Below are 115,343 nucleotides of genomic sequence, written 5' to 3'. Positions count from 1 at the left end.
ACCACATGATAAAGATACCGGATGCGGCCTCCATCGCCGCAATGCATGTCCTATCCGACCGGCTGTTCCGGCGTGTGGGAGGCTCCACGGGCACAAATTTCTTCGGGACATGCTGGATTGCAGCAAACATGATGAAGGAAGGCAAAAAGGGCTCGCTGGTGTCCTTGATTTGCGATAGCGGCGACCGCTACGCCGCCACTTATTACAATCCCGATTGGCTGGCGAAGAACGAGATCGATATCACGCCATACCGCGACATGTTGGAAACCTTCATCGACCACGGCGAATTCAAGAGGTTCGAGGCAGGCATCATAGGGAGCGCAGCCGCGCTTTGAAGCGCGGCTTTTTTCAGACCCTGCGCCCATCAGTGCCGAAAACGTGGGCATTGGCGAGATCGAAGGACAGCGGAACGGTTTCGCCCATGCGCAACTGCTTCTGCCCTTCCAGCAACACTGTCACCGGCTGCCCATCCGCCGTGTTGGTGTAAAGGACAGTCGATCCACCCAGATGCTCGACAAGCTGAATGTTGCCTTGACCAAGGGTGGCGGATTGCATCTGCGCCTGAATATGCTCCGGGCGAATACCCAATGTCAAAGCCTCGCCATCCTGAGCCTCAAGCGGGCGATCCAAGACGATCTGCTGCCCGGCGATCTCTATGGTGCGGCGCGACGCGTCCGACGTCACCAGTTTTGTCGCCAGAAAATTCATTTTCGGAGAGCCGATAAAACCCGCCACGAACTGGTTGGCTGGATGGTTATAAAGATCCAATGGACGCCCGACCTGCATGATGCGCCCTTCACGCAGGACCACGATCTTGTCGGCCATCGTCATGGCTTCCACCTGATCATGGGTCACATAAATCATGGTGCTGCCAAGGGTCTGGTGAAGCTTGGCGATTTCGACGCGCATCTGCACACGCAATTCCGCATCGAGGTTGGACAGCGGTTCATCGAACAGAAATATCTTGGGTTCGCGAACGATGGCGCGGCCAATGGCGACACGTTGACGCTGACCGCCCGAGAGAGCCTTCGGCTTGCGCTGCAATAAAGGATTGATTTGTAGAATATCCGCTGCTTTTTTGACGCGAACTTCGATCTCTGGCTTTTTATAGCCCGCCGTTTCCAGCCCGAAGGCAAGATTCTTGTAGACGCTCATATGCGGGTATAGCGCATAGGACTGAAACACCATGGCTATACCGCGTTTGGACGCAGCGGTTTCGTTGACCCGCTCTCCATCAATCCGCAGCTCGCCTTCCGATATCTCTTCCAGCCCTGCAATCATCCGCAGAAGTGTCGATTTACCGCAGCCGGATGGGCCGACGAAAACTGTGAACTCACCCGGCTCTATCTGAAGATCGATGCCATGCACGACCGGGAAAGCGCCGAAGCGTTTGACGATTTTTNCAAGAGTAATGCTACTTGCCATATCGTTCCTCCCGGCAAACCTACGGTCGCCAGCTGATGTATTTCGAGTGACCCTTCGTGATCGGCAGGGCAACGTCGGAATTGATGTCGTTCGAGTGATAGATCGCAGCTATGAGTTCCAGCGAGCCGCGCGCGTCCGTTGTCGTAACAGGTGGCTTCTCACCCTTTTCCAACGTGCGATAGAAGGCTTCCATCTGCCCGTTGAAACGGCGGCCAACAGCGGGCATGCCCTCCAATAGCGCCCNGATTTNGGCGCCAATCTCGTCATTGGCTGGAATGATGCGCCAAGGGCCGTCACCCGGCGAATAGGGGGAATGATTACTCTCGAAGGTCACGTTTTCGAAAGCCAGCCGCAAACGGCTGATCTCTTCCTGAGAGCCCAGCGTCGCGGTAAGTGAGACCAACGCACCGTTTTTCATCAACAGGCTGGCAGAGACACAGTCCTCAACCTCGATTGTGTTGACCAGGGTGGCCGTGCGGGCAAACACGCGGTCTATAGGACCCATGAGATATGTGAGCATATCATGCAGGTGTATGGCGTGGGTCATCAAGACACCACCAAGTTCCGTAGCCCAGCGCCCGCGCCATGGATTATCGTAATAGGCAGCGTTTCTCTTCCACAGCGTTTCTGCGGTTCCGACATAGGGTTTTCCGGCGAGACCACTTTCGATGATGCGCCGCACCTGTTGAACGCCATCACCATACCGATACTGGTAAATCGGCATCAACACGCCCTTTGCCATCTGTTCAGCCGCAACGACATCATCCAGCTCGGCCAGCGAACCCGTCAGCGGCTTTTCGCAGACGACATGTTTACCCGCGGCAAGCGCCTGCAGAATAAGCTTTGTGTGGATGGCGGGCGGTGTGCAGATATCGATGATGTCCACGTCAGGCATTGCCATCAATTCGTCCGAGGACTTGATACGACCAGCAACGTTGAATTCATCTGCAACAGCGTTCAGGCGCGCTTCATCAAGATCGCACAGAACAGTCACCTCGTATTTATCCGGATGCATCGCATATCCCTCGGAAATGTGGGATCGGCCAATGCCGCAACCGATGACGCCGACCTTGTATCGCTTAGCCATGGTGGCGACCCTCCGCCATCTGCTGCGCTTTCAAGGCAAGCTCCATGGCGGCAAAGCAGCGCGCCTGCGGCATGGCGGTTTCTGTGCGGTTACGAATATCGGACAGAAGCTGCGGCCCGTAGGGTAGCGCTACATTGGCACAATCAATGTGCTGCACACCGCTTTNATCGATAAGGAACAGGTGATTGCCGCCATCCCGTCCCCCAATGTCGACGTTCTTGCGGATTTCGATTGCACCTTCAGTGCCGGTAATGAAAAGTCGACCATCCCCCCAACTTGGCAGGCCATCCGGCGTAAACCAGTCCACACGGATAAATCCATCCACATCTTTGGTGCAGAGATGAATATCTCCACTATCTTGCAAGCCGGGCCATTGTGGGTTGGCGCGGTTCGAGACCTTTGCGGCGAGAATATCCGCCGTATCGGAGTTGGTGAAAAATAGGAACTGCTCGCATTGGTGGGATGCGATATCAACCAGGATACCGCCATATCGCGCACGGTCGAAAAACCACTCCGGCCGTGTTGACGCTCGCAGGCGGTGCGGGCCGAAGCCTGCCGTAGAAACGACCTTACCGATTGCACCGGCTGCGATAAGCTCGCCAGCCTTGACGGTGGCGCGGTTTTCAAAATGTTCGGAGTAGAGGACGGAAAAAAGCCGACCTGTCTCCACCTGGACTTTCCTCACTTCATTCAACTGGGCGAATGTAACCATACCCGGCTTGTCAGTCATCACATCCTTGCCAGCACGCATGGCCTCAATCGCCAAGGGCGCGCGCTCATCCGGAATGGCGGCGGTTATGATGAGGTCGACAGACGGATCATCCAGCAGCCTGCGTTTGTCATCGACGCGCGGCACACCGGAGAACGCATCAGAGTATTCACTTGCGAGATCATCTTCCACGGCGTGAAAGCCAACAAGCTCGGCCCCTGCATTCAACAGGCAGCTCGTCTGTCCAAAGATGTGATTGTGGTTGATACCGATTGTCGCAAACCGAACGGGTTTCATTGTCCATGCCTTGGTGTTTCAGCGCTTCATGCCTGTGGTGGCGATGCCTTCGATGAGGAGACGCTGGAAGAAAAGGAAAAAGAGAAAAACGGGAACGAGCGAAAGGTTGGACATGGCAAAAAGTGCCGTCCAATCCGAGCTGCCGGTACTGTCCACGAAGGATCGAAGACCGAGCTGCACGGTGTAAGTGTTGATATCGTTGAGGTAGATCAGCGGTCCGAAGAAATCATCCCAGGTCCAGATAAACGAAAATATCGCGGCAGTTGCCAGAACAGGAGATGACAGCGGCAACATGATTTNCCAGTAGATGCGGAAGGGGCTGCACCCGTCCATCAATGCGGCCTCATCCAGTTCACGCGGAATACCCCTGAAGAACTGAACCATAAGGAAGATGAAGAAGGCATCCGTCGCCAGATACTTCGGCACGATCAACGGCAGCGACGTGTTGACCCAGCCCATCTCCAGAAACAGGATATATTGCGGGATCAGCACCACGTGATAGGGCAGCATCAGCGTGCCCAGCATCATTGCAAACCAAAAATTCCGACCGCCAAAACGAAGGCGAGCAAAAGCGAACGCTGCCAGAGAGCAACCGGCTACGTTGCCTATCGTTGCGAGTACCGAGATGAAGAACGAGTTCCAGAAGAACTTGCCGAAGGAAACCTGAAGGCCAGTCCAGCCGCGAATATATCCACCTAGATCGACAGCAGAAGGGATGAGTGAAGATGAACCAAAAAGTTCATCCTGCGGGCGGAAAGACCCGGAAATCATCCACAGGATCGGATACATCATGGCAATGGAGGCGGCGATCAGCACCACGTGCAACAGGGCTGATTTCCAAAGCGGACGGTTAACCCCNTGGCCAGGGCGTAAAGACGAAACGGCATCAGTCATCGTAATGCACCCAATAACGTGCGCTCAAAAACGAAAAGGCGGTAAAGAGCGAAATGATGACAACCAATATCCACGCAAGTGCCGAAGCGTAGCCCATGCGGAAGAAACCAAAGGCTTCCTGATAAAGATACAGCGTGTAAAACAGCGTCGAATTGATAGGCCCGCCGGACCCGTCTGATATGATGAAGGCCGGTGTGAAAGCCTTGAAGGCATCGATTGTCTGAATGACGGCGTTGAAAAATATCACAGGTGTCAACAACGGTAACGTGATGCGGAAGAATTGACGCGCCTTGCCCGCACCATCCATATCTGCGGCCTCATACATATCCTGCGGAATCTGACGAAGACCGGCGAGAAAGATGATCATGGGCGATCCGAACTGCCAGACAGACAGGATAACCAGCGTGTAGATGGAATAGTTGGGGTTTGAAATCCAGCTTGGCCCCTCGTAACCAAACAACTGCCACAGCACCATGTTGACCAGGCCGTCGGACGCGAACAGCTGTCGCCACAAAACTGCGATGGCCACGCTGGAACCAAGCAGGGACGGCAGATAGAACACCGCCCGGTACATGGTCAGCCCTTTGATACCGCGATTGAACGCCATTGCGACCATGAGCGCGAACATCAACTTTAAGGGCACTGACAATATGACATAGGTGAAAGTCACCTGCATGGCTGCAGCGAATTTGGGATCAGCTGTTGCTATGCGAACGTAGTTGGACGCACCAACCCAATCGGGTGATTGCAGCAGATCGTAATTCGTGAAGGAAAGGTACAGGGACGCAAGTGCCGGGCCAAGCGTCAGCCCGAAAAAGCCGATTAGCCAAGGCAGCAGAAAGACATATGCATGGACGTTGCGGTCGAACATCTTGCGCAGTCGGCCTTGCCTTGGGAGAGCCGCGGTGCGGCCCTCCCTATGGNTCATATCGGATTGAAACGTCATGAATGTTTACTTCCGCTTGATGACGGTTTCCGCTTCTTTGACGAGCTTTTCGCCACCCTGTTCCGGCGTGATCTTGCCGAACGCAACCTCTTCCGACGTACGCTTGAGAACGAAAGCAAATTCTCCTGCGCCCGGAGGCGGTGCTGGTGGCAGAGGCCCGACGCCCGGCGTGACTTCGGCGATATATTCGACCATCGCCTTACTGACATCGTTCAGCTTGGGGCTCAACTGATCTCGCATGGACGCAGAGGCTGGCACACCCCGCTCGACCCCCAGAATATCCACGCCCTCTGGCACAGCGACAACGAAGTTGATGAAATCAACCGCCGCTGCGATACCGGCGCTGCCATTCGCCACGCTCATCAGCATCGAAGGCTTTAGATAGTGTCCGGACGGTGTGTCCTTGGATACCTTCGGGTATGATGTAATGGAAAGCTTCGACTTGTTGACGGCCTGGTAACCGACAAACTGGTTGGAGTGCGCAAACGCTGTCGCCGCCTTACCGGTGGTCAACGGGTTGGTTTCGATGCTCAACTGGTCGAGCGCCTGAATATCGGCAGGCACGCAGCCACCGGCTTCACGCATGTCGGCCCACATCGTAAACCACTGCGATGCGTCCTTGGCATCGTAGCCAAGCGCACCGTCTTCACTGAACAGTGATTTTTNGCTTTGTCTCAGCCAGTTTTCAAAGCTCGGCTCGACACCGCTGGCGTCTGCCGTGGCATAATAACCAGGCTTGGGTTTGTTCTTGCCAAACTCGGCAGCACTCTTTGCAAACTCTTCCCATGTCTGTCCAGCGGAAGGGGGCTTGGCGCCTGTCTTTTCCCAACCTGCCGCATCAAAGAAAACAGCGCTTGAGTTCACGCCGAGATTAATGCCGTAAAGCTTGCCGTCCACACGGCCGGAATCGATGTTCGGCACCCCGAAATCTTCGATTTTCAGGCTTTTTCCAAGATATTCATCGAGTGGCGCGAGAGCTCCACGCCGCGCATATTCGAAANTATAGCGGTAATCCATCTGGATGAGGTCAGGCGCGTTACGACCTGCAACCTGCGTTGCAAGGCGCGGCCAATAATCCGACCAACCGGCAAACTCACCGGCTATATCGAGATCTGGCTTGACCTGTTTGAACGCGGCAATCGCCTTGTTCGTACGATCAGCACGTTCTTGCGACCCCNACCACAGCAGGCGAATACGCGCCGCCTGCGCTAAAGCAGATCCCCCGCCCATTGTCGCAAGCGACAATGCAGCGAGACCTGCGGTTAAAACCGCACGTCTTTGAATCATCATGGACATTGGCAACTCCTCCCTAATTGACTGCCAAATTGAATGATGTCGATAAACAGCGCTTGCCGTTTTATAACTATCTGGTTACATGGGAACACTGATCAACACCATTGTCAAGCGGCCAATAAAGATGGACGAAACCAACAAAACAGTTTCTGAGAAAACGGGCGACACAACCGAAAAGAAGACCGCTAAAAAATCGGCTGTCCAGTCTCGCAACCCGGAACGAACTCGAGCCGCCATCCTCGAAGCGGCCCGGCGGGAGGTTGCCGCAAAGGGACTTGCCGGTGCGCGGATCGACGTGGTGGCAAGACGCGCGGGCACCAACAAACGCATGATCTACCACTACTTCGGCGACAAGGACGCGCTCTATCTGGCCGTGTTGGAGGACGCTTATCAACACATTCGCAATGCGGAACACCGGCTTGATCTGGCCCGCAAACCACCCGTCGACAGCTTGCGGGAACTTGCCCTGTTCACCTGGCACTATTACCTCGATCATCCGGAGTTCCTAAGCATTCTAGCAACCGAAAATCTCAATCAAGCCAGATACTTGCGTCAATCCACCACCATTCCGGAAATGCATTCCAATTTTATTTCCGAGTTGAAAGACGTCCTACGACGCGGGGAGGAAAGCGGCGATTTTCGCGCCGGACTGGATCCGGTCGACGTCTACCTGACCATCGCCTCGCTTGGGTTTTTCTATCTGTCCAACCGTTTNACGCTATCCACGATCTTCCAGCGCGATCTAGCGGCACCCGCAGAGCTGGAGCGCTGGGGCCAGCATATCGTCAGTACGGTGATTGCTGCACTGCGGCCATTTTGACCGCCTTTTTAAATTACCCAACAAGAACAATCGTTCTCGTCTTCGCACATGCGGAATATCTCAACCCATGGCGAGTACAGGCAGCCTTTACCACGGATATCCGTGCAAACTCCATCGTAATTTTTTGCATCAAAAACCGCTTGACAAAAACGCCCTCCCCCAACAACAAATAACCAATTGGTTACAAATTTCGAAAGTGAGAGGCTGCGCCTTGACGGGAGTGGGNCGCCTTGGGAGGAAGTTTCATGCAGCGTATCGGCGTCATCATGCACGGCATCACCGGCCGGATGGGATATAATCAGCACCTTGTTCGTTCTGTTCTGGCAATCCGTGATCAGGGCGGCGTCACCCTGAAGAGCGGCGAGAAGGTCATGCTCGACCCCATTCTGGTGGGGCGCAACGGCGACAAGATTGAAGCGATTGCCAAGAAGCACAATGTCGCGCGCTGGACGACCGATATCGATGCGGCCTTGGCAAACCCTGACGACACGCTGTTTTTCGATGCCGGAACAACGCAGATGCGCGGCAGCCTGCTGACGAAGGCCATCCAAGCCGGCAAGAACGTTTATTGCGAGAAGCCGATCTCCGACAATACGGAAGAGGCGATCGCCGTTGCCAAGCTGGCGGAGAGCGCCGGCATCAAACACGGCGTAGTCCAGGATAAGCTCTTTCTGCCCGGCCTCCGCAAGCTGGCCATGCTCCGCGATAGCGGTTTTTTCGGCAAAATCCTGTCTGTGCGGGGCGAGTTCGGCTATTGGGTTTTCGAAGGTGACTGGCAACCGGCGCAGCGTCCGTCATGGAATTACCGCCAGAAAGATGGGGGCGGTATCATTCTCGATATGCTTTGCCATTGGCGTTATGTGCTGGACAACCTGTTTGGCGAAGTAAAAGCCGTCAGTTGCCTTGGCGCGACACACATTCCGCAGCGTTTCGACGAACAGGGCAACGCTTACGTCGCCGATGCCGATGACGCCGCCTATGCCACATTCGAGCTTGAAGGCGGAGTGATCGCGCATATCAATTCGTCCTGGGCGGTGCGCGTTCGCCGGGATGATCTCGTGACGTTTCAGGTAGATGGCACCCATGGATCGGCAGTGGCCGGCCTTACCAAATGCTGGACACAGCATCGCACCAACACACCAAAACCCGTATGGAACCCGGACCAGCCACAGACAATCGATTTCTATAAGACATGGCAGGAAGTGCCTGACAACATCGTCTACGACAACGGTTTCAAGGCGCAATGGGAGATGTTCGTGCGTCATCTGTCCGATAACGAACCCTGGCCTTATGGTCTCATGGAGGGCGTAAAGGGCGTGCAGCTCGCAGAACTCGGCCTTCAATCCTGGAAGGAGCGTCGCTGGCTCGACGTTCCCAAGATTTCTTGAGGGAGGTCGGAATGACCCAACTCAAACTACCCAAAAACGACCGCTCGATAAAGACTTACACCCTCAGCGGCACACCTATTCCGCTCGAACAACGTAGCGCCGCTGATTTCAACCGTATCGCTTACGCTGCAGCCCACGTTGTGGCCGACCCGTTTGCGGATAACGATCCATGGCTGACACCGGCAATCGATTGGGAAGCCACATTGCGCTTTCGCCACCGCCTTTGGGATTTGGGTCTTGGCGTGGCGGAGGCCATGGACACCGCACAACGCGGTATGGGGTTGGGCTGGCCACAAGCGCAGGAACTCATTTCCCGGGCATTAAAAGAAGCAGCGACCCGTAAAGATGCGCTCATAGCCTGCGGCGTCGGCACGGATCACCTTGTCGGCACCGACTATAGCCTCCACCAAATCGTTGAGGCTTATCAAGAACAACTGGACTTTGTCCAAGGTGAAGGCGGGCGCGTTATTCTTATGGCAAGCCGCGCACTTGCTGCCAGTGCGACGTCGCCGGATGATTATCTGGAAACCTATGCCCACGTTCTCTCCAATGCCAAAGATAAGGTCATCATTCACTGGCTCGGCGAAATGTTCGACCCTGCGCTCGAAGGTTACTGGGGTTCGAAAGACCATATGGCAGCCATGGACACCTGCCTGGAAATGCTGGCAGCAAATGCCGACAAGATCGATGGTATCAAGATTTCTCTTCTGTCGAAAGAAAAGGAAATCGAGATGCGTCGCCGCTTGCCAGCAGGCGTGCGCATGTATACGGGCGACGACTTCAACTATGCGGAACTGATCGAGGGTGACGAATCCGGCCATTCAGACGCCCTTCTGGGCATTTTCGATGCCATCGCGCCCGCCGCATCCAAGGCGTTGGCGTGTTTGAAGAATGGAGCCAATGCGGAATTCCACGACGTTCTCGAACCAACCGTTGCTCTGTCTCGCCATATCTTCAAGGCGCCCACCCGTTTCTATAAAACGGGCGTGGTGTTTCTAGCCTATCTCAACGGGCTGCAAGATCATTTCACCATGATCGGCGGACAGGAAAGTACGCGGTCGACGTTGCATTTCGCAGAGCTTTTCCGTCTTGCCGATAAAGCCAACGTGCTGAGTGACACGGATGAGGCGACCCGGCGGATGAAGAGTTTCCTCACCGTCCGGGGTGTTTATTGATATGCCCGATGCACCCTTTTTGAAGGTCAAGGAAATCGCCATCTACGAGCGGCGTCTGACGATGCGTATTAGCTTTCGGTTCGGTGCCGCCACCAAAGGTCTCGGTGTCGCGCAAAATGCTGCGCAGGCAACATTTCAGACGCTTCAATCAGAGGAGAAGACCACATGAGCCTCGAAGGTCTTTCAATCAACTTTGCCACGATCAAACAGGGCGGATCGTTTGCTACGATGGTGGATGCATGCCTTGCGCACGGTATAACCACCATTTCCCCCTGGCGAGATCAGGTGCATGGCATTGGCCTTGCCGAAGCGGTCCGCATCGTTGATCAAANCGGCATTCGTCTCAGCGGCCTCTGCAGAGGTGGCTTTTTCCCGGCAGCGGATGAACAAGGTCGTCGCAATGCCATTGAGGACAACAAGCGTGCGGTAGAGGAAGCTTCCGCCTTGAAAGCTGACTGCCTCGTGCTGGTCGTCGGGGGATTGCCTGCGGGCTCAAGAGACATTCGTGGTGCGCGCCAGATGGTGGAAGATGGCATGGCAGAGCTTCTGCCTTATGCCAAACAGGCCGGAATCCCGCTCGCCATAGAGCCTTTGCATCCGTTTTACGCTGCAGACCGAGCCTGTTTCAACACGTTGAAACAATCGCTTGATCTTTGCGACAAGCTGGGTGCCGGCACGGGCGTCGCTATTGATGTCTACCATGTGTGGTGGGACCCGGAGTTGGAGGAACAAGTGGCACGCGCTGGCCAAAACGGTCAAATCCTTGCGCACCACATCTGCGACTGGCTGGTGCCGACCAAAGACCCGCTCAACGACCGGGGCATGATGGGTGACGGCATCGTTGATCTGAAAGGCTTCCGCCGGATGATCGAAAAGGCCGGGTTTTCTGGCCCGCAGGAAGTGGAAATTTTTTCCTATGACTGGAACGCCCGACCAGTAGATGAAGTGTTGTCTACCGTAGTCGAGAGATACAAGACCGTTTGTTAGAGCGTTTCCATGCCTTTACCTTAATATCTCCGTCATCCCTGGAGATGACGGAGATAAGCCTCTGAGCGTCAACGCTCCTTGCGGACAACGTCAAAACGGGAATACCAAGGGCTTACGATCATGCCTTTGATATCGCTTCGGTAAGCAGCCGTATCAACAACCTCCGAGAATGGCTGGATCGAAAGGACGACGCCGTCCATGTAAGCCTGAATATCCTCATAGGCTTTTGCCTGTTTGGCAGAGTCGCGTTCCACCAAGGCCTGTTCAATCATCGTATTCAGCTTTTCATCGAAAAAGCTCGTGCGCCAACCCTGATAATTGGTAAGCTTGGCCTCATCGGCATTGTTAGGGTTATACGCCATGGCGCGCAGATTGTTGTCCGGGTGTGGCTGCTGACCGCCGCCGCCGCGACCGACGAGAAGTTCGAATTTACGCTCACGCATCGCGCCATAAATCTGATCACCAGAACCGCTGATCAGTTCGGCCTGAATGCCCGCCTGCGCCAATGTATTCTGAATTGCTGTTGCGGCCTTCATGAAAGGGTCTTCGGAAAGTACACGAAGTGTCGCTTTGAAGCCGTTGGGGTAGCCAGCTTCGGCAAGTAATGCTTTTGCTCTCGGCACATCCAGCTTGAAGCCCTCATCCGGCAAAGAACCGAGAACGCCAGAGCTGATAGGGCGCTGGTGGAGCTTGCCGTAGTAAGGCATGACCGCCTTATCCAGACCGTCGTAATCGATGAGATAACGAAGCGCCTCGCGGACTTTCTTGTTGGCAAAGCGTTCGTCTTTCATCGAAACGCCGAGGTAGTAGAACCCCGAACCTGGGGTGGACTCGATGGTAATCTCCTTATCAGCCTCAAGCGACTTCAAATCCGGTGCCTGCAAGGAATAGGCGACATCGATATCGCCTTTTNCAAGCATCAGGCGCTGTGACTGTGATTCAGGAAGGTGGCGCATCAGCACGCGCTTCATGGCAGGCTTTTCACCCCAATAATCGTCATTGCGAGTGAGAATGATGAACTCGTTGGATTTCCACTGCCCCAACTTAAACGGGCCGGACCCTGCGGAATTCAATGTCAGCCACGCGGCCCCGAGATCTCCGTCTTTTTCGTTTTCAAGCGCGGTCTTGCTGTCGATGATGGATCCGGGACCGTTCTGGCCGAGGATCATCAGCAGCAGGTTCGGGTCGTCTGGTTTGGGCAAGTTTATGACGAAGGTATAGTCATCTTCCGCTACAAAAAGCCTGTCTGCTTCCTCGACCTTATAACCTCTGGTCTTGAGGAAGGATGACTGCGCCAGATTGCGTGACAAAACGCGCTTGAGGCTCCAGACAACGTCTTGCGCCGTCACGGGATTTCCAGATGCGAACTTGGCATCCTTGCGAAGATGAAACCGGATGGAATTGCGCTCGTCTGACACTTCCCAGCGCTCGGCTAGGCGCGGCTGAATGCTGCGGTCCTTTTCGGAGAGGATGACAAGCGTGTCATAGACGTTGTTCAAGACCTGCACTGTCTCGCGCCCCGTGATGGCCGCCGGGTCCAGCGTCAGGATGTTGTTCATCGTCGTTGCGACAACAAGTTGGTCTTTCGGTGTATCTGCCATAGCGTCGAGCGGGATAGCGCCGATCAACAAGGCGCCGAGCGCTACTGTCGTGAAAAATTGTCTCATGTTTCCTCCCAAAGAGCCGTTTTTAGCTTACGGCGTTCAATTCTCGATCCACCGCACTCCTCTGCGGCGGACCAGTCAGCAAAGAATGGCACGAACGGGTGCAACCAATGCACGGCCTATTTTNGCGGTTTCCTCGGCATCCAGATGAACGCCATCGACGGGTGACGCTTTCGAAACAGTTCCGGCGTCGAAAAATGCGCAGTCTGCATCTTGCGCCAGCGTCTCATACAGGGGGNCGAGACGCTCTGACTCGGCAATTCTGCGCCCCGCAGCCGGTTTGCCGGAAAGTCCCTCGACACATGGCGGTGGTGCGACTATCAGCAACCGCGGTTGCGCTATCCTTGGTTTGTAGGGAAACATCTCGACAATCTGCGCCAAGCGCCGCATGCCTGATACGGCAGTTTCCGCCTGACCGCCGTGGACCGGTTTGAGATCGTTCGTTCCCAGCATGATGATGACAAGATCAAGCGGCATGTGGCTGGCCAGCGCAACTTCCAGCGCTTTCGCACCGTTGCGGCAGGAAGGGCCGGTGTGGTCGTCGTAACAGGTGGTGCGCCCGCCCAAGCCTTCTGCAATAACCTTGGCTTCACCACCAAGTTCGGCTTCCAGCACGTCCGGCCAGCGATACTGAGGTGGATGGCGCAATCCCGTCGCCGGGTTCGCACCCCATGTCAGACTGTCGCCGAAAGCAAGAATTGTTTTCACCTCAACCTACCTCACCCGGTTGTTTTCGATGAAATCAAAATCGATGTCTTCACCCAACCCGGCGCGATCCGGCACATGCACGAATCCTTCCGCATCCATAGGATCTGAGAGCGTTTTCAGATAATCGAAACCGTCATCATATTCGAGGAATGGATGCAGCAATCCCCGCTCGTACCAGCGGCAGTTTTTNGTGGCTGCAACCACATGCAGATTCATGGCGGTGTTACCGTGCACCTCACACTCCACGCCAAAAGCCTCGGCCAGATGCATGGTCTTCAAAGCAGGTGTAATGCCGCCAACATCGTTGACGCCGGTTCGAAGAATATCGCAGGCGCCGGCTTTCAACCATTCGGCCCGGTGCCAGTGCTTGCCAGCGGCACTTTCAGGTCCGACGATCGGAATATCGAGGTTGTCCGCAAGCCATTTGTAGGATGACATGGACTGTTCATCCATAGGCTCCTCGATCCAGTCGAAATCGAGTTTTTCCAGACCCCGACCCAAGGCCAGCGCGTCCGTGCGGGAATACCAGTGAAAGGCGTCGATCATCAAATGGATATCTGGACCCACCGCTTCTCGAACGGCAGCGCAAGCTTTCAGGTCCATCTTTACATCCGGGGCCCAACTGACAGGTGGCATCCAGGTGTGCAGCTTGATACCTCTATAGCCGCGCTTGACCAATGTTTCAGCAAAACGACCGTAATCATCAGGCGCTGCAAGACCGCCCTCCAACTCATCGCCACACATGATCGAGCCGTAGGCAAGGACCTTATCCCGGTAACCACCGATCAACTTGTATACAGGTTGACCGAGGGAACGCCCGGCCAGATCCCACAACGCGCAGTCTACGACAGCAAGTGTCCGGTCGGTTAATTGCGCCGCAGATCCGCGTTGCCAGTGCGCCAGATCTTGCCACAGACGCTCACGATCCCGATGGTCTTGGCCAATCAGAACTTTCTTGACGAACTTTTCGATAACGTGCGGGCGCACGATTTCCGGTGCCGTAAAGGAATGCCCCTCATCACCGTTTTCCGTGCGGATTGTCAACATAGCCTGCTCAACCTGATGCGCAGGACCGGGATGAGCGTGTCCGGCGCTATCGGAATGCCGACGAGTCGTTGTCCTGAACACCCGTACTTCAACGTCGGTAATAATCATCTATCCTCCCGATACCGCCCGGCGGCCATGACAATCTGCAATTCATCCTATTAGACAGATAATCGAATATTTGTCAAATATGTATGACATGTTGTTTTTCGCTGAACGCCGCTCGCTCTATATCTCGACAATCTCCACTTTCTCATTTTGCATCCTGCGATAATAAGTTACCTAAGACCTACGCCCTTCACGCCTGCAAAAAANCTGAGCCGTCCAATGCCTCCCCAATCAGTAGGATACCTTTACGCGCTTGCAGCTTTCACGATTTTCGCTGCGCAGGATGGCATTTCAAAACATCTTGGCTCTGCCTATCCCCCGGTTTTTGTGGCAATGGTGCGCTACTGGGCCTTCGCCGTTTTCGTCGTGATTCTTGCCTTGAGGGCGAATGGTGGGTTTCGGCAAACGATATCCACGAACCGCTTCTGGCTTCAGGCCAGTCGGGGCGTCATTCTCGCCGTGCAGATCGTACTCTCCATCATCTCTTTCTCGATCGTCGGACTCGCCCATACGCATTCAATACTGGCATCCACGCCGCTGATCGTAGCTGCTCTATCCGTGCCGATTTTGGGGGAAAAAGTTGGGTGGCGGCGTTGGTCGGCGATTCTTGTCGGCTTTCTCGGCGTCCTCGTCATTCTCAAGCCGGATGAGAACGGCTTCGATCCAACGCTGGTCATCACATTTGCCGCTGCGGTTTTGCTCGGCCTTTACGGTGTGCTGACGCGGCTTGCCAGCCGGACCGATACCGCCATCACAAGCTTTTTTNATACCGGCGTCCCTGGCGCTTTTGCCTTGACGCTGGTTGGACCATTTTTCTGGGTCAATATGTCACCCGCCGACTGGGGCTGGATGGTGGCACTGTGCATAACCGGCATGAGCGGCCACTACCTCCTCATCCGCGCCTTTGAACTTGCGGATGCCGCTTCTGTACAGCCATTCTCCTATTACCAGCTGGTGCTGGTCTCCATCATTGGCATCAGCCTGTTCGGAGAGACGTTGAGCATCCACATGGTTGTCGGCGCGGCAATCGTCGTCGCGGCAGGATTGTTCACAATATGGCGAGAACAGATGGTCGCACGTAGAGCACGGCGAGAGCGACTATGAAACGATTTTCTGCGGAGAGGTGGATAGCATCGAAGCCTCGCATCGCAATAACATGCCATAGAGATCGCGCGGCTCATCTGGATCGGCCAGTAAATCCAGCCGCTCGTAAAATCCGGTGGCCGCCAGTTTCGACCTGACATAGCGTAGAGCCGAGAAATCTTCGATGGCAAAACCGACACTGTCGAATAGCGTTATCTGACGATCCGTTTTTCGCCCGTCGGCAAGGCCCGACATCACCTGCCAAAGCTCCGTGACAGGGTGATCCGAAGGCAGTTGCTGTACCTCGCCTTCGATGCGGGTTTGCATCGGATACTCCACGAAAATATCAGATCGCAGCAAAATATCCCTGTGCAATTCGGTTTTGCCAGGGCAATCCCCACCGACAGCATTGATGTGAGTGCCCGGGCCGACCATGTTGTCCGTCAGGATTGTCGCATATTGTTTGTCCGCGGTAACGGTGGTGATGATATCAGCACCCTCCACGGCTTCTTCTGCACTTTNGCAGATCAAAATGGAGAAACCCTGACCTTCCAGATTTCGCTGACATTTCAAACTGGCAGCGGGATCGATATCGTAAAGACGAAGCTGGTCAACTCCCAAAATGGCCTTGAAGGCACGGGCTTGAAACTCGCTCTGCGCTCCGTTGCCGATGATGGCCATGGATTTCGCGTCTGTACGAGCAAGATATTTTGCTGCGACCGCTGACGTTGCCGCTGTCCGCAAGGCGGTCAGGATCGTCATCTCCGACAGCAACATGGGATAGCCGTTTCCAACGTCCGACAGCACGCCGAAAGCGGTTACCGTCTGGCGGCCTTGTCTGGTGTTTTTGGGATGGCCGTTGACGTATTTGAAGCCGTAAAGCTTGCCGTCACTGGTCGGCATCAATTCTATGACACCCTCTTCGGAGTGCGACGCGATACGCGGCGTCTTGTCGAATGTTTCCCATCGCAGAAAATCCTCTTCTATGACGCCTGCCAGTTCTCGCAGGAACGTATCGATTCCCACTTTGAGCACGAGCTTCATCATGTTGTCGACGCTGATGAAAGGAACGATGTTGATATCCGGTATGGTATTCATGGCGGCGTTTCCTCCTACCCTGCTCTCGTCGGACGGTCCATGACGCGCTTGCCCATCAAGCTTGCTGTCAGGTCCACCATCAAACGAGCGGTTCGACCGCGCTCATCGAGAAAGGGATTGAGTTCTACGAGGTCGAGACTGGATACCAGCCCGCTATCGCACAGCATTTCCATGACCAGATGCGCTTCACGAAATGTTGCCCCGCCCGGCACCGTGGTCCCCACAGCAGGCGCGATGGAAGGGTCGAGAAAATCCACATCGAGGCTGACATGCAAAAGACCGTTGGCGGCCACGACACGTTCAAGAAACGCACGCAGGAGAACCGCAACGCCGTGCTCATCGATCATTCGCATGTCATGGATGGTCACACCGGTTTCCTTGAGCGCTGCACTTTCCGCAGGATCGACGCTGCGAATCCCAATCATGCAGATGTTCGCTGGATCGACAGGATTTTTGACCTCCGGGAAATAGCCTTCAAACCCCTTACGACCGCTGTAATAGGCTACGGGTGTACCATGCAGATTGCCGGTGCGCGTCGTTTCAAGCGTATGATAATCGGTATGCGCGTCCAGCCACAACACGAATAATGGCCGGTCGAGCTCTGCTGCACGTCGCGCAACACCGGTCACGCTACCCGCAGAAATGGCGTGGTCGCCCCCTAAAAATATCGGCATCGCATTGTGACTTTCGCGATAGGCGATTTCTGCCAATGCTTCTGTCCAGGCGACCGTCTCGGACAAATGATGAACCGCAGCGTTTGGATGAGCAAAATCACGCAGCGGCGCGGGCGTTATATTGCCCACATCGATAACGGAATGCCCAAGGTCTTCGAGCGATGATTTCAATCCCGCAATACGAAGCGCGCTTGGCCCCATCTCGCAACCCAGCTGCCCGGCACCGATCTGTAGCGGCACCCCGATAAGCCTGCAATCCATAAGCGTCTCCCATCCAATTCACGAGACGAATTGAAACACTGGGATGCGGCAGATTGAACGATAAAGATTGGCAAANTAGAATTATTATCTTACCATTTNGAAAANTAGATTTATCAAANTGGTATATCATGGACAATCTGGATGAGAAGTTGATTACGCTTTNGCGGCATAACGGTCGTCGCAGCATCTCGGATCTCGCACTGGAAACAGCGACGTCCCGAGCCACGGTACGCGCCCGCATCGAACGAATGGAAGCGAGCGGCACGATTATCGGCTACACTGTCATATTGCGAGCCGATGCCGTGGAAGAGGCCGTCCGCGGCATCATGATGATTGAGATCGAAGGCCACGTGACAGACAAGGTCATTCGGACATTGGGTGGATTTCAGGAAATCTCCGAAATCCACTCCACCAATGGTCGATGGGATCTCATCGTTGAACTCAGCGCTTCGACGCTCAGCAATTTTGATTCCGTCCTGCGGCGCATTCGGCTTGTTCCGGGTATCACAGGCAGTGAAACCAGCCTGCTGCTTTCGACATCCCGCTCAACGAAAGCCCGGCTTTAAANGGATCATTAAATCCGCATCCAACCGGTCACGTTTTGCTGCTCACGCGATGCGAAGCCCTTCGCGCCAAACGCCATCAATCAAAGGAGGCAGGCCAGTGGTCGCGCGAACCCTGACGAGATCGGCTCTGCGCCCGACTTCGATACGCCCCCGATCCGAAAGCTTGGCAGCGTCGGCCGGATTTGCCGAAATCAATCGGATCGCATGCGGCAAATCGATGATGCGTCTTTCGGACAAAAGAAAAGCGGCCTGCAACAGACTGAAAGGCACGTAGTCGGATGACAATATGTCTAGCGCACCCTTTTCAATAAGTTCGAGCGCCGAAACATTGCCCGAATGGGAGCCGCCGCGCACCACATTGGGTGCTCCCATCAGCACCTGCAGGCCAGCGTCTCGTGAAAGCTGTGCCGCCGCTACCGTTGTCGGAAACTCTGCAAGCGAAATTCCGAGCTCGATGCCTTCAGCCACATGTTCAGCGGTGGCGTCATCATGTGAGGCGATGGATATGCCGGCTGCGTGACAGCGCTCGGCGATAAGACGCCGGTGTTTTGCTGAGTAGGCATCGGACTGCGCAATGCGTCTTTCACTGAAGGCCGCGAAGTCGGCATCGGACAGCTTTTTCTTCCCCTGATAATAGATGCGGTATGCTTCGAGGCTGACGAACTGCCGCTGGCCGGGAGCGTGGTCCATCAGGGACGCCAGCCTGACGCGATCATTGTTTTTCATTTCATCGAAATGCTCCACCGCGTCGGGCATGGAAACCTCGCAGCGAAGATGGATGAAATGTTCAGCACGCAACCGCTTTGCCGCCGTTGCTGTTGAAATCGTTTGTGCAATGGCGGACATTTCATCTGAACCAAGCTCAGTATCGCCGTCCATTCCGACCCTGATGGCATCGAACACCGTCGTGATGCCAGCGGTTGCGATCTGCCNGTCATGAGCCTGAAGTGCGGCGTGCATGTTCCAATGCACTTTTGGGCGCGGCATGAGATGGGTTTCAAGGTGATCCGTATGCAATTCCACGCAGCCGGGGATCACATAATCGCCTTCCATATCTATTCCCGAAGACGATTGTCCCGGCGCGATACCTGCGATTTTNCCATCGCGAACGAGCAATGTGCCGGTGATTATCTCGTCATGAAGGACGATGGCACAATTGGTGAAGACGAGTTCATTTNGCATGGGAATCATTCGGTTTGCTGCGCCGTCGATAAACGGCTTTGGAGAAAGAAGCGACCGGCTCGAAGATCGGTCTGGACGACCTCAGTCGTAATTTAGGATCAGATGACGATCCTGCGAAGTTGCTGCGAGATGAGGTCCATCAGTGTCACCGTCAAAACGACGATGATGATGATGGCGGATGCCTGCGGATAGTAGAAACCACGGATCGATTCGAAAAGAACCTGGCCGATACCGCCCGCCCCGATCAATCCCAAGACGGTTGCGGAGCGGATGTTGGATTCGAGACGATAGAGCGAAAACGAAATCCATAGTGGTAGAACCTGCGGGATGACACCGAATATGACCTGCTGAATACGCGATGCACCGGTCGTGCGGATTGCCTCGACGGGACGCGGATCAATGGCCTCCACCGCTTCAGAAAACAGCTTGGCCAGAATACCGGTGGTGTGAATGAACAACGCCATGACACCCGCAAATGGACCAAGTCCGACAGCGACGACGAAGAGTACGGCGAAGACGATCTCATGGATCGCGCGGAACATGTCCATGAGGCGCCGAATGGGTTGATTGATCCACCAAGGGGCCATGTTGTGGGCAGACAAAATGCCGAACGGTATCGACAAAAGCACGGCGAGAAAGGTTCCCCATACGGCGATCTGGACCGTGACGACCATCTCTTCCAGGTAATATTGCCAGGTGGTGAAGTCGGGCTTCAGGAAGTCCTTGGCATAGGTTGCCATGTTCCCGCTGTCGGTAAAGAGATAGGTCCATCGGCCCATTTCGGCCGGCCCCCAGCTGATGACCAAAGCTGCCAGGACGACCAGTGTGAGCAAACCATTGCGCAGACTGCCAGGTTGCTTTGCCTGAGCTGAGAGGATCGTTTTGTTTTGGACGGATATTTCGCTCATGTCTTCAACCCGGTGATGGAGAGGGNCGGGTCAGAAAGACCCGCCCTAAAGATTTCAGGACGATCAGGTCTTCGAAGCTGTGGCGAGTTCAGCTTCGAACTTGCTCTTCTTTTCCGTCAAATCCTTGATCTTGGAGGCCTTGGCTTCGGCGGACAAAGATGCGTCAGCCTGCGCCTGCGCAATCGACTTCGACAGTTCCATGACGCGAATCGGCAGAAGCTGCTTGTCGGTCGAGGCCCGGAAAGGGGCCCATTTCAGACCGGCCAAAATCTTCTTTTCTTCGGCGACATTGCCTGTCGACTTGTCCGTACCGTAGGTCAGGAAGAACTCGCGCAGCTTGGTCTTTGCTTCATCCGGGATATCCTTGCGCCAAACGATCGGATCGGAAGGAATCAAAGGCGAACGCCAGACTTCGCGAATATTGGCAAAGGCGTCCGGCTTGTTCTGCTTGATCAACGCCATGTTTTCAGTGTTGTTGGCGGCTGCGTCCAGTTGCTTGTTGGCAACGGCCATGGCGTTGGTTTCATGGTTGGCGTTGGTCACATTCTTGAAGCAGGACTTAGGGTCGATCCCGCGTGCGCCGAACACGAATGTCATCGGCACGAGGTAGCCGGACGTGGAGTTTGGATCGCCAAGACCGAAGTTGATCGACTTGTCGCATTTCAAGACGTCATCGATGGTCTGGATCGGGGAATCCTTTGGTACGATAACAACCGACCAGTAACCCGGTTCACCGCCCATTGGTACGCTTTGGACGAAGACTTCACCATTGGCACGATCAACGGCTTCCATGGCGGACTTGTTGCCGTACCAAGCGATTTGCACCTTGTTGAAGCGCATGCCTTCAATGATACCGGCATAGTCGGATGCAAAAANCGCTTTTACGTCCAGACCGGTTTTCGTCTTCATGTCGGCAAGAAGCGGATCCCAGTTGGTCTTGAGGTTCTGCTGGGATTCGGTGGAAATGATGCCGAAATTGATCGTGGCATCCTGCGCGAAGGCAGCAGAGGTCATTGTAAAGGCGATGGACATCGCCGCCATGCTTTNCAGTATCGCGTTCATAGGAGGTCTCCGATAACAAAGGGAAATCAGGCGGTCGTGAAAACCGGCTGACGGTTGGGCAGTACCGCGGCAGGCACGGGTGCGGATTGCTCCTCCGGGGCGTCCGGCAGGACCAACTCTTCCGATGCCGAGCCGTAAAGCTCGGCCAGAAATGCGTTAGACAGGGATGTCGACGGGCCATCGAACACGACGGCCCCATTGCGCATGGCGATGGTTCGCTTGCAGTAACGACGGGCGTATTCCACCTGGTGCAACGACACCAGAACCGTGATCCGGTCTTGCGTGTTGATATCCGCCAGCACATCCATCACACGGCGCGCGGAAGATGGATCCAGCGCGGAGATCGGCTCGTCGGCAATCAGGATTTCCGCGCCCTGAACCAGCGTGCGGGCAATGGCGGCGCGCTGTTGTTGACCGCCCGAAAGTGTCGATGAGCGCTGCACGGCAACCTGCGGAATGCCAACACGGGCAAGAGCTGCGCGTGCCGCATCTTTTTCCGCCGCGTTGAACAGGCCAAGCGTTCCGCGCCACCGGGGTACGCGACCCAGGAGGCCGATAAGGACATTTGTCAGCACCGAAAGGCGACCGACGAGATTGAACTGCTGGAAAAGAACCGACACTGCGCCACGCTTTACATGGCCAGTCAGACGACCGTCTCTTTGCGATACGGTATCAAGTATTTCCACCCGCCCGTTCCGGCCATCACCGGTTTCGAGACCCGCAATGTGACGGATCAAAGTGCTTTTGCCGGAGCCGGAGGCGCCGATCAACGCAACCATCTCGCCGCGCTCAAGCGTCAGACTGACGCAGTCGAGTGCGCATGTATTCCCGTATTTCTTCGAGAGATTGGACACGGTGATCGCGGTCATTTCTTGCTCCTGATGCCGGTCGGTTCGAAGGACATTGGACGGCTTTCGATGATGGTATGGTGACGGTTGAGTGAAGTTTTTATGTCAGCCACAATAACGGTCCAGAAACTCTTCCGCCGACATGTTGCGAAAGTAGTTTAGTGCTTCGAAAAGCTGATCATGCGGCCAATCCCACCAGGCAAGCCGATCCATCCGCTCTCCGGTAGAAGCAACAAACCGCTCCCGGATCATGCGCGCCGGCACACCGCCGACAATCGTGTATGGCGCAACGTCACGAGAAACGACCGCGCCCGCGCCGATGACCGCTCCATTTCCGATCTGGACGCCCGGAAGTAGCGTGACGCCATGACCAATCCAGACGTCGTTACCGATCACCACCCGTTTNGCTCGCCGCGCAGCAAAGAACTCCGCCTCGTCACTCATGCCTGGCCAGTAGTCGCCTGCACGGTAGGTGAAATGGTGAAGACTGGCCCGATCCATGGGGTGATTGGTGGCATTGATACGCACGCTGGCTGCGATATTCACAAACTTTCCAATCGTGGCACACCAAACCTGCCCGCCCCGTTCGATATAGGAATAGTCGCCCAGTTCCGTTTCCGAGATGCGGCAACCTTCGGCGATTTCCGTGTAACGTCCCAGCACGCAATCCGTGACCTGCGCCGCTGGATCGATCAGTGGGGTAATCGACAGCTTCGTCATGCCGCTGTCTTTCTTGCTGAAAAGTCAGAGATATCCAGCATCCGCGTGGCAACGGCATCGCGAACCGGCAGATCGTGGAAAATGCCGAGGATGGCGATGCCCTTTGCCAACTTCTCCTTCATCATCGCCACGACCACATCGCGATTTNCAGCATCGAGCGAGGCGGTGGGCTCATCAAGCAACAGAATGGGATGATCAGTGATGAAGCCCCGGGCAATGTTGACGCGCTGCTTTTCACCGCCCGAAAATGTGGCGGGCGGCAGACCGAAAAGAGCTTCTGGCAAGTTGAGCCTTGTGAGCAAGGCGGCTGCGCGAACAACGGCATCCTCCCGGCTCGAACCACGCGCTGTCAGAGGTTCTGCGACGATATCCAGTGCAGAAACGCGCGGAACCGCCCTCAAAAACTGGCTGACATAGCCGATGCTGTTATGGCGCAGCTCCAAAATGAGTCTTGCATCGCCACCGCCGAGATCATGCATGGCGCCTGATGCAGTGTCGCGGACCAGTATCTGGCCCTCGTCTATCGCGTAATTGCCATAAACCATGCGCAGGATCGAAGACTTGCCGACGCCTGATGGGCCTCCCAGCACGACGCATTCGCCGCGATGCAGATCGAAGCCGACGTTTCGCACCACCGGCAAGACGATGCCATCGCGCAGATGCATGGTGAAAGACTTCGCCACGTCGCTGGCGGAGAGGACAATTGTTTCGGCAAGCGCCGTAGATGTGTGAAGAAGCGTCATTTCAACTCTCCGGGATCGAAGCGACAAGAAGCTGGGTATAGGCATGCTGCGGATCGTCCAGTACCCGGTCGGTTAGCCCCTGCTCCACGATCCGCCCGCTTTTCATGACGATCATCCGTTGGGATAACAGGCGCGCAACAGCGAGATCATGGGTAACGATGACCACTGACAGACCCATATCGTTGACGAGATTTCGCAACAGGTCGAGCACGCGCGCCTGGACGGAAACATCTAGACCACCAGTAGGTTCGTCCATAAAANTCAAACGCGGATGCGTGACGAGATTGCGGGCGATCTGCAGGCGCTGGCGCATGCCGCCAGAGAACGTCACCGGCTGATCGTCGATGCGATCCATCGCAATCTCGACGCGTGACAACCACTCGCCAGCGGAGCGACGGATATCACCATAATGTCGCTCACCGACCGCCATAAGCCGCTCACCGACATTGGCGCCCGCCGATACCCGCATGCGCAGGCCATCAGCCGGGTTCTGGTGAACAAANCCCCAGTCGGTGCGCATCAGAAACCGACGTTCGGCTTCGGAAAGCTCGGCCAGATCTGGGAACCGGCCATCCCGCATACGATATCTGACGCTACCGCTCGAGCGTTGGAGACGCGCCGATATGCAGTTGAGGAGTGTGGTTTNGCCTGAGCCGGATTCACCGACGATAGCAATGACTTCACCCGGCCAGACGTCGAACGAGACATCCGTGCAGCCAACGAAGTCGCCATAGCGCCGCTCCAGATTTTGAACGGAAAGAATGGGGCCGGTCATTGCTGATCTCCCGTCGCGAGTTGGGGCAAGCCAGGGCCGTGGTGGCCGTCTGCCTGGCGGGTTTCGCAGTGGTCGGTATCGGAGCACACGAACATTCGGCCACCGTGATCATCCGTCACCACTTCATCGAGATAGACGCCTTCGGCGTTGCAAAGTGCACAGGATGAAGTGAACCGCTGGATAGCGAACGGGTGGTCCTCGAAATCAAGGCTGACGACTTCGGTGAAAGGCGGCAGCGCGTAAATGCGCTTCTCACGCCCGGCCCCGAACAGTTGCAGCGCTGGCGAATTGTGCATTTTCGGATTGTCGAACTTAGGGATAGGTGATGGGTCCATGACGTAGCGACCCTCAACCTTCACAGGATACGCGTAGGTCGTGGCGATGTGACCATGCTGGGCAATGTCCTCATACAGCTTGACATGAACAAGTCCGTATTCCTCCAGCCCGTGCATAACGCGGGTTTCAGTCTCACGCGGCTCCAAAAAGCGCAGCGGTTCCGGGATCGGGACCTGATAGACGATTGTCTGACCTGCTCGCAGGGGCGTTTCAGGAATGCGGTGACGTGTCTGGATGACCGTTGCCTCGTTCGTCTTCGTCGTTGTGGCAACGCCTGCTGTCTTGGCGAAAAAGGCGCGGATAGACACGGCATTGGTGGTGTCGTCGGCACCTTGATCTATGACTTTCAACACATCGTCCGGACCGAGGATCGCGGCTGTGACCTGCACACCGCCGGTTCCCCAGCCATATGGCATCGGCATTTCACGCGACGCAAACGGGACCTGATAACCCGGAATGGCAATCGCCTTCAGAATGGCGCGACGGATCATCCGTTTGGTCTGCTCATCGAGATAAGCGAAATTGTAGCTTGGCAAATTCATTCCGCAGCCTCCTTGTTTTGCGAGGCATCTTCTTTTTCACCCCGAAGCATGCGCAACAAACCGAGCTCCGCCTGGAAATCCACGTAATGCGGTAGCTTCAGATGCTCGACAAAGCCGGTTGCTTCTACGTTGTCACAATGGGCAAGGACGAACTCCTCGTCCTGTGCGGGCGCTGTTCGCTGTTCGTCGAACTCATCTGCACGAAGAGCGCGATCGACGAGGCTAACCGCCATTGCTTTTCTCTCGGACTGGCCAAACACGAGGCCGTAGCCACGCGTAAACCGAGGCCCTTCTTCGCCTTGTCCTTTGAACTGGGAAACCATCTGGCATTCCGTCACGCGTATCGAGCCAATCGAGACCGCGAAACCCAGTTCTGGTACATCGACCTCGACCTCCACCATGCCGATGCGGACTTCACCGACGAAGGGATGGGTGCGTCCATAACCGCGCTGGGTGGAGTAAGCGAGAGAAAGCAGGAAACCTTCATCACCCCGCGCAAGCGCCTGCAATCTCAAATCCCGATCAACTGGAAAGGACGTCGGATCACGCGTGAGGTCGGCAGGCTCCTTGTCAGAGGCGACATCCGGCTCGATCAGGCCTTCGTCGTTGAGAATATCGGTCACTCTCGGAAACGATCCTGCAGTATCCAGAAGGCGTCGGGCCGGTTGGGCCACCGGCTCATCACCAGCCATGTCAGGGTCAATCAGTCTGTGGGTATAATCGAAAGTCGGGCCTAGTAGCTGGCCGCCGGGTATGTCCTTGTACGTCGCCGACACGCGCCGCTCGATCTGCATGGTGTCAGTCGCGACAGGCAGCGAATAACCAAAGCGCGGCAATGTCGTACGATATGCGCGCAACAGAAAGATTGCTTCGATGAGATCACCGCGTGACTGGCGAACGCACATTGCCGCCAGTTGCGGATCGTAGAGCGATCCCTCGGCCATGACCCGGTCGACACCGAGCGCCAATTGTTCTGCGATCTGATCAAGCGTCAACGCGGGAACAGCGCGGTCTCCACGCCGACGATCGGCAAGCAGCTTATGCGCTTTGTCGATTGCCGCTTCGCCACCTTTTACAGCCACATACATGGGTCAAACCTCCTTTATACGGGTCGTTCGCGGCAGGGCGATTGCCTCGGCGCCACAGACGAGCACAATGTCGAAACCCAAGGGGTAAAGGGCTGTGTTGACCGCCATCGCGCTTGCAAAACCAGCCGGTAAACCGGCGGGTGCAATGGTACGTGACGTTTCGATACCGGGGCCGGTCAACTCGAGCGATGAACCACCGTCTATTGAGCGTACCGGCAGAATAAGGGTCGCGGAACGATCCGGGTATTCCATGGTGCCGCGGGCAAATATGTCCCAGCTCTCGACATCGGTCGTATCAGAAAGAAGCACGAAGCTAGCTTTTGCTGGCTCCGATAGAACAGGTGCACCGCTGTGAAAGGTAAGCCATGCCGCTGCATCCTGTGTTTCGTCCGGGGCTTCGAACCAGACGGGCGTAGCGTAATCTGCCAGCGTCAGAAGAATTGCCGATGCGGCAGCGCATAGGGGTAAAGGGCCAAGCGCCCGTTCACCGAGCGCGGCAACCGTTCCGGGCATCGACAAGGCGTGCATCACAGCGTGGAAAACATCTTGCGAGGCAAAGACCGGATCGGCAAAGCCGCCATCGAAGGTTACCGTGCTCATCAGTCTTCTCCTCTCGCGACCGTGAAGAAGTCCACTTTCGTCGCTTCCGTTTCTTCAGCCCGGCGAAGTTTTTCGTCTTCCATGAAGGTCAAGGCGGGAAGAACGATGTCAGCGTCGATGCGGGCAATCCAATCAGGCCGTTGCCTTAGGGCGTCCAAATGAGCAACGATGTGCGCCTTGCGCTGATCTCGCCCGAGGATGATCGAATGCCCGACCTCGCCGGTCGCAAGCTTCACGGTTGCGCGGGTGACGCTGGCTTCACCGAGATTAAAGGCGGCGCCGCCACCGCCAACCTTGCCACGAACCATGACGGTGCCGATTTCCGGGCCGCGCACAACAACTGCTGGCGGCATATTCCCACCTAACATGCCATACGTTTGCGAAAGAATATCGGCCGGTGTCCCGGCAAGAATACCCAGCGCCTGCTTTCGATCGAATATTTCCATCATCTTTGCCGCCCACACTCAGAACAATCAAATTTGTCTATTTGTATAGACAACCATTCTTATTCGTTTTATACATCACCAATGATGACGATGGAATGACAACGGGACCAATGACGAAAAATGAATGCGAGTGACGACGGAATATCGCGGTGGCGCAAAGTGGCAGACGGCATTCGCAGCGCAATCGCAGAGGGCAAAATCGGCGATCAATTGCCGCCAGAGACAGAACTTGCCACACAGTTTGGTGTCAACAGGCACACTGTCCGGCGTGCTATCGCAGTGCTCTCTGCCGATGGACTTTTACGGGCGGAGCGCGGGCGTGGCACGTTCGTCAATGCGGCCCAGACACGCGTAGTTTACCCCATTGGAGACAGGCCCAGATTTTCCGAAANCATGATGCGTCAGTCGCTCGCGCCGTCCGGGCGTCTGATCCATGCGGAGATCGTTGCCGCAGATGCCACTCAGGCAAGACTTTTGTCATGCAGTCCCGGCTCACCACTGCACCGCGTCGAGCATCTCGCCGTTGCAAATGGCGCGCCGATGTCCCGGTCAGTTTCTCTGTTTNCCGCTGATCGCTTTCCCGGCATCATCGCCGCCTATGCGGAAACCGGTTCCATCACCAAAGCCCTGAAACTCGAAGGTCTCGCAGATTATCGACGCCAGGAAACACGATTAACGGCAGAACGGGTCTCGTCTCGCGACGTCGAACTGCTCAATTGCATGCCCGATAGCATCGTTCTCGTCAGTCAGGCCATAGACGTTGATATGGAAGGCACGCCAATCCAAAGCATCGTCACGCGATTTCTCGCCGACAGGATGGAACTGGTGTTTGCGAACAATAGTCCGGCGATGTGAAGCTTCAAAAAGCACTCGAACAATGGCAGGTCTTTAACAACGCTGCAATTTGGAAGGGAACTGATCAGTCAATCGCTTGTTAGCGAAAGGAAGGCATTCCTGCCAGCAACACGATTGGAGATCCTGTGTCCGATACAAATCGCCCTACTCCACCCTATTCCAAACAGCAGCAAGAGCCGCCGGGAACGACGGCGCAGATGAACCCTGTTCCAGATCATGGTGAGAGTTCCTATCGCGGAAACGGCAGGTTATCGGGGAAGGTCGCGTTGATTACAGGCGCTGATTCCGGCATCGGAAAAGCTGTGGCCATCGCCTTCGCAAGAGAAGGAGCCGATATTCTCATTTCCTATCTCAACGAAGATGAAGATGCCGAAGATACTGCCAAGTGGGTCAAAGAGGCAGGTCGTAAAGCGATCCTGGTTCCTGGAGATATCAAGTCGGAAGCGCATTGCAGATCGTTGGTAGCGCAGACCGTCGAGAAGCTTGGAGCCATCGACATTTTGGTCAACAATGCCGCCTTTCAGCGAACATATGCGTCGATAGAGGACATTACTGCCGAGGAATGGGACGAGACGTTCCGCACCAACATATACGCGCCATTCTTTTTGTCGAAAGCTGCGGTGCCCCTGATGAAACCCGGCAGTTCAATCATCAACACGACATCCATCCAGTCCCGGCAACCTTCCCAGGCACTGCTCGCCTATGCGTCTACCAAGGGAGCAATCTCCAACTTTACCGCCGGACTTGCAGAGATGGTGGCTGACAAGGGCATCCGCGTCAACGCCGTGGCACCGGGTCCAATCTGGACTCCTCTCATTCCCTCGACAATGCCTGCGGAAAAGACCGCAAAATTCGGCGAAAACACTTTGCTGGCCCGGGCTGGCCAACCAGCGGAATTGGCTGGCGCCTACGTGCTGCTGGCCTCAGACCTCGGAAGCTACATGACCGGAGCGGTTGTTCCGGTTACAGGCGGCGAGATCATGATCTAGCATTGCCTACACATGATAGTCCTCGCAGCGCAGAGACGTAACCATCGAAACGTCTCTGCGAAAAACACGCGCTCAGGCAATCCCGCATAACAGATTTTTNCATTGAAATTGCAGCCTTATTGAGACCACCACGTTAGCTTTGCCCACGTTAATATTAGAGTGATTGTACGGGATTTTNGGATGACACTGGGCGAAAATGGATATGATGCTACCCCATCTTGGGGGCCGCAAATTGTTGGCCCCGGTACGCGTTTTCGTCTCTGGGCACCGAACCAGAACGAAGTGAGGCTGCGGCTCTCGGGCGATTATGCCATGACACGACGTCACGACGGCTGGTTCGAAATCTACATTGATGAACAGCCGTTCGGGTCACCCTACGGATTTGTGTTGGATGACGGCACCGTCGTGTCGGATCCTGCGTCACGCCAGCAGCAGACAGATGTTTTGGGGCTGTCCGTCCTGACCAACCCGAAGGCTTACCGCTGGCAACATCTGCAATGGCAAGGCAGACCTTGGCATGAGACGGTGATCTGCGAGATTCATGTCGGCACCTTCACACCGGAAGGAACGTTCAACGCGGTGGCAGCCAAACTCAGCCATCTCGCTTCAATCGGAGTGACCGCCATCGAGCTGTTGCCGATCGCGCATTTTCCCGGCAACAGGGNATGGGGGTATGATGGCGTGCTGCAATATGCACCACATACTGCTTACGGAACGCCCGACGAACTGAAGGCATTGGTAGACGTTGCACACGGCTTGGGTTTGATGGTCTTTCTCGACGTGGTCTACAACCACTTCGGCCCTGAAGGTAATTTTCTAAGCCAATATGCACCGGCGTTTTTCAGAGACAAGCATAATGACTGGGGGCAGGAAATCGCTTTCGAGCAGCAACCTGTCAGACGCTATTTCATTGATAATGCTTTATATTGGCTTGAAGAATTTCGGTTTGATGGCTTGCGTTTAGATGCCGTCAACGAGGTCAAAGACGATAGCAGTCCACACATTCTCGAAGACATTCCTTCAGCCGTGCGAGGGCGCATAACAGGTCGTAATGTCCATTTGATGATCGAAAATCCGCCTAACGGTACAGACCTTCTGGTGGATGGATTGTTCACAGCAGACTGGAATGACGGCTTTCATCATGTGGTGCACAGGATCGTCACGAATGAGAGCAGCGGTATCTTCGCTAAATTCGCAGATGACGCTTTCGGAAAGCTACGCAAANTCATGTCCGAAGGTTATGTGGATGCTGGGGAGCCGACTGTCAGTAATCACCTGCCTCCAAGCGCCAGTTTGCAACCGACAGCCTTCATCCATTTTCTCCAGAACCATGATCAGGTCGGCAATCGCGCCCTCGGAGATCGGTTACATACAAGTATCGATGAACAGACCCATCTTGCTTTGACCGCGATGCTTCTCCTCTCCCCGCAGGTCCCCCTTCTTTTCATGGGCGAATCTTACCGCGACAACACGCCCTTCCATTTCTTTGCCGACTACACCGATGAGCTGGCGACAATCATCCGCGACAACCGTGCGCCTGAAGCGGAGAATTTCGGCGGTTACCCTGAAGGCTTCTCGGCGACGGACATCCCCGACCCGAATGCAGAAACTACATTTCTCGATTCCAAANTCGACTGGGCTCAATCAGAGACACCAGAAGGGCAGGCATGGTCGAACCAGATTCGACAACTCATCGAAATCCGTCGGGAACGCATCGTCCCACATCTCCTGGACGCTCAAGCGAACAGCGGCAAAGTTCTGGATGCCCCGGAAAGATGCGTTTTCGTAGACTGGAAGCTCGGCGATATCGCCCTGCAACTGCGCCTTAATCTCTCAAAAAAGGAAATTGCCCTGGGGTCTAAGTTGGGCGAACGCATCTGGCCGAACAGCAAAGCTGACACCCACGAGACGTTGCCACCTCTGTCGGTTGCTTTTTACATACAGGAGAGGGCTGATTGACAGGGATTGTCGCAGATTTACGCGATATGACGGCTGGGCAAGTGAGTTGTTGCGCCGCGCGCTTCCAGTGACCCCAAATCATCCTTGTGCAAAAGTTTGGCCAGCCAGTCGACGAAGACACGAACCTTGTTCGTGACGTGCCTCGTTTGTGGGTAGACGATGTAAATGGGCATGGGTTCCCGGTTCCATTCCGGCAGAACAGGCACGAGATTGCCTTTGGCGAAATCATCCCGGATCATGAATGGAACCAGTTGCGCAACACCCATACCCGCCAGCGCCGCATTTTGGTAAGTGCGGCTATCATTGGCCGAAACGATATAACGCGGCGTGATTTCCACCGTGCGCGTTCCGTTGTCGAACGGCATCGTCATGATTTGGCCGGAGGTTGCGTTGAGGTACCCAACACAATAGTGCTCGCCCTCAAGGTCTTCTGGCTGTTGCGGCACACCGAATTTTTCTATGTAGGAAGGCGCGGCGCATGTCACGAACTCAAGCTCGGACACCTTGCGGGCGATGAGTGACTGATCGCGTGGCGTGCCAACACGCACCGCGCAATCGACGTTCTCCGCGATGTAATCCACCAGTCTGTCGCCAACCCCGAGGTCGAGGCGGATGAGTGGATAACGTTCGTAGAAATCGCACAGGTTGGGGATGATGATATGGTCCGCGAACGCTCCCGCCATCTCGACACGTAGTCTGCCAGATGGCTGCGTGTTCGTGTTGGACAGGCTTCCGTCCAGCTCATCGATTTCGGACAATATCTGAATGGCCCGCTCGTAGTACAACGCGCCATCAGTCGTCACCATCACTCGGCGCGTCGTGCGATTAAGCAGCGTAGTGCGCAGATGTGCCTCCAATCCCTGCACCATATTGGTGACAGTGGTCTTTGGAATATTCAGCGCGTTGGCCGCCCGTGTAAAATTTCCGGTCTCCACCACCCGTGCAAAANCACGCATCGCCGCTAGCTGATCCATGGCACATCGCCCTTTCGATCTATTGTCCGCTATTTTGGAATAGTGTTTTCAATTTTGCGGACTTGTACATTTTATCCCGAACAATAATATCTATTTCAGAAATTGCTGCAAGAGGTCACCTTGAGCGGCTTCGAAGGAAACGAAATGAACACGCAGTGGCACACGATCGAAAATGGCGGAACGGATCAACCGCCTCTGTCGGTACGTGTCTACAAGGGTGAAGGTGAGAACCGGACGCCACCGCTCGTGCTTTATCTTCGTGGCGGTTCGTTTCTGGAACAGGGTGGTCAGTGCCCGGAATTGCCGGTCGCGAGGGCACTCGCCGATAAGGGGGCCGTTGTGATCGAGGCTGATTATAGCACGACATCCTGCAACGAGTTTCCGGCAGTCATAGACTGCGCTTTCGAGGCGCTGGATTGCCTAAGCAATAACCGCAAGCTTTATGGCAGCGCAAAATCGCTGGTGTTTGTAGCGGGCGAAGAGGCAGGCGGCAATGTGGCGGCTGGTTTGGCGCTAAAAGCGCGGGATCGGATGCCTGGAAANCTGGCGGGGCAGATTTTGCTCTCACCAATGATCGATCCACTGATGGCGTCCACGTCTTTTCGGGACGCAGACAAGATTGGAATGCGGCAGCGTTGGGCGGAAGGCTGGAGCCACTATCTGGCAAAAGCCTGTGGGTTTGCCCACCCCTATGCCGCACCCTGCCAGTGTACGCGGCTGAACCGTGTAGCACCGGCGCTGATTTTTACGGCCGAGGATGACCCTCTTCGCGACGAGACCGTCAATTATGCCGGTCGTTTGAGCGAAGCAGGGGTACAGGTCCGGCAGCATGTTTTCCCTGTCGGTTCCGGCTGGACAGGGCTTTATCGCGGTGAAGGTGGAAAATGGCTTTCAGCTGTTTGCACCGAGTTTGCGGATTTCGTTCAAGACCTGAAGCATTAGCATTTTTCGACATAACTGATCGGCTCCCTGTGGAGCCAAGGAGATTACCCATGACGCTCAAGAACAAGCGCCGTGCCCTTGCGGGTGCCGGCATAGGCCTTGCCGTGGCCGTTGCAGCGGCGGCATTTTTATTAGACCTTCCCCTGTCGACCGGCGCCGTCGCGGCGTCCGCCCCGGCGGAACCACCTGCCGTTCCCGTCACTGTCGCAGTTGTCGAAAGCCGCGACATCACCCACTGGGAACAGTTCTCCGGTCGTTTGGAAGCCGTCGAGCGGGTCCAGATACGATCACGAGTGGCAGGCCAAATCCAGGCCGTTCACTTCCGTGAAGGCGCGCTGGTAAAGGCTGGCGATGCACTCTTCACGATTGATCCGGCACCCTATCAGGCGACGGTCGCGGGTGCGGAAGCACAGGTCGCCTCCGCCGACGCCAAGGTAAGCCTGGCTAGAACCGAGCTCGAGCGTGGCCGCAGAATGGCCGACAATCGCACCATTTCGCAAAGCGATTTCGACCAGCGCCAAAGTAATGTTGCAGATGCCGAAGCGCAAGCGCGGGCGGCACGCGCAGCACTAACGACCGCCCAACTCGACTTGAGCTATACCGAGCTTCGTGCTCCCGTGTCGGGCCGCGTTGGCAAGCTTGAGATTACCGTCGGCAACCTCGTTGCTGCCGGTTCGACATCTCCAGCACTGACGACACTGGTTTCCGTCGACCCAATCTATGCAAGCTTCAACGCAAGCGAAGAAATGGTGGCGAAGGCTCTGTCGCAGCTCCCAGCATCGGACGGTGCGCTTCAGGCACTGGAGCAAATACCGGTCGAAGTCGGCACGCTGGCCGATGAGGGAACACCGATCAAGGGCACCTTGCATCTCATCGACAATCAGGTCGATAGCGCAAGCGGCACAATCGGGGTCCGCGCTGTATTCGCCAACACGGATGGACATCTGATCCCCGGCCAGTTCGTGCGGGTTCGTTTAGGTGAGCCGAAGTCGGAGAACCGCATCGTTATCACCGACCGGGCCATCGGCACCGATCAGGACAAGAAATTCGTCTTCGTGGTGGATGGTGAGAACAAGGTGAACTACCGGCAGATCAAGCCCGGCCCATCGGCAGATGGCCTGCGCGTCGTTGAAAGCGGTCTTGCGGCCGGAGACAAGATCGTCGTCAACGGTCTTCAGCGCATTCGCCCCGGTGCCATTGTTGCACCGCAGACGGAAGAAAAGGTCGCGGCCTCGCAATAACCTTTCATGGCGGGCCGATTTGAGGCCCGCCAGCATATTCAAAATAGAAAAACGATCCGCCGACAGCCCAATGTCACCGGAGCGGTTTTCTGCATCCAAATTCCACCCGGAGGCGAGAGGGCCTTTGCTATGAACATCTCCAGATTTTTTGTGGACCGGCCGGTTTTTGCTGGCGTGCTATCGGTCCTTATCGTCGTCGCGGGCCTCATCGGCATGCGCGCCTTGCCGATTTCCGAATACCCGGAAGTCGTGCCACCTTCCATCGTCGTGCGCGCCACCTACCCCGGCGCGAACCCCAAGGTCATCGCCGAAACGGTGGCAACGCCGCTGGAAGAACAGATCAACGGCGTTGAAGACATGCTTTATATGTCCAGCCAGGCGACATCCGACGGCGTCATGACGCTGACGGTGACGTTCAAGCTCGGCACAGACCCGGACAAGGCCCAGCAACTGGTGCAGAACCGGGTCTCGCAGGCCGAGCCGCGTTTGCCAGCCGAAGTCAGAAGCCTCGGCGTCTCCACCGTCAAAAGCTCGCCCGACCTGATGATGGTCGTGCATCTGGTCTCGCCNGGCAATCAGTATGACCTGACCTATTTGCGCAACTATGCCGTTCTCAACATCAAGGACCGGCTGGCGCGCATCGAAGGTGTGGGCCAGGTGCAGATCTTCGGCGCGGGCGATTATTCCATGCGCGTCTGGATCGATCCGCAAANGGCTGCCGAACACAATCTGGCTGCCAGCGATATCAGCAATGCCATTCGTGAGCAGAACGTACAGGCCGCAGCAGGCACCATCGGCGCTTCGCCGAGCCTTAACGGCGTCGATCTTCAGCTCAACGTCAACGCCCAAGGCCGCCTTTCCACACCGGAAGAATTCGGCAACATCATCGTGAAAAGCGGTACTAACGGCGAAATCACGCGCTTGCGCGACGTTGCACGCGTCGAACTCGGTGCGGCGGACTATGCGCTGCGGTCGTTGCTGGATGGAAAGTCTGCCGTCGCCATTCCCGTCTTCCAGGCCCCCGGCTCCAACGCAATCACCATCTCCGATCAGGTTTCTGCGACCATGCAAGACTTGCAAAAGGCAATGCCGGATGGCGTGAAATACGAAATCGTCTACGACACGACGCAGTTCGTGCGTGCATCCATCGACAAGGTCATCGATACCTTGCTGGAAGCCATCGCACTCGTCGTCATCGTCGTGATCCTGTTCCTCCAGACATGGCGCGCNTCGATCATCCCGTTGATTGCCGTACCCGTATCCATCATCGGTACATTCGCGGTGATGTATGTCTTCGGTTTTTCGATCAACGCGCTCAGCCTTTTCGGGCTTGTGCTGGCCATCGGTATCGTCGTGGACGATGCCATCGTGGTGGTGGAAAACGTCGAGCGTAACATCGAAAACGGATTGTCTCCGCGTGACGCAACCTACCGCGCCATGAAAGAAGTGTCCGGCCCCATCATTGCTATCGCGCTGGTGCTGGTCGCGGTCTTCGTACCACTTGCCTTCATCTCGGGCCTGTCGGGCCAGTTCTACCGCCAGTTCGCGCTGACGATTGCCATCTCCACGGTGATTTCGGCCATCAACTCGCTGACCCTGTCTCCAGCCTTGGCTGCCTTGCTGCTGAAGGATCACCATGCGCCGAAGGATTGGCTGACGCGTGGAATGGATAAGGTTCTCGGCGGCTTCTTCCGTGGGTTCAACCGAGCCTTCGGGGCAGCCTCGAATGGTTACGGCAAAAGCGTTGGCGGACTGCTGAACCGCAAGAGCATCGTGATGATCGTCTATGTGGTTCTCGCAGGCGCCACCTACGGCATGTTCAATGCCGTACCTGGCGGCTTCGTGCNTGCGCAGGACAAGCAGTACCTCATCGGTTTTGCTCAGCTGCCGGATGCCGCCAGCCTTGATCGTACCGAAGACGTCATCAAGCGCATGAGCGATATCGCCATGCAACAACCGGGCGTCGAGCATGCGATTGCGTTTCCGGGTCTGTCCATCAACGGCTTTACCAACAGTTCCAATGCGGGCGTTGTCTTCGTGGCGCTTAGCCCGTTTGAGGAACGTACTACGCCTGAATTATCGGGCGGTGCCATTGCCATGGCGCTGAACCAGAAATTCGGTGCCGTACAGGATGCCTTCATCGCCATGTTCCCGCCGCCACCGGTCAACGGTCTCGGCACCACGGGCGGCTTCAAGATGCAGATCGAGGACCGTGCGGGCTTCGGCTATCAGGCTCTGGATGATGTTAATAAGGCGTTTCTTGCGAAAGCCTATCAAGCGCCAGAATTGGCAGGCCTGTTCTCCAGCTTCCAGATCAACGTGCCGCAGCTTTACGCAGATCTTGATCGCGCCAAGGCTGAACAGCTCGGCGTGTCCGTCACCGATGTATTCGAGACGTTGCAGATCTATCTCGGCTCGCTCTACGTCAACGACTTCAACGCCTTTGGCCGTACCTACAGTGTGCGGGTGCAGGCGGATGCGAAGTTCCGTGCGCAGGCAGACGATATCGGTCAGTTGAAGGTGCGTTCGTCCAACGGCCAGATGATACCGCTTTCCGCACTCTTGAAGGTAGATGCAACGACGGGCCCTGAACGTACCACGCGCTATAACGGCTTCCTGTCTGCCGATATCAATGGTGGTCCAGCTCCGGGCTTCTCGTCGGGTGAGGCGCAGGCCGCCATCGAACGCATCGCTGCTGAGACTTTGCCATCCGGCATTGCTTACGAGTGGACGGATCTGACCTACCAGCAAATCCTTGCCGGAAGCTCGGGCTTCCTCGTCTTCCCGCTCGCTTTGTTGCTGGTCTATCTGGTGCTGGCTGCGCAGTACGAAAGTCTGACCTTGCCGCTTGCCATCATCATGATCGTACCGATGGGCGTGCTGGCGGCAATGACCGGGGTCTGGTTGACGGGAGGTGACAACAACATCTTCACGCAGATTGGCCTCATCGTCCTTGTGGGCCTCTCGGCAAAGAACGCGATCCTGATCGTGGAGTTCGCCCGGGAACTGGAGTTCGAAGGTAGAACGCCTGTTGCCGCAGCCATCGAGGCAAGCCGTCTTCGTCTGCGGCCGATCCTGATGACATCGCTTGCCTTCATCATGGGTGTGGTGCCGCTGGTCATCTCCACGGGTGCGGGTGCTGAAATGCGCTCGGCCATGGGTGTCGCGGTGTTCTCGGGCATGATCGGCGTCACGATCTTTGGTATCTTCATGACGCCGGTGTTTNACGTGCTGGTACGCAAACTTTCGGGTAATCGACCGCTGATCCAGCACAAGGAAGAGCCCGCGAACACCGACTACAAGATGGATAAGGCTGTCTGACCGACCTGAAATCCGAAGCCAATGAAAAACCGCAGGATCAACAGATTCTGCGGTTTTCCTTTTCCTGAAATATCCGACGGCGGATGCCACGTACCCAGCAACAGCCGTTCAGTGCCATTCTCTGCAGCGGCTAAATCTCGCGAAGAGCAGCAAACAGTGTCTCATTGGTGCAACCGGCTCTGTAGAATACAGCTGGTTTCCCGAGCGGGGCGGCGATCTGAATCTCCGCGCCGCCTGCAAAACTTTCACAAGTCCACACGTGCACCCAGCGCTCACCGTGCGGAAGATAGACGGTGCGGTCTTCCTGCGCGGCTTGCCACACCGGCGCAACAAGCACGTCGGCGCCGTAAAGGAAGCTGTCCTGAATGGTATAGGTCTGGCGGTCATCCTGGTGATGCAGGAAAAGCGGGCGTTGGACGGGCAAACCCCGCTCAACAGCCTCCACTGAAAGAGACTTGAGATAGGGCGCGAGGTGTCTGTAGATCCGCGTCATCCGGGCGAAATGCGACAGCACTTCCGGATCTTGGTCAAGCTGAACATTCTCACGCGGGCGGTTTCCCTCGTGACTGCGCATCACCGGAGTGAACGCCGCCATTTCGGCCCAGCGCATCAAAAGTTCAGGTGTACGAACATTTCCGAACAGGCTGGTGTAACCGCCGATATCCGAGTGATGATAGGCATTGCCGAGAAGGCCTGAGGACAGCGCTCCGCACATCACGGTCACAAGTCCATCGTGACGCGAAAAGTCCACCGACTGGTCCCCGCCCCATAAAAGCGGACAATGTTTCTGAACGCCCGTGAACCCTGCGCGCATGAAGAACAGTGCATCACCAGTCTTGTTGCGCGAAGCAACCGCCTTGGCATTGACTTCAGCCCACAGGGTCGGCCAGGCATTGTGCATCAGCTTGGCATCAACGCCGTTCGACAAATGCACATCGATTGGCAGGTATTCTCCAAAATCAGCCATCCAACCGGAAAGACCATAGTCCAGCATGTTCTTGCCGATGATCTCCTCGGCGAACCATTCCACCGCCGCCTCATTGGTGAAATCAACTACGCCACAATCGAATTCACCGAAATCCACGAGGGCCGTCTTTCCCAATCCATCGGTTGCGAAATAGCCCGCCTTGTCTGCGATCTCGAATAACGGTCCATCAATGCAGAGATAGGGGTTCACGTAGCCTAGAAAGCGAATGCCGCTTTCGCGCAACTCTGCTATCTTGTCTCGCAGCTTGGGATAACGTGTCTCGTTGGCTTGCCAGTCCCAAAACAATCTGGACCCAAAGGATGTTTGCCGCAGGCCGACCCAATCCTCGCACCAGAGAGCAGACACCTCCACGCCGGCTTGGCGCATAATATCGAGGCGGGGGAAGGAATTAGCGCCGTCTTTNAGGCCGATGATGGCGCCGTTGTAAACCCAATCGGGCAGCGGCGGCTGACGCCCGAAGCGCGAGGATAGCGTCTCGACCAGCTCCACAAAGGTCGGCGCGGCAAAGAGCTCGATCCGTTCGGGTATCGCCCACACCTCAATCTCATGAAAGGATTTTTGCCTGAAGTCGAAGACCGAATAAGCTGTCGTATCGACATGTAAAGCGTAAAGCGCCGACGATACATAGGTCGGTTGCGGATAGTTGGTGGTATAGTAATCACCACCAGCTTTGTCTTTAACATTGGCTTTGAACGTCATTTCACTTGTCGGGTCGCGGCCGACACCGGGTTCTGACGTCCACAGCGGGAAACGGCGTCCGCGCATGTCGAAATACGACATCTGCTCGCCGCCGCCCCAGACGTGTTCGTCATCATCGGCTTTGATGCGGACCCAAAGACGGTTGAGCTTGGGATCGGTCGCTTCAAACTTTATAGCGCTCTCAACGAGCGTCAGGATGAGACGAGGCGATTGCCCNGATGCGTCGGAGAGTGAAACTCTGTTGCCGTCAATCTCGGTGTGAGACAATGCGCGGCGTTCGATGACGTAATCTTCGATATCGAAATTGCCACGATACATATCCATGCGCTCTTGGCCATAGCCGACAAAGATTGCTGGCGAGGCGTCGCTGTGATCGAGGATCGTGCGCCCGTTCAGGGACAGCGTGAAGCCGGTCTCGGTCTGTTCGAGTTTCATTTCATTGTCTTTCAAAGTCTTTGATATCGGTTTGTTCGCAGCTCAAACTCACTCATCCCTTGATGCCGCCTGCCGTCAGGCCGGACACGACACGCTCCTGAAAGATGACGATGAGAATGGCGACCGGCACGATACCGACGACCAAGGCTGCGGAAATGACGGGCCAAGGGAAGGCGAATTCGCCCTGGTAAAGCTGAATACCAACGGGCAACGTGCGCAGGGTCGGATTGGAGTTGAAGGACAGCGCCAATAGGAACTCGTCCCAGGCATTGACGAAGGCAAGAATGCCAGCGGTGAAAACGCCGGGCGCGCAGAGCGGCACCACCACCTTGAACAGCGCTCCCATCCGTGTGCAGCCATCGATCATGGCGGCGTTTTCCAGATCGCGCGGAATTCCCTCGAAAAACGAGACGAGCATCAATGTGCAGACCGGCAGGCTCAGCACCGTGTAAGGCAAAACCAAAGCGGTCCAGCTGTTGAGAAGGTTGAGCGCCCGCATGATTTCGAACAGCGGCACCAGCAGCGTGACCAGCGGAAATGTGGAGACGGCGATGATGAGCGACAGGATCAGCCCACGATAGGCAAGATTGAGACGCGCCAGCGCATACGCTGCGAGGACGGAANTAAGCAGCGTCAATGCTGTCGATAAAAGCGCAACCATGAAGCTGTTGAAGAGAAAGATGTGCAGCGGTTGGTCCGAAAACGCCTGCATATAGTTTTGAAACGTTGGTGCATGCGGTATCCAGGTGATCGGCTTTGCCGTCAGCTCCGCCTCGGTTTTCAGCGAGGTGAAAAGTATCCACAGTGCTGGAAACATGCCGTTGATCAAAAGAATACCGGCGGCAATGAAACGCAGCGGTTTACCGGAGAGAAAAGACATGGAGCCGGAGGCTGTTTGGGTGCTCATGTCATTTATTCCTTCGTCCGGATCATGCGCAGATAAACAGCCGTCACGCACATCGACAGCGCGAACATGACAACGGCAAGGGCCGAGCCGTAGCCGAGATCGAGGAATGACACGGTGTTCTGGTGGATATACATGGCGAGTGTCGCGGTAGATGTGCCCGGCCCGCCGCCTGTCATCATATAGGGGATGTCGAAAGTCTGAAGCGCTGTAATGGTGCGGAAAATCAAGGCCACCACGATCGAGGGCTTGAGCAGCGGCAGGGTGATCTCGAAGAACTGTCGCAGACGTCCGGCGCCGTCCACATCCGCAGCTTCGTAAAGCGAGCGTGGAATGGTTTGCAGACCTGCCAGAATGATCAGCGCCATGAAGGACGATGTCTTCCAGATGATGGTCAGGCAAATGGCCGCGAAAGCCCAATTGGGCGAATTGAACCAGATGATGCCTTCAAAGCCGAAGCGGTTGAGGACATCGTTGACGACGCCATATTCGGAATGAAAAANCCAGGCGAAGATCAACCCGGCAAAGGATAATGGCAGCGCCCAGGGGATCAGAAGAGACAAACGAACGGGCCACTGTATGGCAAAGGGAAGGTTCGCCATAAGCGCGAGACCAAGACCGACCAACAGCGCGCCGGGCACGGTGATGAGAGTGATCAGAACGGTGTTCCAGGTCGTTTCCCAAAAANCCGGATCTTCCAGCATCAACTGGTAGTTTTCAAAGCCCACAAATGCAGCTGGCAAACCAGATGTCAACGAAAGGCTGAAAAAGCTCGTATAGATCAGTCGGCACATCGGATAAACGATGATCAACGACAGAAGCAGCGCCGCTGGTGCCAGAAGCAGGACCGCCAGCGAACGGTCGCTAAGGTCAAGCCATCTCGTCCAGCTTGGCGATGGTGCTAGATGCTTGTCATCAGCTTTTAATGGGGTCGTCATTGCCATGGTTTCGTTCCGAGACATTGAAAGGTCTGGCGGCGTTGCAAAGCGTCGCCTCCAGCGGNTCGGACCATTTTGAAAGAATGTCTCTCCTCCCNGGAAGCGAGAAGGAGAGACATGTCGCGTCTTAGCGCAATATGCGCTTCAAACGAGCTTCGATCTGGTCAGCGCCCTGCTCCGGCGTGGAGACGCCTGCCAGAACCGAGTTGACGGTCGTGCGGATGACTTCGCTGACCTCGTTGTAACGCGGGGTGACCGGACGAGGTTTGGCGGTCTCTACGACTTGAAGAGCGTCTGCAAACCATGGTGCGCTTTTGAGGACATCTGCATCTTTGTAGAGCCCGGCATAGGTTGGCAATAGCGAACCATTGATCGCCATGAACTTGGAAACGTCCTGAGAGGAAAGATATTCCACCAGTTTCTTTGCTTCGTCCTGATGCTTCGAATAGGCGGAAACGCCCCATTCCCAGCCACCCAGGCAAGTTGCCTGCTCTCCGCCCGTCACGGCGGGAACGCGCGCAACGCCGACCTTGTCGGCAACGGCGGATTCTTTCCCTTGAGCCTGCGCCCAGGCATAAGACCAGTTAACCGCGAAGATGGCATTGCCGGCCTGAAATTCCTTGCGGGTATCATCCGTGCCGACTTCTGCTATGTTTTTCTTGGAAACACCATCATCAACGAAGCTCTTCCAGAGGCTTAGCGACTTGATTGCAGCATCGCGATCAAAGGTCAGACGACCGTTCTCCGTCAAATTTTTCCCCTGGCTCCAGTAGGGCAGCAGGAAGGTGCAGACAGCGCCTTCGATTGCCTTACCTTGGAAAGACAGTCCCTGGAGATTGGCATTGCCTTCACCTTCGGAAATCTTCTTGGCTGCGGCCTTCAACTCGTCCCAGGTCTTGGGTGGTTGGATGCCATATTTTNCCAGAAGGTCCTTGCGGTAGTAGAGGAACTGCGAGTCCGCGAAGGCTGGCAGTGCTATGATTTTNCCATCTACGGTATTTGCACCGGCATAGGCTGGTAGGTAGCCCGACATGTCCTTACTGGCGAAGTCGCTGGTCCAGCCGGCAGCTGCAAATTGCGCAGGACGAATCACGTCGAGGATCAGCACGTCCAGGGATGTATCCTTCGCAGACATCACCGTATTGAGGTATTGCGCCTGCGCTTCAGATGTATTGCCACCGGTTTCGATCTTGACCTTCACGTCAGGATTGGCAGCTTCGTATTTGTCCAGCATCTGACGCCACACCTGTGGCTGGTGCTGGCTGGAAATGTAAACACTCAGTGTCGTCTCAGCAGCGGCTGGCATGGCGAAGGCCAGCATTGTGCCACAAAACAATGCACCGGTTAATGTCTTCAAAGTCATTATTTCCTCCCGTTTGATGTTTGTGTCGCGCGGTCCAATATCCTCCCCGCATGATATCAAGGCTTAGACTGCGCGTTCTGTCTCTACGTCGAACAGATGGATTTTGCCGGGATCAACGCCGATTTTCAAAGTCTCGCCAGCCTTGATTTGCGTCTCCGGCGGCATGCGCGCCGTTAGAATCTCGTTGCCTATGGCGAAATGAACCAGAGTGTCAGACCCCAAGGGTTCGACAACCTGAACCTTGCAGGTCAGCGATACCTGAGACACATCCGCGCTAAAGTGCTCGGGGCGAATGCCGACAACGAATTCTCTTCCTTCGACAGCACCGGCATGACCGGACGCCTGAAGCGCCGAGATCGGCAGATAATCGCCGTTTGAAAAANCCAGATTGCCGCCAGCGGTCTTGGCTTTNGCAAAATTCATCGCCGGTGAACCGACGAAACCGCCGACGAAAACACTGGCCGGGCGATTATAGACCTCATCCGGCGTGCCTACCTGCTCGATTTCGCCACCCTTCAGGATGACGATGCGATCCGCAAGCGTCATCGCCTCGACCTGATCATGGGTAACATAGATGATCGTTGTGCCAAGAGCCTGATGCAGCTTCTTGATTTCGGTTCGAACTTGCCNACGCAATTTGGCGTCGAGATTGGACAGCGGCTCATCGAACAAAAACACCTGCGGGCGGCGCACGATGGCGCGCCCCATGGCCACGCGCTGGCGCTGGCCACCTGAGAGTTGTCCGGGACGCCGATCCAGCAAATGGGAAATGCCCAGCATGTTGGCGGCGTCATCGACCCGCGCTGCCGCCTCGCCAGCAGCGATACCCCGCACCTTAAGGCTGAAACCCATATTTTCACGAACGGTCTTGTGCGGATAAAGCGCGTAGTCCTGAAAGACCATGGCGATATCACGCTCGCGTGGGNCCAGCCGGTTGACGACGCGATCGCCGATCCTCACCTCACCGCCGGTGATGGTTTCCAGACCGGCCACCATGCGCAACGTGGTGGATTTTCCGCAGCCGGAAGGACCGACGAAAACAACGAACTCCCCGTCGTTGATCTCCAGATCAATTCCCTTGACGATGCGCAATGCGCCGTAACTCTTCTCAAGCTTTGTAAGCTTAACTGATGCCATTCCTAATCACCCACCCTCGGCAACGTTGCTCCGAGGCTCCTCTTGTGAGAAAGCATACGTCATGATTNATGGAAATCAATGGTGTATCAATTTAATTTATTCCGTTTAAATTTGAAATTTATGCTTTGATTTCTCGGCGTAATTTCGGATTTTTTNAAAACACGAAATGAGACAAATTGATTTTGATCATATCGAGCGGCCGTTGAAACCTATCTGAGGCGGTTGACATAGCGGGCGACGCTCGGGTTATACCATGTGTGAGAAACCTCAGCTGTCATGCCTTCATGGGAAGAGCTTATACGTAGGACATGAGGGACCGGCTCACCGCATTTCGGATTGAAGGCTTCCGGTGACCAGTCCGGAACGTGGCCAAGGTCGATATGGTCTTCCGCTTTCGCTATCCATAACCCCAGCCGCGTCCGGTAATAGAGATAGAGCGATTCTGACAAATCCTCGGCTGCGACGTTGTCTATGTAGGAGCCGTCGAGCCATATTTCTTCAATGGCGGCAGTCTTCCCCGCGATCCGCCTCAGCCGACGGATGCGATGCCCTTCACAGGAGGCTCCGAATGATGGCAGTTCTTCTGGCTTGACCTGGCGGCTGACGCTGAGGATTTCCGCTGTTGGGAAGCCCCCACCGGAGATCAGCTCCAGGCGAAACATGGCATAGACGCTTTTGGGATCCGTGACCGCGCGAATATAATTGCCCGACCCCTGAATCCGCTCCAGCAATCCGCGACTGTGAAGCTCGGCAAGGGTCTTTCGCAACGTTCCGACCGCAATCCCAAGGGTATTGGCCATCTCACGCTCCGGTGGAAGCTTCTCTCCGTCTATCAGGCGACCGGCAGTTATATCACGCACAAGCGTCTCTGCGATCTGGAGATACACCGGCAGACTTCCTCTAGAACTCCTCATTCCCAACCCCTCCCGGCCAATGGTAGAAAAAATTGATACATTATTGATTTACTAAATAGCGGATGTTAGTTAAATGAGCAACGTCCTGTGAGGAGGATTTCATGACGATTGTGCCTGTAACGTCTGCTGATCTTGATGCTGCCGAAGTGTCATGGTTCTCAGCGCTCTGCTCCGATGACTACGCCTATATGGGGGTTCCCGATGGTTCGCTGCGTTCGAGTTGGGACCATTGTTCCTCCATCGTCAAGAAAGCCGAAGAGCTTGGCTTTCGCAATGTTCTGTGTCCATCTTCCTATCAAGTCGGGCAGGATACGCTGAGCTTTGTCGCGGGCTGCGCTCCCATTACAGACAAGATCAATATGCTGGCTGCGATCCGCTGTGGCGAGATGCAGCCCATCATGCTGGCCCGCACGGTGGCCACGCTCGACCATATGCTCAAGGGTCGCTTGACGCTGAACGTCATCAGCTCCGATTTTCCCGGCGAAGTCGCCGACAGTGCCTACCGTTACCGCCGCAGCCACGAAGTGGTGGAAATTTTGCGTCAGGCATGGACACGCGAAACAATCGACCACGACGGAGAAATCTATCAGTTCAAGGGCGTCTCGACTGAACCTGCCCGCCCCTACCAGCAAAATGGCGGGCCTCTGCTGTATTTCGGTGGCTATTCTCCAGATGCTTTAGAGCTTTGTGGTGCGCAGTGCGATGTCTATCTCATGTGGCCGGAAACCAGGGAACAGCTTGCCGAGCGCATGCGCGCCGTTCACGCGCGCGCAGAAGCGCACGGTCGAACGCTCGATTATGGTCTGCGCGTTCACATGATCGTTCGCGATACCGAAAAAGAAGCGCAGGAATACGCCGAACATCTCGTTTCCAAACTTGATGATGAGTATGGCCAACTGATCCGCAACCGCGCTCATGACAGCATCTCGCTCGGCGTTGCGCATCAGGCAAAAGCACGTGAACTGGCGGACAAGTTCGGTTATATCGAGCCCAATGTTTGGACAGGGATCGGACGCGCCCGCTCAGGCTGTGGCGCCGCACTCGTCGGATCGACTGATCAGGTCATGAGTGCAATTGAAGACTACAAGAAGATGGGAATTCGTGCCTTTATCTTCTCGGGCTACCCGCATCTGGATGAGGCCGAACATTTCGGTCGCAAGGTCCTGCCGCAGTTGAAGACCTGCTCCCTGCCGCATGTGCACGGGCGTGTGCCTGCCTCAACACCAGCAACACCTCTTGGAAATGGAGACCGTCACTGATGGATCGCATCGAACTCACATCTGACCTTTCGCTGAGCCGTATCGTCTATGGCATGTGGCGGGTAGGCGATGACGCGGACACCTCCGCGGCTCATGTTCAGGCCAAGATCGAGGCATGCCTTGCACAGGGCATCACGACCCTTGACCAGGCCGACATCTACGGTGGCTACACCGCCGAGGCAATACTGGGCGAAGCTTTCAAGGCATCACCCTCGCTGCGCGACAAGGTCGAAATCGTCACGAAATGCGGCATTGTCGCACCGGCAGGTCGCCATTCGTCGGCGCGCGTCAAGCATTACGACACATCGGCAGAGCATATCAATGCCTCCATCGAGGCATCGCTGCGCGACATGGCAACCGACCATATCGACCTATTATTGATCCATCGACCGGACCCAATGATGGACCCGGACGAAACCGGTGCAGCGCTCGATGAGTTGGTAGCATCTGGGAAAGTCCTCAGCGTTGGTGTTTCAAACTTCCGCCCATGGGACTTTTCGCTGTTGCAAACGCACATGGAAAGTGAACTGGTCACCAATCAGATCGAACTCAGCCTTGGCGAAACATCGGCCTTCACCAATGGTGATCTCGCCTATCTTCAGGAACGGAACCTTGCCGTTATGGCCTGGTCACCGCTTGGTGGCGGGTCGTTGATGACGGCGGACGGCGCTCTTGCCGATGCCATGACAAAAATCGCTGCCGCCCAGGGTGTCGATAGCGCTGCAGTCGCCGTCGCATGGCTGCTTCGGCATCCGGCCAAGATTCTCCCTGTCCTTGGAACCAACAACCTTAAGCGCATCGCTGCAATCTCCCAAGCAAGCCAGGTGGTTATGGACAGACAGATGTGGTTTGAGCTCTACACTTTGGCAAAAGGTCATGAGGTGCCCTGATGACATCCAACAACAGCATGCCTTCCCATGATGAACACAGGTTCGTTCCGGACGCTGCAAACGCACGCAGCTTTCGCACTGCCCTCGGAANTTTCCCGACCGGCATCACGGTCGTGACCGCGCAGACGCCGGGCGGGCCAATTGGAATGACGGTCAACAGCTTCTCTTCGGTCTCGCTTGATCCGCCGTTGATCCTGTGGTCCCCGGCCAAAACGTCATCCCGACATGATTTCTTTGCAGGCGCCACCCATTTCGCAATTCACGTCCTCGGCGCCGACCAAGGCGATTTGAGCAGCCGCTTCACCCGTGGCGGGCTTGGTTTCGAGGAGTTTTCCTGGGACGAGAACCCCGAAGGGGTCCCTATCATACCCGGCACACTGAGCCGTTTCGAATGTGAGCGTGCCTCAATCTACGACGGTGGCGATCATTCCATCCTGTTGGGCCGCGTCTTACGAGCAGCCCATCGCGATGGAGAACCTCTGTGCTTTGCACGCGGGGCACTGGGCCGGTTCGCAGTCGCGTCTTGAGACGCGGCGGCAGAACCGAGTCTCTCACGGCTGAAGCGCAGCGATCACGACGAAATAGCTGACCGCTATGAGCAGAAGCAGCGAAATCGATGAAGCAAGAATGACGCGCCCACCGGCACTCGCCACCGTACGAATATCCACCGAAAGCCCCAATCCGGCCATTGCAACGACCGTCAGCCCACTTGAGATCGTCAGCAGTATAGTCACGACATCGGATGGGATGAGACCCAGCGACCGGATGACCACGACAACCATGAAGCCGATGATGAACCAAGGGACGAGATGACCACGGGAAGTGGTTCGCCCCGCACGCCGGGCGGCCCTGCCTTGGAGAATACCCAACGTAAAGATCACCGGTCCGAGCATGAGGACGCGTAGAAGTTTGATGACAGTTCCCGTCTGGACGGCAACCAGACCTGCGGGGGTGGCGGCGGCCAGAACTTGTGGAACGGCGTACACTGTCAGACCGGCAAGCGCACCGTATTGCGCAGCCCCAAGGCCTGCATACACGTAAAGGAGTGGCAGAAGAAGAACAGAGGCGACACCGAGCACTGCCGTGAAGGCGAGCGCGGAGGCAACTTCATCAGAATTGGCTTCAATCACCGGCGCCACCGCGACGATTGCCGAATTACCGCAGATTGAATTTCCGCAGGCAATCAGCATCGCAAGCCGTGGTGACAGGCCGAGCAACCGGGCCACAGCAAAGCTCACATAGATCGAAATGGTGACGATCGCCACGACTGATATGATCAACGTCAGACCTGCGCTCCTAATCGTCGCAAAACTGATCGATGCGCCGAGGAGGACAATGGCGATTTCCAGCAACGTCTTGGAGCTGAAACTGATGCCGGGCCGCCAGGCGTTTCTCTCAGACAATACGGTGCGGGTCATGATGCCGAGGATAATCGCAAAGACCAATGCCTCCAGAAACCCGGCACCGAACAGAGCATGTTGAACACGCGCCAAGAGGTAGGCTGCAACTGCAACAGCAACGCAAACAGCAAGGCCGGGAATAATCTGACGTGTGCGGAAAAANCTCATAATGTGCTGTCTCAAGTGATAATTTGTGACAGTTTTTTCATCTAACTTAATTTACTTCCATCGAATAAAATTCTACGTTTCATTCGGAAAAACAGAACGATTTCCTATGACTTTCGAACAACTCGCAATTTTTGTCGCTGTCGCTGAACGTGAGCACCTGACCAAGGCTGCTGCTGCGATCCATCTGACGCCCTCAGCGGTGAGCGCATCGATCCGCAATCTCGAACAACACTACGGTGTCGAGCTTTTCCACCGGATCGGGCGCCGCATCGAACTTACGCCGACAGGTCGCATTTTTCTGGAAGAGGCGCGTACACTTCTCGCACGGTCACGATCGGTCGAACTCATCCTCAGCGAGCTTGGCGGCATGCAACGGGGTTCGCTCAGCGTTTTCGCCAGCCAGACAATCGCCAGCTACTGGCTGCCACCGCGTCTGATGGAATTTCACAACAACTTTCCCGGTATAGAGTTGACGTTGACAATCGGGAACACACGCACCGTAGCGGATGCGGTTATTAGCGGCGAAGCCGATATAGGCCTTGTCGAAGGTGAGCTTGATGAACCCGCGCTTGCAGCGTCTATCGTCGCGCATGACGAACTGGTCGTCGTCGTCGGCCCCTCCCATCCATGGGCGAGTAAAAAAGCCCTTGCAGCCGACGACATACGAGAAGGACGATGGGTTATGCGCGAAGTGGGCTCCGGCACCCGTTCCGCTTTTGAGGAAGCCCTTGAGGAAATGGGCATAAAAGCCAGCACCCTGCATACGGTGCTGGTCCTGCCATCGAATGAATCAATTCTTTGCGCCCTGCTGGCAGGCAGCGGCGCGACCGCCGTGTCAAGACTTGCCGCCCAGCAATATATCGAAAGCGGCAGGTTATGTGAGGTCAACTTCCCGGCGCCGNTCCGTGAATTCCGTCTTCTCAGACACAAGGAGCGTCATGCCAGCAAGGCCGCCCTGACACTTCTCGACATCTGTCATCAATGACGTGTCAACTCAATGTCTGATACGCATCTCGACACCCAATTCCAAAACGTCACGGAGACTATCTGGCGCCTTATTTCCCGTCAGATGGCAGAAAGGCGGCTGGATTGATCATCACTCTACCGACATGTTGTGCTGCCGCGAAATAAGCGAAGGTCTCAGAGGGTGTCATTGAAAGCGAATGTTTCCTCACCGCCGTTTCGGTCTTGGCCGCCTCTGTCGCAAGCCAACCGTCCCGTTTAATATCCACATCGATATTGAAGATGTCAGGACGAAACACCCCTTTAATCCAACTGCAGAACTGACCGCAAACGACGCGGTTGCGGTGACAACGGCGTGTCGACATCTTGATCACCGCATTGCTGGATGTCGCAGCGGTCGCGCCCAACACTCAAGCTGGAACGAAAACAAATGTATAGAGGCGCAAACGACCTATTCCACGGCTTCGAAGATAAGCGCATCGAGACGCCAGATGTTGATTTNGCTGTCCTGATTGCTGGTACTGGCCCTGTGATCCTGCTGTTGCACGGCTATCCAGAAACTCGCTCGGCGTGGCATAGAATTGCGCCTGCTCTGGCTGATGCATACACCGTGGTCATTCCTGACCTGCCGGGCTATGGCGACAGTCGCGTCACTGGCAATTCGCAAGGCATGGGCTCCAAACGTCGCATGGCGAAAAGCCTGCATGAAATGATGGTGGCAATGGGACATCAGCGATTCACGGTCGTTGGACATGATCGCGGCGGGCGGGTTGCCTATCGGATGGCGCTGGACTTTCCAGAATCCGTCACAGCGCTCGTTTCGGTCACTGTCGTGCCAACGCCGGAAATGTGGGAAGGTGCCAGCAAGGCTTTCGGCATGGGTGCATGGCACTGGTTCATGATGGCCCAACCGGCACCTCTGCCTGAAACGCTTATGGCGGCAGATCCAGGTTTCCTCATCGACCTCACACTTGGCAAGATGGCGGAAANTATTGAACTGATCGATCCTTTGGCGCTGGAAGACTACAGGCGCGCCTTCGACAATCCCGACGTTCGCCACGCCATGTGCCAGGATTATAGAGCTGGTGCCACAGTTGACGAAGCTGACGATCTTGCCGATCGCACTTCTGGCCGGAAANTCCAAATCCCAGTTCTGGTACTTTGGGAAAAAGACCGCCTCTATGGCGGAGGTCGCAAGCCTCTCGACATATGGGCTGACTGGGCAAGCAAGATCGAAGGAAGGGGCATCGGTGGCGGCCACCTGCTACCGGAGACCGCCGCTACTGAAGTGCTCGAAGAACTCTTGCCATTTCTTGACAAGACTGTGAATGCCCCATGAAAANCGGAAACGACTGATTGTGCAAGATTCAAATGACGGTTTACCAAGCCTGCGATGCCGCTGACCTGACAAAAAATGTCATCGACCTGCCTTAAAGGCATGGGAGACATCATCATTGTTCGTTGTCTTCCTTTTCAGTCGGTGGCAATGAAGGCGTATGGCGCTTCAGACACGTCATGTTTGGGAAGGGAATTGGAATGAACGTATTTTTGAGCCGCCGTCAGGCGCTTATCGGCATGGGCGCTCTCGGCAGCGCGGCGGCCTTCGGCCTACCCACCCGTGCCGCAACACGCAATCTCGCAGTCCTTCACCTCGCCAGCCACGCGCCAAGCTTCATCGCTTTCGAGCGCGGCTACTACAAGGACGCCGGACTGGATATCGAGCTGAAATTCTTCGAAGCCGCCCAGCCGATGGCCGTGGCAATTGCTTCCGGTGATGCAGATTTCGGTGTGACTGCGATGAGCGGTGGCCTTATCAGCCTTGCCCAGAAAGATGCCATCAAGGTTATTGGTGGCGCATTGACCGAGGAGAAGGGCGTCACCGGCGCGATCATCCTTGCATCCAACAAGGCCTATGACGCCGGCCTCACGGACCCTTCGAAGCTCTCCGGTAAAAGCTTTGGCATCACAACTGCGGGCTCGTCATTCCACTTCATGGCCCACAAAATTGCAGTCGCAAACAATATCAAGCTGTCGGACATGCAGTTGCGCCCGCTGCAGAAGCTGGGCGCCATTGTCGGCGCATTGACCACAGGTCAGATCGACGCCTGGGCGATTCAGCCGAATGTCGCGAAGAAAATGATTCGCGAAGGCGCTGCCAAACAGATCGGCCTGGTCTCTGATTACGCCCCGGATTACCAGGTCACGACCGCTTTTACCTCGACCAAGAATGCCGCCAGTGAACGCGAGATGACGGCAGCCTTCGTCAAAGCGTATTCGCGCGCGATTGCAGATTACAACGCTGCTTTTGTGGACAATAAGGCTGACGACGCCGAACGTGATGCTCTGGCGAAGATCGTCCACAAATATGTTGAAAGCGACAGCCCTTTCGAAGCGGCCAAGCAGAATCTGGTCGATGGTGCCATGCGCATCAACGCCGATCTCGCACTGTCGCTTGGCAGCTGTGTCGAACAGCTCGACTGGTTCAAGGCCGAAGGCATGGTCAAGGACGCGATTACCCACGAACAGCTGTTCGACACGTCCTACGTCAAGACGATCTGATCAGCCTGCTATTTNCGCGAAGGCCTCACGGCCTCCGCAGGGAGGACCCATGGACCTGAAGCTGAAGAACATCAGCCATTCCTACGGAGCCGTGGAGGTTCTGAAAGACATCTCGCTCGACATACCGCAGGGCCAGATCATCTGTCTGGTCGGGCCGTCCGGTTGCGGCAAATCAACCCTGTTGCGATTCCTCGGTGGTCTAGAACGCCCAAACTCAGGCGAGGTTTTGCAGGTCGGAAATCCTCCGCCGGGCTCCCTCAACCCTCTCACTTATGTCTTCCAGCATTTTGCCCTGCTGCCTTGGCGTACGGTCGAAGGCAACATCCGGCTTGTGCTTGAGGACCATGGTATCAGTCGGCGAGAGATGGAGGAGATCGTCACAGATGTTCTCGACCGAACCCGCCTGTCGGACTTCCGAAAGGCCCTTCCGAAACAGCTTTCGGGTGGCATGCGCCAACGCGTGGCGATCAGCCGGGCCCTGGCGGTCCGTCCCGCTGTCATGCTGATGGACGAGCCGCTTTCGGCACTCGACAGCCAGACACGCGAGCTCTTGATGGATGACCTGATCTCGCTGTGGACACGGCAGCCGTTTACATCCGTCTATGTTACCCACAACCTCAACGAAGCGGTCCGGCTGGGCCACCGTGTCGTCGTGCTTTCCCGCCGCCCCGGCCAGATCAGAGCAATCGTTGATATCGACATCCCTCTATCCGATCGACATCTCGGTGATCCCGTGCTGGAAGAAAAACAGAAACAGCTTTGGGACCTGATGCGCGACGAGGCGATGGCAGCCGACAAGGAGTTGGTCAATGTCTGACGTAACCATGCTTGCCAATACGCCCGAAGCAGGCAGCAGCGACAGGACGGACAGCAAGACTGCGCCGATTCGTCCAGTGGCATTTCGAGGCGGCGGCTTTGCGCCGATCCCGGTGCGCGGCGTGGGCATCGCCGTCTTCATCTTTTTGATCGCGCTTGCCGAAGTCGGCACCCGCAGTGGCTTCATTTCCAACCTGACACTGCCGAGACCCTCTGCAGTGCTCGAAACCTTCGTGCAACTCTGGCAGACCGGTCTTTTGTGGAAACACCTGCTGCTATCGTTGCAGCGGCTGTTCGTCGGCGCAGTCATGGGCATCACGGTTGGCATATCGGTCGGCGTCCTGATCGGCCTGTTCAGCTATGTTCGCGCTGGCTTGGTGCCGGTGGTCGCCGCGGTGTTTCCGATCCCGAAGATCGCGCTGCTACCGCTCTTCGTCATCTGGTTCGGCATAGATGAAATGTCGAAATACGCCTTGATCGCTTTCGGCACTTTCACGCCGACCGTTGTCGCAACCTATGGCGCCGTCGATAATGTCGATCGCACGTTAATCCGCATGGGCCAGAGTTTCGGGCTGAGTTGGTGGTCCATCATTCGCAAGATCGTTCTGCCCGGGGCTTTCCCCGCCATCCTTTCCGGTCTGCGCGTGTCAATCTCGATCGCCATCATTCTTCTTGTCGCCGCGGAAATGCTCGGCGCGCAATATGGTGTCGGTTCCTATATTCTTGAAGCAGGCTCGCTATATGACCTCGAAANGCTTTNCGCTGGCGTCACGATCCTTTCGGTCATGGGCTTGATCGTTAATTTTGCAATCGGACAGGTCGAACAGCGCTTTCTCAGCTGGCGCGGCTGACACCATTACCGTTGACGAGGTGCTGATCCGTGTGCATTCTGCTGGCATATGCGGCACTGACCCTCATATCGCACAATGCACACCGGGCTACAAGTCGATAGAAAGCGCCATACCAATCACCATCGGCCATGAGTTTNCCTGGACGATAGAACGAGTTGGCACCGATGTTCCAGTTAACGCTATCGGAACCCGAGTGACCGCATGGGAGAGGTTTGATGGCAGCCGCCATTCTCGCACTCTGGAATGATTATCCGTCCAAGCTTGCGGAAGAATACGAAGCCTGGCACACATTCGAGCATGTTCCAGAGCGACTGACAGTTCCTGGCATGCGTGCTGCCCGCCGCTACCTGTCTTCAGCCAACAGTGAAACCTACTTTACCCTTNACGAGCTCGAAGACCTCAACGTCATCGAGCACCACGCCTATCTCGACCTCGTTCGCAACCCAACTCCTTGGTCGCTCAAGATGCGTCGGTATTTCTCGAGCGTCCTTCGTATTCCCGGAGTGGTAACGTCAGCAGGCGGAAACGGAATAGGTGGGGCCGCACTCGTACAGGCCTATTCTGTTGGACGCGATGAAGCGCATGCATTGGCATGCGAGTTAGAAATCGTTTTGCAGCAACTCACAGAGAAAGCCCGCATACTTGGGTTCCGATTGGCGCTTGCCGCGCCGAACCAAATATATGATGTTTTTCCTCAAGACGAACCGACCGATCCTGATACGGTCGACATCGTGGTCATTGCGGAGGGGAGTTCCGTAGGGGCACTTGCCACGCTGCAAAATGCGTTGACCCAGAAGATAATGTTGATGCTTCAACCTCGCACCTGTCTTCGCAACGACATTTNCCATATGCTTACCAGCTATCGAGGCGACGAGTTTCCAAACCACCGATCTCAGCTTACCGTAGACGAAGTATCAAATATTTGGGTCGGATAAGAGTTTAGCGTCCCGTCATGGCATGGACGGCAGATTTTATATACGTTCCCCTTGCCAATTTCACCATCATCGGTTCGCGCCCNGATGGCAGCACATGCTCCTCTCCTTGAACGCCGGGCTATGGTTCCAGCTCTTCCGTCTCGCCAAGGCATCTCCTCAATAGCCCCGAGTTTCGTGGACACCCCAGGGTCAAGTTGTCTGCTGTTTTTCGAAGACGACTGGCGACAGCATTCCGTTTCTGACATGCTTGCGGTTGGGGTTGCAGAACATTTCGACGTAGTCGAACACTTCGTGGCGAGCCCCATCGCGGCGTGTACCTAGCTATGACCACTTCCAGCAAGAAACCAAAGGGTCAATAACCCAGTGCAACCCCGTCCTTGCGCGATTCCGATGCGCCTGAAAGCGTTCCGTTCTCCCAGTCGATGCGGATCACCTGTGCGCCACCGATAGGGTCTTCCGTCGGCACGATCTCAAAGCCGCGCGCTTGAAGTTCCGCAATGGTCGAAGCCGGAACCGTTTGCTCCACCTCGATCTTTGGCGCAAGCCCGCTTGCAGGCACGAAACGCGGCAGGTCGATGGCATCCTGCATGTCCATGCCATAATCGAGCACCTTGGACATCAGATGGGCGTGACCCATGGCCTGATAGTAGCCTCCCATCACGCCGAAAGACATTTCGGTACGGCCGTTGCGCGTCACCATGCCCGGGATGATCGTATGCAGCGGACGCTTTTCTGGCGCGATCATATTGAGGTGGCCGCGCCTCAGCGAGAAACTCTGGCCACGGTTGTGCAGCATGACCCCCGATTTCGGCGCGACAATGCCGCTACCGAAACAGTCGAAGATCGAATTGATGAAGCTCACTGAATTGCGCTCTGAATCGATCACGGAGATATAGACAGTATCGCGGTGGCGCGGCAGTTCAAATGGAGGCAAGTCCGCAATCGCCTGCTTAAGATCAATCATGCCGGCAAGCCTGCTGGCGAATTCCTTGGACAGCATTTCCTCGACGGGGACATCGGCCTTGGCAGGGTCCGCCAACCACGCATCGCGTGCCGCATAGGCAAGCCGTGTCGCCTCGGTTTCGATGTGCATGCGATCGGTCGCATCCGGCGCGCCTGCGGCCTCGAAATGCGACAGGATGTTGAGGATCATCAGCGCAATGATGCCTTGCCCATTGGGTGGGCATTCGTGGATTGTGTAATCGCGGAACGTCGTGGTGATGGGCGTCACGTACTCGCCCTCGGCATTGGCGAAGTCCTCAAGCGTATGAAGCCCACCGAGAGAGCGCAGTCGCTCCACCATATCTTCGGCAACCGGCCCGCGATAAAACCCGTCACTGCCTTCGGCAGCGATCCTACGGAAGGTGGCGGCCAATTCCGGCTGACGGTGCATCTCGCCAATGCGCGGCGCGCGGCCCCGTGGCAGGAAAATGCGGGATGCGGCCTCGTCTGCCTCAAGCAGTTTCTCTTCCTTAACCCAGTCGCGATGCACACGCGGCGAAATGGCATATCCGTTTTCGGCAAGAGCAATTGCGGGCGCCAGAACCTCGGAAAAAGGAAGGCGACCATGATCCGCGTGAAGTCGCGTCCAGGCGTCGATGGCTCCGGGAACGGTAACAGAGGAAGGGGATTGACGCGGGACCTCGGTCAGGCCGCGCTCCTCGAACCAGTCCACCGTCAGGGCTGCCGGTGTGCGGCCCGAACCATTATAGGCGATCACGTCGGCTCCGCCCTTCGGTGCATAAAGCGCGAAACAATCGCCGCCAATGCCGGTCGATCCCGGTTCGACGACGCATTGGACAGCGCAGGCCGCAATGGCAGCGTCCATGGCGTTACCACCTGCNTGCAGGATGTTGATTGCCGTCAATGTGGCGGATGGGTGTGATGTCGCGGCCATTGCCGTGGCGGATACGGCGACCGATCGCGTCGGCGTCTCGAAATTGCGCATTGCCTTTTAGTCTCCGTTATATGCAGTCATAGAAAGTGATTCAGCTGCGCACGCGATCAGGCGTCAGCCTTGCCTCGAGCAGCGCGAGCGCCCGCACGATGAGGAAGTTGAGAACGAGGTAGATTGCGCCGGCTGCGATGAACACCTCCATGGCGCGGTAGGTCTGGGCGATCAATTCCTGCGCTATGCCGGTCACCTCGGTCAGCGTAATGATTGAGGCAAGCGAGGTTCCCTTCACCATGAGGATGATCTCATTGCTGTAGGCGGGCAACGCCTGACGCAGGGCCAGCGGCAGGACAACCAGCCGCAACGTCAGCACGCGCGACAGGCCCAGCGAAGAGGCTGCTTCCGACAGCCCGCGCGGCACATTGCGGATCGCACCGCGCAGAATTTCACTGCCATAGGCGGCGGTGTTCAGCGTCAGCGCCAGAATTGCGCACCAATAAGGCTCGCGAAACAATGACCAAAGCCCGAGCATCTGCAGTGTCGGGCGGAATTGGCCGAGCCCGTAATAGATAAGGAATATCTGGACCAGAAGCGGCGTGCCCCGAAAGATCGCGACGAATGTCCTGATGGGCCAGACGATGAAAGGCTTTTGCCCCTGCTGCGCCAGCGCGAGAACAAGCGCAAGGACGAAGCCGAGCAAGACTGAGGAGCCAGCCAGTTCGAGCGTCAGCGGCAGGCCAGCCAGAAGCTTCGGTATGATTTCGAGGAAAAAGCCGGGATCGATCATCAGTGAACAACCCCACGCGAAGCATTGGCTTCAGCCCGCCCGAAGACGATGCCGGTGATGCCAGCGATGGCGAAATAAAGCACGGCGNCGGCGCCATAGAATAAGAAAGGCTCCCGTGCCGAACCCGCCCCGATCTGCGCCTGGCGCATCAGCTCAACAAGGCCAATGACGGAAATAAGAGCCGAGTCCTTCAAGACAAGTTGCCAGACATTGCCAAGACCGGGAATGGCGTGGCGCAGCAATTGTGGCACGATGACGAGGCGGAGCATCTGGATGCGCGTCAGTGCCAACGCTTTGGCCGCGTCGAACTGGCCCTGGTCGACAGCCAGATAAGCGCCCCGGTAGACTTCAGCCTGATAGGCCCCGGAAATGAAGCCAATGGTCACGATCCCGGTGGCGAGGGCTGGCAAGCCTGCAAAACCTTCCGCACCGAACAGACGGAACAATGCCGTCAGCGCGACGCTCCCACCGTAATAGAAGAAGTAGATCGTCAGGAGATCCGGCACGCCGCGAAACACGATCCCGTAGGCGGACGCGATGCCGCGCGGAAGTCGCGCTGCGGAAAGCCGACCGGCTGCCGCCAGCCCACCAAAGACGATCCCGAGCGCAAACCCTGCTACCGAGAGGAGAAGGGTGACGCCGGTGGCTTCGAGCAATGCCGCACCCCAGCCTCCGGGTCCGAAACCGAGCAGAAGAAATTTATCGAACATGAGGTTTCAAGACCTGTCACACGGTCGGCGACGACGGATCGACGCAAAACCGCTTTGTGAAAANTGGGACGGGATCGAATGACCTTCGCCAGTTGATCCCGCCCGGTCTGCGCGTGTTACTTCACCGGCGTGACGTCGGTATGCACCCACTTTTCGGACAAGCGCTTGATCGTGCCGTCAGCAATTGCGGCATCAATGGCTGTGTCGAACATCTCCTTCAACGCTTTGTCTTCCTTGCGCATCCCTGCGCCGCTTCCAAGTCCAAATATGCCGCCGACAAAGCCTGGGCCTGCAACGGTATAGTCGGCAAATTCAGGCTTGGCGAGCGTAGCGGCGAGCACCGTCTGCTGAGAGAAGAGCGCGTCCACGCGGCCAGCGGCCAGATCGAGGTCATGCTGCTCCGTCGTCTTGTACTCGCGGATCTCGACCGTATCGCCGAAATACTTCTTCACGAATTCGAGGTTTGTCGTGCCGGACTGGACGCCGACGACCTTGCCCTTGAGTAGAGGCTTCAACTTCTCGATAGCAGCCTTGGAAACGGCTTCGTCCTCAAGCTTGAACTTCTCATTGGAAATTCCAAGCTTGCCGAGGTCACTTTCCTTTGCGACCGCGAAACCCGAAGGATCGACAGCGTAGGGTTTGCTGAAAGCAATCGTTTCTAGGCGCTTGGGCGTGATGAACATGCTGGCCATGATCACGTCGAACTTTCCAACGGTCAGCGAGGGGATGAGACCGTCCCAGTTTTGCGCGATGATGGTGCACTTGATCTTCATGCGAGCACACAGATCGTTAGCGATTTCGATTTCAAGCCCGTCGAGCTTGCCGTCGGCGGTGGTGAAGTTCCACGGCGCATAGGCACCTTCGGTCGCAATAGTAATGGCTTTTGGCGCATCCGCCGCACTTGCAAGCGGCGCGGATATGATTGTCATGAAGGCAGCCGCAATCGCGGCCATACGACGAGATGTCATGGCTTTTCCCTTGTTGTTGTGCCGCCTGAACGGCTGTTCCCCGTCCTTGCCAGATGTTTCCCCGGCTTCGGACAATTTTCCAGTCGGCGATCAGCGCCGGCTAGGACTTGCGAAATCGGCAAGCAGCGATGCCGTGCAAAGCACGTGTTCCTGCATAACCCTTTCGGCCTCGGCGACATCGCCTGACCTGAAAGCGTCGATGAGGTTCTGATGTTCCTCGCGGGCAGAAAGCGGCTTGTCGACATAATCGAACCAGATGCGCATGTAAGGCTCGATGGCCACGTGAAGCGCCGCGATCTGGCGGATGAGTTTCGGTCGCCCGCTGATCTCGTAGAGAAAAGCGTGAAATTCCTGGTGGCGCAGCACCCAGTCACTGCTGCCGGTCTCGCCAGCGCGTTCCATGCGCAAGAGCAATCTATCCAGTTCTTCGAAGCTCTCCAGCGTCAGACGCGGCATAACGATGCGCACTGCAAGACCCTCAAGGACAGAGCGGATCTCAAACGTCTCGTTGAGCTCATCAAGCGTAAGGCCTGCCACCACGCAGCCGCGATTGGGGCGGAGCGTGACGAGACCATCGGCCGCCAGCCGCCTAAAGGCTTCACGAACCGGCATGCGGCTCATTCCTATTTCCGCAGCGATCTCTTCGGGAATAAGGCGGTCACCCGGCTTATAGCGGCTGAAACGCAGCGCCTGCTGGAGGTACGTATAGGCCTCTTCCTCAGCCGTTGAGGCGACGTGTGCGGTGGATGCATATGAAATCGCCATCGTCGCCCTCTGGATTTTTGTATCCACTTATCCAAACACCGTGTTGGAGGCCCGTCAAGGAGTTTATTGTCGAAAGTTTTAGCTCAGACTTGATGGGGCAATCTACCTCACCATCCAATGCCCCTAAATAGCCATTCATTCTAAACGTGATCACATAANCATCTTTACTTCCTCAAGGACGAATAAGAACCCAATTTTCTCCCATAATTACCAGAGATAAACATAGATTCACATTGACAGAAAATGTGCTCATCCATAACTGTGATCACATTCTTCCGCTTGAGAGGCCTTGACCAGTGCAGAACATTTCCCCCGCCAGATCACTGAACTCTGACTCCATAGTCACTGCCGCGAAGCAGATTCTAGCCGAGGAAACTGCGCTCTTCACGGGCCAGCGACCGCGCAGCCAGGAAATTTTCGACGCGCCATCTTCCGGGTTCTTCAATCAGGTGCCGCAATACTGGATGCGCGACTGGCCAATGCCGTTCCCGGTCGTGATATCCAAAGCCACCGGAAGTGAGGTCTGGGATGTCGACGGAAATCACGCGATCGATTTTNGCCTTGGTGACAGCGGCGCGATGTTCGGGCACGGACCGCAGCCGATCCTGAATGCGCTTGCCGGGGCCAGCACCTTGGGCCTGACGACCATGTTGCCCTCCAAGGATCTCACTGCCGTTGGCCAACTGTTGCGCGCANCATTCGGCATGTCCATGTGGCAGGTGACGGCCACCGCCAGTGACGCCAACCGCTTTGCCTTCCGGGTCGCACGTGCCGTGACGGGGCGTAAAAAGATCCTGGTGTTCGATGGTTGCTACCATGGCGCGGCTGATGAAGCGCTGGTGGACCTTGTGGACGGGCAGACGGTCGCTCGCAACGGCCTGCTTGGCCAAGCGGTAAATCTGGCCGAAACGACGGTGTGTATTCCATTCAATGATGTCCCGGCTCTTGAAGCGGCGTTGAAGGAAGGTGACATCGCTTGCGTCGTGGCGGAGCCAGTCATGACCAATTGCGGCATGATTCTTCCGCTTCCCGGGTTTCATAAGACGCTGCGGGAGCTGACGCGGTCCCACGGCACGCTGCTGCACATCGATGAAACGCATACGATTTCGACCGGATATGGCGGGTACACGAAAGTGCACGGTCTGGAGCCGGATATTTTCGTCGTCGGGAAGCCGGTCGGCGGTGGCATTCCGGTTGCTGTATGGGGCATGACAGACGATGTCGCGAGCGGGTTCGACGCCGTGCGCGCGGCAAATACTGGTACAGGCCACTCTGGCATAGGCACGACGCTTTCGGGCAGCGCTTTGCAGCTTGCCTGCCTGAAGGCCTGCCTCGAAGAGGTGATGACACCCGAGGCGCACAACACAATGAACCGTCTCGCCGATGCTGTCGAGACGGGCTTTTCTGCGGCTATCAAACGCCATGAATTGCCGTGGCATGTTGGCCGCGTTGGCGCACGGCTCGAAATCGTGTTCTCGCCTCATCCACTGCTGAACGCAAGTGAAGCCCACGAGGCGGCCAACCCGACAATCCAGAAGGCATTGCATACGGCATTTCTCAATCTGGGATATCTGGTAACACCATTCCACAATATGGTTCTGGTGGCACCGACCACCAGCGAAGAGAATGTCGCTGGCCTTGTCGCCAGCTTTGAGAAAATTCTAGATCGAATGACGAAGGCTGCATGACATGACCGGAACACGTCCACTCAACGCGGCACCTATCGAGGAAGCCCAGGCGTTTCTTAAGCAACACCCGGACATAAAAGGCTTCGACCTCGTACTGATCGATCCGAACGGGGTAGCGCGCGGCAAGATTATCCGCCGCCATGAACTCTTGCCACTGTTCCGGTCCGGCCGACATCTGCCCGGCTCCATTCTGGGGCTGGATGTGACAGGCGTTGATGTGGATGAGACAGGTTTGACATGGGACGACGGCGATGCCGACAGAATTGCGTGGCCGATAGCCGGATCACTCGTGACATTGCCCTGGACGTCACCCGAACGCGGCGAAGTTCGCGTCATGCTGTATGAACTCGATGGATCAGCCATGAGCGCAGATCCACGGCAGGCTCTGGTACGCCAGATCGAGCGATTTGCGGCAAAAGACTTATTCCCTGTGCTGGCGTTCGAGCTGGAATTCTATCTCCTCAATGCCGAAAACGATGTTCTGGGAAAACCCAAGGCTGCACGCTTGCCTCTTTCAGGACGTGAGTCGAAACAGAGCCATGTCTATAGCGTCGCCGTGCTGGATCAATTCGAGCCGTTTATCGATGCGCTTTACCGCGCCGCTGCCGCCCAAAACCTGCCTGTGGAGACGATCATCTCCGAATATGCTCCCGGCCAATATGAGCTGACACTGCGTCATCAGGCAAACGGGCTGCGCGCGGCAGACGACCTTGTGATGCTGAAGCGTCTCGTTCGAGGTCTCGCGCTCCGGCACGGCATGCGGGCCAATTTCATGGCCAAGCCATTTGCGAAGCACGCTGGCTCTGGCATGCATCTTCATGCCAGTCTTGCGGACCCGTCGGGCCGCAACCTGTTCGCCGATGTGGACAACGATCTTGCGCCCATGCTGCGCCACGCCATTGGCGGCCTGCAGCACACCATGGCGGATTCGATGCTGATATTCGCACCCAATTTGAATTCCTGGCGTCGTTTTTCCCGCAACAGCTATGCCCCAACCTCTCCGACCTGGGGGCGCAACAACCGCAGCGTCGCCCTCAGGGTTCCGGCAGGAAACCAAGCCAACCGCCATCTTGAACATCGCTCACCCGGTGTCGATGCGAACCCCTATCTGGTGGCGGCTACCGTTCTTGCCGGAATATATAAGGGGATCGAAANCAGGATCGAGCCTGACGCAGAATCATCCACCTACAGCGACGATACCAGAACGACCCTGCCATGCGACTGGAGTGCGGCGATTGACAAGGCCGAGGGATCGGATTTTCTAAAGGACGCCCTTGGCGCACGTATGGCCGCAGTTTTCATTGCGCTGAAGCGTGCGGAACTCCGCTTCTTTTCTGCTGAGGTGACGGACGAAGAGTTTGCCTATTACGGCGACGTCATATGACGGCGCACGGGAGCTTTATAAANTCATGCGAGAACTATCGACCCAACAGCAACAGGTGTACCAGGCTCTTCGCGAACAACTGATTTCGGGTCGGTTTTCTCCGGGTACGAGCGTCAGTCTGCGGGGTCTGAGCAAAAGCATGGGCGTCGGCCTGATGCCTGTTCGAGAAGCGATTACTCGCCTCGGTGGCGAGCGCGCCCTGGAAGTGCGCCGCAACGGCCGGGTGTGTATTCCCGAACTGACACACAGACGTTTCGAGGAGCTTATGCAAGCCAGGTTGCAACTGGAGCCTCTCTGCGCGAGCCGGGCGCTGCCCTATGTGACGCTTGAGACCATAAGCGTGATGGAGGCATGTGATTCACGCATGAACCAGAGCTACGGAGCCAAGGATGCAGACACCTACATGCGCGAAAATTATCAGTTTCACTTCGAACTATACCGAGCTGGAGGGTCGGAAGTCCTCGTCGCTCTGCTGGAAAGCATTTGGATGCAGTTTGGTCCGTTCATGCGCAGCGTCTATGAGATGAATGAAACGACAACCATCGTCGATAAGCATCAGATGACACTGGAAGCCATTCGCCGGGGGGATGCCGAAGCGCTGTGCGTGGCAATCAAGGCCGATATTCTCGATGCCATTCACCTATTGAAACAGACGCTTGGAAANGACACCCTGTAGGATCGCTCTCGGCCAGAAGGTCCAATCTTGCCTGAAAGGCAGTTGGCAAACTGATGGCTGGTTCGGCAATAAAAAGCTCAAGCAGTTTCATGAGGCCAAAGGCGATCGTGGCGTTCAGCCATTGACGAAAGTGCTCAACACAGAAGGCGACCTGCCCCCGATACTATTCATTCTACAAGCCACGTAAAACGGCTCGGGGCGGTCATTTACCTCCCCGAGCCGCTTCGCTGTCAGGAGCAAAGGCTCAGTCTGATCCACTCTTCGTTAGTCGTGACATTGAAGCCATTCCGCTCATTGGCGCTGTTGCTCTTTGGCCATGCCACGCACTTGCCTTCGGCAAAGATTGCGCGATAATTTTTGATATGATTATCCGGGTCCTGGGAAGGTTTCACTTTGGACATGGGTGCGACGGGTTGCTATCTGGCGAAACTGGTAGCTGGCCTTTGCGTTTATAGCTGATGACGCTTGATGACGTGGAGAAGGAATGACAAATGCCGAAGATCATCAAAAAGGGGAACTTGCCGACAAANTCATGCGTTACGTGCAGCCTCCCATTTCTCTGGCGGCGGAAATGGGCGAAGACTTGGGATGACGTTAAATACTGTTCGGAGCGTTGCCGCCGCCAAAAAGCCTCGCAACAAAAAGGTTAGTTCCGCTGTTACACTACAACCGGCGGGCCATACATTTGGCTTGATCGGCTTCAACATCAAGGGAAACCGACGTTCCCCGCTGGTGTTGGCTATCGGCGTGACACAGAGCGGGCCATATCCGAGAAAATGTTGCCATTCAAATTGGTCGCAACTGCACAACAGAAACGTCGAATATGATGCCGCTCGACACAGTCGCTAAGAGACTGGCTGTTGAAGACGCAAGGTCAGGTCGGACTGCTCCAGCCTCTGGCCGCTTTCATCGAACAGATGGAAATCTTTTACATCGGCTGCGATTGCCAATGTTTCGCCAATCTGGATGCGCGAGCGGCCGGGAACGCGGAATACGATGACCGAACCGTCTGAAAACGCCCCGTGAACGTAGCTTTCAGCCCCAACCAGTTCCACCGCATCTACCCGCACCTCACCGCGAAATCCGCCTGAGGCAAGGCTTGCGTCGGCAACCGTAATGTCTTCCGGGCGGATACCGAGCGTGCGGACGTTGCCGGGAAGCGATGTGCTATCGACCAGCGACCATCCGGCACCTGCCGACTGTCCGGTAACATGCGGCAGCAGGTTCATGGACGGCGAGCCGATAAAGGTGGCGACGAAGGTTGTTGCAGGGCGTTCATAAAGGTCTATCGGACTGCCGATCTGTTCGATCCGCCCGGCGTTCAGAACCACCAGACGGTCAGCCAAGGTCATGGCCTCCATCTGGTCGTGGGTAACATAGACACTGGTGGTGGCAAGCGCTCGCTGCAGCCGCCGAATTTCGACACGCATCTGCACCCGCAGCTTGGCGTCCAGATTGGACAACGGCTCGTCGAACAGAAACGCAGCGGGCTTGCGGACGATGGCTCGCCCCATCGCTACACGCTGACGCTGACCGCCGGAGAGTTGGCGCGGTTTGCGGTCAAGGAACTGCTCGATCTCCAGCGCCTTGGCAGCTTCCGATATGCGCCGGTCTATCTCGTCTTTGGGAGTGTTGCGGTTTTTCAGGCCATAGGACAGGTTCTGTCGCACGCTCATATGCGGGTAGAGCGCATAATTCTGGAACACCATGGCGATGTCACGGTCGGCGGGTTCGACATCGTTGACGACCCGGTCACCGATGGATATCTCGCCGCCGGAAATGCTCTCAAGCCCGGCAATCATGCGCAGCAGCGTCGATTTTCCGCAGCCCGATGGCCCGACCAGGACAATCAACTCGCCATCGGCTATATCCATCGATACGCCTTTGATGGCCTCGACAGAACCGCCATAAACCTTGCGGACATCCTTCAGGACAATTTTTGCCATTACTTTTCAGTCTCCACCAAGCCTTTGACGAACCAACGCTGCATCAGCACAACAACAATAATGGGGGGNATGACGGCCAGGATCGCGGTAACCATCACATAGTTCCAGGGGGTCGATGCATCGGTGAAATCCACCATGCGTCTCAGACCGATAATGATCGTGTTCATCTTGGCGTCGTTGGTGACGAGAAGCGGCCAGAGATACTGCGTCCAGCCATAGATGAACAAAATCACGAAAAGCGCGGCGATATTGGTCTTCGACAGAGGCAGAAGAATATCGCGCATGAAACGAAACGGCCCTGCATTGTCGATGCGCGCCGCCTCGACCATTTCGCCGGGTATCGTCAGAAAGAATTGCCGAAACAAAAAAGTTGCCGTTGCAGATGCCATCAGCGGCAGGGTCAGCCCGGCATAGGTGTCGATCAGGCCAAGATCAACGATGACCTTGTATGTCGGCAGGATTCGTACCTCCACCGGTAGCATCAGCGTGATGAAGATCATCCAGAAGAAGCCCATGCGGAATGGAAAGCGGAAGAAGACGATGGCGAAGGCCGACAAGAATGAAATGATGATCTTGCCGATGGCGATGGCCAGTGCGACGACGAAGCTGTTGAACAGCAGCCGCTCCAAGCTGACTCCGACGACGCGTTCGACGCCGGTGGACATGGCCTCACCGTAGTTTNCCGCCAGATGCCCGCCCGGCAGCAGCGACATGGGCGGACGGATGATGTCGTTGGAGGTCATAGATGATGCGATGAAGGTGTAATAAATCGGGAAGGCGACAATGATGATGCCGAGGATCAGCATCAGATGTGCGACCAGACTGGCGACAGGACGGTTTTCGATCATGGTCTCACCTCAGCCGTAATGCACGCGCTTTTCCACGAACCGAAACTGGAACGCGGTGAGCGCAATGACGATGATCATCAGAATGACGGATTGCGCCGCCGACGAGCCGAGGTTCAGGTTGACGAAACCGTCATTGTAAACCTTGTAAACCAGTGTTTCCGTTGCCTTGGCAGGCCCGCCTCCGGTGACAGAATGAATGATGCCGAAGGTGTCGAAGAAGGCGTAGACCGTGTTGACGACCAGCAAGAAGAAGGTCGTTGGGGCCAGCAGCGGAAAGACGATCGTCCAGAAACGGCGACTGCCGCGCGCACCATCAATTGACGCTGCCTCGAGCAGCGATTTCGGGATAGCCTGAAGGCCTGCGACGAAAAAGAGGAAATTGTAACTGATCTGCTTCCAGGCGGCAGCGGCCACCACCAGCAGCATGGCCTGGTTTCCATCCAGCAGCGGATCCCAATCGATGCCGTTGCGGCGCAGCAGATAGGCGAATGTGCCCATGGCCGGATTGAACATGAACAGCCAAAGCATACCGGCAACGGCCGGAGCCACGGCATAGGGCATGATCATAAGTGTGCGATAGAAGCCCTTGCCGCGCACCACGCGGTCTACGGCTGTCGCCAGCAGCAGCGCCAGCCCCATAGATACCAGTGCGGTCAACAGACTGAACACCACCGTCACCTGCAAGGCATGCAGATAGTTCGGATCGGACAGCACAGCGGAAAAGTTTGCCATGCCGACGAAATTACTGGAAAGCCCGAACGGGTCCTCGCGCATCGTTGACTGGTACAGAGCCTGACTGGCTGGCCAGAAGAAGAATACCACGGTGAGCACGATCTGCGGGGCGACCAGCAGATACGGCAGGACCTTGTTGGGAAAGATGACGCTTTGCACGGCGATCTCCTGAACGGACGGAAGTTNCCGCCCGCACCTTCACGATGCGGGCGAATGGAGAGCGGGGCGTTTATTTACCGATTGCTTGCTGGATGGCGGCGTTGCCGCGTTCAACCGCCTTGTCGAGTGCAGCCTTAGCATCCTGCTTGCCAGCCAGCATCGACTCGAATTCCTCGTTCATGATGTCGCGAACCTGCGGCAAGTTGACGAGGCGTACGCCTTTGGAATTTTCCGTCGGCGGCTTGCCCATCATCTGAAGCAGCGGCGTTTCACGACCCGGATTCTTGTCATAAAAGCCGGACTTCTTGGTTTCCTCGTAAGCCGCAATCGTTACCGGCATATAGCCTGAGACCTGATGCAGCCGGGCCTGAATATTGGTCTGCGAGAGGAAGTTGAAGAACTCCGCGACGCCCTTGTATTCCGCATCGCTCTTGCCTCCGAATACCCAAAGGCTCGCGCCGCCGGGAATGGTATTTTGCGGACCATGACCTTCGTAATAGGGAAGCTGGCCGATGCCGTAATTCATGCCGGTTTTGACGATGTCGCCAAGCCCGCCCGAGGATTCTGTCAGGATGCCGCATTCACCTGACATGAACAGCTGCTTGGCTTCAGATGTGCGACCGCCGTAACGGAAAACGCCTTCCTTGGCGAGATCGGCGATTGCCTGGAAATGCTCCACAAAAANCGGGGCATTGAATGCCAGCTTGACATCTGTGCCGCCGAGACCGTTCTCATTGCTGCCATAGGACACGTTGTTCCAAGCGGCAAAGTTCTCCGTCTGGATCCATGTCAGCCATGTCGAGGTAAAGCCACATGCCGAGGCACCACTGCTCTTGATCTTGCGAGCGGCTTCAAACACTTCCGGCCATGTCTTTGGCGGATTTGCCGGATCGAGCCCGGCTCTCTGGAACGTGTCCTTGTTGTAGTAGAGGATCGGTGACGACGAGTTGTAGGGGAAGGACAACATCGTGCCATCGGGTTTGGAATAATAGGCGACGATACCAGCCAGATATTTCGACTTGTCGAACTCGTAACCACCGGCCTTCAGTACATCCGCTGCCGGTTTGATGGCACCTTCCGCTCCCATCATGACACCGCTGCCCGCATCAAATACCTGGATGATGGCGGGTGGCTGTTTAGCGCGGAAAGCGGCAATGCCAGCGTTCAATGTTTCAGGATAGGTGCCTTTGAAGACCGGTACGATCTTATAATCTTTCTGACCCTCGTTGAATTCCTTTGCGAGATTATCGACCACCTCGTTGTTGGCGCCAGTCATAGCGTGCCACCACTGAATTTCCGTGGCGGCATAGGCGGTGGATGACATCAGCGCGGCGGCTGCAGTCGCGAAAATGGATGCGTAAAGGCGTTTCATGTGTGTAGCTCCTCCCTGGATATTTCCGGGCTCCTCACCCGGCCTGCTTGGTAAAACGGAATTCTCCTCGATCCCGTCGTGTCGTTTTGTTTNCAAGCCGCAGCCTTGCCGGTCAGTCCAGCGATGCGGCTGAGGTCTTCGATGGCACCCGGCGCTGCGGCAATCACCGGCGCACCCTTGGTCAGCCGCTCCCCTTCGGTCAGGAACGGATGAAACCAGCCGCCTGCCTCGCGGACAAGGCAAAAACCCGCCATGCAATCCCATGCGTGCATGTAAGGCTCGTAGTAGCCAACCAGCCTGCCAGCCGCGACATAGGCCAGCATGAGTGCGCCGGAACCATTGCGGATAAAGTTGCCGCCGGAGGCGAGCAGGTCTTCTACCATGCTGGCAACAAAGGCTGGCGTCACATAATTGTTAGCGCCGATGCCAGTGACCGAATTGCGGATGGTGCGTGTATCATCAAGCGTCAGCACCTTGCCATTCAGCGTCGCGCCCATGCCACGCGCACTGCTGTAAATCTCACTGTGACAAGGCGCGTTGATGACGCCGACCACCGGCTCACCTTCGCTCAGCACTGCGATCGAAACGCACCAGTTGGGCATACCATTGACGAACGGGCTGGTGCCGTCAATAGGATCGACCACCCAGATGAAATCTGAGGTACCGGCGATCAGGCCATATTCCTCACCCAGAAATCCGTCTTCTGGAAACGACCGCGCGACACAGTCGCGGATGAGGTTTTCGACTTCGCGGTCAGCTATCGACACCACGTCCTGCGGATCACGCTTGGTCTCGATCACCAGCGCATCGCGGTTATTGAAATAGTCGAGCGCCACGGCACCGGCTTCCAGCGCGATCTCCTGTGCCAGCTTCAATCGGGCTTCGATATGCTGTTGTGTGGACTGCATGAACTGATCTCTCAAAATAGTGCCTATAGTGAAATGATGGCGATGCCGCGCTCTTTGAAGCCAATAGCGACATTTGTTGATGGGGCAATCGGTCGTTCCACCGAGGGATCGACAACGAACAACGGACCGCCATCCGTCTCGACTTCGTATTCGATATGATCGCCCAGATACGCGGCACTGCTGATGCGACCGCAAAAATCCGCCTTGGTCGATGGAGACAGGGTGACGGAATTCGGTCGTACCGCCAGTTGGCCCGGCCCGACCTTGACACCACGGCTCGGCACGCGATGTACAAGATCCTGTACCTGAATGACGGCCTGATCGCCCTCTATGCCGATAACCGTGCAGGGTACAACATTCGCCTCACCCATGAAGTCTGCGATGAAGGCAGATGCTGGGCTTTCGTAGAGATCGCGTGGCGATCCTTCCTGCGCCACATGGCCATCCTTCATGACGATGATGCGATCGGAGACGGCCAGCGCCTCGTCCTGATCGTGCGTCACATAGACCGCGGTAAACTGCAAACGCTGCTGCAATTCGCGAATTTCGGTGCGCACCNTGCGGCGAAGACGCGTATCGAGATTGGACAGTGGCTCATCCAGCAGCAAGACTTGCGGCTCCAGAACGAGTGCCCGGGCGACAGCGACGCGTTGCTGCTGACCACCGGAAAGTTCGGCCGGAAGCCGCTGGCCCATACCCGCAAGTCCGACCAGTTCGAGTCCGTTTTCTGCCTTCTGCCGGGCTTCCTTGCGGTTGAGGCCGGACGATTCCAGTCCGTAAGCGACATTGTCCAGCGAGCTCATATGCGGAAACAGCGCATAAGACTGGAACACCATAGAGACATCGCGCTCGTTGGCCGGCAGCATGGTCACATCCTTGCCGCCGATCAGAATGCGACCGGAGGTCGGATGTTCAAGACCAGCCAGCATACGCAGCGTCGTGGTCTTGCCGCAGCCGGATGGACCGAGCAACGTCACAAGCGTTCCAGGCTCTATCGTCAACGACAGGTCATGGATGGCTGTGAAGGCACCGAACTGCTTGCGGATATTCTGGAGGACGACCGACCCGGGGGCGTGGTTCATGCGGTTTTCTCCTGAGTGGTGGCTGTAGCCGCGACGCGGTGAATGCGATTTTCTCGGCGCAACCGGCGTTCGCCGACCAGCAGCTGGAACCCGGTAATGACAGTGATCATCACGACGATCAGCATGGATGAATAAGCGATGGCCACGCCGTACTCGCCATTCTCGACCAGTCCGACGATATAGGACGTCGCCATGTTGTATTGCGCGCTGACCAGAAAGATTACTGCGCTGATCGAGGTGATCGCACGCACGAAAGAATAGACCAGTGCGGCTGTAATGGCAGGACGCAGCAATGGCAAANTAACCTTGCGGATGGTGCGGAAACTGTTGGCACGAAGCGTCATCGAGGCTTCGTCCAAGCTCTTGTCGAGCTGACTCATCGCAGCGATGCCCCCGCGCACGCCAACCGGCATATTGCGGAACACGAAGCAGGCGACGAGGATCAGCGCCGTGCCGGTCATTTCCAGAGGCGGCAGGTTGAAGGCCATGATGTAACTGATGCCGATCACTGTGCCGGGAATGGCAAANCTCATCATCAGTGCAAATTCGAACAGCCCTCGCCCGGCGAATTTCTGCCGCACGATGACATAGGCGGTTGCCAGACCGACCGCTGCCGTCAGCGGTGCTGAAATCAGGGCGATTTCCATGGTCGTCCAGAACGAATTCCAGGCGACACCTGTCCAGGCGATCCCACCGTCCCGCAGGCTGAATGAGAAGGCGCGGGCGTAATGGTCCAAGGTCAGCGAGTTATCAAGGCCCCAGGTTTTGACGAAGCCGCCGAAAGCAATCATGCCGTAAACGACGACGGTAAAAATCATCCAAGGAATGACCAGCGCATGGACAAAAATGGAAAGCGACTTCGGCAGCGCGATGTGTGATCCGGAATCACCCTTGCCGGTAACAGTGGCAAAGTTCTTGCCCGCCAGCCAAAAANCGCTGTGCCAGAAACGCCGATAGCGTGAAGCAGAGAAGGATGAGAGCAAGCACGGCAGCGCGTGACGGATCGGTCTGCGAGCCGACAACCGCGAAGAATATTTCCGTAGACAGCACGCCGTGGCTTCCGCCCAACACCAGAGGATTGCCGAAATCCGCCATGCTTTCGATGAAACCGATCAAGAACGCATTGGCCAGACCCGGTTTCATCAGCGGCAGCGAAACACGCCAGAAGGTACGCCAGCGATCCGCGCGTAGGGTCTGGGACGCCTCTTCCATCGAAGGGCTGACGCCTTCGACGACACCGATCAGCACCAAAAACGAGATTGGCGTAAACGACAGCACCTGAGCGATCCAGATACCCGTCAGGCCGTAAAGCCAACGGCTGGGTTCAATGCCGAACAGGTCTGAAAGCCCCGTCGTCACCATTCCCGCGCGACCGAACAGCAAAGTCAGCGCCAGACCAATAACGAAGGGTGGCGTGATGATCGGCAAAACGGTCAGCAACCGCAGACCCTTTTTGAAGGGAAAACGGGTGCGGGTTGCGACGAGTGCAAACGCCAGACCAAGCAGTGTTGAGCCGCTAGCAGTCATGATCGCCAGCCACAGGGTGCGCCACGCCAGTCCGCAGCGGTCTCCGCCGATCACGCAACTCAAGCTCCAGATGGACGGGTCCTGGATATTACGGGCGAAGCCCGACGCGTTGAACGAGCCATCGAAATCCTGAAAGCCGCCGACGAACATGCTGCCGATGGGATAGAAGACGAAGATTGCCACCAGAAAGACCAGCAACGATATGGTGGCGACGACGAACGCGTCGCCCTTCATCACGCCACGTTCCGCAAGCCCGAAGGCAAAAATCAGAACGAAAAGGAAGGCCGAAAGCATAGCGCCTGCGCCCATCGCCGGCTGACCATTGGCAAGCGTGCCGAACAGGTTTTCGGTGAGTGACCAGTTCCAACCGGAAAAACCAATCGCAAGCCCCTGTAGTGCCAGAAAGACCACGCCAACGCCGCCAGCCCAAGCCAATATCGTCCCGCGCAGCATCGAATTGGTGATGAAGCGTGCAGAAACCGCTGCAAGTAGTGCCAGAAGGGCGACCGCCAGCCACAACCGTCCATATGCGAAAATCTGCAAANGACCGGGGCCATCGGCTGCATCATTGAAGAAACCCGAGAGCCAGTTGAACGACAGAAAGCCGCCTTCGATCCGATACCACGGAAAAAGGAGGAAAGCCGCAATGCCAGCAATCAGCGTCAGGTCTAGCCTTCGGTTGCGATTGTCCATGACGGTCGCACGTCCTTCGATGGTCGAGTTAGACGAGGGAGGAAAGCTACGCGGCCATAACAAAGAGAGCCGCGCAGCAATGGTCCGATCTGTTGGATCAGTTGGCCTTTGCGCCGATCTGGGTATCCCAGCGGCCCAACAACTCCTTGCGCTTTTCAGGATCGCCATATGTTTTGAAGTCGTAGTCGATCAACTTGATATCCTCGAACTTCGGTGCCTCCTTGGGGATTTCGGCGCTCTTGTTCGATGGCAGCTGGAAGGACTTGGCGTCCTTCATGTGTGATTGCACATCCGCCTTCAGTGCCCAGTCATACCAGATCTTGGCATTTNCCAGATTGCGAGCACCTTTGACGATCGACATCGAACCGATCTCATAGCCAGTACCCTCGCAAGGCGCGATCGATTTGATCGGGAAGCCTTCGGCTGTCTGCGAGACGGCGTCGTGCATGAAGACGATACCGATTGCGGTTTCACCGCGCGCAGCAGCTTTCACCGGTGCGGAGCCGGACTTTGTGTACTGCGAAATATTGGCATTGAGCTTGCCGAGATATTCGAATGCCTTGTCTTCACCCATGATCTGGACCAGCGACGCCAGCGCCGTATAGGCAGTCCCCGACGAATTCGGATTGGCCATCTGTATCTCGCCCTTGAAGGATGGGTCGAGAAGATCTGCCCAGCACTTGGGTTCCTTGTATCCCTTGGTCTTGAAAATCTCGGTGTTGTAACCCCAGCCAAGCGCACCGGCGTAAACGCCAACAGTTTTGTAGCCTGAGCTTTCCGCCTGCTTCTTCGCCCAATCCTGCAATTGGTCGAGCATCGGTGATTTATATTCCAGCGTAAGGTTTNCAGATGCGGCCTGCAGGTGCGGATCACCTGTGCCAGCCCACCAGACATCAGTCTTAGGGTTGCGGGCCTCGACGCGTATCTTGGCATAGGTCTCGCCAGATGACAGGCGGACCATGTTGACCTTGATCGGGTTTTCTTTTTCGAACATGTCTTTCATCTGCTCACAGATGACCACGTCTGCCGAGCAGATGAGATTGAGATCGCCAGCCGCCATTGCCGTCGATGCACTGAAAGCCAGACCAGCAGCCAAGCCAGCTGCCGCAAAATGCGCTGCGCCCATGATTGTTCCTCCCGTTTCTTGGATGACGCCTCCACGTCATACGCCTTGCAAGCGTGTGCAAAGACTTCACGATGACAGACGTGATGTCAACCGATAATCTGCGATATTGCTTGTTTAGATGGTTATATGACTGTCATCATCCTGTTGCACACAATTGCAAAGATGTGCATGAATACCCCCCNAAAGAGGCCATGATGAGCGACCGCAAGATCTTCGTAAGCGCAAAGGACGTCGCCGATCGGGCCGGAGTTTCGCGGTCTGCCGTTTCGCGCACCTTCACGACTGGCGCCAGCGTTTCCGAAGAGACCCGCCGCAAAGTGATGGAGGCGGCAGATGCACTCGGCTATCATGTCAATCACCTTGCGCGCGGATTGATGCGCAATGAGAGCGGCATCGTTTGCCTGGTCGTCTCAGAACTCGATACCCCTTATCGCGCCGGGTTGATCAAAGCCCTGACCCAGCAATTGCAGGCCAATGCCAAGGTAGCGATGCTGATCAATACCGACCGCTCCGACGAAAGCGTCGAACTGGCGCTGAGGCAAGCGATCCGCTACCGCGCAGATGCCTCGATCATTCTTTCGGGCATGCCAGACAAGTCGATCACGGATCTCTGTCTGCGCAACGGTCAGCGACTTGTGCTGATCAACCGCGACGACGAGCAAGCGGGTCCGTTGCGCATCAATCTCGATGATCGCGAAGCGGCAAGCCGCGCCTTTACCGCTTTTCTGCGCGCTGGTTGCCGGGAGTTTGGCTTTGCCAATTCACAGGCCATGACCCCAAGCCTGATGGCGCGTGAGGAAGGCTTTTTGGCCGCCGGGCAGCGCCACGGACTCACCGTCAGTGTCGAACGGTTCGGCCCGACCTCCTATCAGAGCGGCACCGTTCTTGCGCAACGCTTCATGACCCGCGCCAAACGCCCGGATGCTGTGTTTTGCGCCACCGATCTTCTTGCCTGCGGTTTCATGGACGCCGCTCGTCATCAGTTCAAGCTGGATATCCCATCAGAACTCTGCGTCATCGGTTTTGATGACATAGAGCAGGCATCATGGTCATCTTACGACCTCACGACGTTTGCCCAGCCAGTGCAGGTCATCGCTCGCGAAGCCGTGGCCTGGCTCAGCCAGCCTGGGNAAACGGTGATTAGCGACTTGAGCAAGCTCGTGCCCGAACTCATCTGGCGCGCATCGGTCCGCGGCGGCTAAAATCTGAAAGCGCACAATACAACCAACGCTCAAGCGAGCCGGCCATCTTGCTGGTGCAAATCAACCCGATTACTGCGCATTTCCTGGGGCGATGGCATAGCCACCCAGACGTCCTTTCAGCATTCGAACGATATCGATATCGGTCTTTTTNATCCGCGGCGCCGCGAACCCGAAAGCGACAACATTCGAGTTATCGACTTCGACGTTTGACGAGCAGGAAGAATGCACCTCTGTCACATTCAACTCCGTGAGCAAAAGGTCGATTGTTTCAAGATTGACGCCCGAACCTGGCATGATGGATACTCGCCCGGATGCAATGCCTATAGCGGCCTTCAGGTCAGCAAGACCCTCCACTGCGGAGATGGCGCGCCCGGACGTCAAAACTCTTTCAAACCCGCAGTCGATCGCAAGTTCGATAGCTTCGGCCATATCTGGCACGAGATCAAAGGCGCGATGAAGCGTGCGCGGCATCGTACCACTGACCTCGGACAACGTCATCAAGATATCGCAGTCTAGTCGACCGTCGCTATGATTTGCGCCGAACACCACGCCAGCCAAGCCGCAGGAAGCGGCAAATCGAATATCGTCTTCCATCACCGCCAATTCTTCGGCACTGTAGATGAAATCCCCAACGCGCGGCCGGATCATGGCATAACAGGGCACAACAGACCGCGAGGCTAGGCTCATCAACCCGGCAGACGGAGTAAGCCCACCAACGGTCAGTGCGCTGCAAAGCTCGATCCTGTCAGCCCCCCNTTCGATCGCAGCATAAAGGCCAGCGGCATCATCGACGCAGACTTCCAGCAGGATATCGCCCATAGCTCAACCGCCCTGGCAGATTTGGAGGTTCGTCATCGGATGACGTTGCCATCAACGCCGAAACGGTGGGTCATCTCACCCGTTGGCGAGGCGAAGACCACATCGTCAGGTGCATAGGCATGCTCACCAAACAAACGCACGGTCAGTAGGCCAATCGTGTCGCTTTCGATATAAACGATGGTGTCAGCACCCAGATGCTCGACATGCACAACCTTGCCGGACCATGTGCCACTCTCACGCGACAGCGCCAGATGCTCGGGCCGGATGCCGAGCGTCTTGTAACCGCTTTCCCCCAGTCGCTCAGCATCGATGAAATTCATCTGCGGCGACCCGATGAAACCCGCGACAAACAAATTTGCAGGGCGATTATAAAGCTCCATCGGCGAGCCCACCTGCTCGATGCGACCGGCGTTGAGCACAACGATCTTGTCGGCTAGCGTCATCGCCTCGACTTGGTCGTGGGTCACATAAATCATCGTCGCCTTGAGGCGTCGGTGCAGCCGGGCAATTTCCAGACGCGTCTGCACGCGCAGTGCCGCATCGAGGTTGGATAACGGCTCATCGAAAAGAAACAGCGTGGGTTCGCGCACGATTGCTCGGCCAATAGCAACACGCTGACGCTGACCGCCCGACAGTTCAGCGGGTCGCCTTTGGAGATAGGGTTCGAGTGATAGCAGCGAAGATGCATTGGCAACCCGGGTCTCGATTTCGTCCTTGGGCGTTCCGGCTTGCTTGAGGCCGAGCCCCATATTGTCCTTCACCGTCAGATGCGGATACAGCGCATAGGACTGGAAANCCATCGCAATGCCGCGTTTGGCAGGTGGTACTGCGGAGACTTCGCGGCCATCGATGACGATTTCACCAGAGCTGATATCTTCAAGCCCGGCAATGGTGCGCAACAGCGTCGACTTGCCACAACCCGAAGGGCCTACGAAAATCACGAACTCGCCGTCCTTGACTTCCAGGTCGATGCCTTTCAGCACATCGACGGTGCCAAAGGACTTTGCGACGGATTTGAGTGTCAGATTACCCAAGGGTTTNCTCCAGATTCATAGGTCCACCATGCGGCCGGTTCGCGCGCTTTCATCTGCCGCAAGGCAAATGCGCAGCGATTGTACGGCGTCGGTCATATGTCGGTTGAGATCAATATCCTCACGGATGGCTTTAAGCACATAGGCCTGCTCGCGATCGCACAGTTCCTGATGACCGGGCTCGCCCTCCATTTGGAGAAACTGGTCAGGCTCCATGAACTTGCCATCCGGCCCGGTTGCAGCTTTATGCAGACGGATCGTTGAGGTCTTGGTATGGGTGTCGATGTCATCGGATTTGGCGTTCGGGTCCATGACTATGGATACGCTGCCTTTAGGTGACATCACGTCTTTCACGAAAANCGCCGTTTCCGAAATCATTGGCCCCCAGCCAGCCTCATACCACCCGATGGAATCGTCATCGAAGGTCACCTGAAGGTGGCCGTAATTGTACATGTCAGGTGCAATCTCGTCCGAGAGGCGCAGGCCCATGCCACGAACCGACACCGGTTTGGCATCGGTGATCTGACACATGACATCGACATAATGGACGCCACAATCGACAATCGGCGGCGTCGTCTGCATCAGCGCCTTGTGGGTGTCCCACGTCTTGCCGGAGGATTGTTGATTGAGGTTCATGCGGAATACGTAGGGGCCGCCAAGCTCTCGGGCGAGTGAGATCAATTTCATCCATGAGGGATGGTAACGCAGAATATAGCCGACGACGAGTTTGCGGCCATTCGCACGAGCACAGGCCACAACACGCTCGGCATCGGCAACCGTCGTTGCCAGCGGTTTTTCAACAAACACATGGCAGCCTGCCTCCATGGCTTTGATCGCAAAGGCGGCATGGCTGTCTGGATAGGTGTTGATCGAGCAGAGGTCTGGTTTCAGTTCCGCCAGCGCGTCATCGAAGGACGGCAGGACTTGGTAACCACTAAGTTGCTCAGGTAAAACGGGCTTGGAGCGATTGACGAGTCCGATGATTTCAAATCCCGGATTGGCAGCATAGGACAGCGCGTGGCTCATGCCCATATTGCCGAGACCAGCGACCAGAACCTTGAGGGGTAGTTCGCTCATTTTACCGCTCCTGCCGTGATGCCGCGGATCAACTGCCGCGAAAAGATCGTGTAGAGAACGAGAACAGGGGCAATTGCGAGTGAAAGTGCCGCCAGTACGGCGTTCCAGTTCGTCACGAACTGGCCGATGAAGATTTGCGTGCCGAGCGTGATCGTTTTCGTTGCTTCGCTAGGAGCCAGGATCAACGGAAACCACAGATCGTTCCAGATCGGTATCATCGTAAAGACGGCAACCGTCGCCATGGAAGGGCGGATGAGCGGTAATACCAGTCGGAAGAAAATCTTGTATTCCGATAACCCATCGATACGTCCGGCATTCTTCAGGTCATCGGACACGGTGCGCATAAATTCTGAAAGAATGAAGATCGCAAGCGGCAGGCCTTGCGCGGTATAAACCAGAATAAGAGCGGTGCGCGTGTTGACCAACCCTGTGGCCACCATGCCCTGCAGGATACCAATGGTTCCCAGGCGAATGGGNATCATGATACCCAGCGCCATGTAGAGGCCGAGCCATGTGTTGCCTTTGAACCGGTATTCCGACAAGGCAAATGCCGCCATCGCCCCAAACAAAAGCACCAGCGCAATCGACACAATGGTGACGATGAGCGAGTTTTGCATGTAGTGGACAAAATCACCCTGCCCCAGCACAGTGGTATAACCGACAAGATCGAAGGTCGAAGGCAGCGGCGGCTGCATAGGATTACGAAAAATCGCGTTTCGCGACTTGAACGAATTGATGATCGTCAGCGCCACTGGAAACAGTGCGACCGCCGTATAGGTAAGCAATATGGCATGGGCCGATGCCGTGCGGGCGATGGAGGACCGAGCTTTGGACATATCTGCTTCTCCCTTCAGAACTGATAGCGGCGCATGCGGCGCTGGATTGCGAAGAGATAGAAACTGACTCCAGCAAGGATGATGAGGAACATCACCGTTGCAATGGTCGCGCCCATTGAGCGATCACCCAACTGAAGCTGGAAACCGAAGAAGGTGCGGTAGAGCAATGTCCCCAGAATATCCGTCGATCCATCCGGCCCGGCCAACGCCCCCTGTACCGTGTAGATCAGGTCGAAGGCGTTGAAATTTCCGACAAATGTCAGAATGGAGATAATACCGATGGAGGGTAGGATCAGCGGCAATTTGATCTTCCAGAACTGGCTCCAGCCAGTAATGCCGTCCATTTCGGCTGCCTCGATCACCTCATCCGGAATATTCAGGAGAGCTGCATAGATAAGCATCATGGGAATGCCGACATATTGCCAGACCGAAATCAACGAAACGGCAATCAGCGCCGAACCGGGTCTGCCCAGCCACGGCGCAAACAGTGACTTCAGATAGACGAGGTCAAGCAGCGTTGGCGCAACACCCCAAAGCGGCGACAGAATAAGCTTCCAGATGAAGCCGACGATGACGAAGGAAAGAAGCGTCGGTAAAANGATGGCAGTGCGGTAGAAAGCCGAAAACCGTAATTTCGGCAGCGACAACAAAGCTGCCAGTGCAACGCCGATTGGGTTTTGTACCAGCATGTGAATAACGAAGAAANTCATGTTGTTGAAGAGCGCATTCCAGAAGCCTGCTGACCACCGCTCCTCACCGAACAGGGTTTTGAAATTCTGCAAACCGACGAACACCTTCTGCCCATCGACTTGGTTGAAGAAAGAAAGCCAGAGTGTGCTGCCGAGCGGGATGATCATGACAGCTGTGTAGACCAGAAATGCCGGTAGCATGAACACGAGGATATGCCAGCGAACTGGCCGCCGAATCGGTCTTTGATCGTTTGAAGTCATATCGGCGCTCATGGGACCAGTCCGAATTGTCTTGAAAAAATATGTCTTCTTCGCCGCGCAGGCACATACCCGCGAAACTTATGACTTGGCGATAGAAACGTTAGAAAACGAGCGGCAAGAATGCATGGCGGTTACAAACCGCCATGCACATAANTCCGGCTCAAGTTACTTCGCAGGCTTATACCAGCCGTCGAGACCCTTTTGCAGCTTCTCAGCGGCGACAGCCGGTGTATCCGTACCGTTGATCACGTTGGCCGATTCCACCCATGTCTCGTTTTCGAGGTTGGGCGTACCGCGCGACAGGATCTGATAGGTGGAACGGATAGTCGGCTTGCACTTTTCGCGCCAGGATACGAATTCCTGAGCAACAGGATCAGCCATCTTTACGGCTGTCTTGTTCAGGCTGAAGAAGCCAGGCAGTGCGTTTGCGTAGAGATCGGCAAACTCCGCAGACGAGACCCACTCCAGGAACTTCGCTGCTTCGGCTGGGTGCTTGGACTTGGCATTTACGCCCATGCCGATGTCGGTATGGTCGGAGATATAGCAGGTATCGCCTTCCTTTTCGACCGGTGGCGGGAACGCGCCCATCTTGAACTGTGCCTGCGTGTTGAAGCCGGAAATTTCCCAGGAGCCAGCGGGGTAGATCGCGGCGCGGCCCAGCGTGAACATGTTTNGGCTGTCTGGATAGGTCTGGGCTTCGAAGCCGTCGCCGAGATAATCTTTCCACTTTGCCAGCACTTCATATGGCTTGACCCAGTCGGCATCCGTCAGCTTCTGATCGCCCTTGATCAAAGCGAGACGACCTTCCTCACCCTTCCAGTAATTCGGGCCGATATTCTGGTAGCCCATGGTTGCGGCTTCCCACAAATCCTTGGTACCCATCGCCATCGGAACATAGGTGCCGTCAGCCTTGATCTTGTCGAGAGCGGCGAAGAACTCCGCCTGCGTCTTGGGAACTTCGATCTTCAGCGCGTCGAAAGCGTCCTTGTTGTAGATGAAGCCATGGATAACCGATGCCATCGGCACGCAGAACGTTTGAGCGCCATCATCTGTAGACCAAGCGGTTTTCGCGACATCGGAGAAGTTCTCCATGCCTGCGTTCTTGGTCAGATCGCCAAGATAGCCCTTCTTGAAAAGCTCGAGTGAGGCATCGAACGGACGGCAGGTGATGAGATCGCCAGCGGAGCCGGATTCCAGCTTGGCATTTAGCGCCGCATTGTATTCAGTCGGCGCCATCGGCTGGAAGTCGAGCTTGATACCGGGGTTCTTGGCTTCGAACGCGGGAATAAGCTTGTCTTTCCAGATTGCCAGATCGTCATTACGCCAGCTTTCGATGGTCAGCGTTACGTCTTGTGCAGATGCGAGGCCTGCATAGCTGAACAGGCTTGCGCCCAGCAGCAAGACTTTGGTGATAGTACGGGTCATCAGGTTCTCCCTCTTGGTGTAACGCCACGGCGTTCATCAACTGTGATTTTTNGCCAGTCTTATTCGCTGATCATTTGAAGCGCGCGCCGAACGTTGTGGCCGCTTGTCTCCAGAATGGTTTCAGCCGAATTCTTCGTTTTCGCGCCCGCTGCAAGCAGGATCGCGATCTTCACGGAGCCGGACGCCTTTTCCACCAAACGTCCAGCTTCGTTTATGTCCACACCGGTCACGCCGGATACGATCCGGGCTGCGCGTTCGACGAGTTTCTTGTTGTCGGCCCGCAGATTGACCATGTAGCCATCATGCACGTGGCCGAGACGGATGGCCATCAAAGTCGAAANCATGTTCAGCGCGATCTTTNGCGCAGTTCCAGCCCCCATTCGGGTTGAGCCTGATACGAATTCGGGTGGCGTGCGCAATAGAATGGCAACATCGGCCACATCAAAGATTTTTGCATTTTCGTTGTTGGCGACAGCCACAATCTTGGCACCATTTATACGCGCCGCCTCTACGACAGCTAGAGCATAAGGGGTCGATCCGCTGGCGGTAATGGCAACGACACAGTCGCCAGCACCGATTATCGCCGCGTCGACTTTCGCCTGTTCAACATCGTCTTCAGGTGCACCCGGCATATCAGACAGGTTGCTGGCGCCACCGGCAAAAAGGATCGCAATCTGCTCGCGATCGATACCATAGGTGCCTGGTAGTTCCAGCGCATCGGCCATTGCCATCAGGCCAGAACTTCCCGCACCCGCATAAACAAGCTTACATCCTGCCGCTATCGCATCGGCTGCGAGTGCAGAAGCCGCTGCAATGGCATCATGCGCGGCATTTACGGTCTGCGCAGCTTCTTGCTGGCCCGAACTTAAAAGCGACAGAACGTCCCTCGGCACCATGATGTCGAGGCCCTTCGCCTTTTCGTGCAAACCTTCTGTTCCGCCAGCGCTCATCTCAAAACTCCCTGCGAAAGAATTTAATGCCAAAAAANTACCAATTGTCCAGCATCTTTTAACAATTGATTTATTTCTCAGGTCGAAAAGGGCTAACCTTGGCGTTATGCAACTGATAAATATCAATAAATTAATTTTTATTGAAANTTAATTTTTACGGCTTGGATATTGGTATTTTTTNGGTATCTTCGTTGCAGGAGACAGTTTCATGCAGCGATATCTCGTGGGAATCGACGGTGGCGGCACGAGTTGCCGGGCGGCAGTCGCTGATGCGACCGGCCGAATTCTCGGCCGCGGCAAAAGCGGCGCATCCAACATCATGACTGCGCCAGACACGGCGATACTGAATATGACGGATGCGGCAAGGTCTGCTTTTATCGACGCCGGTCTCGATGCCGACTTGGTGGAGAGTGCTCATGCCTATCTCGGCCTTGCGGGTAATAATGTCGAAANCACCGTCGCCTATGTCCTGCCACGCCTGCCCTTTTATCAATCGGTTATCGAATCTGATGGATTGATTGCGCTACAAGGCGCACTGGGTAATGGTGATGGGGCTGTTGCTATTCTGGGCACAGGCACGATCTATCTCGCACGTACCGGTGCCGACGTTCGTTCGGTGGGTGGCTGGGGCTATCATCTCGGCGATCTGGGAAGCGGTGGCCGGCTGGGNCAGATGGCATTGCAACAGAGCCTGCTCGCTTATGACGGTATCGCTCCTCAATCTGCGATGACCCGTGCCGTTCTCGATGAATTCAGCAATGAACCGCGCAAGATGGTGGCTTTTTCCCAGGCGGCAAAACCAGGGGATTATGGCCGGTATGCACCGCGCGTGTTTGAATTCGCCGCAAANGGGGATGATGCAGCGCAGGCGATCCTTCGTCAGTCTGCGGCATTCATCGATTTGGCGCTCGACCGCGTATCGGAGATAACCGACGGCGGCAGGCTATGCCTGCTCGGAGGCTTGTCCGCTCTCTATGTTCCCTATCTCTCAACTCGCCATCAGGAACGTCTCGTCCCGCCGGTCGAGGACGCGCTATCGGGTGCCATTGCACTGGCCAAAGCGACATTCGCCAATATGATGGACGGTGCCGCATGACGGAGGCGCTTTCGCATTTTCTTTCACCAGACGATCTGCAATCCAGCGGGTCTGGGCCGCTTTACATGAAGCTCCGGCAATCGCTGGAGGATGCGATCCTGTCCGGCAAACTCAGCCATGGACAAGCGCTGCCGCCAGAGCGTGATCTTGCCGAATTTGCCAATGTAAGTCGGGTAACGGTACGCAAGGCGGTCGATGATTTGGTAAAGGACGGCCTTCTGAGCCGCAAACATGGCTCCGGTACCTTTGTCATGAAACCCGTCTCGCGCCTGCAGCAGCCCTTGTCACGGCTGACCTCATTTACCGAGGACATGGCGCGGCGCGGTTATGTCACCCGCTCAGAATGGCTAGGCCGTGGGCTCTTCCATCCGTCATCGGACGAAATGATGATGCTCGGCTTGAAAGTCGACATGATGGTGGCACGGCTGGAGCGCCTGCGCATCGCCAATGAATTGCCGCTTGCCATTGAGCGCGCAAGTCTTGCCTCCGACATCCTGCCGGACCCGAAAGCGGTCGACACCTCCCTTTATGCAGAGTTACACCGCACGGGTTATAAGCCGGTGCGGGCCGTGCAGCGCATTTCTGCCTGCAACGTAACCCGTGAGGACGCAGCCCTGCTGGCCGTTCCGGAGGGGTCTGCGGGTCTTGCCATCGAACGGATATCCTATCTGGATTCCGGTCGCGTGGTGGAGTTGACCCGTTCGCTTTATCGTGGTGATGCCTATGATTTCGTCGCTGAAATGACACTGACGGATGGCTGATATGCCGATTGAACCCAGAAAAGAGAATCCCATGTCAACGCATATGCGTCAGGAAATCAATGAAATCCCCGAAGCAGCCAGCCGTTTGCTGAGCCGCTCTCACGATGCTTTGCAGGCAGCAGGCAAGGCGTTGCGTGAGCGCGACCCAGCCTTTCTGATTACCATCGCGCGCGGCTCTTCCGATCATGCCGCCCATTTCCTGAAATATGCGATTGAGCAGCAGGCTGGCCGCGCCGTGGCTTCCATAGGCCCGTCGCTCGCCTCTATCTATGGCAAGTCGCTGAAACTCGACCAGGCGGCGGCGATCTCAATTTCGCAATCCGGCAAAAGCCCCGACATTGTTGCGCTTGCCCAGGCGGCGGCCTCATCCGGCGCGCTGACGATATCCCTGACCAACACGCAACCATCTCCGTTGTCGGGTGCGTCCGCGCATGCAGTCGATATCAATGCCGGGCCGGAACTTGCGGTCGCGGCCACCAAATCGTTTTTTAACTCCGTACTGGCAGGTCTCGCCATTCTCTCGGAATGGACAGAAGACGAAGAATTGAAACGGTCCATACAGCATCTGCCAAAGAAGTTGGCGCAAGCGGTAGCGCTGGATTGGCACGAACTGGCAGACGAACTGGGCGATGCGGAATCTCTCTTCATGCTGGGAAGAGGCCCCTCACTGGCCATTGCCAGTGAGGCCGCATTAAAATTCAAGGAAACGTCGGAAATGCACGCCGAGGCCTACTCCAGTGCCGAAGTGCTTCACGGGCCGGTCGCTCTTGTGGATCGCCGCTTTCCCATCGTGACCTTTGCCGCTCGTGACGCCGCGCTGGCATCCGTCCTTAGCACCGCAGATGGGCTGGCAAAAAANGGTGCGCTTGCCTTCATTACCGCCGATGGTGCCGCCCATGCGCGCCGCTTGCCGTTCGTAGAAACCGGTCATCCGTTCACGGATTCTCTTGCCCTCATCGTGCCATTCTACGGCTTTGTCGAAGCATGGTCGCGCGCACGTGGCTTCAACCCTGATGCCCCAGCTGCGCTCAAGAAAGTCACGGAGACCCGCTGATTATGATCAGAGCTCTGACGAATGCGCGGATTTTCGACGGTTTTACGTGGCATGATAACAGTGCCCTGCTGATCGACGGTGGTAAGGTTGCGGATATTCTCGCAATGTCAGAGCTCTCACCCGGCACCGAACAAATTAATACTGATGGCGCGATTATCGTTCCGGGATTTATCGATCTTCAGGTAAATGGCGGTGGCGGCGTTATGCTGAACGACGACCAGTCCGTCGAGGGCATTCGCCAGATTTGCGCCGCCCATGCAAAATTTGGCACCACTTCTCTACTGCCGACCCTTATAACCGATACCCGGGAGATCACGGCAGCGGCGATAAAGGCTGGGCTAGATGCCAAAGTGGCTGGTGTTCCCGGCTTTCTAGGCTTGCATCTCGAGGGTCCACATCTATCGGTCGCTAGAAAAGGCACCCACCACCCAGCCCTGATACGCCCCATGGATGATGCCGATCTCCAGAGTCTTCTGACGATCGGCAACAGTTTCGATGCGCTTATGATTACAGTGGCTCCAGAGAATACAACAAAAGAACAAGTCAGAGCCCTTGCTGATAGTGGCTTCATCGTCAGTTTGGGACACACGAACGCGTCCTATGAGACTGCAAAGGCCTATGCCGAAGCCGGTGCGCGCGCGGTAACACATCTTTTTAACGCTATGAGCCCATTGGAAANCCGCACACCGGGTTTGGTTGGCGCAGCACTCAATACCGGAAGCCTTTTTGCAGGCATCATTGCCGATGGTTTCCACGTTCACCCGGCATCCATGGGCGCGGCGTTGCGTGCCAAACGCGGGCCCGGAAAGATTTTCCTTGTCACTGACGCCATGTCCACCATCGGTACGGACCTCACCGGTCTTACACTGAACGGACGTCAGATTTACCGCAAAGACGGGCGGCTAACACTGAGCGATGGGACGCTCGCCGGCGCTGACATAGATATGCTGTCTTCCGTACTTTTCGCCCACCAGATACTTGGCCTGGATTTCGAAGAAGCCGTCCGCATGGCAACTCTTTACCCAGCAGAAGCAGCAGGCGTTGAGCACTACAAGGGCCAACTTAAAGCGGGCCACGATGCCGATTTTGTCATTTTGAACGATCACTACAGTGTCAAAGGCACTTGGATTAACGGCAAACCGATTTTNACGACATGATCCGCTGCCCGTATTACGGGCCTCACATTGTCAGAATTGCTTTCAAGCGCTAGGCGTGAGTGGAAATTCTAACCGTAGGTTCAAAACGAAAAAGCCTGCCGCGGGAGGAGGTGCGGCAGGCTTTNCGAAANGAACCGAACAACGACTGGGAGGAGGAGTGTCGTTGTTCCGACAGGCGTCCCTTGGGAGGAGGAGTGGGTAGCCTGAAATCGAAGCTTTGCGGGAGGAGGTGCATCGCTTCGATGAGATAAACATACCCTTTNCAAACGCACAATAAAGAGACATCCTTGCACCGCAGCCATGCAAAAATTGCATAACGGCAACGTAGACAAAGGCGATGGCCGAAAAGCCATCTGCGGTAAGCTCCCAGTGTCATAGCGAGGCACCCAGCTTCTTAGCGTACAAAAGGCGCTCGGTGACATTCTACGTCCACAAGCTTTTCGATCCAGAGTGCAGGCCGCCTCTGGCGTTCCTCGTTACCGAATTTAATAAGCCTTCACCGCGAAAGGTTTCGGTTTGTGGTTCAGCAAACGTTACACCGAAGCTTATGCCAGAACAAAAGATCACAGAAATCGTCCCACGCGCCGAGGGGTTGCCAGATGGTGGGGCAAAAGGCGCATAAAACGCAATGATTTTAATGTATTTGGAAAGCTAGTGGTGCCCCTTGCCGGAATCGAACCAGCACTCCTCGCGGAACCTGATTTTGAGTCAGGCGCGTCTACCAATTCCGCCAAAGGGGCAACTCTGGAATCTTATTCCTTGGTATGCGGCGGACTATACGAACCGACCAGGCAAGGTCAATAGATTTTCGAGAAAATTTTCATTTTTGCAAAACTTTGCTTTCTGCTGAAGCATTCACAGTGAACGAAGGATTTGCAAGCAGGATGAGACTGGATTAGAGGCATTGAGCGGCGATTTTGACAGCGTCGCTTACCGCCTCGTTTTCCACCTGATCCGGTACTTTAAAATTTTTCGTCGAATGTGAAGGACAGACCATGGCAAGTGCAGTTTCCGCAGAAAAGACCCGCAGCATCTCGGCTATCGCTGTGACTTTGGGAATGATCCTTACCGTTGGCTCGGCACTCGGCTTTCAGCATATTGGCGGTTACACGCCTTGCGCCCTGTGCCTTTTGCAGCGAGATCCGTATTATTACGCAATACCTGTCGGCATTCTGGCGATTGCCGCGAGTCTTTTTAGGCTCCCAGTGTGGCTGACACGATCGGCGCTTGTTTTAATCGGACTTGCGATGCTGATTGGCGCTGGTCTTGGCGTTTACCACTCTGGTGTGGAATGGGGCTTTTGGCCCGGACCCATCACCTGCTCGACCGGAGCGCCTTCCATCACTACCAATGCTGGAAGCTTGCTGAGTGATCTCAACGCGGTGAAACCACCGTCCTGCAATGACGCCGCGCTACGGGTTCTCGGCCTGTCATTTGCAGGCTGGAATGTTTNGGCCAGTGTTGCCCTCGCGGCAATCGCGTTTTTCGGCGCTAGCCGCAAAGCTGCATAACGGCCATCAGGGCTGAAGCTCGGTATCCCAGTAGAGATAGTCCATCCAGCTTTCATGTAGATAGTTGGGTGGAAACGAACGGCCGTTATTGTGAAGGTCCTGCACCGTAGGCTGGTAAGGTTTTTGGTGCGGCACNATTCCGGCAATCTTTGGCAGCTTGCTACCCTTCCGCAGATTGCAAGGTGAACATGCCGCTACGACATTCAGCCATGTCGTTTCGCCGCCATGAGCACGGGGAATGACATGATCGAACGTCAGATCATCATGCGCACCGCAATACTGGCACTCGAATCTATCTCGCAGAAACACATTGAAGCGTGTGAAAGCGGGGTTTCGGGTCGGCTGCACATAGGTTTTAAGGCTGACGACACTTGGCAACCGCATGGAAAAACTAGGCGAACAAACCGCGTGATCATATTCGGCGATGATGTTAACACGATCAAGAAATACTGCCTTGATCGCGTCCTGCCAGGACCACAACGACAAGGGATAATAGCTCAATGGCCGGTAGTCTGCGTTCAGAACGAGCGCAGGCAGGGCCTGTGGTGAAACGGCAATCGTCAAGGGCGTCTCCTGACCGATTCTGCATCTACATCTTGTATATTAGGTCTGTTGTTACAGGATTGTGAAGCCTTTAAATGAAGCGTTGAAAGAAAGGCTTATTTCAGGCGATTGGCATAACTTCTCGACGTGTCATGGATGCGTAATAGGCCCAGAAAAGCCGGGCGGCGACGGACCGCCATGGCGACCAAGCTAGAGCGATCTCGTCGAGCATTTTTNGCGTGGGACGTGCTTCCATCATAAACGCTTGAGCCACTGCGGCTTGCAACGCGACGTCACCGGACGGGAAAATATCCGCGTGACCGGCGCAAANCATGAGATAAACTTGAGCCGTCCAGGGACCAATACCGCTGAGAGAGGTCAGCGTAGAGAATGCAGAAGCCTCATCCATCGCGCTCAATGCATCGAAATTTAGTTTCCCCTCAACGACCGCAGTGGCGAGACCTCGCAGCGTTTTGGCTTTGGCGCGCGATAGCCCGAAGGGCGGCGCCTCTGCTGCCGTCTTAGCAGCCAGATAATTGTGAGCCGTTACCTCGCCAACATCGTGTTCCATTCTTCGCCAGATAGCGTCGGCACTGGCACGAGAGACAACTTGCGACACGACGATATGGGCCAGGCCGGCAAAGCCGGGTGGGCTCAGTCGCAACGGCAGCGGCCCTGCTTTTTGCGCAATCACGTTCAGTCGCGGGTCGAGCGCAAGAAGTGCTGCCAGCCCCTCGTCAATATCAGCGGAACTTTGAATGATATCGACCACAGGACCCACCCGTATCACCTCGTCTGGCGAAGCACCACAAACCGTGGCACAAGAGACCATGTCTTCGCTTTCACGTCAAAAGCCGGTTTTTCGTTTTGCGCCAAGTCCCAACGGGCGGCTTCATCTTGGTCACGCCCTGTCTGCCATCTTGAACCACGATATGGCCAAAGCGAACGGCGGACGTTTTCTTTTGCGTATCGAAGACATCGATCTGACGCGCTGTACGGCTGAATTCGAACAGGGAATTTACACAGACCTAAAATGGCTCGGCCTTAGCTGGGAATTGCCAGTTCGCAGGCAATCCGAACTTTTCGGGGACTATCGCCACGGATTGGAGCGGCTGATCGCAATGGGACTGGCCTATCCTTCATTCATGAGCCGTCGTGAAATCAAAGCTTTTGTCCATAATCACGAGTCGCAAGGAAAATTATGGCCGCGTGATCCCGATGNCGCGCCACACTATCCACCGGTTGATAAGCAAAGGCCTGCAAAAGAGATCGATACTCTGCTGTCTTCGAACGCAAAACACGCGTGGCGGCTGGATATAAAAAANGCCATCACCGGGCTTCACCGCCCGCTCGAATGGGCCGAAACCGGCGGAGGTAAGAACGCCCAAATGGAGGCAGATCCGGTGGCTTGGGNCGACGTCGTCCTATCTCGCTCGGATGCGCCTTCCAGCTATCATCTCTCCGTGGTTCTCGATGATGCTGCGCAGGGCGTGACCCATGTTGTGCGCGGAATGGATCTGTTTCATGCGACCTCCGTCCACCGACTGCTTCAGGAACTGCTCAAGCTCCCGGCACCGGAGTATCACCACCATCGGCTGGTTGTTGAAGAAAGCGGGAAGAAGCTTTCGAAAAGCGATGGAAGCACGGGGCTCGAAGTTCTGAGGGAGAGTGGCAAAACGCCGTCAGATATCCGCTGCCTGCTCGGCCTCTAAGGCCTCTCTCAGGCTGCCATTGTGGATGCCAGCCTTGATGATGTGGCGCACCCGATATTTCATAAGCGCGGCGTTGACCTCTGCCCCAAGCATGAAGATGACCCCGACCATGTAGAGGAACACCAGAACGATCATCACAGATGCTAGACCTGCATAGGTGGCGGCGTAGTTTGCAAATGTCGCGAGGTAATAGGCAAATATCCCCGCACCGACAACCCAGAATATCAGTGTCAAGAGAATGCCCGGCAGGACATCCCAAATACGGCGACGTCCGGCTGGCAGCCAGAGATGCGCGGCGACAAGACCGACGGCCAGCACGATGATCGTGCCGTAAAGGCCCAGATTGGAGACAGTTTCTAGAACGTCTTTCAACAGCGGGAAACGTGTTTCTGTAAACGAAAGGGCAACCGGCACGGCGACAAGCACGATGCTGATACCGGTGAAGACGGTAACGGCGATAACGACGTAAAAAAGGCTGAGAAGGCGCGTGACATACCACCAGCGCGTTTCGCTGACACGGTATGCGCGATTAAGCGAAATTCGCAGCGCTTCGACGCCGTTCGACGCGAAATAGGCTGCTGCAAGAACAGAAATCGTCAATAGGCCGCCGCGCGGTATCGTCAGCACTTGCTGCACCTGTGCAGCCAAAGGAGCCGCAATCGCCTCAGGCCAGGTATCGAAAATAAGGTGAACGGCGGTTTCGGAAAACTGATCCGCGCCTAAAAAGCTGGCAAGTGCCGTGCCGAAAATCAGAAATGGAAACAGCGCCAGAAGAATGGACAGAGCCATATGGCTTGCCATGGCCCAGCCATCGTCCTCGGCGAAATGGAAGTAGGCATCAAAGGCGACTTTTCGGACGAGGTCCAACGCGGCAACCATGTCACCTCCCAAAATCGGCATTTCATTTGTAGCTAAGGTAACATAGGGACGTCACGCCACGCTTAGTAGAGCGCATAACCCCTCAATCTAGTTCCACGTAGACAAGAAGAATTGTGCGCGACTGAAAACCGTCCTACCGTTCCAACCTACATTTCCATAACGTGTAGCACTTCAGGAAACATACTTCATGACGAAAAANCCGGTCATCATTATCACCGGCTGCTCTTCCGGAATTGGTGCCTATTGCGCCGGGGCGCTTCATGCGGATGACTGGCGTGTCTTCGCAACGGTTCGGCGCATCGAAGATAAGGCTGCCTTGGAGGACCAGGGTATCGAAACACTGGTCATGGATTATACCAAGCCGGATACCATCGCAGCACTGGTGGCCGAAGTCACGAGAAGGACGGGTGGTCGCATCGACGCGCTGTTCAATAACGGCGCTTACGGCCAGCCGGGCGCAGTCGAAGATGTATCCGTCGATGTTCTGCGCCAGCAATTCGAAACAAACTTTTTCGGCTGGCACGACCTGACCTGCCGCGTTATTCCCTATATGCGCAAACAGGCGAGCGGCCGCATCGTCCATTGCTCATCCATTCTCGGCCTTGTGCCGTATCGTTATCGTGGCGCCTACACAGCGTCGAAATTTGCGCTGGAGGGATTGGGAGTGACGTTGCGCATTGAGCTTCAGGGAAGCGGCATTCACGTCAGCCTGATAGAGCCCGGCCCGATAGCATCGAAATTCACGTCTACGGCGTTGGCGCACATCAAAGGCAACATCGACCTCGAAAACTCCGCCCATGCGCAAGAATACAAACGCCAGTTGTCACGGTTGGATGGTAGCGGCCCCGGCAATAAGCACAAGCTTGGCCCAGACGCGGTCTACTCAGTGCTGAAACACGCGCTGACCGCAAAAAANCCGAAGCCTCATTATCTCGTTACGACACCGGCTAAACAGGCTGTTCTATTGAAGCGGCTGCTACCAGCCGGTTTGTTTTACCGTCTGTTGCGCAAGTTCGACTAGCGCTGTGACACTTCGATCAGCTACAACGCCAAAAAGGCTACACGGCATTTCGGGAGAGTAGAGCATGTCCAGTTTCACCATGGTTCTGGCGGTCATCGTTATGGGTCTGGTCGTCCTCGTTTTGATACGCGGATTGTTCAATATGCTTAAAGGCACGGATGCCAACAAATCCAACAAATTGATGCAGCTGCGACTTTTCTTGCAGGCCATCGCCATCATACTCATCATGTTGACACTGTGGCTCACAGGCGGCGGTCGATAAGGAACGCAAAATGGTCAAGCTGAACAAAATTTATACACGCACAGGCGATGATGGCACGACGGCGCTCGTCTCCGGCCCGCGCCGCATAAAGCATGATTTGCGCATCGAAAGCTTCGGTACAGTCGATGAGGCAAATTCGGCCATCGGTGTCGCCCGTCTCCACACATCCGGCCTTGTTGATCTCGACGCCATGCTTTTNCGCATTCAAAACGATCTTTTCGATCTGGGTGCCGACCTTGCGACCCCGGACCTCGGTGAAGTCCTGTCCTATGAGCCGCTAAGAATCGTTGAAGCTCAAGTCGTGCGCATCGAAAATGAAATCGACGCATTGAACAGCGATCTCTCGCCGCTGAAATCTTTCGTGTTGCCCGGTGGCACGCCAGCTGCGGCCTATCTCCACCTTGCACGGACCATTGCCCGTCGGGCCGAGCGCCAGATGGTGGAATTGTCACGCATCGAGGGTGAAGTCGTCAGCCCCGCAGCGCTCAAATACGTCAATCGCCTCTCCGATTTCCTGTTCGTCGCGGCTCGTTTCGCCAATGATGCCGAAAACTCGGATGCGCCTGATATATTGTGGGTTCCCGGTAAAAACCGCTGAATGCAGGGCTAGGTCATCACCGCATGTTCATTCCCCTGCATGATACGAATTCGCTGAAATACATCAAACTGCAATATGTTACGCTCTCGCTGATCGCCATCAACGTGCTGGTCTGGCTGGTCGCTGGCTTTTTNGCCAGCGACGAGACCGCCAATGCCGCATCCTTTGGCCTCGGCTTCATTCCAGCCGTGGTATTTGATTACGCGCATCTTGAACCCGCGTTGCAGATGGTGCCCGATGATACGACGGTCGTGACCTATGCCTTCATGCATCTGAGCTTCTGGCATCTCGCGTCCAACATGGTATTCCTATGGGTCTTTGGCGACAATGTCGAAGACGCCTTCGGCCACTTTCGCTTCCTGATCTTTNACCTCGCATGTGCTGTGGCAGGTGCGTTGTTCCACGGGTTCGTGGCACCAGCATCAGAAGCGCCGCTTATCGGTGCATCCGGCGCGGTGTCCGGCGTCGTCGTGGCCTATCTGCTGCTTCATCCAAGGGTTCGTGTCTGGATTCTGGTTTNCATGCGCATTCCCGTACCCTTGCCAGCCTTCGTTCCTCTGGCGCTCTGGGTCGGACAACAATTCTTCATGTTCCTATTTGGAATGCAGGACCGCGTTTCATGGGGTGCTCATGTCGGCGGAATAATAATGGGCGCAATCCTGGTGCTATTCCTGCGCAGACGTGGTGTTCCCATGTTCGACCGCACTCTGGTGACGCCACGCGCAGTCGCGCATAAAAATCAAATCCCGCAAGCCCCTGTCGTGTCGCAAACGGAACGGCCTTTCGACAGCATTCGATGAAGATTGTCGTGAGGATTGATATTTACGTTCACGTTAACGTAAGATATCCCCGAAGCGCATGAGATCATGAGCATTGCTCCGTTGAATTTACGGGAAAAATGCGTATCCATGTCGCAACTTGATTATCAGGAGGACCGTTCAGCGTTTCGCTTTATGGTCAGGAGTTGAAGGAAAGATTGTCGATGAAAATCCTTGTCCCTGTAAAGCGTGTGGTGGACTACAACGTCAAAATCCGCGTCAAGGCGGATGGTTCAGGCGTCGAGCTTGCCAACGTCAAGATGTCAATGAACCCGTTCGATGAAATCTCCGTCGAGGAAGCCCTTCGTTTGAAGGAAGCGGGCAAGGCGGAAGAGGTTATCGTCGTCTCCATCGGTCCCGCCAAAGCGGAAGAGACGCTGCGCACGGCGCTGGCCATGGGTGCTGACCGCGCCATCCTGATCGAAACCGATGAAGCCGTCGAGCCTCTGGCTGTCGCAAAGCTCCTCAAGGGCGTTGTCGAAGCCGAAGCTCCGGGCCTTGTGATCGTCGGTAAGCAGGCCATTGATGACGACAGCAACCAGACCGGCCAGATGCTGGCAGCACTTCTGGGCTGGGGACAGGGTACATTTGCCTCCAAGGTCGAGCCTTCGGATGGCAAGGTCGCTGTCACCCGCGAAGTCGATGGCGGTTTGCAGACGGTCGCGCTCACGCTCCCCGCTGTTGTCACGACGGACCTTCGCCTGAACGAGCCGCGCTATGCGTCTTTGCCGAACATCATGAAGGCCAAGAAAAAGCCGTTGGACAAAAAGACGCCTGCCGATTTCGGCGTCGATATTGCCCCGCGCCTCAAGGTCTTGAAGACCGAAGAGCCCGCAGGCCGCAAGGCCGGCGTCAAGGTTGGTTCGGTTGCCGAACTGGTATCGAAGCTCAAAGCTGACGGCGTCATCTAAGAAACGCGAAAGGGAGATTTTACAATGGCCATTCTTCTTCTGGCAGAACACGACAACGCGACCCTTTCCGACCAGACAGCAAAGACGCTGACGGCAGCAACACAGATCGGTGGCGATGTGACCGTTCTGGTTGCCGGTTCCAACGCCAAGGCAGCTGCTGATGAAGCCGCAAAGCTCTCAGGTGTGTCCAAGGTCCTGCTTGCCGACGACGCATCCTATGCCAACCAGTTGGCAGAGCCACTGGCAGCGCTCATCGTTTCACTTGCCGCCTCTTACGACGTCATCATCGCACCTGCCACGGCATCGGCCAAAAACGTCCTGCCGCGCGTGGCAGCCCTTCTGGATGTGGCACAGGTTTCCGAGATCATTGAAGTCATTTCGCCTGATACCTTCAAGCGTCCGATCTATGCCGGCAACGCCATTCAGACGGTCCAGGCAAGCGACGCGAAAAAGGTCATCACCGTTCGCACCTCGACCTTTGCCCCGGCGCAAGCTGGTGGTTCCGCTTCGGTCGAAGCCGTCGCTGCAACTGAAAACCCCGGCGTTTCCTCCTTCGTTTCGGATGCTCTGGCTTCGTCTGACCGTCCAGAGCTGACATCTGCAAAGATCATCATCTCCGGTGGCCGCGCGCTCGGTTCGTCTGAAAAGTTCAAGGAAGTGCTGTTGCCTGTGGCGGACAAGCTGGGTGCCGCCGTCGGCGCATCGCGTGCAGCCGTTGACGCAGGTTATGCGCCCAACGATTGGCAGGTCGGCCAGACCGGCAAGGTCGTCGCCCCACAGCTTTACATCGCGGTCGGTATTTCCGGCGCCATTCAGCATCTGGCTGGTATGAAGGATAGCAAGGTCATCGTTGCCATCAACAAGGACGAGGAAGCGCCGATCTTCCAGGTAGCAGATTACGGGCTTGTCGCCGATTTGTTCGACGCTCTGCCAGAGCTCGAAAAAGCACTTTGATCTTTTCTCATTTTAAAAGCGGCGCGTTTTTTGAACGCGCCGCTTTTGTTTTTCGACAATACGCGTAACATCACCACAGAGCCAAAGCGCTCGAAACATGCCCTACAGGAGAACCACATCATGGCCGCCCCTATCAAGAATGTCGGTATTATCGGAGCCGGTCAGATGGGATGCGGCATTGCGCATGTTTCGGCGCTGGCGGGCTACAAGGTTCACATCTACGATCTCGCCAAGGATCGTATCGAAGCCGGACTTGCCACCATCAATGGCAACCTCGCCCGTCAGGTGAGCAATGGCAAGATGCTGGACGAGGAGCGCAAGACAGCCCTCTCGCTGATCGGGGGTTCTTCCGACGTCAACGATCTCGCGGCAATGGATCTGGTCATCGAAGCAGCCACCGAGCACGAAGAAACCAAGCGCAAGATCTATGCGCAGGTCTGCCCGGTTCTGAAACCGGAAGCACTTCTTGCGACAAACACGTCATCTCTTTCTATCACCNGACTTGCATCGGCCACTGACCGACCGGAACAGTTCATGGGCATCCATTTCATGAACCCGGTTCCGGTCATGAAGCTGGTGGAGCTAGTACGTGGCATTGCCACCGGCGAGCAGACGTTTGAGACCGCCAAGAACTTCGTGCGTTCGCTGGACAAGGCGATCACGGTTGCCGAAGACTTCCCGGCCTTCATCGTCAACCGCATTCTCCTGCCAATGATCAATGAAGCGATCTACACGCTTTACGAAGGTGTTGGCTCGGTCGAAGCCATTGACACAGCGATGAAGCTAGGCGCAAACCATCCTATGGGACCATTGCAGCTGGCAGACTTTATCGGTCTCGACACCTGCCTGTCGATCATGCAGGTTCTGCATGATGGCTTGGCGGATAGCAAATATCGCCCCTGCCCGCTTCTGGTCAAATATGTCGAAGCCGGATGGCTTGGCCGCAAATCCGGTCGTGGCTTTTACGATTACCGCGGCGAGACACCGGTCCCGACACGGTAAGCTTCACCAGCCTTATTTTGCTTTCGCAAAGTCCACGAGCGCTTTGGCGTCCTGGCTGTCCCATGCAGCCGGGCCGTTCATCGACCCTAGCAGACAGCCTTGATCATCGATCAACAAGGTTGCAGGAAGTCCGAATGCAAGGCCTTCCTTTTTCAAGGCATTGAACACGCCCATTGAGCTATCGCGATAAAGCTTGAGGGAATCGATGCCATATTCGCTCATGAACGTTTTCGGCTTTTCATCATCCCCNGTATCGATGTTGATGGTGACGACTTCGAAGTTGTTTGCGCCCTTTTCCTTTTCAAGCGCGTTGAGCGCTGGCATTTCTTCACGACACGGCACACACCACGTGGCCCAGAGATTGAGAAGAACCGTCTTGCCCTTCAGGTCAGCTTGCGTCATCGCAGCACCATCTGGTCCTTTGAAGGACAAAGGAATGACACGCGGGCGCTCGCTCGCCGACATGGCTGCAACCTGCCCCTTGAGCAACGGCTTTAAAGACGCGATGCGATTGGCCGCACCTTCACATAAACCGGATTGCGCCGCGACTTCCCCTTGAACCTGACCTTCAGACCCAATAAGCCTGAACATCACCACGCCCGCGCCGCAGACGATGCCGGCAACGGCAGCAATTGCAACAAGTCTGGCGGATGGAAGCCTGAAAGGCCTTTTTTCTGTCATTGAATACTCCAGGGCAGGCAAAACATGGCTGATGGCACCGAACAGAAATCCTCCAACCAGATGTGGGGCGGACGTTTCGCTTCCGGTCCCTCCGCCATCATGGAAGAGATAAATGCGTCCATCGGCTTCGACAAGAAGCTTTATGCGCAGGACATCCGCGGCTCAATAGCGCATGCCACCATGCTGGCCGCAAAGGGCATTATTTCTGGCGAAGATAAAGACAAGATCATTCACGGCCTGAACACGATTCAGTCAGAGATCGAAGCCGGATCGTTCCAGTTCTCCCGTAAGCTCGAAGACATTCACATGAACATCGAGGCACGTCTGGCCGACCTCATCGGCCCTGCCGCCGGACGACTACACACGGCCCGTTCGCGCAACGACCAGGTGGCACTCGATTTTCGCCTGTGGGTAAAAGAAGAACTGCAAAAGACCGAGGCAATGCTGACCGCGCTGATCGTCGCCTTCCTCGACCGTGCAGAAGAACACGCCGATACCGTCATGCCGGGCTTTACCCATTTGCAGACGGCCCAACCAGTTACCTTCGGCCATCACTGCATGGCCTATGTGGAANTGATTGGTCGTGACCGCGCTCGTGTTCGCCACGCTATCGAACATATGGACGAAAGCCCGATTGGTGCTGCGGCGCTAGCCGGCACCAGCTACCCCATCGACCGTCACATGACGGCAAAGGCGCTCGGCTTTCGAGAGCCGACGCGCAACTCGATCGACACCGTCTCCGACCGCGATTTTGCGCTCGAGTTTCTGTCGATTGCGTCCATCTGCGCTACGCATCTTTCGCGTTTGGCCGAAGAAATCGTCATCTGGTCGACGCCTCAATTCGGCTTCATCCGCCTGTCCGATGCTTTCTCTACCGGCTCTTCTATCATGCCGCAGAAGAAAAACCCGGATGCAGCAGAGTTGGTGCGTGCCAAGACCGGCCGCATCAACGGTTCGCTGATTGCCCTTCTCACCATTATGAAGGGTCTGCCACTCGCCTATTCCAAGGATATGCAGGAAGACAAGGAACAGGTTTTCGATTCCGCCGAAAGCCTGGAGCTCGCCATTGCTGCCATGACCGGAATGGTTCGCGATCTGGAAGTGCGCGCCGATAAGATGCGGGAGGCTGCCGGTTCCGGTTATTCCACTGCCACGGATTTGGCCGATTGGCTGGTGCGCGAGGCAGGCTTGCCTTTCCGCGAGGCCCACCATGCCACCGGCCACGCCGTCGCGATGGCTGAACAGAAAGGCTGTGATCTGGGTGATCTTTCGTTGGAAGATTTGCAGTCGATCAATCCGGCGATCACAGCTGGCATTTTCGATGTCCTGTCAGTGGAAGCATCAGTCGCCAGCCGCACCAGCTTCGGCGGCACCGCACCTTCGGAGGTGCGCAAACAGATCGCCTGGTGGCGTGGTAAAAACTGATCAATCTGCCGTTACGCCAGCATCAAAAGAAACAGGGTGCACAAGCGCCCTGTTTTTCGTTATCAGGAATGCAGAGATTTCCTTTGGACAGGCCCATGCTTTCAAAAACTGTGCGTAATTTCATCGTTCCCATCGGCGTGACGCTTGCCGTTAGCCTTGCTCTTTCCAGCTGCGGTCGCAAAGGCGACATCGATCCGCCAAGCACACCGAAAGAGCAGCGTAATCTTCGCTCGACGGATGGCAAGGTACAGCCGACGCCGGAACGGCCGTTTATTCTCGATAAGCTCCTTTAAGGTCTGACGACGTGAACCATTTCCACTACATCGACGGCGTGCTTCACGCCGAAAACGTTTCCGTGCCCGAAATCGCCGAGGCAGTTGGAACGCCGTTCTATGTCTACTCCACGGCAACGCTGGAGCGGCACTACAAGGTGTTTTCGGATGCTTTCGCCGATGTAGACGCGATGGTTTGTTATGCCATGAAGGCAAATTCCAATCAGGCCGTTCTGAAAACCCTGGCAAAGCTCGGCGCTGGCATCGATGTCGTCTCCGGTGGAGAATTGCGCCGCGCGTTGGCAGCGGGCGTTCCGGCAAGCCGCATCATGTTTTCGGGCGTCGGCAAAACGGTTGCCGAAATGGATTTTGCGCTCGAAGCCGGTATCTATTGCTTCAACATAGAATCCGAACCTGAGTTGGAGGTTCTGAACCTGCGCGCCATCAAGACCGGCAAAAAGGCGCATGTCTCCTTCCGAATCAATCCCGATGTCGATGCGGGCACCCACGCCAAGATTTCGACGGGCAAGAAAGAAANCAAGTTCGGCATTGCCTATGAGCGCGCACGCGCGGTTTATACCCATGCAGCCACCCTGCCCGGCATCGTCGTCAGCGGCATCGACATGCATATCGGTAGCCAGATCACCGAATTGCAGCCGTTCGAGTCCGCATTCCGTTTGCTGCGGACACTCGTTGAGGCGCTACGCGGCGATGGTCACACGATCAGCCACGTCGATATCGGCGGCGGCCTCGGCATTCCATATCGCGAAGACAACAACCCACCACCCCTGCCAGATGCCTATGCCTATATCGTCAAGAACGAACTGAAGAGCCTGAATTGCAAGATCATCACCGAGCCTGGCCGCCTGATCGTCGGCAATGCCGGAATTTTGGTGACGGAGGTGATTTATGTGAAGGATGGCGGCGAGAAAACCTTTGTTATTGTCGATGGTGCGATGAATGACCTCATCCGCCCAACGCTCTACGAGGCCTATCACGGTATCCGTCCCGTCGTTCAACCTGCGACCGACGCACCGCGCATCAAGGCGGATATCGTCGGCCCCGTCTGCGAAACAGGCGATTATCTGGCGCTTGACCGCGAGATGGCCGCGCCCGAACCTGGTGACTTGATTGCTGTCAGTTCTGCAGGTGCCTACGGCGCGGTGCAGGCCGGAACCTATAATTCTCGCCTGCTGGTGCCTGAGGTTCTGGTCAAGGGCAGCGAGTTTCATGTCATCCGTCCACGCGGCACATACGAGGAATTGATCGCACTCGATTCCCTCCCAGCTTGGCTTGATTGATCACAATTGAGCGAATAGGCCTGAAAAACGGGTGTTAGCGCTCAGCTCCCCTCGTCTTCGCCATAAAGAGTGTTATCTTCACTCTCGTTGCACGAAATTGTTTCGCCGTTTCAAAACGGCTAAATCGGGTGGCCAGAACCGGGAGAACGGATTGATGACCACAGCGAAACAAGGCGGAAAAAGCGGTTTTGAACGCAGGCCCGACCTTGCGCGGCGCGTGGCATCAAAACGGCTTATCGCAAAGCTGGTCATTGTTGCAGAACGCTTGGCGCCCAAGACCCTAGCACCGCTGTCCATCGCCGCCCTGTTCATTGCGCTTGGCTGGTTCGGCCTTTACCGGCAGATGCCGGATGTGTTGCGCTGGGTCGTCGTCTTTGTTCTGATTTTCGCGTTCATCACGTCGCTTCTGCCGATCACGCGCCTGAAGTGGCCGACGAAAGATGAGGCCTCCCGCTTGCTGGAAGAGCGCAATGGCTTGCCCCACCAGCCAGTTGGTGTGCAGGAGGACGAGCCCGCCTTCGAGACCCCGTTTGCCCGTGCGCTTTGGAAAGAGCATCAGTTACGCATGGCGCAGCGGATTGCAGCGCTTGACGCAGGCCTTCCCCAGCCTGACATCGCCCGTCACGACCAGATGGCGTTACGCGCCATTCCAGCTTTGATCTTGGTTGCCGCTTTCGGCTTTTCCTTTNCCAATGGCGCTGGCGATATTGCCGATGCATTTCGCAATCGCCCAGAGGCGGGACCAGCCAACCCCGATATCCGTCTGGATGCCTGGGTGACGCCGCCTTCCTACACCGGGCGCGCACCAATTTTCCTGACGGGCAATAATGCGACCGCGACGGACGCGATCTCCATGCCGCAAACCTCCAAACTGACCATTCGCATGACCGGCGGAGAGGGCGACGAGACTGTAACCTTCGAGCCCGATGTGGGCGGAAAGATCAAGACACTTGCCCCGGAAGGCGCGGAAAAGCCCGGCACTCAAACCGTTGCCGCGACAGAACCGGAAGCAACCGATGCACCACGTGCACCGCGAACTTTCGCCATGGACGTATCCGAAAGCGGCACGGTGGAAGCCAATGGTCAGCACTGGCAGTTCAACGTCATACCGGATAGAGCGCCGACAATCATCTTCGACAACCTGCCGCGCCGCGCCGTGAACGGTGCCTTGGAAATCGGCTTCACCGCCAAGGATGACTACGGCATTCGCGAAGCCCATGCGGTGATCGAGCCTATCGGCTTGGCAGCTGGTGCAACGCCGCTCTATCCGCCGCCAGAATTCAAACTTGACCTGCCGCGTCAAAATGCGCGCGACATGAAAGGCGTGACCAGCCGCAACCTGACCGAACATCCCATGGCGGGGAAAAGGGTTCGCATCACACTTGTCGCAACAGATGGAATGGGTCAAACCGGCCGCAGTCCCTCGCAGGAAATGATCCTGCCCGGTCGAAATTTCTCAGAGCCACTTGCTGCGTCCATTGTTGAGCAGCGACAGATTTTTNCGCTCGATACACGTCAGATGCCAAAAGCCGTCGCTTTCAATGAAGCGGTTGGCATGCGCCCAGACGAGACCATTCCAAACACCACGCATTATCTCCTACTGCAATCCGCCCAGACACGCATGAAGCTCGCCTATAATGACGAGATGTTGAAAANCACATCAGATTATCTGTGGGAAGTTGCTCTTGGTATTGAGGACGGCGACCTTTCGCAGGCGGAACAAAGACTTCGCGATGCGCAGAAAGCGCTATCGGAGGCTATCGATCGCAAAGCCGGTGATGAGGAAATCGCCAAGCTGATGCAGGAGCTTCGCGAAGCGATGAAGGAGTTCATGAGCGAACTTGCGGAGCGCATGCAAAATGCCCCACAGGCCAACATGAACCAACAAGCACAAAATGTGCTGCGTCAACGCGATCTGGAAAACATGATGAACCAGATCGAAAATCTGGCGCGTTCCGGCAACCGTGATGCGGCACAGGAAATGCTCTCGCAGATGCAGCGCATGATGAACAACCTTCAGGCCGGTCGCCCGCAGCGCGGACAGCAGGGTCAGCAACAACAACAAAACAGCCAGTTGCGCCAACAGATCGACAAGCTGGGCGAGATCATGCAGCAGCAACAAAAGCTGATGGATGAAACCTTCAAACTTGACCAGGCCCTTCGCGACCGCATGCAGCGCGGCGACCAGCCCCAGCGTGAAGAAGGCGGCGACCCGCAAATGGGTGAAAACGGACAGCAACCACCCGGCCAGCAGGGCCAGCCGCAGCAAGGTCAAAACCCGACCGACCAGATGACCGCCGAACAGTTACGCGAAGCGTTGAAAAACCTTCGCCAGCAGCAGGACGGACTCGGAAAGCAGTTGGGTGACCTGCAAAAGGGCCTGCGCGATCTCGGCATGGAGCCCGGCCAGAATTTCGGCAAGGCAGAGCAGGAAATGAAGGGCGCCGGCCAGGCTCTGGGCGACAGCCAGGGCGAGCAGGCCGTCGAAGGCCAGGGCAATGCGCTGAACGCGTTGCGCCAAGGCGCGCAGGATATGATGGGCCAGATGATGCAAGCCATGCGCCAACAGGGCCAGCAGCCCGGCCAGGGACAGGAAGGCATGATGGGTCAAGGCGGCCAGAACGGGCGCGATCCGCTCGGTCGCCCGCGTGAAAGCAACGGCCCTGATTTCGGCGATAACCAGGTCCGCGTTCCCGACGAAATCGATGTTCAGCGGGCCCGTGAAATTCTGGAAGCCATTCGCGAAAAGCTGGGCAATAACCCGCCCGGCGAAGTCGAACGCCGTTATTTGGAACGACTTTTGGACATTCAGTAATCACATCAAACAAACGAAAAGAGCGGTCAAACCGCCCTTACTCATTCTATTTGGGAGAGCTCAGGCTGGAACGGCTGCCAAGGCCCGCGCAACCGCTTTGCGGATATCTGGAAGGGCAAACGGCTTTGGGATGACGTCGATGATTTTTNCCATCAGGTCATCGGCGCGTTCGCGCTGCTCGGCATAACCCGTCATCAGGAGAATCTTCAGGTTCGGAAATTGCGAAGCCGCGCGGTGCGCCAGCTCGATTCCATCCATGACAGGCATGCGGATATCGGATAGCAGAAGGTCGAACTTGCCTTCGCTCAGTTNCTCGAAACCCTGCTCGCCATCGGCAGCTTCATAAGTCTCGTGTCCGTCCAGACGCAACGCGCGGGCCACGAACGTCCGCAATGCATCTTCGTCTTCAGTAATTAGTATTTTTGCCATTTNCCATCGCTCCTGGTATTCATTCCAGCGAGCTCAAACTCGGTCATTTCCCTTTGCAAGAGGTAAATGAAANTGGCCATCTCAGTGGCATGGTTAACAATCCATGCTTGTATCGGCCACCGAGCGTTGCAAAATGAAACAGTGACGCCTAATCCGCATCGCCGGTGACAACGCCGACAAACGGCAGTTCGCGGAAGGCGTAGGCCACATCCATGCCGTACCCAACAACGAAGTAATCAGGGCATTCAAAGCCCACATAATCTNCCTCGAGCTTTTCCTTGCGCTTGACTTTCTTGTCCAGCAAGACGGCAATCGAGACATTGCGCGCGCNACGTTCGTAAAGCAGTTCCTTGGCAAACAGCAGCGTGCGGCCGGATTCGAGAATATCGTCGATCAACAGAACATCACGGTCTTTTACGTCGCTGTCGATGTCCTTCACGATCCTCACACCCTGCGACACCATTCCGGTCCCGTAGCTGGACAAGGTGATGAATTCGACTTCAGGCGCCAGCCCGCTGTCATGCAAAGCGCGGATAAGATCAGCTGCGAAAATAAACGAGCCTTTGAGAACTGCTATAACCAAGAGGTCATTCGTCGGCCCGCTGGCAATTCGCTTGGCCATATCCCGATTGCGTTCGGCAATCTGCTCGGCTGTGTAAAGCGGCTCGATATTTTTTCCACGGACGACGGGCATGTCTTCTCCTGCGTTTTAATCCCGCGTGACCTGTCACATGACACGGCCAATCGGACGGAAAGAAGGGCGTCGGGTAGCACAGTCAGCGTTCGGAAACACCCGTTTTGGCAAAAGAAAGCCTGATCTCAGGTGTTTTNCCACCGGGATGGCGAAATTTCGCTGAGAATCCCTGGCTTGAGCCGCGATTGATCTCTGATACTGGCGGCTCGATAACCATGCTGGCGACCTTCTCCCCATCGGCAGCAAACAAATCGGCGCGAATGGCCGGTATCTTCTGCACTTCGCCGCTTTTGTTTTCAACGACGCCGTTGATAACAAGCACCTCCATCCCGCCCGCATCCTGAGGAACAAAACTGACATGGGAGATGATGAGCGGGTCCGAGGGAGCCGCCACGGCTGCCTTTTCGATCGGCATCATTGTAAAACCACCGGACAACAGAAAAACGCTGACGACGGCAGCGGCAACGATTGCAGAATATCCATCAACCGAGAGACCTGAGAGTTTTTNGTCAATCCAGTTGACGAAAGAGCGTAGCGCGCTGAATGCGGACACAGCTTTTGGTGCGGCCTGTTGATAAGCCGTTCGCCTATTGTCGTTTCCGTAGTCACGGAATGAGGTTTCCTTTATCGTGACAAACTCGGCATCTACGATATCTGGATCGTGACGCGTTCGCCATGTTTGACGCAGTGGGGTTTCTGGCATCAAAAGGTCCAAGTCGAGTGTCGCATTCCGGCGAGATGAACGGAACATACCCATGAAGTTCCCTCGGTCAGGTTTTCGGCCCGATAAAAACTGGGCATTGAATGAAGTCCTGCCTAGTCGTAAATTTAATTGGTTAATGCTTTGCAAAGATCGTCTACTGAGTCGCCCAGACGCGCCATTCAGCGTTTGAAAGGCACCGTAACGATGCAAATCTGTCGCCACGGAAGCAAAAGACTGGAAATTCGTTGATCCATTTNGAAAATGTCGGATTGCGGTATGGCATGGGCCCGGAAATTTTGCGGGACATGACCTTCGATATTCCAAAAGGTTCGTTTCAGTTTCTGACAGGCCCATCTGGCGCAGGTAAGACGACGCTTTTGCGTCTGCTTTTGATGTCGCTGCAGCCGACTCGAGGGCATATTCGCATGTTCAGCCGGGATGTCGCGCGTATTCCTCGCAGCGAACTACCACTGCTGCGCCGACGCGTGGGTATCGTCTTTCAGGATTTTCGCCTTCTCGATCACCTAACGACCTATGAGAACGTCGCACTGCCGTTGCGCGTGCGCGGCAAGGACGAGAGTGCCTATCGCAACGATGTGATCGAACTGTTGAAATGGGTTGGGCTGGGCGAGCGGATGAATGTGCTGCCTCCAATCCTCTCTGGCGGGGAAAAGCAGCGCGCGGCCATAGCCCGTGCATTGATGGACCAACCTGAGATTCTGCTCGCCGACGAACCGACCGGCAATGTCGATCCACCCATGGCGAAACGTCTGCTCAACCTGTTTCTGGAGCTTAACCGGCTTGGTACAGCTGTGGTTATCGCCACCCACGATTTNGCGCTGATGGATCAGGTCAATGCCCGCAGGATGATACTGACGGAAGGGCGGCTCGACGTTTATGAATGAGATGAACCGTAAAGCCTTGAAGCCAGAGCAGAAGAAAACGCAAAAGCTACCGCAGATGCGCATACGTCCCATGGCGCCCATTCTGCCGCCATCCAACATTCAGGGCAACGCGCTGATCGTGGTGATTGCGATCATGGCGTTTCTGGCCTGCCTGACTTTGGGCGCTGTCAGCATGGTGCGCGCAACCGCCTCGACCTGGCAAAGCCAGATCTCCCGCGAAATCACCATTCAGATCAAGCCGGACGAAGGGCTGGACATGAATGCGACACTGAACAAGGCCCGCAATCTGGCGCTCAGCTTCGTCGGTACGCGAGAAGGCACGATCATGGACGAGGCCGCGACCAGCCGTCTGCTGGAGCCATGGTTGGGCTCTGGCCTCGACCTGTCTGAACTCCCCGTGCCTCGCCTCGTCATCATCACCATTGATGAAAGCAATCCGCCTGATTTTGAGGCGATGCGAAACATGTTAAAAGCCGAGATTCCACAAGCTTTTCTGGATGACCACCGTACTTGGGTAGATCGCCTTGTTTCAATGGCGCATACCACTGTCATGATCGGCATCGGCGTTCTCGTCCTGGTTTNCAGTGCGATGGTTCTGACCGTGGTGTTTGCCACACGCGGCGCGCTTTCAGGCAACCGGCACATCGTGGAGGTGCTGCATTTCGTTGGGGCCGAGAGCAGTTTTGTTGCGAGGGAGTTTCAAAAACACTTCCTGAAAATCAGCCTCAAAGGCTCAGGCTTTGGAAGCGCATTGGCAGCAGGTGTGTTTCTTGCTGCCGGGTTCTGGCAATCCCGTTCTCTGGCAACACCACAGAGCGATCAGGCGAGTGCGTTGTTTGGCACGTTTGCGGTTGGAGTTGAAGGATATCTCGGAATTTTTGCGACCATGATGGTCATCGCTCTTTNGACCACGATCACCGCCAGATTGACCGTTATCCGCACCATTGATGACATAGACCGCGTACGCTCGGACCCCTCCAAAAGCGAGGGCGTGTGAGGGTCTAAAACTGCCTGTTCCTTGCCTTAATCCGGGCTTATCGATAATTGATGGTAATGAGTCGCACAGACCCTCATGATGAACCGACACCAACGCCGCGAAGCAATTGGCTCTCGCGACGTGGACGTTTGCGCCGGTTTGTGCGTGCCGTTATCCTCATTTGCGTCGTGGTCATGGGGGCTGTTTTCGGCGGTTTCCTTTGGTTTGCCGATTCGGTTGCTTCCATGCGCCCGCCATCCTCAACCAAGGCCGACGCCATCATCGTTCTGACGGGAGGCTATCTGCGGATCGATCAGGCGGTTGGGCTGTTGCGCGATGGTGTAGGCAAACGCCTGCTGATTTCGGGCGTTAACCCTTCCACGACACGCACGCAAATCCGAAAAATGACGCAAAGTTCGCCTGACCTTTTCGCCTGCTGTGTCGATATGGGCTATCAGGCAGTGGACACAATCGGCAATGCGAACGAGGCGGCAAAGTGGATAAAGGATCGTGGCTACGCCTCGGTCGTCGTCGTCACCAATAATTACCACATGCATCGCAGCCTTTACGAATTGCGCAACACAAGCCCAGACACGAATTTCATTGCCTATCCGGTCATCAATTCGGACTTGGCCCGCACCAACTGGTTCAAGAACCCGGATGTCNTGCGCACGATGATCTCGGAATACATCAAATTTGTTGCAGCCGCAGTGCTTGATCTGACCGGCATGGGCAAAGGCGATGGCCTGCGCAATGGCTCATCTTCAGGATAAGACCCCACCGCTCAAGTAGATGATGGGTCTTGCTGAAACACACCGTTTTCGTGTAGGCGTTCGGCACTGCGCACAACATCGAAGATCGCTTCCTTCATAGACAGAGATGCGCCGGGAGAAGCTTTTTCATGCTCAGACTGCGCTCGATACTCTTCAACACGGCCTTCTATCTCAATCTCATTGTCCGCATGCTCGTGCTGACGCCAATTTATTTCATCGTACCACGAAAGCTGGCCTTTGAAATACCGAAGGCTTGGGCGCGCTCCAATCACTGGCTGATCGAAAAAATTGTCGGCACGACATTCGAAATAGAAGGGCTGGAGAATATCCCCGAAACCGGCTGTATATTTGCTCCCAAGCATCAGTCTTTCTGGGATACCTACGCGCTGCTGCCGAACCTGAAGGACCCCGTTTATATTCTGAAGCGGGAACTGATGTGGATACCCCTTTTCGGCTGGTATGTCGCCAAGCAGCGAATGATCCCGGTCAACCGTGCAGCACGTGGTAAAGTCATGCTCAAGGTCATGGAACGCGCCAAGGAAGAAATGGCCAAGGGCCGCGAGCTTATCATTTATCCCGAAGGCACCCGACGTCCGCCCGGTGCCGAACCGGAATATCGTTATGGTATCGCTCGACTTTACCGTGATCTCAATGTTCCCGTGGTGCCGGTTGCCATGCATCCCGGCCTGTTCTGGCCACGCCGNTCGACCATGCGTTATCCCGGCCACTTCAAGGTGCGCATTCTGCCGCCAATTCAGCCCGGCCTGAACCCGGATGTATTTTNCAAGACGTTGATCGAAGTGACGGAAANTGCGAGCGACGAGTTGCTGATCGAAACGGCACGCAACAATCCTGATCTTCCATTGCCGCCAACGGCGATCAAACGACTGGCGGAACTTCAGGAAGCAGCTGCGACCTGAGCGACGACCGTGGCCGCAACCTGCTCAAGCAGTGCATCACGAATGCCCATGTCCTGCAAATGCTGGACCGTATTTACGACGTAATCGACATTCGGGCCGGATCGACCTGAGGCGTTACGGACGATGTGGGCCGCCTCAGTTAGCGGAAGGTCGCCAATATATTGCTCATGGTCAGGATCGGCCACGTAAGTCATCGCCATCTCACGCCTGCCATCGACAAGACCGACCGCGATGACCCGCTCTTTATAGACATGGCTGACCAACTCACGCTCGCGAAGATACTCGATGACGGGTTCCCGGTCTGCGCCCGCCACACGAAATGCGACGCCTTGGCATGAGCCACCGCGCTCAAGCCCCAGCACCAGGCCGGGGTTTTCGTCCGTGCCACGGTAGACATTGGAGCGAATGCAAAGGGAGCGACGATAGCCGTACAGGCGTGCCTGCTGTCGTTCCTGAAATGGAAAGCCAGGGTTCCACATCAACGAGCCATAGCCAAAGACCCAAAANTCGTCCATATCGCAAGCCAAACCAAATCACCTCTGTGTACCATTGGAGATCATCATGGCAGCGTCAAGCCCATCCCGTAGCAACAGAAAATTCCTTTTTCTTGGTTTGGGGATAATAGTTTTCGTTGCCATTTACTCCGCAGGTTGGTTCTACGCCGCACAACGGCTTCAGGAAACCGTTATTCGTGCGCTCGCGCCCGGAGGTACGGCAAGCGTCAGCGGCGAGTGCCACGACATCGCGTTTCGGGGTTATCCATTCCGGATCGGTCTCTTTTGCTCGAAGGTAGACGTCAAGGACGCTCAAAACGAAGTGACCGCGTCGTTTGGTGCGCTGCGTTCGGCAGCACAGATTTATGCGCCGGGCCACATCGTCTGGGAACTGGATTCGCCTGCGACTATACAAACCGGGCACGGGCTCAGCGTCTCAGCACAGTGGACCAATCTGCAATCGAGCCTGACCACAAAGCTTAAAGGCATAGACCGTACGTCCCTCGTCATCGATGGGTTGAAAGCCACCGCCGTATCATCCGTCACTGCACAGACCATCGATTTCGACGCTGCAAAGACCGAAGTGCATCTTCGCCAAAATGGCGCGGACTTGGATGGCGCGATTACGTTGACCGACGCATCCACCGTCATTAAGGGTTGGCCACAGCTTTTGCCGCGCCTCAATGCCATCGGCGACGTGACGTTAGCCGGCAAAGCAGGCATGATCGACGGTAGTGATCGCACCGGGCTTTACGGTGCAAATGGCGAGTTGCGTCGAGTGATGCTTGATATCGGAGATGGCCGTACCATGCGCATCACCGGGCCTTTCTCATTTGATGATCAAGGTTATCTGTCAGGTCAGTTCAAACTGGAAATCGAAAAGCTCGGTGACTGGGCTGACAACGCCAAACAGGCCTTTCCGCAGTTGCAATCCACCATAGATACCGCCCGCAAACTTCTGCGGGCCTTGGCAGGCGGCGGCGATAGGGCGTCGGTCGATCTCGTCGTAGACCGAGGCCGCGCAACCGTCAGCGGCTTCATCCCTTTGGGGAAAATTCCGCCGATCTGATCACTATTTCTTTTGGTCTGGCGTAGGGCGGCCGAAGTTTGGTGTATCGACGTCCTGCCCAGCCTGAACGATGGAGCGGCGAATGGTCCGGGTGCGGCTGAAAAGCTCGAAAAGCTTGTCGCCCTCGCCCCAGCGGATCGCGCGCTGAAGATATGCAAGATCTTCAGAAAAGCGTGCCAGCATCTCAAGGATGGCATCCTTGTTGTGAAGGCAAACGTCGCGCCACATTGTGGGGTCCGATGCCGCTAGACGGGTAAAATCGCGAAANCCCGAGGCTGAGTATTTGATGACTTCAGACTCAGTGACCGTACCCAGATCATCCGCCGTACCGACAATGTTGTAGGCGATAATGTGAGGCAGGTGAGATACGATTGCCAGCACCTTGTCATGGTGCTCCGGGTCCATCTCATCAATGCGCGAGCCGAGCTTTTCCCAAAAACCCCTGAGTTTGCCAAGCGCAACCTCATCCGTTTCAGGCAGCGGCGTGAAANTGCACCATNGGTCACGAAACAGCCCGGTAAACCCGGCATCAGGACCGGATTTTTCCGTACCCGCCAGCGGGTGGCCAGGAATGAAGTGAACATTGTCCGGCATATATGGTGCCATCTGCGCAATGACCGACGCCTTGGTGGAACCCACATCGGTTACGATAGCACCCGGTTTCAGGTACGGAGCAATCTGTTCTGCCACGCTACCGGATGCGCCAACCGGCACTGAAACAATCACCAGATCGGCATCTTTNACTGCTTCCGCAGCCGACACAGTATAGGCCGTACCCAGCTCCAGTTCTTGCGCCCGTTGCAGAGTTTCTGCGCTTCGCGTGGAAATCATCACCTCTCGTGCAAGACCCAATTCCTTGATATCACGCGCAATGGAAGAGCCGATCAGACCAATACCGATCAGCGTAATACGGTCGAACAGAATGTCGCTCATTATGCTTTGCCCATGAATTCTTTAAGCGCAGAGATCACGCCAAGGTTCGCTTCTTCCGATCCAACCGTCATGCGCAGGGCATTGGCAAAACCGTAACCACGAACCGCGCGCAGCACAAAGCCACGACGCGTCAGGAACTCATCGGCGTCGGCTGCCCGCTTTCCATCTGTATCAGGGAAATGAATGAGGACGAAGTTCGCAACGGATGGCGTTACCGTGAGACCGAGGTCGGTAAAAGCGTTGTTAAGCTTTTCCAGCCATTCGAGATTGTGCGCCACCGCCTGCTGCATGAAACTCTGATCACGTATGGCAGCGGCACCGGCTGCGATCGCAGGCGCGTTCATATTGAACGGACCGCGCACACGGTTCAAGGCGTCAATGATCGCCGCTGGTGCATACATCCAACCCACACGAAGCGCCGCTAGACCATAAACCTTAGAGAAGGTGCGCGTCATGACCACGTTGCCGTTGCCGGAAACCAACTCCAGACCGGCCTCATAGTCGTTTTTACGGACATATTCGGCATAAGCCGCATCCAGCACCAGAATGACGTTCTTTGGCAGGCCAGCCTGAAGGCGGCGTATTTCAGAGACGGGAGCATATGTCCCAGTCGGGTTGCCTGGATTGGCTATGAAAATCATTTTGGTCTTCGGGGTGACGGCTGCGAGAATTGCATCCACCTCGATAGCGCAGTCTTTTTCCTTCACGGTCACGGCTGTAGCGCCCGCACCCATGATCTGGATTTNATAAACCAGAAANCCATGCTCGGTGATAATGGCTTCATCGCCGGTGCCGAGATAGACGTGGCAAAGCAGACCCAATAGTTCATCGGAACCGTTTCCGCACAGAATATTGGCCATGTTCAAACCATGCACGTCTGCAATGGCCTGACGCAAAGCCGTCGCCTGTCCGTCCGGATAGATTTCCAGATTGGATGCGGCAGCCTTGAAGGCCTCCATAGCTTTTGGGCTCGCGCCCAGCGGCGTTTCGTTGGAAGAGAGCTTATAGACCTTGGCGACGCCTTCGGCGTGCTCCTTGCCGGGAACGTAAGCGGCGATATCCAGAATACCCGGACGCGGAACAGGTTGGTTAAGCTCTGCACTCATTTCATCGACCTTCGAAAACGTACCGGAAANCCCGGCAAGACAATGCCGCAGGCATTAGACGGGAACGGGCCTCTTGTCGAGTGTCAGCGCGGCTTTTGCGCGTCTGGTGAGGTTCTGGTGGTCGGCACACCCTGCGGTGCCAGTACAGGCACGAAAACGCGGCGCGACGCGCGCTGGGCCACTGGCAGACCCTGATAGAGCCGCTTTTGTGCTTCCACAACAATGACGCCAGAAAAANCAGGCCACAGCTTTCGACCCGTGCTTTCCAAATATCGGCGCAAACGCAGGATCGATCGAACTTTNGTTGGAGGAAAAAACAAAGCTTCTGCCGTCGCACTCGGCGTGAAGTTGGTCTCGCGCAAAAGCGACGTCAACTGACTGCGTGAATAGGGCCGGCCTGAGCCGAAAGGTGTGTGCTCCACACGTGCCCAGACGCCACGTCTGTTCGGGACGACGATGACAAGGCGCCCACCAGGGGCAAGAACGCGCCACAATTCCTTCAGCGTTTCGCGCGGGTTCTCCGCAAATTCCAACGAGTGAACCATCAACACCCGGTCAATTGACGAATCCGGCAGCGGCAACTCTTCATCGAAANCCAGAGCCGTTGAGGATAGTTCTCCCGCGGGCCAGTTGATAGCCCCTTGTCCGGGAGGCATGAAGGCAAATGTGCGTTCTGCATCATGCCTGAACCGATCCAGAAACGGCACGGCGTAGCCCAACCCCACCAGCCGCTCGTCCGGCAAAGTCGGCCACAGCGTTGCCAACGCCATGGTTATGGCCTGCTCTGCAGAGCGGCCAAGCGGAGAGTGATAGAATTCGCGCAGATCGACAATATCAGTATTCATTGTCAGAATGTAGCAGGCATCAGGTGGACTTCAAGGCGGGGAAACCTACATTGAAACCCACTTTGATCTTAAAGCCTGCAAGATGGAGATGGAAACATGAAGCCGTTGGAAATAGAAGTTTTTCCATGCCGCAGTGATAATTTNGGGGTTTTACTGCACGACAGCGAAACTGGCGTAACGATTTCGATCGATGCGCCTGAAGAGGCGGTAATCCTCGATGCTCTCAACCGGCGTGGCTGGACATTGACCCATATTTTCACAACGCATCATCATCAGGATCACGTTGAAGCCAATCTCGCGCTGAAGGAAAAGTTCGCCTGCGAAATCTATGGCCCTTATGATGAGGCTATTGCGATACCCGGTCTCGACAAATCTGCCGCTGGTGGTGATGAATTCGAGCTGGCCGGGCGCCGAGTGCAGATTATTTCCACGCCGGGGCACACCGCCGGGCATATTTGCTATTACCTGCCGGATAATGCGTTGCTTTTTGCTGCCGACACGCTGTTCGCCATGGGTTGTGGACGATTGTTCGAACGCTCCGCGGCGGATATGTGGCATTCCTTTCAAAAGCTGATGGCGCTACCCGATGAAACCCACGTTTATTTTGGCCACGAATACACCCTGTCCAATGCCCGTTTTGCTGTAACGGTTGACCCCGACAACGCGGTGCTTCAGCAACGCGCCAGCAAAGTCGAGGTATTGCGAAAAAGCGGGGAGTTCACCATTCCCACGACAATTGGCCTTGAGAAGCAGACTAACCCTTACATGCGCGTTGCCGATCCCGCCATTCGTGCGCATCTTAACCTGCCCGATGCTACGGACGCCGAGGTTTTTGCCGAGATCAGGACACGGAAAGACAATTTTTGATGGAGGATGGCGTCCTGTCTGCCGGTGATATCATTCAGACCTTGAAACTGGAGCCGCATCCCGAGGGCGGTTTCTATCGCCAGACGTTTAGAGATGCGAAAGACGGCGAGCGCGGTCATTCAACGGCGATCTATTATCTGCTGGAAANGGGGCAACGCTCCCACTGGCACCGGGTGATCGATGCTGCTGAAATCTGGCACTACTACGCTGGTGCTCCATTAGCGCTCCATCTCAGCGTTGATGGTAAGGCAGTTGATACCGTAAAGCTTGGACCAGCTTTATTCGATGGCGAGAGGCCGCAAGCCATAGTTCCTGCCGACTGCTGGCAAGCAGCAGAAAGTCTCGGCGCTTGGACGCTTGTCGGGTGTACCGTCTCACCCGGTTTAACATTCGACAGTTTCGTCATGGCCGAACCCGGCTGGTCTCCGGGCTGACAGCTGTGGCTACAGTCTGTCAGGTTTAATTTGAACGATACCCCTGCGTGCCTGAGATAGTTTGCGCAATCTTGAGAGGCTAGGCTCAGGACTTATTAAATAACTTGCGGGGCGTGTTCTGTTTNGGTTCATTGAGGTCAAACGGAGACAGTGCGATGAGTGATTTGATGCTTTTGCCGGAGGCGCAAATGCGCCGGATAGAGCCTTATTTCCCATTGTCCCATGGCGTGCTGCGCGAGTACGGACCGCACAAGACGATCTACAATCGCTTCATCCGGTGGAGCAGGCTCGGCGTGTTCAACCGGATTTTGGCAGAACTGACCGCCAAACGCGGCAAGCCCGAACAGTTGATGATCGACGCAACCCATTTGAAAGCCCATCGCACCGCAGCCAGTCGGCTAAAAANGGGGATGTTCCCCGACATATCGGACGCAGCAAAGGCGGGTTGAACTCCAAGCTGCATGCTGTTTGCGATGGTCACGGCCGACCGCTGATCCTGATTCTAAGCGAAGGGCAGATCAGCGACTACAAAGGTGCNGCGCGGATGCTTCACGCCTTCCCCAAGGCAAAGTCGCTACTGGCCGACAAAGGACCCCGCACTGAAGAAACTTTCAGACGGCACGCATTTTGGGCCGTTAATGAACACATCGACGGGCGTCGTGCACGCATGGACAATTTGCCCACCCACACTCAAGCTCAAACACCTCGGCTGGATGAATCGATGATGGAAAATATGCTGAAGTTCAGCCTAGGTGTTAAAACGACCTCGGCCTCCCGAGGGAGGCCGGATAAAGTCTTGGTAGTCTTAGAATAATTTGGTTGCGGGGGCAGGATTTGAACCTGCGGCCTTCAGGTTATGAGCCTGACGAGCTACCGGGCTGCTCCACCCC

111 protein-coding genes, 1 tRNA gene and 4 pseudogenes (1 of these 116 running past the window's edge) are annotated in these 115,343 nt (G+C 56.0%); 53 read left to right on the top strand and 63 right to left on the bottom strand.

Going from position 1 to position 115,343, the window contains the following annotated elements:
* Positions 1-335: the 3' portion of a PLP-dependent cysteine synthase family protein gene (locus CUC55_RS12690; RefSeq protein WP_103088087.1), read on the top strand. It extends 814 nt beyond the left edge of the window; only the last 335 of its 1,149 coding nucleotides appear in the window; the start codon falls outside the window, past its left edge; its stop codon occupies positions 333-335.
* A gap of 13 nt (positions 336-348) precedes the next feature.
* Here the strand turns inward: CUC55_RS12690 and CUC55_RS12685 are convergent, their stop codons facing one another.
* The 6 genes from CUC55_RS12685 to CUC55_RS12660 form a co-directional block, all read right to left on the bottom strand.
* Positions 349-1,425: an ABC transporter ATP-binding protein gene (locus CUC55_RS12685; RefSeq protein ID WP_103088086.1), complete on the bottom strand. Its 1,077-nt coding sequence runs from the start codon at positions 1,423-1,425 to the stop codon at positions 349-351.
* 19 nt (positions 1,426-1,444) lie between these two features.
* Positions 1,445-2,512 (bottom strand): Gfo/Idh/MocA family protein, encoded by a 1,068-nt coding sequence (locus CUC55_RS12680; protein WP_103088085.1) that lies wholly within the window; start codon positions 2,510-2,512, stop codon positions 1,445-1,447.
* Positions 2,505-3,518, bottom strand: coding sequence for a Gfo/Idh/MocA family protein (locus tag CUC55_RS12675; RefSeq protein ID WP_103088084.1), 1,014 nt, complete (start codon positions 3,516-3,518; stop codon positions 2,505-2,507). The genes CUC55_RS12680 and CUC55_RS12675 overlap by 8 nt, the downstream gene beginning before the upstream one ends.
* An 18-nt stretch (positions 3,519-3,536) precedes the next feature.
* The gene (locus CUC55_RS12670) at positions 3,537-4,412 is read right to left on the bottom strand and encodes a carbohydrate ABC transporter permease (protein WP_103088083.1); all 876 of its coding nucleotides are present in this window, start codon (positions 4,410-4,412) and stop codon (positions 3,537-3,539) included.
* Positions 4,405-5,283: a carbohydrate ABC transporter permease gene (locus CUC55_RS12665; RefSeq protein ID WP_425352200.1), complete on the bottom strand. Its 879-nt coding sequence runs from the start codon at positions 5,281-5,283 to the stop codon at positions 4,405-4,407. The genes CUC55_RS12670 and CUC55_RS12665 overlap by 8 nt, the downstream gene beginning before the upstream one ends.
* 81 nt (positions 5,284-5,364) lie before the next feature.
* On the bottom strand, positions 5,365-6,654 hold the full coding sequence (locus CUC55_RS12660) for an ABC transporter substrate-binding protein (protein WP_103088082.1): 1,290 nt from the start codon (positions 6,652-6,654) through the stop codon (positions 5,365-5,367).
* Between the two features lie 121 nt (positions 6,655-6,775).
* Between CUC55_RS12660 and CUC55_RS12655 the strand changes: the two genes are divergently transcribed.
* From CUC55_RS12655 to CUC55_RS12640, 5 genes are all read left to right on the top strand, one after another.
* Positions 6,776-7,471, top strand: coding sequence for a TetR/AcrR family transcriptional regulator (locus CUC55_RS12655; protein ID WP_103088213.1), 696 nt, complete (start codon positions 6,776-6,778; stop codon positions 7,469-7,471).
* A gap of 245 nt (positions 7,472-7,716) precedes the next feature.
* Positions 7,717-8,859, top strand: a complete 1,143-nt coding sequence (locus tag CUC55_RS12650) for a Gfo/Idh/MocA family protein (protein WP_067647676.1) — start codon at positions 7,717-7,719, stop codon at positions 8,857-8,859.
* Positions 8,860-8,870: 11 nt separating this feature from the next.
* Positions 8,871-10,034 (top strand): dihydrodipicolinate synthase family protein, encoded by a 1,164-nt coding sequence (locus CUC55_RS12645; RefSeq protein WP_067647672.1) that lies wholly within the window; start codon positions 8,871-8,873, stop codon positions 10,032-10,034.
* Between the two features lies 1 nt (position 10,035).
* On the top strand, positions 10,036-10,203 hold the full coding sequence (locus CUC55_RS22740) for a hypothetical protein (protein WP_157940951.1): 168 nt from the start codon (positions 10,036-10,038) through the stop codon (positions 10,201-10,203).
* Positions 10,200-11,021, top strand: a complete 822-nt coding sequence (locus CUC55_RS12640; RefSeq protein WP_103088081.1) for a sugar phosphate isomerase/epimerase family protein — start codon at positions 10,200-10,202, stop codon at positions 11,019-11,021. Before CUC55_RS22740 ends, CUC55_RS12640 begins: the two co-directional genes overlap by 4 nt.
* Positions 11,022-11,089: 68 nt before the next feature.
* On the opposite strand, the gene CUC55_RS12635 is transcribed toward CUC55_RS12640, so the two are convergent.
* The 3 genes from CUC55_RS12635 to CUC55_RS12625 all read right to left on the bottom strand — a co-directional run bounded on the left by CUC55_RS12635 (position 11,090) and on the right by CUC55_RS12625 (position 14,548).
* Complete coding sequence (locus CUC55_RS12635) at positions 11,090-12,688, bottom strand: ABC transporter substrate-binding protein (protein WP_103088080.1); 1,599 nt, start codon at positions 12,686-12,688, stop codon at positions 11,090-11,092.
* A gap of 75 nt (positions 12,689-12,763) precedes the next feature.
* The gene (locus CUC55_RS12630) at positions 12,764-13,393 is read right to left on the bottom strand and encodes an SGNH/GDSL hydrolase family protein (RefSeq protein WP_103088079.1); all 630 of its coding nucleotides are present in this window, start codon (positions 13,391-13,393) and stop codon (positions 12,764-12,766) included.
* A gap of 6 nt (positions 13,394-13,399) precedes the next feature.
* The gene (locus CUC55_RS12625; RefSeq protein WP_067647657.1) at positions 13,400-14,548 is read right to left on the bottom strand and encodes a mandelate racemase family protein; all 1,149 of its coding nucleotides are present in this window, start codon (positions 14,546-14,548) and stop codon (positions 13,400-13,402) included.
* A 216-nt stretch (positions 14,549-14,764) separates the two neighbouring features.
* Here CUC55_RS12625 and CUC55_RS12620 point away from each other — a divergent pair, with 216 nt between their 5' ends.
* Positions 14,765-15,649, top strand: coding sequence for a DMT family transporter (locus CUC55_RS12620; protein WP_103088078.1), 885 nt, complete (start codon positions 14,765-14,767; stop codon positions 15,647-15,649).
* Here the strand turns inward: CUC55_RS12620 and CUC55_RS12615 are convergent.
* Entirely contained in the window at positions 15,644-16,726 is a 1,083-nt protein-coding gene (locus CUC55_RS12615) for an ornithine cyclodeaminase (RefSeq protein ID WP_103088077.1), read from the bottom strand. The two genes, CUC55_RS12620 and CUC55_RS12615, sit on opposite strands and share 6 nt — an antisense overlap.
* 14 nt (positions 16,727-16,740) lie before the next feature.
* Positions 16,741-17,661 carry an arginase gene (gene rocF / locus CUC55_RS12610; RefSeq protein WP_067647648.1) on the bottom strand — a complete coding sequence of 307 codons (921 nt, stop codon included), beginning with the start codon at positions 17,659-17,661 and terminating at the stop codon, positions 16,741-16,743.
* Positions 17,662-17,789: 128 nt separating this feature from the next.
* Between rocF and CUC55_RS12605 the strand changes: the two genes are divergently transcribed.
* Complete coding sequence (locus CUC55_RS12605; protein WP_103088076.1) at positions 17,790-18,227, top strand: Lrp/AsnC family transcriptional regulator; 438 nt, start codon at positions 17,790-17,792, stop codon at positions 18,225-18,227.
* A 42-nt stretch (positions 18,228-18,269) separates the two neighbouring features.
* Here the strand turns inward: CUC55_RS12605 and CUC55_RS12600 are convergent, their stop codons facing one another.
* The 11 genes from CUC55_RS12600 to phnG all read right to left on the bottom strand — a co-directional run bounded on the left by CUC55_RS12600 (position 18,270) and on the right by phnG (position 27,480).
* The gene (locus CUC55_RS12600) at positions 18,270-19,409 is read right to left on the bottom strand and encodes an alpha-D-ribose 1-methylphosphonate 5-triphosphate diphosphatase (protein WP_103088212.1); all 1,140 of its coding nucleotides are present in this window, start codon (positions 19,407-19,409) and stop codon (positions 18,270-18,272) included.
* A 98-nt stretch (positions 19,410-19,507) separates the two neighbouring features.
* Positions 19,508-20,317: a phosphonate ABC transporter, permease protein PhnE gene (phnE, locus tag CUC55_RS12595; protein WP_082760219.1), complete on the bottom strand. Its 810-nt coding sequence runs from the start codon at positions 20,315-20,317 to the stop codon at positions 19,508-19,510.
* A 63-nt stretch (positions 20,318-20,380) separates the two neighbouring features.
* Positions 20,381-21,358 (bottom strand): phosphonate ABC transporter substrate-binding protein, encoded by a 978-nt coding sequence (phnD, locus tag CUC55_RS12590; protein ID WP_425352831.1) that lies wholly within the window; start codon positions 21,356-21,358, stop codon positions 20,381-20,383.
* Between the two features lie 47 nt (positions 21,359-21,405).
* Positions 21,406-22,248, bottom strand: coding sequence for a phosphonate ABC transporter ATP-binding protein (gene phnC, locus CUC55_RS12585; RefSeq protein WP_067647640.1), 843 nt, complete (start codon positions 22,246-22,248; stop codon positions 21,406-21,408).
* An 84-nt stretch (positions 22,249-22,332) separates the two neighbouring features.
* Complete coding sequence (locus tag CUC55_RS12580; protein WP_067647637.1) at positions 22,333-22,947, bottom strand: LbetaH domain-containing protein; 615 nt, start codon at positions 22,945-22,947, stop codon at positions 22,333-22,335.
* Positions 22,944-23,690: a phosphonate C-P lyase system protein PhnL gene (gene phnL / locus CUC55_RS12575; protein ID WP_103088074.1), complete on the bottom strand. Its 747-nt coding sequence runs from the start codon at positions 23,688-23,690 to the stop codon at positions 22,944-22,946. Before phnL ends, CUC55_RS12580 begins: the two co-directional genes overlap by 4 nt.
* A 1-nt stretch (position 23,691) precedes the next feature.
* The gene (gene phnK, locus CUC55_RS12570) at positions 23,692-24,465 is read right to left on the bottom strand and encodes a phosphonate C-P lyase system protein PhnK (protein ID WP_103088073.1); all 774 of its coding nucleotides are present in this window, start codon (positions 24,463-24,465) and stop codon (positions 23,692-23,694) included.
* Positions 24,462-25,343, bottom strand: a complete 882-nt coding sequence (locus CUC55_RS12565; protein WP_067647628.1) for an alpha-D-ribose 1-methylphosphonate 5-phosphate C-P-lyase PhnJ — start codon at positions 25,341-25,343, stop codon at positions 24,462-24,464. Before CUC55_RS12565 ends, phnK begins: the two co-directional genes overlap by 4 nt.
* Complete coding sequence (locus CUC55_RS12560) at positions 25,340-26,431, bottom strand: carbon-phosphorus lyase complex subunit (RefSeq protein WP_067647625.1); 1,092 nt, start codon at positions 26,429-26,431, stop codon at positions 25,340-25,342. The genes CUC55_RS12565 and CUC55_RS12560 overlap by 4 nt, the downstream gene beginning before the upstream one ends.
* Before the next feature lie 3 nt (positions 26,432-26,434).
* The gene (gene phnH / locus CUC55_RS12555; protein ID WP_067647622.1) at positions 26,435-27,031 is read right to left on the bottom strand and encodes a phosphonate C-P lyase system protein PhnH; all 597 of its coding nucleotides are present in this window, start codon (positions 27,029-27,031) and stop codon (positions 26,435-26,437) included.
* A complete protein-coding gene (gene phnG / locus CUC55_RS12550) occupies positions 27,031-27,480 on the bottom strand; it encodes a phosphonate C-P lyase system protein PhnG (RefSeq protein WP_067647619.1) in 450 nt (149 codons plus the stop codon). The genes phnH and phnG overlap by 1 nt, the downstream gene beginning before the upstream one ends.
* 117 nt (positions 27,481-27,597) lie before the next feature.
* Between phnG and phnF the strand changes: the two genes are divergently transcribed.
* The 3 genes from phnF to treZ all read left to right on the top strand — a co-directional run bounded on the left by phnF (position 27,598) and on the right by treZ (position 31,280).
* Positions 27,598-28,332, top strand: a complete 735-nt coding sequence (phnF, locus tag CUC55_RS12545; RefSeq protein ID WP_103088072.1) for a phosphonate metabolism transcriptional regulator PhnF — start codon at positions 27,598-27,600, stop codon at positions 28,330-28,332.
* Positions 28,333-28,529: 197 nt separating this feature from the next.
* The gene (locus tag CUC55_RS12540; protein WP_067647612.1) at positions 28,530-29,321 is read left to right on the top strand and encodes an SDR family oxidoreductase; all 792 of its coding nucleotides are present in this window, start codon (positions 28,530-28,532) and stop codon (positions 29,319-29,321) included.
* Positions 29,322-29,501: 180 nt separating this feature from the next.
* Positions 29,502-31,280 carry a malto-oligosyltrehalose trehalohydrolase gene (gene treZ / locus CUC55_RS12535; RefSeq protein ID WP_103088071.1) on the top strand — a complete coding sequence of 593 codons (1,779 nt, stop codon included), beginning with the start codon at positions 29,502-29,504 and terminating at the stop codon, positions 31,278-31,280.
* A 17-nt stretch (positions 31,281-31,297) separates the two neighbouring features.
* On the opposite strand, the gene CUC55_RS12530 is transcribed toward treZ, so the two are convergent.
* The gene (locus CUC55_RS12530) at positions 31,298-32,254 is read right to left on the bottom strand and encodes a LysR family transcriptional regulator (RefSeq protein WP_103088070.1); all 957 of its coding nucleotides are present in this window, start codon (positions 32,252-32,254) and stop codon (positions 31,298-31,300) included.
* A 144-nt stretch (positions 32,255-32,398) separates the two neighbouring features.
* Here CUC55_RS12530 and CUC55_RS12525 point away from each other — a divergent pair, with 144 nt between their 5' ends.
* From CUC55_RS12525 to CUC55_RS12515, 3 genes are all read left to right on the top strand, one after another.
* A complete protein-coding gene (locus tag CUC55_RS12525; RefSeq protein ID WP_103088069.1) occupies positions 32,399-33,196 on the top strand; it encodes an alpha/beta hydrolase fold domain-containing protein in 798 nt (265 codons plus the stop codon).
* Positions 33,197-33,246: 50 nt separating this feature from the next.
* Positions 33,247-34,437: an efflux RND transporter periplasmic adaptor subunit gene (locus tag CUC55_RS12520; RefSeq protein ID WP_067647606.1), complete on the top strand. Its 1,191-nt coding sequence runs from the start codon at positions 33,247-33,249 to the stop codon at positions 34,435-34,437.
* Between the two features lie 129 nt (positions 34,438-34,566).
* The gene (locus CUC55_RS12515; RefSeq protein WP_103088211.1) at positions 34,567-37,758 is read left to right on the top strand and encodes an efflux RND transporter permease subunit; all 3,192 of its coding nucleotides are present in this window, start codon (positions 34,567-34,569) and stop codon (positions 37,756-37,758) included.
* Positions 37,759-37,888: 130 nt separating this feature from the next.
* Here the strand turns inward: CUC55_RS12515 and CUC55_RS12510 are convergent, their stop codons facing one another.
* The 6 genes from CUC55_RS12510 to CUC55_RS12485 all read right to left on the bottom strand — a co-directional run bounded on the left by CUC55_RS12510 (position 37,889) and on the right by CUC55_RS12485 (position 45,136).
* Positions 37,889-39,880 carry an alpha-glucosidase gene (locus tag CUC55_RS12510; RefSeq protein ID WP_067647602.1) on the bottom strand — a complete coding sequence of 664 codons (1,992 nt, stop codon included), beginning with the start codon at positions 39,878-39,880 and terminating at the stop codon, positions 37,889-37,891.
* A gap of 52 nt (positions 39,881-39,932) precedes the next feature.
* On the bottom strand, positions 39,933-40,787 hold the full coding sequence (locus CUC55_RS12505; protein WP_103088068.1) for a carbohydrate ABC transporter permease: 855 nt from the start codon (positions 40,785-40,787) through the stop codon (positions 39,933-39,935).
* Between the two features lie 5 nt (positions 40,788-40,792).
* Positions 40,793-41,728: a carbohydrate ABC transporter permease gene (locus CUC55_RS12500; RefSeq protein WP_103088067.1), complete on the bottom strand. Its 936-nt coding sequence runs from the start codon at positions 41,726-41,728 to the stop codon at positions 40,793-40,795.
* Positions 41,729-41,849: 121 nt separating this feature from the next.
* Entirely contained in the window at positions 41,850-43,085 is a 1,236-nt protein-coding gene (locus CUC55_RS12495; protein ID WP_103088066.1) for an ABC transporter substrate-binding protein, read from the bottom strand.
* A gap of 63 nt (positions 43,086-43,148) precedes the next feature.
* Positions 43,149-44,222 carry an ABC transporter ATP-binding protein gene (locus CUC55_RS12490; RefSeq protein WP_103088065.1) on the bottom strand — a complete coding sequence of 358 codons (1,074 nt, stop codon included), beginning with the start codon at positions 44,220-44,222 and terminating at the stop codon, positions 43,149-43,151.
* 209 nt (positions 44,223-44,431) lie between these two features.
* Entirely contained in the window at positions 44,432-45,136 is a 705-nt protein-coding gene (locus CUC55_RS12485; RefSeq protein WP_067647583.1) for a GntR family transcriptional regulator, read from the bottom strand.
* Positions 45,137-45,237: 101 nt separating this feature from the next.
* Between CUC55_RS12485 and CUC55_RS12480 the strand changes: the two genes are divergently transcribed.
* The 3 genes from CUC55_RS12480 to CUC55_RS12470 are packed head-to-tail and all read left to right on the top strand — an operon-like array spanning position 45,238 to position 47,812.
* Positions 45,238-46,395 carry an LLM class flavin-dependent oxidoreductase gene (locus tag CUC55_RS12480; RefSeq protein WP_067647580.1) on the top strand — a complete coding sequence of 386 codons (1,158 nt, stop codon included), beginning with the start codon at positions 45,238-45,240 and terminating at the stop codon, positions 46,393-46,395.
* Positions 46,395-47,285: an aldo/keto reductase gene (locus CUC55_RS12475; RefSeq protein ID WP_067647577.1), complete on the top strand. Its 891-nt coding sequence runs from the start codon at positions 46,395-46,397 to the stop codon at positions 47,283-47,285. The genes CUC55_RS12480 and CUC55_RS12475 overlap by 1 nt, the downstream gene beginning before the upstream one ends.
* The gene (locus tag CUC55_RS12470; RefSeq protein ID WP_103088064.1) at positions 47,285-47,812 is read left to right on the top strand and encodes a flavin reductase family protein; all 528 of its coding nucleotides are present in this window, start codon (positions 47,285-47,287) and stop codon (positions 47,810-47,812) included. The genes CUC55_RS12475 and CUC55_RS12470 overlap by 1 nt, the downstream gene beginning before the upstream one ends.
* Before the next feature lie 24 nt (positions 47,813-47,836).
* Here CUC55_RS12470 and CUC55_RS12465 read toward each other — a convergent pair whose 3' ends face one another.
* Positions 47,837-48,853 carry a YeiH family protein gene (locus CUC55_RS12465; protein ID WP_103088063.1) on the bottom strand — a complete coding sequence of 339 codons (1,017 nt, stop codon included), beginning with the start codon at positions 48,851-48,853 and terminating at the stop codon, positions 47,837-47,839.
* Between the two features lie 106 nt (positions 48,854-48,959).
* On the opposite strand from CUC55_RS12465, the gene CUC55_RS12460 reads away from it, so the two are divergent.
* Positions 48,960-49,838, top strand: coding sequence for a LysR family transcriptional regulator (locus CUC55_RS12460; RefSeq protein WP_103088062.1), 879 nt, complete (start codon positions 48,960-48,962; stop codon positions 49,836-49,838).
* Positions 49,839-49,908: 70 nt separating this feature from the next.
* Here CUC55_RS12460 and CUC55_RS12455 read toward each other — a convergent pair whose 3' ends face one another.
* Complete coding sequence (locus CUC55_RS12455; RefSeq protein ID WP_157940950.1) at positions 49,909-50,181, bottom strand: hypothetical protein; 273 nt, start codon at positions 50,179-50,181, stop codon at positions 49,909-49,911.
* A gap of 20 nt (positions 50,182-50,201) precedes the next feature.
* On the opposite strand from CUC55_RS12455, the gene CUC55_RS12450 reads away from it, so the two are divergent.
* The 5 genes from CUC55_RS12450 (at position 50,202) to CUC55_RS12430 (ending at position 54,289) form a co-directional block, all read left to right on the top strand.
* Positions 50,202-51,155, top strand: a complete 954-nt coding sequence (locus CUC55_RS12450; protein ID WP_425352826.1) for an alpha/beta fold hydrolase — start codon at positions 50,202-50,204, stop codon at positions 51,153-51,155.
* Between the two features lie 197 nt (positions 51,156-51,352).
* Positions 51,353-52,375, top strand: a complete 1,023-nt coding sequence (locus CUC55_RS12445) for an ABC transporter substrate-binding protein (protein WP_067647559.1) — start codon at positions 51,353-51,355, stop codon at positions 52,373-52,375.
* A 49-nt stretch (positions 52,376-52,424) separates the two neighbouring features.
* On the top strand, positions 52,425-53,192 hold the full coding sequence (locus CUC55_RS12440; protein WP_067647556.1) for an ABC transporter ATP-binding protein: 768 nt from the start codon (positions 52,425-52,427) through the stop codon (positions 53,190-53,192).
* A 7-nt stretch (positions 53,193-53,199) separates the two neighbouring features.
* The gene (locus CUC55_RS12435; protein ID WP_245417758.1) at positions 53,200-54,042 is read left to right on the top strand and encodes an ABC transporter permease; all 843 of its coding nucleotides are present in this window, start codon (positions 53,200-53,202) and stop codon (positions 54,040-54,042) included.
* Positions 54,043-54,061: 19 nt separating this feature from the next.
* Positions 54,062-54,289, top strand: coding sequence for an alcohol dehydrogenase catalytic domain-containing protein (locus CUC55_RS12430; RefSeq protein WP_280953211.1), 228 nt, complete (start codon positions 54,062-54,064; stop codon positions 54,287-54,289).
* An 877-nt stretch (positions 54,290-55,166) separates the two neighbouring features.
* Here CUC55_RS12430 and CUC55_RS22735 read toward each other — a convergent pair.
* The 6 genes and pseudogenes from CUC55_RS22735 to CUC55_RS12400 all read right to left on the bottom strand — a co-directional run.
* Positions 55,167-55,286, bottom strand: a pseudogene (locus tag CUC55_RS22735) (IS3 family transposase); the annotation flags it as partial.
* Positions 55,287-55,329: 43 nt separating this feature from the next.
* A complete protein-coding gene (ggt, locus tag CUC55_RS12420) occupies positions 55,330-56,925 on the bottom strand; it encodes a gamma-glutamyltransferase (RefSeq protein ID WP_103088057.1) in 1,596 nt (531 codons plus the stop codon).
* 40 nt (positions 56,926-56,965) lie between these two features.
* A complete protein-coding gene (locus CUC55_RS12415) occupies positions 56,966-57,658 on the bottom strand; it encodes an ABC transporter permease (RefSeq protein WP_067647543.1) in 693 nt (230 codons plus the stop codon).
* On the bottom strand, positions 57,658-58,368 hold the full coding sequence (locus CUC55_RS12410; protein WP_103088056.1) for an ABC transporter permease: 711 nt from the start codon (positions 58,366-58,368) through the stop codon (positions 57,658-57,660). The genes CUC55_RS12415 and CUC55_RS12410 overlap by 1 nt, the downstream gene beginning before the upstream one ends.
* 116 nt (positions 58,369-58,484) lie before the next feature.
* Entirely contained in the window at positions 58,485-59,336 is an 852-nt protein-coding gene (locus tag CUC55_RS12405; RefSeq protein ID WP_067648257.1) for a transporter substrate-binding domain-containing protein, read from the bottom strand.
* Between the two features lie 90 nt (positions 59,337-59,426).
* A complete protein-coding gene (locus tag CUC55_RS12400) occupies positions 59,427-60,101 on the bottom strand; it encodes a GntR family transcriptional regulator (protein ID WP_067647537.1) in 675 nt (224 codons plus the stop codon).
* Between the two features lie 296 nt (positions 60,102-60,397).
* Between CUC55_RS12400 and CUC55_RS12395 the strand changes: the two genes are divergently transcribed.
* The 4 genes from CUC55_RS12395 (at position 60,398) to CUC55_RS12375 (ending at position 64,499) form a co-directional block, all read left to right on the top strand.
* Complete coding sequence (locus CUC55_RS12395; RefSeq protein ID WP_245417748.1) at positions 60,398-61,789, top strand: transaminase; 1,392 nt, start codon at positions 60,398-60,400, stop codon at positions 61,787-61,789.
* A gap of 1 nt (position 61,790) precedes the next feature.
* The gene (locus CUC55_RS12390; protein ID WP_103088055.1) at positions 61,791-63,173 is read left to right on the top strand and encodes a glutamine synthetase family protein; all 1,383 of its coding nucleotides are present in this window, start codon (positions 61,791-61,793) and stop codon (positions 63,171-63,173) included.
* Positions 63,174-63,198: 25 nt separating this feature from the next.
* Positions 63,199-63,849, top strand: coding sequence for a GntR family transcriptional regulator (locus CUC55_RS12385; RefSeq protein WP_103088054.1), 651 nt, complete (start codon positions 63,199-63,201; stop codon positions 63,847-63,849).
* A 491-nt stretch (positions 63,850-64,340) separates the two neighbouring features.
* On the top strand, positions 64,341-64,499 hold the full coding sequence (locus tag CUC55_RS12375) for a DUF2256 domain-containing protein (protein ID WP_210200679.1): 159 nt from the start codon (positions 64,341-64,343) through the stop codon (positions 64,497-64,499).
* A gap of 195 nt (positions 64,500-64,694) precedes the next feature.
* Here the strand turns inward: CUC55_RS12375 and CUC55_RS12370 are convergent, their stop codons facing one another.
* From CUC55_RS12370 to CUC55_RS12335, 8 genes and pseudogenes are all read right to left on the bottom strand, one after another.
* Positions 64,695-65,795, bottom strand: a complete 1,101-nt coding sequence (locus CUC55_RS12370; protein ID WP_067647522.1) for a sn-glycerol-3-phosphate import ATP-binding protein UgpC — start codon at positions 65,793-65,795, stop codon at positions 64,695-64,697.
* Positions 65,795-66,643, bottom strand: coding sequence for a sn-glycerol-3-phosphate ABC transporter permease UgpE (ugpE, locus tag CUC55_RS12365; RefSeq protein ID WP_103088052.1), 849 nt, complete (start codon positions 66,641-66,643; stop codon positions 65,795-65,797). The genes CUC55_RS12370 and ugpE overlap by 1 nt, the downstream gene beginning before the upstream one ends.
* A gap of 9 nt (positions 66,644-66,652) precedes the next feature.
* Positions 66,653-67,534 (bottom strand): sn-glycerol-3-phosphate ABC transporter permease UgpA, encoded by an 882-nt coding sequence (gene ugpA, locus CUC55_RS12360; RefSeq protein ID WP_067647516.1) that lies wholly within the window; start codon positions 67,532-67,534, stop codon positions 66,653-66,655.
* 70 nt (positions 67,535-67,604) lie between these two features.
* Positions 67,605-68,906 (bottom strand): sn-glycerol-3-phosphate ABC transporter substrate-binding protein UgpB, encoded by a 1,302-nt coding sequence (gene ugpB, locus CUC55_RS12355; RefSeq protein ID WP_103088051.1) that lies wholly within the window; start codon positions 68,904-68,906, stop codon positions 67,605-67,607.
* A gap of 113 nt (positions 68,907-69,019) precedes the next feature.
* Positions 69,020-69,814: pseudogene (locus tag CUC55_RS12350) on the bottom strand (inositol monophosphatase family protein); the annotation flags it as partial.
* A 23-nt stretch (positions 69,815-69,837) separates the two neighbouring features.
* Positions 69,838-70,896 (bottom strand): ABC transporter ATP-binding protein, encoded by a 1,059-nt coding sequence (locus CUC55_RS12345; RefSeq protein ID WP_103088049.1) that lies wholly within the window; start codon positions 70,894-70,896, stop codon positions 69,838-69,840.
* A pseudogene (locus CUC55_RS12340) lies at positions 70,893-73,116 on the bottom strand (ABC transporter permease). Before CUC55_RS12340 ends, CUC55_RS12345 begins: the two are co-directional and overlap by 4 nt.
* A gap of 97 nt (positions 73,117-73,213) precedes the next feature.
* A complete protein-coding gene (locus CUC55_RS12335) occupies positions 73,214-74,242 on the bottom strand; it encodes an ABC transporter substrate-binding protein (protein WP_103088048.1) in 1,029 nt (342 codons plus the stop codon).
* A gap of 194 nt (positions 74,243-74,436) precedes the next feature.
* Here CUC55_RS12335 and CUC55_RS12330 point away from each other — a divergent pair, with 194 nt between their 5' ends.
* Positions 74,437-75,444, top strand: coding sequence for a LacI family DNA-binding transcriptional regulator (locus tag CUC55_RS12330; RefSeq protein ID WP_103088208.1), 1,008 nt, complete (start codon positions 74,437-74,439; stop codon positions 75,442-75,444).
* 69 nt (positions 75,445-75,513) lie between these two features.
* On the opposite strand, the gene CUC55_RS12325 is transcribed toward CUC55_RS12330, so the two are convergent.
* From CUC55_RS12325 to CUC55_RS12295, 7 genes are all read right to left on the bottom strand, one after another.
* Positions 75,514-76,263, bottom strand: a complete 750-nt coding sequence (locus tag CUC55_RS12325; RefSeq protein ID WP_103088047.1) for a copper homeostasis protein CutC — start codon at positions 76,261-76,263, stop codon at positions 75,514-75,516.
* A gap of 32 nt (positions 76,264-76,295) precedes the next feature.
* Positions 76,296-77,297: an ABC transporter ATP-binding protein gene (locus tag CUC55_RS12320; protein WP_103088046.1), complete on the bottom strand. Its 1,002-nt coding sequence runs from the start codon at positions 77,295-77,297 to the stop codon at positions 76,296-76,298.
* Positions 77,298-77,312: 15 nt separating this feature from the next.
* The gene (locus CUC55_RS12315; RefSeq protein WP_103088045.1) at positions 77,313-78,371 is read right to left on the bottom strand and encodes a Gfo/Idh/MocA family protein; all 1,059 of its coding nucleotides are present in this window, start codon (positions 78,369-78,371) and stop codon (positions 77,313-77,315) included.
* On the bottom strand, positions 78,368-79,207 hold the full coding sequence (locus CUC55_RS12310; RefSeq protein WP_103088044.1) for a carbohydrate ABC transporter permease: 840 nt from the start codon (positions 79,205-79,207) through the stop codon (positions 78,368-78,370). Before CUC55_RS12310 ends, CUC55_RS12315 begins: the two co-directional genes overlap by 4 nt.
* Before the next feature lie 14 nt (positions 79,208-79,221).
* Positions 79,222-80,169 carry a carbohydrate ABC transporter permease gene (locus tag CUC55_RS12305; protein ID WP_103088043.1) on the bottom strand — a complete coding sequence of 316 codons (948 nt, stop codon included), beginning with the start codon at positions 80,167-80,169 and terminating at the stop codon, positions 79,222-79,224.
* A 153-nt stretch (positions 80,170-80,322) separates the two neighbouring features.
* Entirely contained in the window at positions 80,323-81,582 is a 1,260-nt protein-coding gene (locus tag CUC55_RS12300) for an ABC transporter substrate-binding protein (RefSeq protein WP_103088042.1), read from the bottom strand.
* 59 nt (positions 81,583-81,641) lie between these two features.
* Positions 81,642-82,532, bottom strand: a complete 891-nt coding sequence (locus tag CUC55_RS12295; protein WP_103088041.1) for an N-acetylmuramic acid 6-phosphate etherase — start codon at positions 82,530-82,532, stop codon at positions 81,642-81,644.
* Positions 82,533-82,740: 208 nt separating this feature from the next.
* Between CUC55_RS12295 and CUC55_RS12290 the strand changes: the two genes are divergently transcribed.
* The 4 genes from CUC55_RS12290 (at position 82,741) to nagA (ending at position 86,600) form a co-directional block, all read left to right on the top strand.
* On the top strand, positions 82,741-83,628 hold the full coding sequence (locus tag CUC55_RS12290; RefSeq protein ID WP_103088040.1) for a glucosamine kinase nucleotide-binding domain-containing protein: 888 nt from the start codon (positions 82,741-82,743) through the stop codon (positions 83,626-83,628).
* Positions 83,625-84,389 carry a GntR family transcriptional regulator gene (locus CUC55_RS12285; RefSeq protein ID WP_067647473.1) on the top strand — a complete coding sequence of 255 codons (765 nt, stop codon included), beginning with the start codon at positions 83,625-83,627 and terminating at the stop codon, positions 84,387-84,389. Before CUC55_RS12290 ends, CUC55_RS12285 begins: the two co-directional genes overlap by 4 nt.
* A gap of 31 nt (positions 84,390-84,420) precedes the next feature.
* A complete protein-coding gene (locus CUC55_RS12280) occupies positions 84,421-85,443 on the top strand; it encodes an SIS domain-containing protein (protein ID WP_103088207.1) in 1,023 nt (340 codons plus the stop codon).
* 2 nt (positions 85,444-85,445) lie between these two features.
* Positions 85,446-86,600, top strand: a complete 1,155-nt coding sequence (gene nagA, locus CUC55_RS12275; RefSeq protein ID WP_425352825.1) for an N-acetylglucosamine-6-phosphate deacetylase — start codon at positions 85,446-85,448, stop codon at positions 86,598-86,600.
* Positions 86,601-87,255: 655 nt separating this feature from the next.
* Here nagA and CUC55_RS12270 read toward each other — a convergent pair.
* Positions 87,256-87,340 (bottom strand) — tRNA-Leu (locus CUC55_RS12270).
* Positions 87,341-87,595: 255 nt separating this feature from the next.
* Between CUC55_RS12270 and CUC55_RS12265 the strand changes: the two genes are divergently transcribed.
* Positions 87,596-88,111 carry a disulfide bond formation protein B gene (locus CUC55_RS12265; protein WP_103088038.1) on the top strand — a complete coding sequence of 172 codons (516 nt, stop codon included), beginning with the start codon at positions 87,596-87,598 and terminating at the stop codon, positions 88,109-88,111.
* 6 nt (positions 88,112-88,117) lie between these two features.
* Here the strand turns inward: CUC55_RS12265 and CUC55_RS12260 are convergent, their stop codons facing one another.
* Positions 88,118-88,675 carry an HNH endonuclease gene (locus tag CUC55_RS12260; RefSeq protein WP_103088037.1) on the bottom strand — a complete coding sequence of 186 codons (558 nt, stop codon included), beginning with the start codon at positions 88,673-88,675 and terminating at the stop codon, positions 88,118-88,120.
* A 100-nt stretch (positions 88,676-88,775) separates the two neighbouring features.
* A complete protein-coding gene (locus CUC55_RS12255) occupies positions 88,776-89,486 on the bottom strand; it encodes a DNA-3-methyladenine glycosylase family protein (RefSeq protein ID WP_103088036.1) in 711 nt (236 codons plus the stop codon).
* Between CUC55_RS12255 and gluQRS the strand changes: the two genes are divergently transcribed.
* Positions 89,485-90,366, top strand: coding sequence for a tRNA glutamyl-Q(34) synthetase GluQRS (gene gluQRS, locus CUC55_RS12250; protein ID WP_103088035.1), 882 nt, complete (start codon positions 89,485-89,487; stop codon positions 90,364-90,366). The genes CUC55_RS12255 and gluQRS overlap by 2 nt on opposite strands.
* Here the strand turns inward: gluQRS and CUC55_RS12245 are convergent.
* A complete protein-coding gene (locus CUC55_RS12245; RefSeq protein ID WP_067647455.1) occupies positions 90,337-91,245 on the bottom strand; it encodes a YihY/virulence factor BrkB family protein in 909 nt (302 codons plus the stop codon). The two genes, gluQRS and CUC55_RS12245, sit on opposite strands and share 30 nt — an antisense overlap.
* Positions 91,246-91,432: 187 nt before the next feature.
* On the opposite strand from CUC55_RS12245, the gene CUC55_RS12240 reads away from it, so the two are divergent.
* From CUC55_RS12240 to CUC55_RS12210, 7 genes are all read left to right on the top strand, one after another.
* The gene (locus tag CUC55_RS12240) at positions 91,433-92,266 is read left to right on the top strand and encodes an SDR family oxidoreductase (RefSeq protein WP_103088034.1); all 834 of its coding nucleotides are present in this window, start codon (positions 91,433-91,435) and stop codon (positions 92,264-92,266) included.
* Positions 92,267-92,330: 64 nt separating this feature from the next.
* Positions 92,331-92,528 carry a twin transmembrane helix small protein gene (locus CUC55_RS12235; RefSeq protein ID WP_067647449.1) on the top strand — a complete coding sequence of 66 codons (198 nt, stop codon included), beginning with the start codon at positions 92,331-92,333 and terminating at the stop codon, positions 92,526-92,528.
* Positions 92,529-92,538: 10 nt separating this feature from the next.
* A complete protein-coding gene (locus tag CUC55_RS12230; protein WP_103088033.1) occupies positions 92,539-93,126 on the top strand; it encodes a cob(I)yrinic acid a,c-diamide adenosyltransferase in 588 nt (195 codons plus the stop codon).
* 23 nt (positions 93,127-93,149) lie between these two features.
* Positions 93,150-93,926 carry a rhomboid family intramembrane serine protease gene (locus tag CUC55_RS12225; protein WP_103088032.1) on the top strand — a complete coding sequence of 259 codons (777 nt, stop codon included), beginning with the start codon at positions 93,150-93,152 and terminating at the stop codon, positions 93,924-93,926.
* A gap of 182 nt (positions 93,927-94,108) precedes the next feature.
* On the top strand, positions 94,109-94,855 hold the full coding sequence (locus CUC55_RS12220) for an electron transfer flavoprotein subunit beta/FixA family protein (RefSeq protein ID WP_067647440.1): 747 nt from the start codon (positions 94,109-94,111) through the stop codon (positions 94,853-94,855).
* A gap of 24 nt (positions 94,856-94,879) precedes the next feature.
* The gene (locus tag CUC55_RS12215; RefSeq protein ID WP_067647437.1) at positions 94,880-95,809 is read left to right on the top strand and encodes an electron transfer flavoprotein subunit alpha/FixB family protein; all 930 of its coding nucleotides are present in this window, start codon (positions 94,880-94,882) and stop codon (positions 95,807-95,809) included.
* Between the two features lie 120 nt (positions 95,810-95,929).
* The gene (locus CUC55_RS12210; RefSeq protein WP_103088206.1) at positions 95,930-96,811 is read left to right on the top strand and encodes a 3-hydroxybutyryl-CoA dehydrogenase; all 882 of its coding nucleotides are present in this window, start codon (positions 95,930-95,932) and stop codon (positions 96,809-96,811) included.
* Between the two features lie 12 nt (positions 96,812-96,823).
* Here the strand turns inward: CUC55_RS12210 and tlpA are convergent, their stop codons facing one another.
* The gene (tlpA, locus tag CUC55_RS12205) at positions 96,824-97,492 is read right to left on the bottom strand and encodes a thiol:disulfide interchange protein TlpA (RefSeq protein WP_067647431.1); all 669 of its coding nucleotides are present in this window, start codon (positions 97,490-97,492) and stop codon (positions 96,824-96,826) included.
* Between the two features lie 24 nt (positions 97,493-97,516).
* Between tlpA and argH the strand changes: the two genes are divergently transcribed.
* From argH to CUC55_RS12185, 4 genes are all read left to right on the top strand, one after another.
* Positions 97,517-98,917 (top strand): argininosuccinate lyase, encoded by a 1,401-nt coding sequence (argH, locus tag CUC55_RS12200; protein ID WP_103088031.1) that lies wholly within the window; start codon positions 97,517-97,519, stop codon positions 98,915-98,917.
* A gap of 95 nt (positions 98,918-99,012) precedes the next feature.
* Positions 99,013-99,210, top strand: a complete 198-nt coding sequence (lptM, locus tag CUC55_RS12195) for an LPS translocon maturation chaperone LptM (protein WP_067647425.1) — start codon at positions 99,013-99,015, stop codon at positions 99,208-99,210.
* An 11-nt stretch (positions 99,211-99,221) separates the two neighbouring features.
* Positions 99,222-100,490: a diaminopimelate decarboxylase gene (lysA, locus tag CUC55_RS12190; RefSeq protein WP_103088029.1), complete on the top strand. Its 1,269-nt coding sequence runs from the start codon at positions 99,222-99,224 to the stop codon at positions 100,488-100,490.
* A gap of 154 nt (positions 100,491-100,644) precedes the next feature.
* On the top strand, positions 100,645-103,305 hold the full coding sequence (locus CUC55_RS12185) for a TIGR02302 family protein (protein WP_103088028.1): 2,661 nt from the start codon (positions 100,645-100,647) through the stop codon (positions 103,303-103,305).
* A gap of 60 nt (positions 103,306-103,365) precedes the next feature.
* Here the strand turns inward: CUC55_RS12185 and CUC55_RS12180 are convergent, their stop codons facing one another.
* Positions 103,366-103,734 (bottom strand): response regulator, encoded by a 369-nt coding sequence (locus CUC55_RS12180; RefSeq protein WP_103088027.1) that lies wholly within the window; start codon positions 103,732-103,734, stop codon positions 103,366-103,368.
* A gap of 148 nt (positions 103,735-103,882) precedes the next feature.
* A complete protein-coding gene (hpt, locus tag CUC55_RS12175) occupies positions 103,883-104,428 on the bottom strand; it encodes a hypoxanthine phosphoribosyltransferase (RefSeq protein ID WP_103088026.1) in 546 nt (181 codons plus the stop codon).
* Between the two features lie 948 nt (positions 104,429-105,376).
* On the opposite strand from hpt, the gene ftsE reads away from it, so the two are divergent.
* The 4 genes from ftsE (at position 105,377) to CUC55_RS12150 (ending at position 108,705) form a co-directional block, all read left to right on the top strand.
* The gene (ftsE, locus tag CUC55_RS12165) at positions 105,377-106,036 is read left to right on the top strand and encodes a cell division ATP-binding protein FtsE (protein WP_103088025.1); all 660 of its coding nucleotides are present in this window, start codon (positions 105,377-105,379) and stop codon (positions 106,034-106,036) included.
* Between the two features lies 1 nt (position 106,037).
* Positions 106,038-107,033 carry a cell division protein FtsX gene (locus tag CUC55_RS12160; RefSeq protein ID WP_425352830.1) on the top strand — a complete coding sequence of 332 codons (996 nt, stop codon included), beginning with the start codon at positions 106,038-106,040 and terminating at the stop codon, positions 107,031-107,033.
* Positions 107,034-107,083: 50 nt separating this feature from the next.
* Entirely contained in the window at positions 107,084-107,785 is a 702-nt protein-coding gene (locus CUC55_RS12155) for a YdcF family protein (protein ID WP_103088023.1), read from the top strand.
* 128 nt (positions 107,786-107,913) lie between these two features.
* Positions 107,914-108,705: a lysophospholipid acyltransferase family protein gene (locus CUC55_RS12150; protein WP_103088022.1), complete on the top strand. Its 792-nt coding sequence runs from the start codon at positions 107,914-107,916 to the stop codon at positions 108,703-108,705.
* On the opposite strand, the gene CUC55_RS12145 is transcribed toward CUC55_RS12150, so the two are convergent.
* Positions 108,684-109,220 (bottom strand): gamma-glutamylcyclotransferase, encoded by a 537-nt coding sequence (locus tag CUC55_RS12145; RefSeq protein ID WP_103088021.1) that lies wholly within the window; start codon positions 109,218-109,220, stop codon positions 108,684-108,686. The two genes, CUC55_RS12150 and CUC55_RS12145, sit on opposite strands and share 22 nt — an antisense overlap.
* A gap of 46 nt (positions 109,221-109,266) precedes the next feature.
* Here CUC55_RS12145 and CUC55_RS12140 point away from each other — a divergent pair, with 46 nt between their 5' ends.
* The gene (locus tag CUC55_RS12140; protein WP_067647396.1) at positions 109,267-110,268 is read left to right on the top strand and encodes a DUF2125 domain-containing protein; all 1,002 of its coding nucleotides are present in this window, start codon (positions 109,267-109,269) and stop codon (positions 110,266-110,268) included.
* 3 nt (positions 110,269-110,271) lie between these two features.
* Here CUC55_RS12140 and CUC55_RS12135 read toward each other — a convergent pair whose 3' ends face one another.
* The 3 genes from CUC55_RS12135 to CUC55_RS12125 all read right to left on the bottom strand — a co-directional run bounded on the left by CUC55_RS12135 (position 110,272) and on the right by CUC55_RS12125 (position 113,152).
* Positions 110,272-111,201 (bottom strand): prephenate/arogenate dehydrogenase family protein, encoded by a 930-nt coding sequence (locus CUC55_RS12135; protein ID WP_103088020.1) that lies wholly within the window; start codon positions 111,199-111,201, stop codon positions 110,272-110,274.
* Entirely contained in the window at positions 111,201-112,307 is a 1,107-nt protein-coding gene (gene hisC / locus CUC55_RS12130) for a histidinol-phosphate transaminase (RefSeq protein ID WP_103088019.1), read from the bottom strand. The genes CUC55_RS12135 and hisC overlap by 1 nt, the downstream gene beginning before the upstream one ends.
* Positions 112,308-112,390: 83 nt before the next feature.
* A complete protein-coding gene (locus tag CUC55_RS12125) occupies positions 112,391-113,152 on the bottom strand; it encodes a class I SAM-dependent methyltransferase (RefSeq protein ID WP_103088018.1) in 762 nt (253 codons plus the stop codon).
* Between the two features lie 96 nt (positions 113,153-113,248).
* On the opposite strand from CUC55_RS12125, the gene gloB reads away from it, so the two are divergent.
* From gloB to CUC55_RS23635, 3 genes and pseudogenes are all read left to right on the top strand, one after another.
* Positions 113,249-114,019 carry a hydroxyacylglutathione hydrolase gene (gloB, locus tag CUC55_RS12120; RefSeq protein ID WP_103088017.1) on the top strand — a complete coding sequence of 257 codons (771 nt, stop codon included), beginning with the start codon at positions 113,249-113,251 and terminating at the stop codon, positions 114,017-114,019.
* Positions 114,019-114,453 carry a cupin domain-containing protein gene (locus tag CUC55_RS12115; RefSeq protein WP_170063878.1) on the top strand — a complete coding sequence of 145 codons (435 nt, stop codon included), beginning with the start codon at positions 114,019-114,021 and terminating at the stop codon, positions 114,451-114,453. The genes gloB and CUC55_RS12115 overlap by 1 nt, the downstream gene beginning before the upstream one ends.
* A 155-nt stretch (positions 114,454-114,608) precedes the next feature.
* Positions 114,609-115,045: pseudogene (locus CUC55_RS23635) on the top strand (IS5 family transposase); the annotation flags it as partial.
* Between the last annotated feature and the right edge of the window lie 298 nt (positions 115,046-115,343).

Source organism: Agrobacterium bohemicum (assembly GCF_002896715.1).
Taxonomy (GTDB): domain Bacteria; phylum Pseudomonadota; class Alphaproteobacteria; order Rhizobiales; family Rhizobiaceae; genus Agrobacterium; species Agrobacterium bohemicum.
Note: the sequence above shows the minus strand (reverse complement) of the source record. Positions and strands in the feature narration are given on the sequence as shown.

Excerpts from the sequence above, each read along its gene's own strand:
- CUC55_RS12485 (WP_067647583.1), bottom strand. The coding sequence starts at position 45,136 with ATGAGGAGTTCTAGAGGAAGTCTGCCGGTGTATCTCCAGATCGCAGAG.
- CUC55_RS22740 (WP_157940951.1), top strand. The coding sequence starts at position 10,036 with ATGCCCGATGCACCCTTTTTGAAGGTCAAGGAAATCGCCATCTACGAG.
- CUC55_RS12560 (WP_067647625.1), bottom strand. The coding sequence starts at position 26,431 with ATGTATGTGGCTGTAAAAGGTGGCGAAGCGGCAATCGACAAAGCGCAT.
- CUC55_RS12400 (WP_067647537.1), bottom strand. The coding sequence starts at position 60,101 with ATGGCGATTTCATATGCATCCACCGCACACGTCGCCTCAACGGCTGAG.
- lptM (WP_067647425.1), top strand. The coding sequence starts at position 99,013 with ATGCTTTCAAAAACTGTGCGTAATTTCATCGTTCCCATCGGCGTGACG.
- CUC55_RS12235 (WP_067647449.1), top strand. The coding sequence starts at position 92,331 with ATGTCCAGTTTCACCATGGTTCTGGCGGTCATCGTTATGGGTCTGGTC.
- CUC55_RS12285 (WP_067647473.1), top strand. The coding sequence starts at position 83,625 with ATGACGGAGGCGCTTTCGCATTTTCTTTCACCAGACGATCTGCAATCC.
- CUC55_RS12415 (WP_067647543.1), bottom strand. The coding sequence starts at position 57,658 with ATGATCGATCCCGGCTTTTTCCTCGAAATCATACCGAAGCTTCTGGCT.
- rocF (WP_067647648.1), bottom strand. The coding sequence starts at position 17,661 with ATGGATTGCAGGCTTATCGGGGTGCCGCTACAGATCGGTGCCGGGCAG.
- CUC55_RS12565 (WP_067647628.1), bottom strand. The coding sequence starts at position 25,343 with ATGAATTTGCCAAGCTACAATTTCGCTTATCTCGATGAGCAGACCAAA.
- CUC55_RS12665 (WP_425352200.1), bottom strand. The coding sequence starts at position 5,283 with ATGTTCGACCGCAACGTCCATGCATATGTCTTTCTGCTGCCTTGGCTA.
- CUC55_RS12455 (WP_157940950.1), bottom strand. The coding sequence starts at position 50,181 with ATGTCGACACGCCGTTGTCACCGCAACCGCGTCGTTTGCGGTCAGTTC.
- CUC55_RS12520 (WP_067647606.1), top strand. The coding sequence starts at position 33,247 with ATGACGCTCAAGAACAAGCGCCGTGCCCTTGCGGGTGCCGGCATAGGC.
- CUC55_RS12245 (WP_067647455.1), bottom strand. The coding sequence starts at position 91,245 with ATGGTTGCCGCGTTGGACCTCGTCCGAAAAGTCGCCTTTGATGCCTAC.
- phnC (WP_067647640.1), bottom strand. The coding sequence starts at position 22,248 with ATGACCGCGATCACCGTGTCCAATCTCTCGAAGAAATACGGGAATACA.
- phnE (WP_082760219.1), bottom strand. The coding sequence starts at position 20,317 with ATGAGCGAAATATCCGTCCAAAACAAAACGATCCTCTCAGCTCAGGCA.
- CUC55_RS12645 (WP_067647672.1), top strand. The coding sequence starts at position 8,871 with ATGACCCAACTCAAACTACCCAAAAACGACCGCTCGATAAAGACTTAC.
- phnH (WP_067647622.1), bottom strand. The coding sequence starts at position 27,031 with ATGAGCACGGTAACCTTCGATGGCGGCTTTGCCGATCCGGTCTTTGCC.
- CUC55_RS12440 (WP_067647556.1), top strand. The coding sequence starts at position 52,425 with ATGGACCTGAAGCTGAAGAACATCAGCCATTCCTACGGAGCCGTGGAG.
- CUC55_RS12405 (WP_067648257.1), bottom strand. The coding sequence starts at position 59,336 with ATGACATCTCGTCGTATGGCCGCGATTGCGGCTGCCTTCATGACAATC.
- CUC55_RS12370 (WP_067647522.1), bottom strand. The coding sequence starts at position 65,795 with ATGGCAAAAATTGTCCTGAAGGATGTCCGCAAGGTTTATGGCGGTTCT.
- phnG (WP_067647619.1), bottom strand. The coding sequence starts at position 27,480 with ATGATGGAAATATTCGATCGAAAGCAGGCGCTGGGTATTCTTGCCGGG.
- CUC55_RS12650 (WP_067647676.1), top strand. The coding sequence starts at position 7,717 with ATGCAGCGTATCGGCGTCATCATGCACGGCATCACCGGCCGGATGGGA.
- CUC55_RS12220 (WP_067647440.1), top strand. The coding sequence starts at position 94,109 with ATGAAAATCCTTGTCCCTGTAAAGCGTGTGGTGGACTACAACGTCAAA.
- CUC55_RS12475 (WP_067647577.1), top strand. The coding sequence starts at position 46,395 with ATGGATCGCATCGAACTCACATCTGACCTTTCGCTGAGCCGTATCGTC.
- CUC55_RS12215 (WP_067647437.1), top strand. The coding sequence starts at position 94,880 with ATGGCCATTCTTCTTCTGGCAGAACACGACAACGCGACCCTTTCCGAC.
- CUC55_RS12540 (WP_067647612.1), top strand. The coding sequence starts at position 28,530 with ATGAACCCTGTTCCAGATCATGGTGAGAGTTCCTATCGCGGAAACGGC.
- CUC55_RS12445 (WP_067647559.1), top strand. The coding sequence starts at position 51,353 with ATGAACGTATTTTTGAGCCGCCGTCAGGCGCTTATCGGCATGGGCGCT.
- CUC55_RS12480 (WP_067647580.1), top strand. The coding sequence starts at position 45,238 with ATGACGATTGTGCCTGTAACGTCTGCTGATCTTGATGCTGCCGAAGTG.
- CUC55_RS12140 (WP_067647396.1), top strand. The coding sequence starts at position 109,267 with ATGGCAGCGTCAAGCCCATCCCGTAGCAACAGAAAATTCCTTTTTCTT.